This is a genomic window from Variovorax pasteuri (assembly GCF_051216435.1).
GTDB lineage: Bacteria > Pseudomonadota > Gammaproteobacteria > Burkholderiales > Burkholderiaceae_C > Variovorax.
Genome location: NZ_JBPJZS010000010.1, coordinates 109,911 through 210,009 on the forward strand (window position 1 = coordinate 109,911; position 100,099 = coordinate 210,009).

General features: G+C 68.3%; 96 protein-coding genes and 1 tRNA gene (1 of these 97 running past the window's edge). 50 read left to right on the forward strand and 47 right to left on the reverse strand.

Features of this window, described 5'->3' with window-relative positions:
* The 4 genes from ACSFBM_RS28540 to ACSFBM_RS28555 form a co-directional block, all read left to right on the forward strand.
* Nucleotides 1-379: the 3' portion of a DUF3617 domain-containing protein gene (locus ACSFBM_RS28540; RefSeq protein WP_435487401.1), read on the forward strand. Its footprint begins 158 nt before the window's first position; the window shows 379 of its 537 coding nt (coding positions 159-537); its start codon lies beyond the left edge, outside the window; it ends in the stop codon at nt 377-379.
* Nucleotides 380-468: 89 nt separating this feature from the next.
* Nucleotides 469-1,590: a ligase-associated DNA damage response exonuclease gene (locus ACSFBM_RS28545; RefSeq protein WP_435487402.1), complete on the forward strand. Its 1,122-nt coding sequence runs from the start codon at nt 469-471 to the stop codon at nt 1,588-1,590.
* Entirely contained in the window at nt 1,587-3,266 is a 1,680-nt protein-coding gene (locus tag ACSFBM_RS28550) for an ATP-dependent DNA ligase (RefSeq protein WP_435487403.1), read from the forward strand. Before ACSFBM_RS28545 ends, ACSFBM_RS28550 begins: the two co-directional genes overlap by 4 nt.
* 152 nt (nt 3,267-3,418) lie before the next feature.
* Complete coding sequence (locus tag ACSFBM_RS28555) at nt 3,419-6,178, forward strand: ligase-associated DNA damage response DEXH box helicase (RefSeq protein ID WP_435487404.1); 2,760 nt, start codon at nt 3,419-3,421, stop codon at nt 6,176-6,178.
* A gap of 27 nt (nt 6,179-6,205) precedes the next feature.
* On the opposite strand, the gene trxC is transcribed toward ACSFBM_RS28555, so the two are convergent.
* Nucleotides 6,206-6,682, reverse strand: coding sequence for a thioredoxin TrxC (gene trxC, locus ACSFBM_RS28560; RefSeq protein WP_435487405.1), 477 nt, complete (start codon nt 6,680-6,682; stop codon nt 6,206-6,208).
* Nucleotides 6,683-6,759: 77 nt separating this feature from the next.
* Between trxC and pdeM the strand changes: the two genes are divergently transcribed.
* The gene (gene pdeM / locus ACSFBM_RS28565; RefSeq protein ID WP_435487406.1) at nt 6,760-7,437 is read left to right on the forward strand and encodes a ligase-associated DNA damage response endonuclease PdeM; all 678 of its coding nucleotides are present in this window, start codon (nt 6,760-6,762) and stop codon (nt 7,435-7,437) included.
* Nucleotides 7,438-7,626: 189 nt separating this feature from the next.
* Here the strand turns inward: pdeM and ACSFBM_RS28570 are convergent, their stop codons facing one another.
* Genes ACSFBM_RS28570 through ACSFBM_RS28580 form a run of 3 tightly spaced genes read right to left on the reverse strand, consistent with a single transcriptional unit; the run spans nt 7,627 to nt 9,703 of the window.
* Entirely contained in the window at nt 7,627-8,154 is a 528-nt protein-coding gene (locus ACSFBM_RS28570; protein WP_435487407.1) for a TPM domain-containing protein, read from the reverse strand.
* Between the two features lie 16 nt (nt 8,155-8,170).
* Nucleotides 8,171-9,091, reverse strand: a complete 921-nt coding sequence (locus ACSFBM_RS28575; RefSeq protein WP_435487408.1) for a TPM domain-containing protein — start codon at nt 9,089-9,091, stop codon at nt 8,171-8,173.
* Between the two features lie 12 nt (nt 9,092-9,103).
* On the reverse strand, nt 9,104-9,703 hold the full coding sequence (locus tag ACSFBM_RS28580; RefSeq protein ID WP_435487409.1) for a LemA family protein: 600 nt from the start codon (nt 9,701-9,703) through the stop codon (nt 9,104-9,106).
* Nucleotides 9,704-9,856: 153 nt separating this feature from the next.
* Between ACSFBM_RS28580 and ACSFBM_RS28585 the strand changes: the two genes are divergently transcribed.
* Nucleotides 9,857-10,636 (forward strand): hypothetical protein, encoded by a 780-nt coding sequence (locus ACSFBM_RS28585; RefSeq protein WP_435487410.1) that lies wholly within the window; start codon nt 9,857-9,859, stop codon nt 10,634-10,636.
* Nucleotides 10,637-10,700: 64 nt separating this feature from the next.
* Here ACSFBM_RS28585 and ACSFBM_RS28590 read toward each other — a convergent pair whose 3' ends face one another.
* From ACSFBM_RS28590 to ACSFBM_RS28620, 7 genes are all read right to left on the reverse strand, one after another.
* Complete coding sequence (locus ACSFBM_RS28590) at nt 10,701-11,375, reverse strand: cysteine hydrolase family protein (RefSeq protein ID WP_435487411.1); 675 nt, start codon at nt 11,373-11,375, stop codon at nt 10,701-10,703.
* Nucleotides 11,372-12,304 (reverse strand): ABC transporter permease, encoded by a 933-nt coding sequence (locus tag ACSFBM_RS28595; protein ID WP_435487412.1) that lies wholly within the window; start codon nt 12,302-12,304, stop codon nt 11,372-11,374. The genes ACSFBM_RS28590 and ACSFBM_RS28595 overlap by 4 nt, the downstream gene beginning before the upstream one ends.
* Nucleotides 12,304-13,449 (reverse strand): ABC transporter permease, encoded by a 1,146-nt coding sequence (locus ACSFBM_RS28600; RefSeq protein WP_435487490.1) that lies wholly within the window; start codon nt 13,447-13,449, stop codon nt 12,304-12,306. The genes ACSFBM_RS28595 and ACSFBM_RS28600 overlap by 1 nt, the downstream gene beginning before the upstream one ends.
* Nucleotides 13,450-13,468: 19 nt before the next feature.
* Nucleotides 13,469-14,995: an ABC transporter ATP-binding protein gene (locus ACSFBM_RS28605; protein WP_435487413.1), complete on the reverse strand. Its 1,527-nt coding sequence runs from the start codon at nt 14,993-14,995 to the stop codon at nt 13,469-13,471.
* 23 nt (nt 14,996-15,018) lie between these two features.
* On the reverse strand, nt 15,019-16,128 hold the full coding sequence (locus tag ACSFBM_RS28610; protein ID WP_435441115.1) for a BMP family ABC transporter substrate-binding protein: 1,110 nt from the start codon (nt 16,126-16,128) through the stop codon (nt 15,019-15,021).
* Nucleotides 16,129-16,192: 64 nt separating this feature from the next.
* A complete protein-coding gene (locus tag ACSFBM_RS28615) occupies nt 16,193-16,579 on the reverse strand; it encodes a VOC family protein (RefSeq protein WP_307511161.1) in 387 nt (128 codons plus the stop codon).
* Between the two features lie 16 nt (nt 16,580-16,595).
* The gene (locus tag ACSFBM_RS28620) at nt 16,596-17,597 is read right to left on the reverse strand and encodes an isopenicillin N synthase family dioxygenase (RefSeq protein WP_435487414.1); all 1,002 of its coding nucleotides are present in this window, start codon (nt 17,595-17,597) and stop codon (nt 16,596-16,598) included.
* Between the two features lie 216 nt (nt 17,598-17,813).
* Between ACSFBM_RS28620 and rutR the strand changes: the two genes are divergently transcribed.
* Nucleotides 17,814-18,530 carry an HTH-type transcriptional regulator RutR gene (rutR, locus tag ACSFBM_RS28625; protein WP_435487415.1) on the forward strand — a complete coding sequence of 239 codons (717 nt, stop codon included), beginning with the start codon at nt 17,814-17,816 and terminating at the stop codon, nt 18,528-18,530.
* Between the two features lie 39 nt (nt 18,531-18,569).
* Here the strand turns inward: rutR and rutF are convergent, their stop codons facing one another.
* The 6 genes from rutF to rutA are packed head-to-tail and all read right to left on the reverse strand — an operon-like array spanning nt 18,570 to nt 22,924.
* Nucleotides 18,570-19,106: an NADH-dependent FMN reductase RutF gene (rutF, locus tag ACSFBM_RS28630; protein WP_435487416.1), complete on the reverse strand. Its 537-nt coding sequence runs from the start codon at nt 19,104-19,106 to the stop codon at nt 18,570-18,572.
* A gap of 25 nt (nt 19,107-19,131) precedes the next feature.
* Entirely contained in the window at nt 19,132-19,737 is a 606-nt protein-coding gene (locus tag ACSFBM_RS28635) for a malonic semialdehyde reductase (protein ID WP_435487417.1), read from the reverse strand.
* On the reverse strand, nt 19,734-20,576 hold the full coding sequence (gene rutD, locus ACSFBM_RS28640; RefSeq protein WP_435487418.1) for a pyrimidine utilization protein D: 843 nt from the start codon (nt 20,574-20,576) through the stop codon (nt 19,734-19,736). Before rutD ends, ACSFBM_RS28635 begins: the two co-directional genes overlap by 4 nt.
* Nucleotides 20,577-20,581: 5 nt before the next feature.
* On the reverse strand, nt 20,582-20,974 hold the full coding sequence (gene rutC, locus ACSFBM_RS28645) for a pyrimidine utilization protein C (protein ID WP_435487419.1): 393 nt from the start codon (nt 20,972-20,974) through the stop codon (nt 20,582-20,584).
* 23 nt (nt 20,975-20,997) lie between these two features.
* Nucleotides 20,998-21,798: a pyrimidine utilization protein B gene (gene rutB, locus ACSFBM_RS28650; RefSeq protein ID WP_435487420.1), complete on the reverse strand. Its 801-nt coding sequence runs from the start codon at nt 21,796-21,798 to the stop codon at nt 20,998-21,000.
* A gap of 13 nt (nt 21,799-21,811) precedes the next feature.
* A complete protein-coding gene (rutA, locus tag ACSFBM_RS28655) occupies nt 21,812-22,924 on the reverse strand; it encodes a pyrimidine utilization protein A (RefSeq protein ID WP_435487421.1) in 1,113 nt (370 codons plus the stop codon).
* Between the two features lie 217 nt (nt 22,925-23,141).
* On the opposite strand from rutA, the gene ACSFBM_RS28660 reads away from it, so the two are divergent.
* Genes ACSFBM_RS28660 through ACSFBM_RS28670 form a run of 3 tightly spaced genes read left to right on the forward strand, consistent with a single transcriptional unit; the run spans nt 23,142 to nt 25,262 of the window.
* Nucleotides 23,142-23,594 (forward strand): YybH family protein, encoded by a 453-nt coding sequence (locus ACSFBM_RS28660; RefSeq protein ID WP_435441105.1) that lies wholly within the window; start codon nt 23,142-23,144, stop codon nt 23,592-23,594.
* 44 nt (nt 23,595-23,638) lie between these two features.
* Nucleotides 23,639-24,694 (forward strand): YheT family hydrolase, encoded by a 1,056-nt coding sequence (locus ACSFBM_RS28665; RefSeq protein WP_435487422.1) that lies wholly within the window; start codon nt 23,639-23,641, stop codon nt 24,692-24,694.
* A gap of 4 nt (nt 24,695-24,698) precedes the next feature.
* A complete protein-coding gene (locus ACSFBM_RS28670; protein ID WP_435441103.1) occupies nt 24,699-25,262 on the forward strand; it encodes a DUF2946 family protein in 564 nt (187 codons plus the stop codon).
* Between the two features lie 83 nt (nt 25,263-25,345).
* On the opposite strand, the gene ACSFBM_RS28675 is transcribed toward ACSFBM_RS28670, so the two are convergent.
* The 4 genes from ACSFBM_RS28675 to ACSFBM_RS28690 all read right to left on the reverse strand — a co-directional run bounded on the left by ACSFBM_RS28675 (nt 25,346) and on the right by ACSFBM_RS28690 (nt 32,017).
* Nucleotides 25,346-25,966: a c-type cytochrome gene (locus ACSFBM_RS28675; RefSeq protein WP_435487423.1), complete on the reverse strand. Its 621-nt coding sequence runs from the start codon at nt 25,964-25,966 to the stop codon at nt 25,346-25,348.
* A gap of 115 nt (nt 25,967-26,081) precedes the next feature.
* Nucleotides 26,082-27,512 carry an efflux transporter outer membrane subunit gene (locus tag ACSFBM_RS28680; protein WP_435487424.1) on the reverse strand — a complete coding sequence of 477 codons (1,431 nt, stop codon included), beginning with the start codon at nt 27,510-27,512 and terminating at the stop codon, nt 26,082-26,084.
* Nucleotides 27,505-30,669, reverse strand: a complete 3,165-nt coding sequence (locus ACSFBM_RS28685; RefSeq protein ID WP_435487425.1) for an efflux RND transporter permease subunit — start codon at nt 30,667-30,669, stop codon at nt 27,505-27,507. Before ACSFBM_RS28685 ends, ACSFBM_RS28680 begins: the two co-directional genes overlap by 8 nt.
* A gap of 16 nt (nt 30,670-30,685) precedes the next feature.
* Nucleotides 30,686-32,017, reverse strand: coding sequence for an efflux RND transporter periplasmic adaptor subunit (locus ACSFBM_RS28690; RefSeq protein WP_435487426.1), 1,332 nt, complete (start codon nt 32,015-32,017; stop codon nt 30,686-30,688).
* A gap of 181 nt (nt 32,018-32,198) precedes the next feature.
* Here ACSFBM_RS28690 and ACSFBM_RS28695 point away from each other — a divergent pair, with 181 nt between their 5' ends.
* The 7 genes from ACSFBM_RS28695 (at nt 32,199) to ACSFBM_RS28725 (ending at nt 37,994) form a co-directional block, all read left to right on the forward strand.
* Nucleotides 32,199-32,867, forward strand: a complete 669-nt coding sequence (locus tag ACSFBM_RS28695; protein ID WP_435487427.1) for a TetR family transcriptional regulator — start codon at nt 32,199-32,201, stop codon at nt 32,865-32,867.
* Nucleotides 32,868-32,910: 43 nt separating this feature from the next.
* Nucleotides 32,911-32,985, forward strand: a tRNA-Arg gene (locus ACSFBM_RS28700).
* A gap of 186 nt (nt 32,986-33,171) precedes the next feature.
* On the forward strand, nt 33,172-34,395 hold the full coding sequence (locus ACSFBM_RS28705) for a tyrosine-type recombinase/integrase (protein ID WP_435487428.1): 1,224 nt from the start codon (nt 33,172-33,174) through the stop codon (nt 34,393-34,395).
* A 163-nt stretch (nt 34,396-34,558) separates the two neighbouring features.
* The gene (locus ACSFBM_RS28710) at nt 34,559-35,260 is read left to right on the forward strand and encodes a hypothetical protein (protein WP_435487429.1); all 702 of its coding nucleotides are present in this window, start codon (nt 34,559-34,561) and stop codon (nt 35,258-35,260) included.
* Nucleotides 35,261-35,367: 107 nt separating this feature from the next.
* On the forward strand, nt 35,368-35,556 hold the full coding sequence (locus ACSFBM_RS28715) for a helix-turn-helix transcriptional regulator (RefSeq protein ID WP_435487430.1): 189 nt from the start codon (nt 35,368-35,370) through the stop codon (nt 35,554-35,556).
* Between the two features lie 27 nt (nt 35,557-35,583).
* Entirely contained in the window at nt 35,584-36,420 is an 837-nt protein-coding gene (locus ACSFBM_RS28720) for a primase/helicase family protein (RefSeq protein ID WP_435487431.1), read from the forward strand.
* Nucleotides 36,417-37,994: a YfjI family protein gene (locus tag ACSFBM_RS28725; protein WP_435487432.1), complete on the forward strand. Its 1,578-nt coding sequence runs from the start codon at nt 36,417-36,419 to the stop codon at nt 37,992-37,994. The genes ACSFBM_RS28720 and ACSFBM_RS28725 overlap by 4 nt, the downstream gene beginning before the upstream one ends.
* A gap of 477 nt (nt 37,995-38,471) precedes the next feature.
* Here ACSFBM_RS28725 and ACSFBM_RS28730 read toward each other — a convergent pair whose 3' ends face one another.
* The 4 genes from ACSFBM_RS28730 to ACSFBM_RS28745 all read right to left on the reverse strand — a co-directional run bounded on the left by ACSFBM_RS28730 (nt 38,472) and on the right by ACSFBM_RS28745 (nt 40,920).
* The gene (locus tag ACSFBM_RS28730) at nt 38,472-39,038 is read right to left on the reverse strand and encodes a hypothetical protein (RefSeq protein ID WP_435487433.1); all 567 of its coding nucleotides are present in this window, start codon (nt 39,036-39,038) and stop codon (nt 38,472-38,474) included.
* A gap of 233 nt (nt 39,039-39,271) precedes the next feature.
* Entirely contained in the window at nt 39,272-39,841 is a 570-nt protein-coding gene (locus ACSFBM_RS28735; protein ID WP_435487434.1) for a HEPN domain-containing protein, read from the reverse strand.
* A 166-nt stretch (nt 39,842-40,007) separates the two neighbouring features.
* Nucleotides 40,008-40,250, reverse strand: a complete 243-nt coding sequence (locus ACSFBM_RS28740; protein ID WP_435487435.1) for a hypothetical protein — start codon at nt 40,248-40,250, stop codon at nt 40,008-40,010.
* A 46-nt stretch (nt 40,251-40,296) separates the two neighbouring features.
* Nucleotides 40,297-40,920 (reverse strand): hypothetical protein, encoded by a 624-nt coding sequence (locus ACSFBM_RS28745; protein ID WP_435487436.1) that lies wholly within the window; start codon nt 40,918-40,920, stop codon nt 40,297-40,299.
* Between ACSFBM_RS28745 and ACSFBM_RS28750 the strand changes: the two genes are divergently transcribed.
* On the forward strand, nt 40,898-41,212 hold the full coding sequence (locus ACSFBM_RS28750; RefSeq protein WP_435487437.1) for a hypothetical protein: 315 nt from the start codon (nt 40,898-40,900) through the stop codon (nt 41,210-41,212). The two genes, ACSFBM_RS28745 and ACSFBM_RS28750, sit on opposite strands and share 23 nt — an antisense overlap.
* 30 nt (nt 41,213-41,242) lie before the next feature.
* Here the strand turns inward: ACSFBM_RS28750 and ACSFBM_RS28755 are convergent, their stop codons facing one another.
* Nucleotides 41,243-42,007, reverse strand: coding sequence for an AraC family transcriptional regulator (locus tag ACSFBM_RS28755; RefSeq protein ID WP_435487438.1), 765 nt, complete (start codon nt 42,005-42,007; stop codon nt 41,243-41,245).
* A gap of 127 nt (nt 42,008-42,134) precedes the next feature.
* On the opposite strand from ACSFBM_RS28755, the gene ACSFBM_RS28760 reads away from it, so the two are divergent.
* Both ACSFBM_RS28760 and ACSFBM_RS28765 read left to right on the forward strand, forming a co-directional pair.
* Nucleotides 42,135-42,953: a sulfite exporter TauE/SafE family protein gene (locus ACSFBM_RS28760; RefSeq protein ID WP_435487439.1), complete on the forward strand. Its 819-nt coding sequence runs from the start codon at nt 42,135-42,137 to the stop codon at nt 42,951-42,953.
* Between the two features lie 81 nt (nt 42,954-43,034).
* Nucleotides 43,035-43,763, forward strand: coding sequence for a glutathione S-transferase (locus tag ACSFBM_RS28765; protein WP_435487440.1), 729 nt, complete (start codon nt 43,035-43,037; stop codon nt 43,761-43,763).
* A 13-nt stretch (nt 43,764-43,776) separates the two neighbouring features.
* On the opposite strand, the gene ACSFBM_RS28770 is transcribed toward ACSFBM_RS28765, so the two are convergent.
* The gene (locus tag ACSFBM_RS28770; RefSeq protein ID WP_435487441.1) at nt 43,777-44,274 is read right to left on the reverse strand and encodes a hypothetical protein; all 498 of its coding nucleotides are present in this window, start codon (nt 44,272-44,274) and stop codon (nt 43,777-43,779) included.
* Between the two features lie 96 nt (nt 44,275-44,370).
* On the opposite strand from ACSFBM_RS28770, the gene ACSFBM_RS28775 reads away from it, so the two are divergent.
* Both ACSFBM_RS28775 and ACSFBM_RS28780 read left to right on the forward strand, forming a co-directional pair.
* Complete coding sequence (locus ACSFBM_RS28775) at nt 44,371-45,264, forward strand: LysR family transcriptional regulator (protein ID WP_435487442.1); 894 nt, start codon at nt 44,371-44,373, stop codon at nt 45,262-45,264.
* The gene (locus ACSFBM_RS28780; RefSeq protein WP_435487443.1) at nt 45,261-45,797 is read left to right on the forward strand and encodes an RNA 2'-phosphotransferase; all 537 of its coding nucleotides are present in this window, start codon (nt 45,261-45,263) and stop codon (nt 45,795-45,797) included. The genes ACSFBM_RS28775 and ACSFBM_RS28780 overlap by 4 nt, the downstream gene beginning before the upstream one ends.
* Here ACSFBM_RS28780 and rsmI read toward each other — a convergent pair.
* A complete protein-coding gene (rsmI, locus tag ACSFBM_RS28785; protein ID WP_435487444.1) occupies nt 45,794-46,741 on the reverse strand; it encodes a 16S rRNA (cytidine(1402)-2'-O)-methyltransferase in 948 nt (315 codons plus the stop codon). The genes ACSFBM_RS28780 and rsmI overlap by 4 nt on opposite strands.
* 45 nt (nt 46,742-46,786) lie before the next feature.
* Here rsmI and ACSFBM_RS28790 point away from each other — a divergent pair, with 45 nt between their 5' ends.
* From ACSFBM_RS28790 to ACSFBM_RS28800, 3 genes are all read left to right on the forward strand, one after another.
* Nucleotides 46,787-47,170 (forward strand): YraN family protein, encoded by a 384-nt coding sequence (locus ACSFBM_RS28790; RefSeq protein ID WP_435441089.1) that lies wholly within the window; start codon nt 46,787-46,789, stop codon nt 47,168-47,170.
* Between the two features lie 90 nt (nt 47,171-47,260).
* Nucleotides 47,261-47,905 (forward strand): SIS domain-containing protein, encoded by a 645-nt coding sequence (locus ACSFBM_RS28795; protein WP_435441088.1) that lies wholly within the window; start codon nt 47,261-47,263, stop codon nt 47,903-47,905.
* Nucleotides 47,902-48,693 (forward strand): BON domain-containing protein, encoded by a 792-nt coding sequence (locus ACSFBM_RS28800; RefSeq protein ID WP_435487445.1) that lies wholly within the window; start codon nt 47,902-47,904, stop codon nt 48,691-48,693. The genes ACSFBM_RS28795 and ACSFBM_RS28800 overlap by 4 nt, the downstream gene beginning before the upstream one ends.
* Before the next feature lie 145 nt (nt 48,694-48,838).
* On the opposite strand, the gene ACSFBM_RS28805 is transcribed toward ACSFBM_RS28800, so the two are convergent.
* Nucleotides 48,839-49,747 (reverse strand): NAD(P)-dependent oxidoreductase, encoded by a 909-nt coding sequence (locus ACSFBM_RS28805; protein ID WP_435487446.1) that lies wholly within the window; start codon nt 49,745-49,747, stop codon nt 48,839-48,841.
* 88 nt (nt 49,748-49,835) lie between these two features.
* Between ACSFBM_RS28805 and ACSFBM_RS28810 the strand changes: the two genes are divergently transcribed.
* Nucleotides 49,836-50,330 (forward strand): MerR family transcriptional regulator, encoded by a 495-nt coding sequence (locus tag ACSFBM_RS28810; protein WP_435487447.1) that lies wholly within the window; start codon nt 49,836-49,838, stop codon nt 50,328-50,330.
* On the forward strand, nt 50,327-51,877 hold the full coding sequence (locus tag ACSFBM_RS28815) for an MFS transporter (protein WP_435487448.1): 1,551 nt from the start codon (nt 50,327-50,329) through the stop codon (nt 51,875-51,877). The genes ACSFBM_RS28810 and ACSFBM_RS28815 overlap by 4 nt, the downstream gene beginning before the upstream one ends.
* Before the next feature lie 44 nt (nt 51,878-51,921).
* Here ACSFBM_RS28815 and ACSFBM_RS28820 read toward each other — a convergent pair whose 3' ends face one another.
* Nucleotides 51,922-53,058, reverse strand: coding sequence for a PilT/PilU family type 4a pilus ATPase (locus ACSFBM_RS28820; RefSeq protein ID WP_435487449.1), 1,137 nt, complete (start codon nt 53,056-53,058; stop codon nt 51,922-51,924).
* A 136-nt stretch (nt 53,059-53,194) separates the two neighbouring features.
* Nucleotides 53,195-54,238, reverse strand: a complete 1,044-nt coding sequence (locus tag ACSFBM_RS28825; RefSeq protein ID WP_435487450.1) for a type IV pilus twitching motility protein PilT — start codon at nt 54,236-54,238, stop codon at nt 53,195-53,197.
* A 51-nt stretch (nt 54,239-54,289) separates the two neighbouring features.
* On the opposite strand from ACSFBM_RS28825, the gene ACSFBM_RS28830 reads away from it, so the two are divergent.
* Complete coding sequence (locus ACSFBM_RS28830; protein WP_435487451.1) at nt 54,290-55,000, forward strand: YggS family pyridoxal phosphate-dependent enzyme; 711 nt, start codon at nt 54,290-54,292, stop codon at nt 54,998-55,000.
* A gap of 3 nt (nt 55,001-55,003) precedes the next feature.
* Here ACSFBM_RS28830 and ACSFBM_RS28835 read toward each other — a convergent pair whose 3' ends face one another.
* Together ACSFBM_RS28835 and ACSFBM_RS28840 are read right to left on the reverse strand one after the other, a co-directional pair.
* Nucleotides 55,004-55,471, reverse strand: a complete 468-nt coding sequence (locus tag ACSFBM_RS28835; RefSeq protein WP_435487452.1) for an Lrp/AsnC ligand binding domain-containing protein — start codon at nt 55,469-55,471, stop codon at nt 55,004-55,006.
* A gap of 159 nt (nt 55,472-55,630) precedes the next feature.
* Nucleotides 55,631-56,053, reverse strand: a complete 423-nt coding sequence (locus ACSFBM_RS28840) for a hypothetical protein (protein WP_435487453.1) — start codon at nt 56,051-56,053, stop codon at nt 55,631-55,633.
* 212 nt (nt 56,054-56,265) lie between these two features.
* On the opposite strand from ACSFBM_RS28840, the gene ACSFBM_RS28845 reads away from it, so the two are divergent.
* From ACSFBM_RS28845 to ACSFBM_RS28855, 3 genes are all read left to right on the forward strand, one after another.
* On the forward strand, nt 56,266-57,537 hold the full coding sequence (locus ACSFBM_RS28845; protein ID WP_435487454.1) for a Glu/Leu/Phe/Val family dehydrogenase: 1,272 nt from the start codon (nt 56,266-56,268) through the stop codon (nt 57,535-57,537).
* A 33-nt stretch (nt 57,538-57,570) separates the two neighbouring features.
* On the forward strand, nt 57,571-58,224 hold the full coding sequence (locus ACSFBM_RS28850) for a nucleoside/nucleotide kinase family protein (protein ID WP_435487455.1): 654 nt from the start codon (nt 57,571-57,573) through the stop codon (nt 58,222-58,224).
* An 84-nt stretch (nt 58,225-58,308) separates the two neighbouring features.
* Nucleotides 58,309-59,067, forward strand: a complete 759-nt coding sequence (locus ACSFBM_RS28855) for a DUF2242 domain-containing protein (RefSeq protein WP_435487456.1) — start codon at nt 58,309-58,311, stop codon at nt 59,065-59,067.
* Nucleotides 59,068-59,095: 28 nt separating this feature from the next.
* Here the strand turns inward: ACSFBM_RS28855 and rocF are convergent, their stop codons facing one another.
* Both rocF and ACSFBM_RS28865 read right to left on the reverse strand, forming a co-directional pair.
* On the reverse strand, nt 59,096-60,016 hold the full coding sequence (gene rocF, locus ACSFBM_RS28860; protein ID WP_435487457.1) for an arginase: 921 nt from the start codon (nt 60,014-60,016) through the stop codon (nt 59,096-59,098).
* Nucleotides 60,013-62,085, reverse strand: a complete 2,073-nt coding sequence (locus ACSFBM_RS28865) for a prolyl oligopeptidase family serine peptidase (protein ID WP_435487458.1) — start codon at nt 62,083-62,085, stop codon at nt 60,013-60,015. Before ACSFBM_RS28865 ends, rocF begins: the two co-directional genes overlap by 4 nt.
* Nucleotides 62,086-62,308: 223 nt before the next feature.
* Between ACSFBM_RS28865 and ACSFBM_RS28870 the strand changes: the two genes are divergently transcribed.
* From ACSFBM_RS28870 to ACSFBM_RS28890, 5 genes are all read left to right on the forward strand, one after another.
* The gene (locus tag ACSFBM_RS28870; RefSeq protein WP_435487459.1) at nt 62,309-64,111 is read left to right on the forward strand and encodes a WS/DGAT/MGAT family O-acyltransferase; all 1,803 of its coding nucleotides are present in this window, start codon (nt 62,309-62,311) and stop codon (nt 64,109-64,111) included.
* Between the two features lie 81 nt (nt 64,112-64,192).
* On the forward strand, nt 64,193-64,747 hold the full coding sequence (locus ACSFBM_RS28875) for a hypothetical protein (protein ID WP_435487460.1): 555 nt from the start codon (nt 64,193-64,195) through the stop codon (nt 64,745-64,747).
* Between the two features lie 82 nt (nt 64,748-64,829).
* Nucleotides 64,830-65,252 carry a phasin family protein gene (locus tag ACSFBM_RS28880; RefSeq protein WP_435487461.1) on the forward strand — a complete coding sequence of 141 codons (423 nt, stop codon included), beginning with the start codon at nt 64,830-64,832 and terminating at the stop codon, nt 65,250-65,252.
* A 20-nt stretch (nt 65,253-65,272) separates the two neighbouring features.
* Nucleotides 65,273-65,908 carry a TetR/AcrR family transcriptional regulator gene (locus tag ACSFBM_RS28885; RefSeq protein ID WP_435487462.1) on the forward strand — a complete coding sequence of 212 codons (636 nt, stop codon included), beginning with the start codon at nt 65,273-65,275 and terminating at the stop codon, nt 65,906-65,908.
* Nucleotides 65,909-65,996: 88 nt separating this feature from the next.
* The gene (locus tag ACSFBM_RS28890) at nt 65,997-66,776 is read left to right on the forward strand and encodes an esterase/lipase family protein (RefSeq protein WP_435487463.1); all 780 of its coding nucleotides are present in this window, start codon (nt 65,997-65,999) and stop codon (nt 66,774-66,776) included.
* 19 nt (nt 66,777-66,795) lie between these two features.
* On the opposite strand, the gene ACSFBM_RS28895 is transcribed toward ACSFBM_RS28890, so the two are convergent.
* From ACSFBM_RS28895 to ACSFBM_RS28905, 3 genes are all read right to left on the reverse strand, one after another.
* Nucleotides 66,796-70,026 carry a bifunctional cytochrome P450/NADPH--P450 reductase gene (locus tag ACSFBM_RS28895; RefSeq protein WP_435487464.1) on the reverse strand — a complete coding sequence of 1,077 codons (3,231 nt, stop codon included), beginning with the start codon at nt 70,024-70,026 and terminating at the stop codon, nt 66,796-66,798.
* A gap of 425 nt (nt 70,027-70,451) precedes the next feature.
* On the reverse strand, nt 70,452-71,708 hold the full coding sequence (locus tag ACSFBM_RS28900) for a branched-chain amino acid ABC transporter substrate-binding protein (protein ID WP_435487465.1): 1,257 nt from the start codon (nt 71,706-71,708) through the stop codon (nt 70,452-70,454).
* A 25-nt stretch (nt 71,709-71,733) separates the two neighbouring features.
* Nucleotides 71,734-72,423, reverse strand: coding sequence for a TetR/AcrR family transcriptional regulator (locus ACSFBM_RS28905; RefSeq protein WP_435487466.1), 690 nt, complete (start codon nt 72,421-72,423; stop codon nt 71,734-71,736).
* 85 nt (nt 72,424-72,508) lie between these two features.
* Between ACSFBM_RS28905 and ACSFBM_RS28910 the strand changes: the two genes are divergently transcribed.
* The 4 genes from ACSFBM_RS28910 (at nt 72,509) to ACSFBM_RS28925 (ending at nt 79,357) form a co-directional block, all read left to right on the forward strand.
* Nucleotides 72,509-74,164, forward strand: coding sequence for an AMP-binding protein (locus ACSFBM_RS28910; RefSeq protein ID WP_435487467.1), 1,656 nt, complete (start codon nt 72,509-72,511; stop codon nt 74,162-74,164).
* Nucleotides 74,165-74,174: 10 nt separating this feature from the next.
* The gene (locus ACSFBM_RS28915) at nt 74,175-77,468 is read left to right on the forward strand and encodes a carboxyl transferase domain-containing protein (RefSeq protein ID WP_435487468.1); all 3,294 of its coding nucleotides are present in this window, start codon (nt 74,175-74,177) and stop codon (nt 77,466-77,468) included.
* Between the two features lie 95 nt (nt 77,469-77,563).
* Nucleotides 77,564-78,853: an SGNH/GDSL hydrolase family protein gene (locus ACSFBM_RS28920; protein WP_435487469.1), complete on the forward strand. Its 1,290-nt coding sequence runs from the start codon at nt 77,564-77,566 to the stop codon at nt 78,851-78,853.
* 129 nt (nt 78,854-78,982) lie between these two features.
* The gene (locus tag ACSFBM_RS28925) at nt 78,983-79,357 is read left to right on the forward strand and encodes a YXWGXW repeat-containing protein (protein WP_435441062.1); all 375 of its coding nucleotides are present in this window, start codon (nt 78,983-78,985) and stop codon (nt 79,355-79,357) included.
* A gap of 62 nt (nt 79,358-79,419) precedes the next feature.
* Here ACSFBM_RS28925 and purU read toward each other — a convergent pair whose 3' ends face one another.
* Nucleotides 79,420-80,286, reverse strand: a complete 867-nt coding sequence (purU, locus tag ACSFBM_RS28930) for a formyltetrahydrofolate deformylase (RefSeq protein WP_435441059.1) — start codon at nt 80,284-80,286, stop codon at nt 79,420-79,422.
* Nucleotides 80,287-80,356: 70 nt separating this feature from the next.
* On the opposite strand from purU, the gene aptA reads away from it, so the two are divergent.
* Nucleotides 80,357-81,691 carry an omega-aminotransferase AptA gene (gene aptA, locus ACSFBM_RS28935; RefSeq protein ID WP_435487470.1) on the forward strand — a complete coding sequence of 445 codons (1,335 nt, stop codon included), beginning with the start codon at nt 80,357-80,359 and terminating at the stop codon, nt 81,689-81,691.
* A gap of 118 nt (nt 81,692-81,809) precedes the next feature.
* Here aptA and ACSFBM_RS28940 read toward each other — a convergent pair whose 3' ends face one another.
* Nucleotides 81,810-82,673: a ChaN family lipoprotein gene (locus tag ACSFBM_RS28940; protein ID WP_435487471.1), complete on the reverse strand. Its 864-nt coding sequence runs from the start codon at nt 82,671-82,673 to the stop codon at nt 81,810-81,812.
* 76 nt (nt 82,674-82,749) lie between these two features.
* On the opposite strand from ACSFBM_RS28940, the gene ACSFBM_RS28945 reads away from it, so the two are divergent.
* Nucleotides 82,750-83,805: an AbrB family transcriptional regulator gene (locus ACSFBM_RS28945; protein WP_435487472.1), complete on the forward strand. Its 1,056-nt coding sequence runs from the start codon at nt 82,750-82,752 to the stop codon at nt 83,803-83,805.
* 65 nt (nt 83,806-83,870) lie between these two features.
* Here the strand turns inward: ACSFBM_RS28945 and ACSFBM_RS28950 are convergent, their stop codons facing one another.
* Nucleotides 83,871-84,149, reverse strand: a complete 279-nt coding sequence (locus ACSFBM_RS28950; RefSeq protein WP_435487473.1) for a BTH_I0359 family protein — start codon at nt 84,147-84,149, stop codon at nt 83,871-83,873.
* 136 nt (nt 84,150-84,285) lie between these two features.
* Nucleotides 84,286-85,491: a DUF3108 domain-containing protein gene (locus ACSFBM_RS28955; protein ID WP_435487474.1), complete on the reverse strand. Its 1,206-nt coding sequence runs from the start codon at nt 85,489-85,491 to the stop codon at nt 84,286-84,288.
* Nucleotides 85,492-85,641: 150 nt separating this feature from the next.
* Here ACSFBM_RS28955 and ACSFBM_RS28960 point away from each other — a divergent pair, with 150 nt between their 5' ends.
* Together ACSFBM_RS28960 and loiP are read left to right on the forward strand one after the other, a co-directional pair.
* Complete coding sequence (locus tag ACSFBM_RS28960) at nt 85,642-86,715, forward strand: fumarylacetoacetate hydrolase family protein (RefSeq protein ID WP_435487475.1); 1,074 nt, start codon at nt 85,642-85,644, stop codon at nt 86,713-86,715.
* Nucleotides 86,716-86,881: 166 nt separating this feature from the next.
* The gene (loiP, locus tag ACSFBM_RS28965; RefSeq protein WP_435487476.1) at nt 86,882-87,643 is read left to right on the forward strand and encodes a metalloprotease LoiP; all 762 of its coding nucleotides are present in this window, start codon (nt 86,882-86,884) and stop codon (nt 87,641-87,643) included.
* 3 nt (nt 87,644-87,646) lie between these two features.
* Here the strand turns inward: loiP and ACSFBM_RS28970 are convergent, their stop codons facing one another.
* Nucleotides 87,647-88,429, reverse strand: coding sequence for a helix-turn-helix transcriptional regulator (locus ACSFBM_RS28970; protein WP_435487477.1), 783 nt, complete (start codon nt 88,427-88,429; stop codon nt 87,647-87,649).
* 87 nt (nt 88,430-88,516) lie between these two features.
* On the opposite strand from ACSFBM_RS28970, the gene ACSFBM_RS28975 reads away from it, so the two are divergent.
* From ACSFBM_RS28975 to ACSFBM_RS28985, 3 genes are read left to right on the forward strand one after another with little or no spacing between them, the layout of a single operon-like run.
* Nucleotides 88,517-90,292: an FAD-dependent monooxygenase gene (locus tag ACSFBM_RS28975; protein WP_435487478.1), complete on the forward strand. Its 1,776-nt coding sequence runs from the start codon at nt 88,517-88,519 to the stop codon at nt 90,290-90,292.
* On the forward strand, nt 90,289-90,501 hold the full coding sequence (locus ACSFBM_RS28980; RefSeq protein ID WP_435487479.1) for a hypothetical protein: 213 nt from the start codon (nt 90,289-90,291) through the stop codon (nt 90,499-90,501). Before ACSFBM_RS28975 ends, ACSFBM_RS28980 begins: the two co-directional genes overlap by 4 nt.
* 41 nt (nt 90,502-90,542) lie before the next feature.
* Nucleotides 90,543-91,517 carry a Bug family tripartite tricarboxylate transporter substrate binding protein gene (locus tag ACSFBM_RS28985; protein ID WP_435487480.1) on the forward strand — a complete coding sequence of 325 codons (975 nt, stop codon included), beginning with the start codon at nt 90,543-90,545 and terminating at the stop codon, nt 91,515-91,517.
* Between the two features lie 22 nt (nt 91,518-91,539).
* On the opposite strand, the gene ACSFBM_RS28990 is transcribed toward ACSFBM_RS28985, so the two are convergent.
* Entirely contained in the window at nt 91,540-92,724 is a 1,185-nt protein-coding gene (locus ACSFBM_RS28990; RefSeq protein ID WP_435487481.1) for a toxin-antitoxin system YwqK family antitoxin, read from the reverse strand.
* 35 nt (nt 92,725-92,759) lie between these two features.
* Nucleotides 92,760-93,173, reverse strand: coding sequence for a VOC family protein (locus tag ACSFBM_RS28995; protein WP_435441047.1), 414 nt, complete (start codon nt 93,171-93,173; stop codon nt 92,760-92,762).
* 94 nt (nt 93,174-93,267) lie between these two features.
* Between ACSFBM_RS28995 and ACSFBM_RS29000 the strand changes: the two genes are divergently transcribed.
* The 3 genes from ACSFBM_RS29000 to ACSFBM_RS29010 all read left to right on the forward strand — a co-directional run bounded on the left by ACSFBM_RS29000 (nt 93,268) and on the right by ACSFBM_RS29010 (nt 96,049).
* On the forward strand, nt 93,268-94,512 hold the full coding sequence (locus ACSFBM_RS29000; protein ID WP_435487482.1) for a TraB/GumN family protein: 1,245 nt from the start codon (nt 93,268-93,270) through the stop codon (nt 94,510-94,512).
* Between the two features lie 11 nt (nt 94,513-94,523).
* Nucleotides 94,524-94,892 (forward strand): DUF2946 family protein, encoded by a 369-nt coding sequence (locus tag ACSFBM_RS29005; RefSeq protein ID WP_435487483.1) that lies wholly within the window; start codon nt 94,524-94,526, stop codon nt 94,890-94,892.
* Nucleotides 94,893-95,140: 248 nt separating this feature from the next.
* The gene (locus ACSFBM_RS29010; protein WP_435487484.1) at nt 95,141-96,049 is read left to right on the forward strand and encodes a copper chaperone PCu(A)C domain-containing protein; all 909 of its coding nucleotides are present in this window, start codon (nt 95,141-95,143) and stop codon (nt 96,047-96,049) included.
* Between the two features lie 24 nt (nt 96,050-96,073).
* On the opposite strand, the gene ACSFBM_RS29015 is transcribed toward ACSFBM_RS29010, so the two are convergent.
* Complete coding sequence (locus ACSFBM_RS29015) at nt 96,074-97,825, reverse strand: phospholipase D family protein (protein ID WP_435487485.1); 1,752 nt, start codon at nt 97,823-97,825, stop codon at nt 96,074-96,076.
* Between the two features lie 91 nt (nt 97,826-97,916).
* Nucleotides 97,917-99,818 (reverse strand): ATP-binding cassette domain-containing protein, encoded by a 1,902-nt coding sequence (locus ACSFBM_RS29020; RefSeq protein ID WP_435487486.1) that lies wholly within the window; start codon nt 99,816-99,818, stop codon nt 97,917-97,919.
* Between the last annotated feature and the right edge of the window lie 281 nt (nt 99,819-100,099).

The following is a 100,099-nucleotide window of genomic DNA, read 5'->3' on the forward strand; positions in this document are numbered from 1 at the left end:
CAGCATGCAGCAGTGCATCGACGCGGCCAGCGACAAGGCACTGCGCGACATGGGCCAGGGCATGGGCAAGGACATGTGTTCGAAGCAGGAGCTGCGCGCCGACGGCGGCAAGCTGGTGATGGACTCGGTCTGCAAGATCGGCAACACCACCGCCACCTCGCATGCGGTGATGAGCGGCGACTTCAGCTCGGCCTACCGCATGGAGAGCAAGTCGAGCTACAACCCGCCGCTGATGGGCCGCGCCGAAGGCACCAGCGTCATGGAGGCCAAATGGATCGGCCCCTGCAAGGCCGACCAGAAGCCGGGCGACATGGTCATGTCCAACGGCATGAAGATGAACGTGCTCGACATGATGAGCGGGCGGCCGAAGAAGCCCTGAAAAAGTACCCCAGGTAGGCGCCGGACCACAGCGCATCGCGGCTGCAGCGCGGCGGCGCGAAACCCGGGCTGCGCCTAGGATGGCGTGCCATGCCCGCACCGCAAGAAGAGCTCGTCGTCGCCCGGCCCGAAGGCCTGTACTGCCCGCCCGGCGATTTCTACATCGACCCCTGGCGCCCGGTGGGGCGCGCGGTCATCACGCACGCGCATTCGGACCACGCCCGCGTCGGGCATGCGCACTACCTCGCCCACACCGACAGCGAAGGCACGCTGCGCACGCGGCTCGGGCAGGACATCAACCTGCAGACCTTGCCCTACGGCGAGGCCATCGAGCACCACGGCGTGCGCGTCTCGCTGCACCCGGCCGGCCATGTGCTGGGCTCGGCGCAGGTGCGGCTCGAACACGGCGTGCGCGTGTGGGTGGCCTCGGGCGACTACAAGACCGAGCCCGACGGCACCTGTACGCCCTTCGAGCCGGTGCCTTGCGACACCTTCATCACCGAGTCGACCTTCGGGCTGCCGATCTACCGCTGGCCCACGCAGGCCGAGCTGTTCGCGCAGATCGACGCGTGGTGGCGCGCCAATGCGCAGGCCGGACGTGCCTCGGTGCTGTTCTGCTACGCCTTCGGCAAGGCGCAGCGCATCCTGCACGGGGTGGACGCGAGCATCGGGCCGATCGTGGTGCATGGCGCGGTGGAGCCGCTCAATGCCGTGTACCGCGCAGCCGGCGTGGCCCTGCCGCCGACCTTTCGCGTGAGCGACGAAGGCGTGGACGCCGCGATGCTCAAGCGCGCGCTGGTGCTCGCGCCACCTTCGGCGCAGGGCACGCCCTGGATGAAGCGTTTCGGCAACTACGCCGATGCCTTCGCCAGCGGCTGGATGCAGCTGCGCGGCACGCGCCGGCGGCGCGGCGTGGACCGCGGCTTCGTCATGTCCGACCACGCGGACTGGCCCGGCCTGCAGCAAGCCATTGCCGGCACGGGCGCCGAACGCGTGTTCGTCACGCATGGCAGCGTGCAGGTGATGGTGCGCTGGCTCACGGAGAACGGGCTCGACGCGCGCGGCTTCAAGACCGAGTACGGCGACGAGGATGATCAAGAAACTCCCTCCCCTTCCGGGGGAGGACAGGCGAAGGATGGGGCGGCGCCGGATGGAGGCGCCGACAGCCCCCATCCCAGCCTTCCCCCAGAGGGGGAAGGAGCCAATACATGAAGGCCTTTGCCGCGCTCTACCGTGACCTCGACGCGAGCACGTCGAACCTCGCCAAGCAGGCTGCGCTGCAGCACTATCTGCGCGAGGCCGACGCGGCCGATGCCGCATGGGCGGTCTACTTTCTGGCCGGCGGCAAGCCGCGCCAGCTCGTGCCCACCAAGCTCCTGCGCCTGCTCGCTCAGGAATCCGCGGGCCTGCCGGAGTGGCTGTTCGACGAAAGCTACGACGCCGTGGGCGACCTCGCCGAGACCATCGCGCTGCTGTTGCCGCCGCCCAGCGAGACGCACGACCTCGGCCTTGCCACCTGGGTCGAGCAGCACCTGCTGCCTTTGCGCGAAGCGGCGAAGACGGCGCCCGAGCAACTGGCCGACCGCCTGCGCGCGCAGTGGCGCCAACTCGCGGCAGAAGAGCGGCTGGTGTACTTCAAGCTCATCACCGGCGCCTTCCGCGTGGGCGTGTCGAAGCTGCAGGTCACGCAGGCGCTCGCGGCCGTGGGCGGCATCGACGCCAAGCGGGTCGCGCAGCGCCTCATGGGCTACACGCACATCGGCGCGCGGCCGCAGCCAGGCGACTACAGCGCGCTGGTCGCGCCGGAGTCGGGCGAAGAACAGGTGCAGAAGACCAGCGGGCAGCCGTACCCCTTCTTCCTGGCGCATCCCTTCAACCTGCCGGTCGAGCAGTTCGACGCGGTGCTCGGGCCGCCGGCCGACTGGATCGTCGAGTGGAAGTGGGACGGCATTCGCGCGCAGCTGGTCAAGCGTGCCGGCGTGGTGTGGGTGTGGTCGCGCGGCGAGGAGCTGGTGACCGAGCGCTTTCCCGAACTCGCCGTGCTGGGCGAAGCCCTGCCAGACGGCACGGTGCTCGACGGCGAGATCGCCGTGTGGCGCAAGGACGAAGCTTCGCCGGAAGGCGAAGGCAAGGTCCAGCCCTTTGCCGAGTTGCAGCGGCGCATCGGCCGCAAGACGCTGGGCCCCAAGCTGCTGCGCGAGATTCCGGTGGTGCTGCTGGCCTACGACCTGCTCGAATGGGAAGGCCGCGACCTGCGCACCTTGCCGCAGTCCGAGCGCCGCGCGCTACTCGACGAGCTGGTCACGCGCATGCAGCACCCCTCGCTGCTGCCGAGCCCGATGCTCGTGGGCGCCGACTGGAACGACCTTGCACGCCAGCGCGAAGCGGCGCGCACCATGGGTGTGGAAGGGATGATGCTCAAGCGCCGCGACGCGCAGTACGGCGTGGGCCGCACCAAGGACGTCGGCGTGTGGTGGAAGTGGAAGATCGAGCCGCTCAGCATCGACGCCGTGCTGATCTACGCAAAGCGCGGCCACGGCCGCCGCGCAAGCCTCTACAGCGACTACACCTTCGCGGTGTGGGACGGCCCGCCCGGGCAGGAAGGCCGCAGGCTCGTGCCCTTTGCCAAGGCCTACTCGGGCCTGACCGACGCGGAGATGGGCCGCGTCGACGCGGTCATCCGCAAGACCACGGTGGAGAGCTTCGGGCCCGTGAAGAGCGTGAAGCCGACGCTGGTCTTCGAGCTGGGTTTCGAGGGCATCGCGCGCAGCACGCGGCACAAGAGCGGGATCGCGGTGCGCTTTCCGCGGATGCTGCGGTGGCGGGAGGACAAGCCGGTGGCGGAGGCGGATACCTTGCAGACGCTGGCGGCGTTGCTTCCGACATGAACGATCCGGTGGAGCCCGAATTTCTCCCTCCCCCGCTGGGGGAGGGCAGGGGTGGGGGCAAGCGGCGTATCAAAGACCAGCCGCCTGTCGAAGGCCGAGAGCCCCCATCCCAGCCTTCCCCCGGGAGGGGAAGGAGCAAATCCAGCAAGACAGTGGAGCCGGGTGGCCCCGAATTTCTCCCTCCCCCGCTGGGGGAGGGCAGGGGTGGGGGCAAGCGGCGTGTCCGTAGTGAGCCGCAGCTCGATGAAGGCCGCTCGCCCCCATCCCAGCCTTCCCCCAGCGGGGGAAGGAGCAAGACAAGGGTCAAGGCGGCGCTCGATGCGTGGTTCGCCGCGCGCGAGTGGAAGCCTTTCAAATTCCAGCGCGAGGTCTGGAAGGCCATCGCCGAAGGCAAGTCCGGCCTGCTGCACGCCACCACCGGCGCGGGCAAGACCTATGCGGTGTGGCTCGGCGCCTTGCTGGCGTTCTCCAGGGCCCGCAAGCAGGGCGCCCTCAAGCCGACACCGATGCCGCTCACCGTGCTGTGGCTCACGCCAATGCGCGCCCTTGCCGCCGACACCTTGCGTGCCCTGCACCAACCGCTCGAAGCGCTGGGCGCCGACGTGCATCCTTGGAGCGCGGGCGCCCGCAGCGGCGACACCTCTTCCGCCGAACGCAGCGCGCAGAACAAGCGCCTGCCCACCGTGCTCGTCACCACGCCCGAGAGCCTCTCGCTGCTGCTCTCGCGCGCCGACGCGCGCGAGGTGCTCGGCCAGGTGCAGCTGGCCGTCGTCGACGAATGGCACGAGCTGCTCGGCAACAAGCGCGGCGTGCAGGTGCAGCTTGCGCTGGCGCGCCTGCGGCGCTGGAACCCGGGCCTCGCGGTCTGGGGCATGTCGGCCACGCTGGGCAACCTGCAAGAGGCGATGCATGCCCTGCTGGGTCATGAAGACGGCGTGCTCGTGCAGGGCCAGGTGCCCAAGAAGCTCGTCATCGATTCGCTGCTGCCCGGCCGCGCCGAGCGCTTTCCGTGGGGCGGCCACCTCGGGCTGACGATGCTGCCGCAGGTGATCGAGGAAATTGCCACCAGCAAGACCACGCTGGTCTTCACCAACACGCGCTCGCAGTCGGAAATCTGGTACCAGGCCCTGCTGGAGGCGAAGCCCGAATGGGCCGGCACCATCGCGCTGCACCACGGCTCGCTCGACCGCGAGGTGCGCGAGTGGGTAGAGCTGGGCCTGAAGAGCGGCGAGCTGAAGGCGGTGGTCTGCACGTCGAGCCTGGACCTGGGCGTGGACTTTCTGCCGGTGGAGCGCGTGCTGCAGATCGGCTCGCCCAAGGGCGTGGCGCGGCTGCTGCAGCGTGCGGGCCGTTCGGGCCATGCGCCGGGGCGGCCGTCGCGCATCACGCTCGTGCCCACGCACAGCATCGAGATGGTCGAGGGCTCGGCCGCGCGCACGGCCATTGCGGCGGGGCACATCGAGGCGCGCCATTCGCCCGACCAGCCGCTGGACGTGCTGGTGCAGCACCTGGTGACGGTGGCGCTGGGCGGCGGCTTCGTGCCCGACGACCTGTACGGGGAAGTGCGCGGCACGGCGGCGTACGAAAACCTCTCGCGCGAGAGCTGGCAATGGTGCCTCGACTTCGTGGCGCAAGGCGGCGCTTCGCTCGCGGCCTATCCGGACTACAGGCGCGCCGTGCCCGATGCCGACGGTGTCTGGCGCGTGCCCGATGCACGCCTGGCGCGCCGCCATCGCATGAACATCGGCACCATCGTGAGCGATGCGAGCATGTCGGTGCAGTACCTGGCGGGCGCGAAGATCGGCAGCGTCGAAGAGAGCTTCGTCGCGCGCATGAAGCCCGGCGACTGCTTTCTCTTCGGCGGCCGGCTGCTCGAGCTGGTGCGCATCCACGACATGACGGCCTGGGTGCGGCGCGCCAGCGGCAAGTGCGCGGTGGTGCCGCGATGGAACGGCGGTCGCATGCCGCTGTCGACCACGCTGGCCGATGCGGTGGTGCAGCAGCTCGCCCTGGCTGGCGAAGGCAAGTACGAGTCGCCCGAACTGCAGTGCGTGCGGCCGCTGCTCGAGATCCAGCAGCAGTGGTCGGCGCTGCCGACGCCGCAGACGCTGCTGGCCGAGACGCTGACGACGCGCGAAGGCTCGCACCTGTTCCTGTATCCGTTCGCCGGGCGGCATGTGCACCTGGGCCTGGCGAGCCTGCTGGCGTGGCGCGTGGCGCAGCACGAGGCGCGCACCTTCTCCATCGCGGTGAACGACTACGGCTTCGAGCTGCTCAGCGCGACGCCGGTCGACTGGCCCACACTGTTGCCGCAGGTGCTGCGCCTGCCGGAAGGGGAGGGAGCCCACGCCGCGCTGCTGCACGAGGTGCTGGCCTCGCTCAATGCGGGTGAGCTCGCGCAACGGCGCTTTCGCGAGATTGCGCGGGTGTCGGGGCTGATCTTCCAGGGCTACCCCGGCGAGAAGCGCAGCAGCAAGCAGCTGCAGGCCTCGTCCTCGCTGTTCTGGGAGGTGTTTCGCAAGTACGACCCCGGCAACAAGCTGCTGCAGCAGGCCGAGCAGGAGCTGCTGGCGCAGGAGCTGGAGATCGGCCGGCTGCGCGCGAGCCTCGTGCGCATGGCCGCTCAGGCGCTGGTGCTGAAGCCGCTCGCGCGGCCGACGCCGTTCTCGTTTCCGCTGATGGTCGAGCTGTTCCGCGAGAAGCTGTCCAACGAGAACGTGGCCGACCGCATCGCGCGCATGGTCGAGCAGCTGGAGAAGGCCGCGGGCGGCGTGGTCACGGCCGGCGGTGTCGAGCGGGTGAAGGGAACGCTGGCCTTCGGGCAGGAGGGGCCTGGCAAGGGGCGAGGCACGCCGCCGGCGCCACGGCGTGAGCGACGCCGCAAGCCGTCACGGCCCCTGCCTCCGTTGTGAGACCGCGGCAAGGCGTTGGCGAGCCGCTCAGCCCGCGCCGTTCGCCTTCACCCAGCGCACGATGTCCGCCGCGCTCATTGCGCCGGCCTGCCGCGCCACTTCGCGCCCGCCGCGGAACAGTGCCAGCGTGGGGATGCTGCGGATGTTGAAGCGCGCGCCCAGCGCCTGCACGGCCTCGGTGTCGACCTTGGCCAGCCGCACCTGGGGCTCGAGCTGGGCCGCCGCCTGCTCGTAGCCCGGCGCCATCTGGCGGCAGGGACCGCACCAGGGGGCCCAGAAGTCGACCAGCACCGGGATGTCGTTGCGCGCGATGTGCTTGTCGAAGGTGGCCGCGTCCGCCAGCGCCGTCGAGTGCCCGGTGAACAGCGGGCGGTGGCAGCTGCCGCAGTCGGGCGCACTGCCCAGCTGCGCCGCGCGCACGCGGTTGGTCGTGTGGCAATGCGGGCAGACGATGTGCAGCGCTGGCGACTCGGCTGTGGTTGGGGCGGTGGTTTCGGCGGTCATGGCAAAAAGCTGGGGGCCGCGAGGGCGAATTGCAAGGCGTGCGCCGGCCGGGGCGGCTTTTGCGACACTGGCTGGCAGTGAGCTCTTCTCTTTCTTCCACGACGCCGCTGCCGGTGCAGTGGGCCGGCGAATCGTTGTGTCTGCTGCCCGAACGCGCCCTGTGGTGGCCCGCGCAGCGCACGCTGTTCCTGGCCGACCTGCACCTCGGCAAGGCGGCGACCTACCGCGCGCTGGGCCAGCCGGTGCCGGGGGGCACCACGCAGGAGAACCTGGCGCGGCTCGACGCGCTGATCGCCCGCCATGCACCCAGGCAGATCGTGTTCCTCGGCGACTTCCTGCATGCGGCGCAGGCGCGCACGGTGCTCGCCGCCGTCGAGGCCTGGCGCGCGCGGCACCCCGACGTCGCGATGACGCTGGTGCGCGGCAACCACGACAGCCGTGCGGGCGATCCGCCGGCCGCGTTGCGCATCGACGTGGTCGAGGAGCCCCATCTGATGGGCCCTTTCGCCTGTTGCCACCATCCGCAGGCGCATGCCACGCACTTCGTGCTGGCGGGGCACCTGCATCCGGCCTGCAAGCTCTACGGGCCGGGGCGCGACAGCGTGCGATTGCCGTGTTTCGTGAGCGATGCGCAGCAGGCCGTGCTGCCGGCCTTCGGGGAGTTCACGGGCGGGTGGCTGATGGAGACGGCGCCGGGGCGGCGCTTTCACGCGGTGGGCGGCTCGGCCGTGTGGGCGCTGCCGGCTATGGACTGAATGCCTTGTTCCTTCCCCCTCTGGGGGAAGGCTGGGATGGGGGCAGGCAGAGCGCCCGGTGGAAACGCCGCTTGCCCCCACCCCTGCCCTCCCCCAGCGGGGGAGGGAGCAAGTCAAAGCTCCTCTCCCGGAAGGGGGGCGAGCAAGTCAAAGCTCCTCTCCCTCTGGGGGAGGGAGAGATTCAAAGGGTCAGAGCACGACCGGTTCGTCCGGCAACTCGTTCACATCCAGCTCGCTGTCGCCCAGCGGAAAGTGTTCCACCAGCAGGGCCGAGATCTCTTCCAGCGCCTGCGTCAGCCCGTCCTCGAAGCGGCCTTCGCGAAACGCCGCGCCCATGCGCTGCGTCATCGCGGCCCATGCCGCGTCGTCGACGTGCGAATGCAGTCCACGGTCGGCCACGACCTCGATCGCGTGCTCGGCCAGCAGCAGGTAGATGAGCACGCCGTTGTTGTGTGCCGTGTCCCACACGCGCAGCTTGCCGAACAGCATGACCGCACGCTCGCGCGCCGAGGCATGGCGCCACAGGTACGACATCGGCAGGCCCGCCTCGACGCAGATGCGGACCTCGCCGCTGTGGCGCCGCTCGCTGGCGGCCACGCGGCCCGTCAGGCGCTGCATCACGGCCTCGGGCAGGGCGCGGCGCACCTCGGATTCGTCGATCCAGCGATGGCGCCAGATGCGGCCCAGCCTGGAGAAAAGGGTTGCGTCGGTTGCCATCGTGTTCACCCGTTCTTCACCAGTTTCCCGAGGCGCCGCCGCCGCCGAAATTGCCGCCACCGCCGGAGCTGAAACCCCCGCCGCCGCCACTGCTCCCGCCGCTGCTCCAGCCCCCGCCGCCGCCACCCGAACTCCAGCCGCCGCCGCCACCACCCGGCCGCCCCGCGGCCGCCACCAGCGTGATGATGAGCGCGATCACCCCCGCGATCGCCGCGATGGCGATGCTGGCGGTGATGAGAAAGACGACCAGCCCGACGCCACCGCCCACCACCACCGTGCCCAGCTTCTTGCCGAGGATGGCCCGCACGATCGGCGCGCCGATGAACACGCCCACGAACAGGAACAGGCCGAAGTGCTGCAGGAAGCCGAAGATCCCTTCGTTGCCGTAGCCGCTCGATTCACCCGTGTCGCGCGAAGGCGCCGGCAGCGGCTCGCCGTCGACCAGACCGATGAGCCGGTCCACCGCGGCGTTCAAACCACCCGCAAAGTCGTTCTGGCGAAAGCGCGGCTTCATCTCCTCGTCGATGATGCGGCTGGCCGCCAGGTCGGGCACCGCGCCTTCGAGCGCCTTGGCCGTGGCGATGCGCATCGCGCGGTCGTTCTTGGCCACCACCACCAGCAGGCCGTCGCCCACGCCCTTGCGGCCGATCTTCCAGGTGTCGCCCACGCGCTGCGTGTAGCTGGCGATGTCTTCTGGCGCGGTGGTCGGCACCATCAGCACCACGATCTGCGAGCCCTTGCGCTGCTCGAAGGCCGCGAGCTTGGTCTCGAGGCCGTTGCGCTGGGCGCTGTCGAGCGTCTGGGTCTGGTCGATCACCCGCGCCGTGAGCGCGGGCACCGGCAGCAGGCCTTGCGCCAGCGCGGGCAGCCCGGCCCAGGCAAAGGCCGTCAGAAAGAACGCGGCCAGCGCGCGGCGGAACAGGGCGGCAACGGCCATCGGTTGCGGCGCTTACTTCTTCGGTGCGCTGAAGTCGACAGTAGGTGGCGTGGAAATCTGCGCCTCGTTCTGCACCGTGAAGTTGGGCTTGGGCGCGTAGCTGAAGATCTTGGCCGTGATGTTGGTCGGGAAGCTGCGCGCGAGCACGTTGTACTCCTGCACGCTCTCGATGTAGCGGTTGCGCGCCACGGTGATGCGGTTCTCGGTGCCCTCCAGCGTCACGCGCAGGTCGCGGAACGCCTGGTTGGCCTTCAGGTCGGGGTAGCGTTCCGACACCACCATCAGCCGAGACAGCGCCGACGAGAGCTCGCCCTGCGCCTGCTGGAACTTCTGGAAGGCCTCGGGGTTGTTCAGCGTCTCGGGCGTCACCTGGATCGAGGTGGCCTTGGCGCGCGCCTCGATCACCTTGGTGAGCGTGTCCTGCTCGAAGGCGGCCTCGCCCTTCACGGTGGCGACGATGTTGGGCACGAGGTCGGCTCTGCGCTGGTACTGGTTGAGCACCTCGCTCCAGGCCGACTTGCTGGCCTCGTCGAGCGACTGGAAGTCGTTGTAGCCGCAGCCGCTCAGCGACACGACTGCCGCAAGGATCAGGAACCAGCGCTTCATCATCATTTGCATTACCTCCGCAGAAGAGCCGGAAGTTAGCATAGGACGTCGCTCGCCCCCAGGCTTCGCGCACTTCGTGTCGCTTCTCCTACCCCCTGGCGGGAGCAACACCTGCAGCCCGGCAAAGCCGGTTCCGCGGTGTTTCGCGAAAAGGTTTCGATGGCTTTCACTCTTATGGCGTCTTCTCCGATCAGTCCTCTGCATGCCCTGCAGGCCGCGAACCGTGCAGGTTTGCCCGTTGCTTCCTCGGCCTTCGGCACGCTGCTGATCGCTGGTGCCACGGGCGCCCTGGGGGCCGAGTTGCTGCGCCGGCTGGCGGGCAGCCACCGCCATGCGCACACCCGCGTGCTGGCGCGCGAGCCGATGCGCGACGGGCTGCGCGGTGTCGAGACCTGCCTGAGCCCGGCGCTGCCCATCGCGCAATGGCCGCTCACCTCCGCCCACACGGCTGTCGTCGCCTTCGACCCGCCGCGCCTGTACCACGACCGCGAACGCGCGCTGTGGGTGCCCGAGCCCTCGGATCTGCCCGCGCTCGCGCGCTGGCTGCATGCCTGCGGCGTGCGCACGCTGGCCATCGTGCAGCCGCACGACCAGGGCCGGCTGCCCGAGGCGCTCAAGCGCGGGCTGGCCAGCCTCGACGAGCAGGCGGTGGCGGCCTGCGGCTTCGAGCGCGTGATCCTCGTGCGCTCGGCGCGCAAGCCGGCGAATGCCAAGTTCGCCAATCCGCTGGAGCGGCTGGCCGCATGGATGCTCTCCGTCGTGCGCTTCATGGTGCCGAGCAGCGAGCAGCCGGTGCGCGCGTCGAAGGTGGCGGAGCTGGTCGACCTGGCGCTGCGCATCGCGCCGCCGGGCGTGCACGTGGCCGCGCCCGAACTGGTGTGGCAGGCCGCGCAGGGCGACATGCAGGGCGTGGCCGAGCGCTGGCTCGGCAAGGCTTAGGGCGACACCAGCGGCCGGCAAAGCCGGTTCCGCGGTGTTTCGCGAGGCCGCAGGACGCCGCTTCCTAACCGCGCCACTGGCGCAGCAGCTCGCCCGAATCGACCACCAGCCCCAGGTGCAGCGACACCATCGCCAGCGCCGCGCCTTCCAGGTGCGCATCGGTGCCGCGCACCAGGTCGCGCAGCACGATCACGCGGTAGTTGTGGTTGTTGGCGTCGAAGGCCGTGTTGAGCACGCAGCAGTCGGTGAAGCCGCCGTTGAGCACCACCGTCTCGATGCGCTGGTTGCGCAGCAGAAAGTCGAGGTCGGTCGGGTAGAAGGCCGACAGCCGCCGCTTGGTGTCCACCCGCATGTCGCCGGGCGCCACGCGCGTGACCCACTCGGTCCACTTCGAGCCTTCGATGGCGTGCGCGTCGGCATTGGGAATTTCGCCCACGTGCAGCGGAAAGGTGCGCCGCCACGCCGCCGGGATGCCGCGCGTGTCGTCCTCGCCGCCGGGCCGCAGCACCGACTTGATGTGCACGATGCGCACGCCCAGCGCGCGCACCTCGTCGTGAAAGCCGTCGATGGGCGCCACCACGTCGCGTGCCCGGGGCGCCGGGCAGGGGCAGTCGGGGCTGTCGTCCAGGTGGCCGCGGTGCATGTCGATGGACACGACCGCGGTGGTGGCCGGGTTCAGGTAGTCGGCGAACTGCGCCGCGTCGAGCTCGCGCTCCTCGTTGTAGACCCAGGCCTTCATCGGCGTTCTTCTCTCACATAGGGTTGGCCCAGCGCGCCGGGCTCTTCGTCGGCGCCGCGCCGCGAGAGCGCGACCCACACCATCACGCCGAGCGTCACCGCGTACGGCGTCATCATCACGAAGTACTGCGGCAGCTGCACGCCGGCCGCGGCCAGCTGGGGAATCAACGCCTCGATGCAGCCGAACAGCACCGCGCCCACCAGCGCCTTCCACGGCGACCAGCGCGCGAAGATCACCAGGCCCACCGCGATCCAGCCGCGCCCGCCGGTCATGCCCGCGATCCACAGCTTGGTGCTGACCACCGAGATGTAGGCGCCCGCCAGGCCCACCAGCGCCGAGCCCGCGAGCACCGCCGCGAAGCGCCACGCCGTGACGTTGATGCCCGCCGCATCCGCGGCCTGCGGGTTTTCGCCGACGGCCCGCAGCCGCAGCCCGGTGGAGGTGCGCGCGAAGAACCACGCCACCGCGCCGAAGATCGGCAAGGTGAGCCACACCATCGCGTTCTGCGCAAAGAGCTTGCCCACGCCGGGCAGCATCGACAGCGGCCACAGCGCCATCGCGCCGATGCCGTCGGTGGCGTGGTTGGTCCAGTCGGCCATGGAGCCGACCAGCGAGGTGAGGCCCTGGCAGAAGAACACCAGCGCGAGCCCGGCAATCACCTGGTTCACGCGCAGCCAGATCACCATCACCGCGAACAGCATCGACACCACGCTGGCCGCCAGCATCGCGAGCACCAGCGACACGGCCGGTTGCCCGATGGCGATCTGCGCGCCGATGCCGGCCAGCGCGCCGACCAGCATCAGCCCTTCGGCGCCCAGCGAGAGCACGCCCGCGCGTTCGCTGATGATGAGGCCGAGCGCCGCGAGCGCATACGGAATGGCGAAGTCCGGCGTGCTCGCGAGCCAGTTGAGGATGACACCACCGCTCATTAGAGAACCTCGCCCCCCACGCGGCGCAGCCGGTGGCGAATGAAGAAGTCGCTCGACGCGACGCACACCACGATGATGGCCTGGATCAGCTGCACCATCGAGAACGGCACCTGGTAGAACACCTGCAGGCTGCGCCCGGTGACGAACAGGGCGGCCACCAGCAATGCGACGACCGTTGCCGCCAGCGGGTTGTTGCGCGCCAGGAAGGCGATGAGGATGCCCGAGAAGCCGTAGCCCTGGTAGAAGGCCTGCGTGAGCCGGCCTTCCTGCCCCGCGACCACCGCGAAGCCCGCGAGCCCGGCCATCGCGCCCGACAGCAGCACCGCGCCGTAGATGGTGCGCCGCACCGGCACGCCGTTGGCATGCGCCACGCGCGGGTTCGCGTCGACGAAGCGCAGGTACAGGCCCACGCGGCTCACGCTCACCAGCCACCACGCCAGCAAGGCAACAATGCCCGCCAGCAAAATCGCGCTGCCCACGCCGCCACCGAGCTCGGGCAGGCGCTCGAACGCGCGGAACTGCGGCGAGTAGGGGAAGTTGTCCTTCGGGTCCTTCCAGCTGCCGTACACCAGGTGCAGCAGGAAGTTGGCCGCCATGTAGTTGAGCATCAGCGTGGAGATGATTTCGTTCACGCCGAGCTTCAGCTTGAGCCATGCCGGGCCCAGCACCCACAGCAGGCCGCAGGCCACGGCGGCCACGAACATCAGCGGCAGGCGCAGGTTCTCGGGGCCGATCTGCCACATCGAGAGGGTGGTCGCGCCGATCGCGCCCCAGATCATCTGGCCCTCGAGCCCGAGGTTCCAGAAGCGCGCGCGGAATGCGATGGAGCCCGCCAGGCCGACCAGGATCATCGGCGCGGCCTGGAACAGCACGGCGCGAAAGTTCTGTCCGTCGAAGAAGGTCTGCGTGACGAACTCGTTGGCCAGCTCGTCGGCCGGCACGCCGGCGGCCACCAGGATCGCGGCGGAAATTGCGAAACCGACGAACAGCGCGGCCGCGAGGATCAGCGCCTGCCAGCGCCATGCCATGTGCTGGCGGATCTCGAGCGCGTAGCGGCGGCGCGCGAGCGGCTGCATGGCGCGCGGCGCTTCATGAGCGAGAGGAGCGAGAGCAGCGGTGTGGGGGGGCTTGGGTGTGTGTGCCATGTCGGCCGTGAGGGATGCTTCAGCCATGGTCGACCATCGCCTGTCCGATGGCCTGGCGGTCCGCGGGCTGCGCGAATTCACCGGCAATGCGACCGCGTGTCATCACGCCCACGCGGTCGGCCAGCTGCAGCACTTCGTCGAGGTCTTCGCTGATGAGCAGCACCGCGGCGCCGCCGTCGCGCGCGGCACGCAGCCGCGCATGCACCTCGGCGCTGGCACGCACGTCGAGGCCCCGGCTCGGGCTGTGCGCGAGCACCAGCGTGGGCGACTTGCCGAACTCGCGCGCCAGCACCAGCTTCTGCGCATTGCCGCCCGAGAGCAGCGCGGCCTTCTGCGCGACCGAGCGCACGCCCTGCACGTCGAAGGCGCGCACGGCTTCCTGCGTGTCGCTCTGGATGCGGCCCCGGCGAAGGCGCCACACGGGCCCGTAGCGCCCGGTGTGCACGCGGCCGATGGCGTAGTTCTCGGCCACCGACAGGCCGCCCGCGAGCGCGAGCCCGTAGCGGTCGGCCGGAATGGCGGCAATGCCGATGCCGCGGCGCGCCGAGGCGGCCAGGGTCTTCAGGTCGCCATGGCCCGCGAGGTCGATCTCGCCTTCGGTGGCCTCGCCCGGCAGGCCCATGATCGCGGCCGCCAGCTCGCCCTGCCCGTTGCCGCCGACGCCGGCCAGGCCGTAGATTTCGCCGGCGTGCAGCTCGAGGTCGACCCCGTCGAGCACGCGCCGGCCTTCGGGCGAGGCCGGCGTGCGCAGCCCGCGCACCGACAGCCGCACCGGCCCGCGCGAGGCGGCCGAGGCCTGGAAGCCTTGCGCGGCGATCGATTCGCCCACGGTGAGCTTCACCAGCTCGGCGACCGATGTTTCGGCGGGCTGCAGCGTGGCCACCGTGCGGCCGCCGCGCATCACCGTCACGCGGTCGGCGTAGGTCTTCACGTCGGCCATCTTGTGCGTGACCAGCACCACGGCGGCACCGGCACGCGCCAGGCCCTGAACCGTCTGCAGCAGGCGCGCGGCCTCCTGGTCGGTGAGCACGGCGGTGGGCTCGTCGAGGATCAGGATGCGCGCGCCCGCGAGCAGCACCTTGAGGATCTCGACGCGTTGTTGCTCGGCAATGGACAGGGCGTCGACCCGCTTCGACGGATCGATGTCGAAGCCCAGCTCCGATGCCTTGTTGCGGATGTCGCGTGCCATCTCGCGCAGCCGTTCGCCGTGGCTCTGGAACTCGGCCGGCGGCGGCGCGGTGAGCAGGATGTTCTGCGCCACCGTGAACGGACGCACCAGCTTGAAGTGCTGGTGGACCATGCCGATGCGGTGCCGTGCCGCATCGCGCGGCCCGGTGAAGCGCACCGCGTTGTCGTCCACCAGCAACTGGCCGGCTTCGGGTGCATACAGACCGGCCGCGATGTTCATCAGCGAGGACTTGCCCGCGCCGTTCTCGCCGAGCAGGGCGTGCACCTCGCCCCAGCGGGCGGCGAAGTGTGCGTCGGTCAGCGCCGCAAAACCGTCGAAGGACTTGCGGATGCCGGTGAGTTCGAGCGCGTTGGGCATGGGCGTCTTCGGTCCTTGCTGGCTTACTTCTGCGTGACCACGCCCTTGACGAACCAGTCCATCTTCCACAGGTCGGCGTCGGACAGCACGGCACCCTTGGCCACGCGCTCCTTGCCGTCGCGGTCGGCGAGCGGGCCGGCATAGACCTGCTTGCCCTTCATGATCGCGTCGCGCTCGGCGGTGATGGCCGCGGCCTTGTCCTTGGGCACGGCGGGGCCGAAGCCCGCGATGTCGGTGCCGCCGTCCTTCATCTCGATGAAGGCGCCGTAGGGGGCGGGCTTCCATCCGCCGGCCATCACCTTCTTCAGCTCCGGCGTGAGGAACTTGTCCCACACCCAAACGGACGAGCACAGCGTGGCCTTGGGTGCGAACTGGCGCAGGTCGCGGTGGTGGCCGGTGCCGTACACGCCGCGCTCCTGCGCGACGATCTGCGGCGTGGGGCTGTCCACGTGCTGGCCGATCACGTCGGCGCCCTGGTCGATGAGCGCGGCGGCGGCGGCGCGTTCCTTCACCGGGTCGTTCCACGCGCCGGTGTAGATCACGTTGACGGTGGCGTTCGGGTTCATCTTCTGCGCGCCGAGCGCGAAGGCGTTGATGGTCCAGTTCACCACGCCGAAGGGATTGGCCGCGACGAAGCCGAGCTTGCCGGTCTTCGAGGCCGCGCCCGCGGCCATGCCGCAGAGGTACTGGCTTTCGTAGGTGCGGCCGTAGAACGATTCGAGGTTGGTGCCGTTGGTGGTGCCCGAGCCGTTCAGGAAGGCCACGTCGGGGTACTTGGCGGCGAGGTCCTTGAAGCTGTCGGAATAACCGAAGGCCGTGCCGATGACGATGTTGGCGCCGCGCTGAATGAATTTTTCGGCCGCAGGCTTGATGGCCGAGGCGTCTTCGGGCACGTTCTCGACGAACTGGATCTTCTGGCCGATCTCCTTCTCGATCTTCACGCGGGCTTCGTCGAAGGCCTGCGTCCAGCCGCCGTCGTTCTTCGGGCCGAAGTAGAGCATGGCGATCTTCGGCTTGTCCTTCAGCGTGAAGCCGTCGGCGGCCGCGGCGGGCAACGTCGTGAACAACGCGCCGCCGGCTGCGAGGCTCAGGGCCAGGCCGAGGGTGGTGCCGTGGGAGGGAGTGCGCAGCATGGAGCAACCTTTCGTGAGGAGCATGGGAGGAGACGGGGAAGAAAGAGAAGAAAGCCGCGTGCCGCTACATCATGAAATTGATGCGGAACACGTTGCCCTCGGGGTCGAGCAGCACCGACTGGTACCAGTTGTAGTAGGTGACGTACGGCGGCTTGATGAGCGTGGCGCCGGCCTCCAGCGCCACGGGCACCATGCGGTCCACGTCGGCCTGGCTGTCGACGTCGATGTTCAGCAGGAACTTCACGCCGCGCGTGTCGGAGAACTCGGCAAGGTGCAGCAGCTCGTAGGCGTCGAGCGCGTTGAAGCCCAGGCTCGACTTGCCGGTGTCCAGCCCGCGAAAGATCGGCGAGCGGATCGCCTCGATTTCGGGGAAGCCGAACACGCGCTGGTAGAAGCCGCTGAGCGCGACCACGTCCTTGGCGAAGACGTTGACGTAGGAGAGGTGCGCCATGTGCGTGGGGCCCCGGTCAGGCGGTGGCCTTGGTGCCGCCGAACGTCGTCTGCTTGACGAACTTCGAGGTCAGGTGATCGCCGGAGGAAATGGGTGCGTACTTGGCGCTCTCGCCGGGTGCGAGGCAACTCGGCAGGCACTCGACCATCGCGTCGTAGTTGGGCTGGTGAAAGAACACCAGCGACTGGCGGCGGTTGGTGCTCGCCACCTCGAACGGCGGGTTGATCACGCGGTGCAACGTGGACACCCACTGGTCGTTGGTCCACTGCATCATGAGGTCGGCGATGTTCACCACCAGGCCGCCCTCGACCTGCGGAACGTCGACCCACTGGCCGGCCTTGTTGAACACCTGCAGGCCCTTGTCGTCGGGCAGCACGATCGTCAGGCTGCCGTAGTCGCTGTGCGCACCCGCGCGCAACTGGCCGGGCAGCGGCTGCTCGCGCTGCGGCGGATAGCTCAGCACGCGGAACATGCTGATGTGCTCGTCGATCTTGTCGTCGAAGAAAGTCTCCGGCAGCGACAGGCCGAGCGCGAAGATGCGCATCAGCGAGCGCGAGAGATCGCTCATGGCGTCGAAGTAGCCTTCGTAGGCTTCGCGGAAACCGTCGATGGGCGGCCAGCTGTTGGGCTCGAAATGAGGGCCTGCGGCGGGGCCGCGGTGGTACTCGTCGTTCGGCACGTTCGAAGGGCCGATGGAGAACGACTCCTTCAGGTCGCCGGGCGCCGCCTCTTCCAGGCTGTACGACAGGCCTTCCTCGCCCACCGCGCTGTAGCCGCGCACCGCGTCCTCGCGCGGCCGGTCGACCTTGCGCTTCTCGGCGAGCGGCATGTCGAAGAAGGTGCGCGAGAGCGACGACACGCTGGAGATCAACGCCGGCGGAATGCCGTGGTTGGTGATGACGAGGAAGCCGATGCTGCGGCAGGCTTCATCGACTTTCTTCGCGACCTCGGCCTTGCCTTCGGCGGTGCCGGCGAAGTAAGGCGCGAGATCGATGATGGGGACGGACAGCAGGGTCATGGCGGGTTCCTCTTGCTTGGCATGCCTTTCGCCATGCAACGTCTGTGCCAGTTGGACCAAATGGACAAATCGCAATCGCCGCGTCAGCATGGTGCGTGGCAAGGCCCTTGCGTCAGCCCGTGAAGGCCGTCGTGGCGCACGGTGATGCACCGTGGCCTTACAGTGGTGCGCAGTACTGAACGAAACCGAAGACCGAGATAGAGAGAGTGAGGGAAGATGCCGAAGACCAAGGCGCTGGCTGCCAACACCAGCAAGGAAGCCAGCAAGGAAAGCCCGGCGCGCAAGCGTGCGAAACCCGTGGTGCGCAGCGCGTCCGCGGTGAGCCGCCGGCTGCGCCAGATCGAGGACAAGCGCAGCACCATCCTGGGGGCGGCACTGGGCCTGTTCTCGCGCTTCGGCCTGCACGGCACGTCGATCGACCAGGTGGCCGCGCGCGCCGATGTGTCCAAGAGCAACCTGCTCTACTACTTCGCGAACAAGGAGGAGCTCTACGTCAACGTGCTGCGCGACCTGCTGGCACTGTGGCTCGAACCGCTGCGCGGCTTCAGCGCGGAACAGGACCCGAGCCAGGCCATCGGCGACTACATTCGCCGCAAGCTCGTGATCTCGCGCGACCGGCCCGATGCGTCGCGCCTGTTCTGTCTTGAAATGATCCAGGGCGCGCCGCTGCTGCGCGACGAGCTCGACCGCGAGTTGCGCACGCTGGTGGAGCGCAAGTCGGAGGTGATCGTGGCGTGGGTGGCCGCGGGCAAGCTGGCACCGGTGGACCCGCAGCACCTGATCTACGCGCTGTGGGCGATCACGCAGCACTACGCGGATTTCGGTGTGCAGGTGCAGGCGCTGTCGGGGCACACGCTCGACGACGAGGCGTTCTTCGAGAAAACGGTGGAGAACGTGCAGCGCATCATTCTTCAGGGCATCACGCCGCGGTGAATGCCGCAAGGCGCTGTGTCTTGCTTACCGAGAGAAAAGTCAGTGCTGCGGCGGCACCGCGATCTCGTGATAGCGGCGGTCGAAGTAGATGAGCCCTTGCGCCGCACCGCCGATGGCGATGGCCACCGCCTCGCAGAACAGCACGTCGTGCGTGCCCGCGCTGGTCGCGTGCATCACGCGGCAGTCGAAGGACACGGCCGCGTCGTCGAGCATCGGCGAGCCCGTGGTGTTGCGGCTCCATCGGCCCGCCGCGAAGCGTTCGTCCATCGGCGTCTTGCCGCCGAACAGGGCCGACAGCGACTGGTGTCCCGCGGCCAGCACGTTCACGCACAGCACGCCGTTCGCCTTGAACGCCGGGTACACCGACGCCGAGCGGTTCAGGCACACCAGCAGCGTGGGCGGCTCGTCGGTCACGCTGCACACGGCCGATGCCGTGAAGCCCGCGCGGCCCGCGGGGCCGTCGGTGGTGATGATGTTCACCGCGGCGCCCAGGCGCGCCATCGCATTGCGATAGTCGGCCTTGGGCAGGCCCGGCGGCAGGCCGGCGGGGTTCGATGGAGCAGCGTGGGAGACCATGGCGTTCAACATTGCAGTGACTCCGTCAGGCCAGCACGCAGGCCGCGTCGAAGGGCAGGCGCGGCAGGCGAGCGAACACTTTCGACGCGTCGCCGTGGCCCAGGTTGATGAGGAAGTTGACGCTCCAGTCGGTGCCTTCGAAGAAGGCCGCCTCGACCTTCGCCTTGTCGAAGCCCGACATCGGCCCGGCGTCCAGGCCCACCGCGCGTGCGGCCAGCAGCAGGTAGCCCGCCTGCAGGCTGGCATTGCGAAAGGCAGTCTCGTGCGCGGCCTCGGGGCTGCCGGTGAACCAGCTGCGCGCGTCGGCATGCGGGAACAACGTGGGCAGCTGGTCGTAGAACTTGCGGTCCCATGCGGCAATGACCGTGACGGGCGCGCTCATGGTCTTGTCGAGGTTGCCCTTGGAGAGCGCAGGCGCCAGGCGCGCCTTGCCTTCGGGCGTGCGCACGAACACGAAGCGCGCGGGCGAGCAGTTGGCCGAGGTCGGGCCGAGGCTCGCGAGCGCGTAGACCTGCTGCAGCTGCGCGTCGGTGACGGGTTCGTCGGTCCAGCCGTTGTGGCTGCGCGCGCCGGTGAACAGCAGCGACAGCGCGGCGTCGTCGAGTGTGGAGAGCGTGGCGGAGGTGGTCATGCGGAAACGGTGTGTGCGGTGTGTGCGGTGGGAGTGCTCGCCCGCGAAAGAAAGGCCAGCAGGGTGCTGTTGAACGCATCGGCCTCGGTCACGCTGTGCGCGTGGCCGCCGTGCGCCATGAGGTTGAGCGTGGCGTTCGGCAGGCTGTCGGCCAGGCGCAGCGAGCAGGTCCAGGGCACGAGCACGTCGTCCTTGGCGGCGGCCACCAGCGTGGGCGCGGCGATGTCGGCCAGGCGTGCGTCGATGTCGAAGGCGCGCAGCGCGGCGATGCGCGTGCGCATGGTGTGCTCGCCGGGGAAATGCGCGAAGGCGTGATCGACTTCGTCGGCCACGCGCTTGGCGTGCGTGGCGCACCACGCGGCGGGGTACAGGAAGATCGGTTGCGCTTCGACATACGCACGCGCACCGCATGCGCCCAGCAGTGCAAGGCGCGCATCGAAGCAACGCGCCGAGTGCGGGTTGGGCTTCGACCAGGCGTTGACGAGCACCAGGCTGGCGATGCGCGAGGGCGTGTCGAGCGCGAGCTGCAGGCCGACGAGGCCGCCCAGCGCATGGCCCGCGAAATGGCATTGCGCGGTGTTCGTGGCGTCGAGGATCTCGCGCACGTCGTTCGCCATGTCCGCGATGGCATACGCATCGGGCAGGGCGCCGGGGCTGCGGCCGGTGCCGCGCTGGTCGTACGCAATGACCCGATGCCCCGCGGCAATCAACGCGCCCAGCTGCGGCTGCCAGAACCCGGCCGAGCCGCCGAGGCCCGACGACAGCAGCACGGTGGCCGCCGCGTCCGACGGCCCATGCACCTCGTAGTGCAGCGAAGTCATGCCGGTCATGCGGGTCATGTGCTTCAGGCCTTCTTGCCGACGTGCGCGATGGAGGCGATCTCGACCAGCGCATCGGGCTTCACCAGGCCGCACTGGATGCAGTAGCGGGCGGGCTTGGTGCCGGGAAAGAACTCGGCATACACCGTGTTGATCTTGGCGTAGTCGGCCCAGTCCTTGAGCATGATCTGGTTGAAGGTCACGTCGTCCATGGTGCCGCCGGCCGCTTCGACCACGCCCTGGATGATGGTGAGCACATGGCGCGCCTGCGCGCTCGCGTCGCCCACATGGACCACGTTGTTGTCCTTGTCGAAGGGCAGCGTGCCCGACACGTAGAGCACGCCGTCGGCGAGCGTGCCGGGAACGTAGGGTGCGAGGGGAACGCCGGTGCCGGGCGGGATGATGGCTTGCTTGGGCATGGGAAAAGTCCTTCGTGAAGAAATCAGGCGATGGCCGTTTCGGCCGGGGCAGTTGGTGCGGCAGCAGCAGGGGCGGGCGCGAAGGTGCGGCAGAACTGGTCCACCGTAGAGACCCATCCGAAGAAGGTCTCCACGTTGTAGACCGAGGCCTTCTGGATGGCCGCGCCGCCGAGCTCGTGCGTGGCGTCTTCCAACATCACCGCGAAGTACTCGAGGTGGAAGGCATCGCGCAGCGTCGACTCCACGCACACGTTGGTCGCGATGCCGGTGAACACCAGGTGGCGGATGCCGCGCGCGCGCAGCGTGCTGTCGAGCGTGCTGTTGAAGAAGCCGCTGTAGCGCGTCTTGGGCACCACGATGTCGCCGGACTGCGGCTTCATCTCTGCGATGAGTTCGTAGTCCCAGCCGCCCTTGGCGAGGAACTTGCCCTGCAGCTCGGGCCTGGCGCGCATGGTCTTCAACGCGTTCGACTTGTGCCAGTTCGGCGAGCCGGGGCCGCCGGCCTCCACATAGGCTGCGTCCCAGCCGTTCTGCAGGAACACGACCAGCATGCCGGCCGCGCGCGCCGCCGAAATGGCGCGCGCGATGTTGGCGATGGTGCCTTGCGCGCCGGAGATGTCGAAGCCGGCCGAGTCGACGTAGCCGCCGATGGAGGCGTAGGCGTTCTGCATGTCGACGACGATCAGTGCCGAGTCGGTGGCGTGCAGCGCCATCGGCTCGGGGCGCGCGGGCAGCACCAGCGGTGCGGGCGCACCGGGAAGGCGCGGCGCACCGACGGGCGTGGTCGAGGTGAGGGTGGTGTTCTTGGGTGCGGACGAGGTCATGCGCGTCTCCTCTTCAGGCTGCGAGGCGCTCGGGCTCGACCTGCGAAGGCACCGGGCTCTGCACGTGCGCGCGGCTCTTCATGAGCGGCTGGATGCGCTCGCCGAAGGCTTCCACGCCCTGCACGAAGTCGTCGAAGGTCAGCAGCACGCCTTCGGTGCCGGGCACCTCGGCCACTTCGTCGAGCATGCGCGCGACGCTGGCGTACGAGCCCACCAGCGTGCCCATGTTGATGTTCACGGCCGAGGTCGGGTCGGCCATCTGGCGCACGTTGGTGTCGGCGCCCGACTTGGTGTCGGCCGCGCCCTGCTGGCCCAGCCAGGCGATGGCCTCGTGGTCGGCGCCGGCCTTGTAGTGCTCCCACTTGGCGCGCGCGGCCTCGTCGGTCTCGTCGGCGATCACCATCATCAGCACGTAGGTGGTGACGTGGCGGCCGGTCCTGGCGGTGGCCTCGATGAGCTTCTCGGCGGCGGGCGCGAAGGCCTTGGGCGTGTTCACGCCCTTGCCGAAGCAGAAGTTGTAGTCGGCGTACCTGGCCGAGAACTCCATGCCCGCGTCGCTCTGGCCGGCGCAGATCACCTTCATGTCGGCCTGCGGCTGCGGGCTCAGGCGGCAGTCGTCCATCTGGAAATGGTCGCCCTTGAAGTCGGACTGGCCCTTGCCCCACAGGTCGCGCAGCACCTGGATGTATTCGGAGAGGTACGCGTAGCGCGTGCCGAAGAACTGGTCGCCGGGCCACATGCCCATTTGCGAGTACTCGGGGCGCTGCCAGCCGGTGACCAGGTTCAGGCCGAAGCGGCCGTTGGAGATGGAGTCGATGGTCGACGTCATGCGCGCCACGATGGCCGGCGGCATCACCAGCGAGGCGGCCGTGGCGTAGAGCTTGATCTTGCTGGTGACCGCCGCCAGGCCGGCCATGAGCGTGAAGGACTCGAGGTTGTGGTCCCAGAACTCGGTCTTGCCGCCGAAGCCGCGCAGCTTGATCATGGACAGCGCGAAGTCGACGCCGTAGCGCTCGGCCTTCAGCGTGATCTGCTTGTTCAGTTCGAAGCTGGGCTTGTACTGCGGGGCGTTTTCGGACAACAGCCAGCCGTTGTTGCCGATGGGAATGAAGATGCCGACGTTCATGGAAAGGCTCCTGTTGCGTGATTGCGCAACGCCTTGCATACGCCGTGCCAGTTGAATAAGTTGTTTGAAATCAATGGCTTGCGGAAATGATGCGTCGGTGTTTTGACCAAGTGGTCCAAAGTGGCGCAAGCGAACGGCCGGCGATGCGGCAGCACGGTGCGCACCGGACCACATCGGTGCAGTGCCGCCGTCACGGTCGGCGCGGCAGAATCACGCCATGCCCAAGACCCCACTCCGCGCCGCCGCGGCCCTCGGCGGCACTGCCGACGACGTCGAGACGGCTTTTTATGAAGCGCTGCAACGCGGCGACATCGATGCGCTGATGGCCTGCTGGGCCGACGAGGACGAGGTGTTCTGCGTGCACCCCGGTGGCCCGCGGCTGGTGGGGGCCGTGGCCATTCGCGCGGCCTTCGAGCAGATGTTCGGCAACGGCGCCATCCACGCCACGCCGGCGCGGGTGCGCAAGATCGAGTCGCTCGCCAGCGCGGTGCACAACGTGCTGGAGCGCATCGAGGTGCTCACCGCCGAAGGCCCGCGCCATGCCTTCGTGCTGGCCACCAACGTCTATCACAAGACCGCGCAGGGCTGGCGCCTGGTGGCGCACCATGCGAGCCCCGGCAGCGCGCGCGAGCCCGACGACGTGAACGACCCGCCCCAGACCCTGCATTGATGCCGTCCCTCGTTTCCCCCTCTTCAGCTTCTTCCGGTTCGGCAATGGATTACCTGGCGCCGCGCTGGCTGCCCGGCGGCAACCTGCAGACCATCTGGGCCGCGCTGTATGCGCGGCGCTTCGACGGGCCGGCGCCGGTCTACCGGCGCGAGCGCTGGCCCACGCCGGACGGCGACTTCATCGATGTCGACTTCGTGGACGCGCCTGCGGCGTCATCGGCTGAAGGACCACCACCAGCGCCGCCGCCGCTGCTGGTGCTGTTCCACGGCCTCGAAGGCTCGTCGCGCAGCCACTACGCCGAGGCCTTCGCCACCTTCGCCGCGGCGCAGGGCATGGCCTTTGCCGTGCCGCATTTCCGCGGCTGCAGCGGCGAGCTGAACCTGGCGCCGCGCGCCTACCACTCGGGCGACTTCGAGGAAATCGGCTGGATCCTGGCGCGCATGCGCGAGCAGCATGTGGCCAAGGGCGGCGGCCCGGTGCTGGCCGCGGGCGTGTCGCTGGGCGGCAATGCGCTCATGCGATGGGCTTCGGAAGCCGGAGAAACGGCTTCGGGCGTGGTGGGCGCCGTGGCCTCCGTGTGTGCGCCGCTCGATCTTGCGGCGGGTGGCGAGGCCATCGGCCGCGGCTTCAACAAGCTGGTCTACACGCGCATGTTCCTCAACACCATGAAGCCCAAGGCGCTGGCCAAGCTGGCGCAGTTCCCGGGCCTGTTTGACCGTGAGCGGCTGGTGTCGGCGCGCAACCTCCATGACTTCGACAACGTGTTCACCGCGCCGCTGCACGGCTTTCGCGACGTCGCCGACTACTGGTCGCGCGGCTCGGCCAAGCCGCACCTGGCGTCGATCCGCGTGCCCGCGCTGGTGGTGAACGCCCGCAACGACCCGTTCATTCCCGCCGCGAGCCTGCCCCGGCCCGGCGAGGTGGGCCCGCACGTCACGCTGTGGCAGCCCGCGCACGGCGGCCATGTGGGCTTTCCGATGGGATTGCCGCCGGGGCATGTGCAGGGCATGCCCCAGCGTGTGGGCAGCTGGCTGCAGATGTACGGCGGCACACGCGGCATATCGGCTGACGGTGCGCTCTTGCGCACGGGAAGAGAATGACGCCATGGACGACATCGTCAAACAAGCAATCGCCAAGTGGCCCAACGTGCCGCACTGCTACGGCTGGCTCGGCCTGGACGCGCGCGGCAACTGGTACATGCGCGACGACCGCACCCAGGCCGAAGGCCCGTTCCGCACGGCCAAGGGCTCGATGCTGCGGCACGACAAGCTGATCGACTTCATTCACCGCAACTACGAGCACGACGACGAAGGGCAATGGTTCTTCCAGAACGGGCCGCAGCGCGTGTACATGGAGCTGGAGGCCGCGCCCTGGGTGTGGCGCGTGGCCGAGGAGGGCGATGGCTTCAGCGTCACCTCCCACACCGGCAAGGCGGTCGAGGTGTCGGGCTGCCTGCTCGACGAGGAGGGCAGGCTCTACCTGGCCTCGCCGATCGGGCTGGGCCTGGTGCACACGCAGGACGTGGGGATTGCGGCCGAGGCCGTCGAGCGGGGCCTGTGGGAGCCGGAGGCGGTGCAGGCCAGCGAGTTGCCAGGCCGCTTCGGGCACGTGCTGAGCCCGGCGCAGCGCCACGCCGACGAGGCCCCCGCGTTGTCCTCCAGGCCCTGAGCTTCTTCGCCACGCGGTTCGCCATTGAAAAAGCCGGCGCTGGGCCGGCTTTCTTGCGTGTGTCGCTTGACCAGGGAAAACGCTTACTTGGCGGGCTCGCTGGCTGCCGGGGCTGCCGCTGAAGCCGCGCCCGAAGCGCCTTCGGCAGGCGCCGCCGCCGGACGGTCCGGCACCGGGAACTTGGCGCCACCGGCGTTGGCCATGTAGACCACGGCGCGGCCCACTTCGAGGTCTTCGAAGTCGCCGCCGCCCTGGGCAGGCATGGCGCCCTTGCCCTTCAGGGCATGTTCGAGGAGGGTGGCATAGCCCTGGCCGATACGCGGGCCCCAGGCGGCTGCGTCCTGGAAGTGCGGGGCGCCGGGAATGCCGGGGGCGCCGTGGCAGGTGGCGCACTGGGCCTTGAACACGGCCTCACCGGTGGCCAGCGGACGGTTGGCGTCGCGGACCTCGATGGCGCCGACCCGCTTCAGGCGCTCGGCCACTTCGCGGTCGCGTGCCTCCTTGGTCACGCCGTAGAGCGCCATGTTGTCGCCCTCGGCGGTGCCGGCGGGCTTGTTGCCCGAGACCACGTAGGCGACAAGACCCACGATGATCAGGATCGGGGCAATGAAGGAGAAAAATACCGCCAGCAGCAGTTGCTTCGGGTTCTTGATCGGCCCGGTGTGGGCTTCTTCTGTGGCCTGGTAATGCGGGTCTGCGCTCATGGCGTCCTCAATAACGGGGGCTCGTCGGGGGGCTTCTTCTAACCAACCGGCGATTATAGAGAGACCCCTTGCCCGAAGGGGCAAGGGACCTACCCTTAGGCGGCGACCCGATGGCTCAGCCCTTGTCGCGTGTGGCCCAGCCGCCGCCCAGCGTCTTGTACAGCGTGACCTGGTTCTGCAACTGCAGCAGGCGCGTGGTCACGGCCGATTGCTGGGCCGTGAACAGCGAGCGCTGCGCGTCCAGCAGGTCGAGCGCGCTGGCAATGCCGTTGCGGTAGCGCAGGTCGGACAGCTTGAAGCGCACGCCTTCGGCATCGGCCTGCGCACGTTGCGCGCGCACCTGCTCGCCCAGCGTGGCGCGGCCCGCGAGCGCATCGGCCACTTCGCGGAACGCCGTCTGGACCGACTTCTCGTACTGCGCCACCGCGATCTCGCGCCCGGCCTTGGCCGAGTCGAGCGTGGCCATGTTGCGGCCCGCATCGAAGATCGGCAGCGTCACCGTGGGCGCGAACGACCAGGCCTTGGAGCCGCGGTCGAACAGGCCCGAGAACTCGGTGCTCGCGGTGCCGATGCCGCTGGTGAGCGACACGCGCGGGAAGAAGTTGGCGCGCGCCGCGCCGATGTTGGCGTTGGCCGCAATCAGCTGCTGCTCGGCCGAGCGGATGTCGGGGCGTTCGGCCAGCAGGTCCGACGGCAGGCCGGCGGGCACGTCGGGCATCGGGTTGATGCCTTCCAGGCCCTTGGTGGGGCTGGTGCTGCCCGCGGTGGCTTCGGCCGGCACCGGCGCGCCCAGCAACAGAGCCAGGGCGTTCTCGTCCTGCATGCGTGTGCGCTGTTGCTGCGCATAGGCGGCGCGTGCCGTCTCCAGCAGCGAGTTCGCGGCCTGGAAGTCGAGCTCGGACGACACGCCGTTGTCGAAGCGCAGCTTGGTCAGGCGCACCGACTCTTCGCGCGTGGTCAGCGTCTGGCGGGTGATTTCGAGCAGCTCGTCGTCGGCCAGCAGCGTGAGCCAGCCGTTGGCGACCGAGGCGATCAGGCTGATCTGCACGGCCTTGCGCGTCTCGTCGGTGGCCAGGTACTGCGCCAGGGCCTGGTCCTTCAGCGCGCGGATGCGGCCGAAGAAGTCCAGCTCCCAGGCGGTGAAGCCGAAGTTGACGCTGTACTGCGACGACACGCTGCCCAGGCTGGAGTCGATCGCCTGGTAGGCGTTGGGGCTCGAGCGCGAGCCCGATCCCGTGAGGCCCAGGGCCGGGAACAGCGCCGAGCGCTCGACCTGGAACTGCGCGCGCGCCTGCTCGATGTTGAGCACCGACACGCGCAGGTCGCGGTTGTTGGCCAGCGAGGTCTGGATCAGGCCCGCCAGCCGCGGGTCGGTGAAGAAGTCCTGCCACGGCAGGTTGGCCGCGGCCTGGCCGGCCGGCTGCGTCGGGTCGCCCGGGTAGGTGGTCGGCACCGGCGCGGCGGGACGCTCGTAGGTCGGAATCAGCGAGCAGCCGGCCAGCAGCAGGGCCGCTGCCAGGGCGGTGGGAATCAGTTTCTTATTCATGTTTCGGTTCCTCCACGATGCCGGCGGCTTCGGCGTGCCGCTTGTCGGCCTCGCGCTGGCGCGCGCTGCCCTTGAACAGGGTGCGCACCACCACGAAGAAGATGGGTACGAAGAACACGGCCAGCGCCGTGCCGGTGATCATCCCGCCGATCACGCCGGTGCCGATGGCGCGCTGGCTGGCCGAACCCGCGCCGGAGGCGAGGAACAGCGGCAGCACGCCCAGGCCGAAGGCCAGCGAGGTCATCACGATCGGGCGGAACCGCAGGTGGGCCGCGGTGAGCGCCGACTCGATCACGCCCTTGCCCTGCGCCTGCAGGTCTTTCGCGAACTCGATGATCAGAATCGCGTTCTTCGCGGACAGGCCGATGATGGTGATCAGGCCCACCTGGAAGTACACGTCGTTCGAGTACGAGCGCAGCATGGTCGCCAGCAGCACCCCGATCACGCCCAGCGGCACCACCATGATCACCGCCAGCGGAATGGTCCAGCTTTCGTACAGCGCGGCCAGGCAGAGGAACACCGCCAGGATCGCGAAGCCGTAAAGAATGATCGACTGCGAGCCCGCGAGCTTTTCTTCACGCGACTGGCCGGTCCATTCGAAGCCGAAGCCCGCAGGCAACTGCGTGGCGAGCTTTTCCATCTCGGCCATCGCGGCACCCGTGCTGAAGCCGGGTGCGGCGTCGCCGCTGATGCGGATGGCCGGGTAGCCGTTGTAGCGCACCGTCTGCGTGGCGCCCTTGACCCACTTCGTGGTCGCGAAGGCCGAGAGCGGCACCGGCAGGCCCTGGGTGTTGGGCGCCGTCAGCTTCAGCAGGTCGTCGGGCTGCATGCGGGCCGGCGCGTCGGCCTGCACCACCACGCGCTGGAGGCGGCCGCGGTTCGGAAAGTCGTTCACGTAGCTCGAGCCCAGCGAGGTCGACAGCGTCGCGTTGATCGCGTCGAAGGTCACGCCCAGTGCGCTCGCCTTGTCGCGGTCGATGTCGATCTGCAGCTGCGGCGCGTCTTCCAGGCCGTCGGGGCGAACCTGCGCCAGGATCTTGCTCTGCCCGGCCATGCCCAGCAGCTGGTTGCGCGCGTTCACGAGCGCCTCGTGGCCCGCGCCTGCGCGGTCCTGCAGCCGGAAGCTGAAGCCGGTCGCGTTGCCCAGTTCGGGAATGGGCGGCGGGCTCAGCGGGTAGATGAAGGCGTCGCGGATGCCCGAGAGCGCACCGAAGGCACGCCCGGCCAGCGCGCTGGCGGAGTGCGCCGGGTCCTTGCGTTCGTCCCAGTCCTTCAGCGTCACGAAGGCGAGGCCGGCGTTCTGGCCCTGGCCCGAGAAGCTGAAGCCCATCACGCCCACCATGCTCTGCACTTCGGGCTGCTTCAGGATGAAGCCTTCCACCTGTTGCATGACCGACAGCGCACGCTCCTGCGTGGCGCCCGGGGGCAGTTGCACGTTCACGATGATGTTGCCCTGGTCTTCCTGGGGCAGGAACGAGCTCGGCAGGCGCATGTACGCCACCACCACCGCGCCGATGATCACGGCGTAGATGATGAGGTAGCGCGCCGCGCGGCGCAGCAGCCGCGAGACGATGCTTTCATAGCCCTTGGCCGTGCGCGTGAACACCCGGTTGAACCAGCCGAAGAAGCCGCGCTTCTCGTGGTGGTGGCCGGCTTCCACCGGCTTGAGCAGCGTGGCGCACAGCGCGGGCGTGAGCGACAGCGCCATGAACGCCGAGAAGGCGATCGACGCCACCATCACCGCCGAGAACTGGCGGTAGATGTTGCCGGTCGAGCCGGCGAAGAACGCCAGCGGCACGAACACCGAGATAAGCACCACGGTCACGCCGATGATGGCGCCCGAGATCTGCTTCATGGCCTTGCGCGTGGCTTCGAGCGGCGAGAGCCCCTCTTCGCTCATGATGCGCTCGACGTTCTCCACCACCACGATCGCATCGTCCACCACGATACCGATCACCAGCACCATGCCGAACATGGTCAGCACGTTGATCGAGAAGCCCAGTGCGAGCAGCGTGGCGAAGGTGCCCAGCAGCGCGACCGGCACCACGATCGTCGGGATGATCGTGTAGCGCCAGTTCTGCAGGAAGATGAACATCACCACGAACACCAGCGCCACGGCTTCCAGCAGCGTCTTGACCACTTCGGTGATCGAGATGCTCACGAAGCGCGAGCTGTCGTACGGAATGGCCCACTTCACGCCCTGCGGGAAGTACTTGGACAGTTCGTCCATCTTGGCGCGCACGGCCTTGGCCGTCTGCAGCGCGTTGCCCGAAGGCGTCTGTTGCACGCCCACGCCCACGGCCGGCTGGCCGTTCAGGCGCGCCGACGTGGCATAGGCCTGGCCGCCCAGTTCGACACGGGCCACGTCCTTCAGCCGCACGGTCGAGCCGTCGGTGTTGGCGCGCAGCACGATGTTCTTGAACTGGTCGACGTTGGCGAGCTGGCCGTTCACCACCACGGTGGCGGCGATGGCCTGGCCCGGCACGTTCGGCAGGTCGCCGATGGTGCCGGAGGCCACTTGCGCGTTCTGCGCCTTGATGGCGTTGTTCACGTCCAGCGGCGACAGGTTGAAGCCCTGCAGCTTGGCCGGATCGATCCAGATGCGCATTGCGTTCTCGGTGCCGAACAGCTGCGCCTGGCCCACGCCGGGAATGCGCTGCAGCTCGGGCACGATGTTGCGCGAGGCGTAGTCGCCCAGCGCCACCGGGTCGTAGGCCGGGTTGTCGGACGACAGGATCGTGAACAGCAGGAAGTTGTTGCGCGACTTGTCCACGCGCACACCCTGCTGCGTCACCGTGGCCGGCAGGCGCGGCGTTGCGCGCGACAGCCGGTTCTGCACGTCCACCTGCGCCAGGTCGGGGTCGGTGCCCTGCTCGAAGCTGATCGTGATGGTGCCGGTGCCGTCGGCTTGCGCCACCGATTCCATGTAGATCAGGCCCGGCGAGCCGTTCATTTCGCGTTCGATCACGGACAGCACGCTGTCCTCGAGCGTCTGGGCCGACGCGCCGGGGTAGGCGGCGTTGATCACGATGGCCGGAGGCGCCACCGGCGGGTACTGCGAGATCGGCAGCTGCGTGATGGCGACACTGCCCATCACCAGGACGAACAGTGCGATCACCCAGGCAAAGATCGGGCGGTCGATAAAGAATTTGGCCATGCGGGCGCGCTCCTGCTTACTTCTTCTCGGCCGGGGCCGAAGCCTGGCCGTTCGCTGCGGGTGCCGCGGCGGGGGCGGCTGCACCTGCGGCGGCCGGTGCGGCGCCTGGTGCTGCACCCGAGGCTGCGGCGGCGGGCGCTGCGGCGGCATTCGGCTCCGGCTTCTTCCACGGCACCGCCTTCACGGGGGTGCCCGGCGGCATCATCTGCAGCTTCTGGAAGCCGTCGACCATCACCTGTTCGCCGGCCTTCAGGCCGTCGAGCACCACCCACTGGTTGTCCTTGGCGGCGCTGATCTTCACGGTGCGCTGGCTGATCTTGCCGTCGGCACTGACCACCGACACCGTGTCGCCCTGCTGGGTGCGCGTCACGGCCTGTTGCGGCAGCGTGATGGCGTTGGTGGCCTGGGCCTGCTCGAGCTTCACGCGCACATACAGGCCGGGCAGCAGCTCGCCCTTGGGGTTGGGCACTTCGGCGCGCAGCGTGATCTGGCCGGTGGTCGCGTCGACCGTCAGGTCGGAGAACAGCAGCTTGCCTTCCAGCGGGTAGTCGCTGCCGTCTTCCAGCACCACGCGGATGCTGGCGGCCTCGCCGCCGCCGGCGCGCTTGTACTGGCCGTCGGCCACGGCGCGGCGCAGCTTCAGCACGTCGGTGGCCGACTGCGTGAAGTTCACGTACACGGGGTTGATCTGCTGCACCACGGCCAGCTCGGTGGCGTCGCCCTGGCCCACCAGCGCGCCTTCGGTCACGAGGGCGCGGCCGATGCGGCCCGAGATGGGCGCGGTCACGTCGGCATAGCCGAGGTTGATCTTGGCGGTCTGCACGGCGGCGCGGCCCGAGATAACGTCGGCTTCGGCCGTCTTCTGCGAGGCCAGTGCGACGGAGTATTCCTGCTTGCTCACGGCGTTGGCCTCGACCAGCGGCTTGTAGCGGTCGGCCAGGGCCTTGGCCTGCACGGCGTTGGCTTCGGCGCGGGCCAGCGTGGCCTGGGCGTTCTGGGCGGCGGCCTGCAGCGGTGCGGGGTCGATGCGGAACAGCAACTGGCCGGCCTTCACGTCGCTGCCTTCGCGGAACTCGCGCTTGAGCAGGATGCCGGCCGCGCGGGCGCGGACCTGGGCGACGCGCGACGCTTCGAGGCGCCCGGGCAGTTCGGTCACCAGGCCGACGTCGGTCGGTGCGGCCACCACCACGCCCACTTCAGGGGCAGGGCGGGCGCCGCCGGCAGCGCCGCCCGGGGCGGCGGGCGCATCGCTCTTGCCACAGCCCGCAAGGACCAGCAGGACGACGGCAGCCACGGTCGCGAGACGCGGCGAAAAGGACGAGTGACGCGAAACATGCAGGAGAGGCATGCGATTCCTTTGAAGCGAAGACGGGAGATGGCGCATTTCACGGAGCGAACCGCAAACCAGCGCAGACAGGCGGGCCATCGGGGAAGCCCGGTAGTTTACATACATTCATGGATGTATAGTGACAGCCAGCAATGGCCCCACGATACTGAAAGGGCGTTGCCTTTACAAATCAGGAGACTGGGTGGCACGTCGTACGAAGGAAGAGGCATTGGCCACGCGGCATCGCTTGCTCGATGCCGCGGAGCTGCTGTTTCAGGCGCAAGGTGTCTCGCAGACCACGCTGCAGCAGATTGCGCAGCAGGCCGGCGCCACGCGCGGCGCCATCTATTGGCATTTCAAGGACAAGGCCGACCTCTTCAACGCGATGATGGAGCGCGTCATCCTGCCGCTGGAGGCCGGCCCCAGGGCCGCCAGCATGCCGGGCACCGACGACCCGCTGGCCGAGATCGAGGAGGGCATGGTCCACGCGCTGACCCTCATGACCACCGACCCGCAGGTGCGCCGTGTGTTCGACGTGGCAACCCACAAGGTCGAGTACACGCACGACATGGCCTCGGTGCAGCAGCGCCACCTGGACGCGCGCAACGCCTGCGTGGCCGATTTCGAAAAGGCCCTGCGCATGGCCGCGCGGCGCGGCCACCTCAAGCTGCCGGTGCCCGGCTATGTGGCGGCGCAGGGGCTGCATGCGCTGATCAGCGGGCTCATCCAGAACTGGCTGCTCGACCCAGAGGCCTTCGAGCTGGTGGCCACGGGCAGGCGCACGTTCCGGGTGTATCTGGCGGGACTCGGGTTCGCCCGGCCGGCGGCTGGCGCCCCTGTGGAGAGCGAGCCTGAAACACTCGGCGCTTGATAGGCCATAATCACGGGCTCCGGTGCACGCCGGACCCCGATTCCTCGCTGTATTTCAACGGATAGAATTCGGCCCTCCGAAGGCTGAGATCCAGGTTCGATTCCTGGCGGCGGGACCAGTTACTCGACTCACATAGCCTCGCGTTGTCTCTAAACCCGCTCTCCTCCTAGGAGAAGCGGGTTTTTCTTTGTCCGAGGTTGTCTCGCGTTGTAGCATTTCATCTCGGTACTTTGTCGGTACTTCTGTCGGTACCGACCAAGCACCCGAAATCGAAGTACCGACACTAAAAACGCGCGGATCAGCAATGGCACTCACGGATACCTTCGTCAGGCAAGTCAAACACAAGGGCGCCGAAATCGGCGAACGCTACGCCGATGGCGGCGGGATGTACCTGCGCGTGAAGGCGGCGGGCAAGTACTGGCGCATGGACTACCGCATGGACGGCAAGGCCAAGACCTTGGCCCTGGGCATCTACCCCGAGATCACTCTGGCCGAAGCCCGTCAGCGGCGCGACAAGGCCCGCAAAACTTTAGCCCACGGCATCGACCCCAGCGTGGCCAAGCGCGAGGAGAAAACAGCCAAGGCCGCGGCAGCAGCCAACACGTTCGAGGCCGTCTCTCGCGACTGGCTGAAGAACACTGCCAACAAGCGCGCAGAGATCACTCAAGCCAAGATCACCAACTGGCTCGAAAAGGATGTGTTCCCCTACATCGGCAAGTGGCCGATCGCGACGATCAAGGCCAAGGACATCCTCGACAAGGTAGCTAGGCGCATGGAGGCGCGCGGCATCCACGAAAGCGCCCACCGCATTGTTCAGATTTGCTCGCAGGTCTTTCGCTACGCCGTCGCCACCGGCGTGGTGGGGCGCGATGTGACGGCCGACCTTCGTGGCGCGCTGGTGGCCATCGAGAAAACCAATTACGCGGCCATCACCGATCCACAGCAGACCGGCGCCTTGCTGCGTGCCATCCATGCCTATGGCGGCCATCGGTACACGCTCGCTGCCCTAAAGCTTTCCCCTCTTGTGTTCGTGCGTCCCGGCGAACTGCGCGCGGCCGAGTGGTCTGAAATCAACCTCGATTCCGCTGAGTGGCGAATCCCTGGCGCGAAGATGAAGATGGGCGTCGATCACATCGTGCCCCTGTCGGTGCAGGCTGTCTCCATCTTGCGCGACCAGCACGCGGCCACCGGCCACGGGCAGTACGTGTTTCCCAGCATCCGCACCGGCGAACGCCCCATGAGCGAGAACACCGTGAACGCCGCGCTGCGTGGTATGGGCTATGCCAAGGAGGTGATGACCGCGCACGGCTTCCGCGCGATGGCCCGCACGATCATGGACGAGGTGCTTGGCGAGCGCGTGGACTTCATCGAGCACCAACTGGCGCACATGGTCAAGGACCCCAACGGCCGGGCCTACAACCGAACGGCGCACCTGCCCGCGCGGCGCGAGATGATGCAGCGTTGGTCTGACTACCTCGACAAGTTGCGCATCGGTGCAGACGTGATCCCGCTGAGGGCGGCGGCCTGAGGGCAGCTGTCGCTCTCAGAGAAAACGACGCTCTTAGCGTCTCAAACCGTCGCGCATAATCTCGCTCGATCATTTTTCTGACGGTCGGGTCAACGATGGGCCCCGCCCCCCAAGCACGCTGGCTTGGAACGTCACGTGATAACTTAAAGGACGTGAAGGCGCGATGTTGTTGAAACCCGATATGGACAGGTACTGGGCGGGCGCTCAAGCACGGATCGACGAGATACTGATGCCTATGGCGATCAAGGCCAAGTGCTTTCCGGAAGGTACGACCGCCGATGATCTCGAAAAGCACATTGTTGAACTGAGGCCCGCGACTGGAGAGTCCCAGCCGAGCGACCCCAGACTCAGGGCGGCCGAGGCGGTTCGGTTGCTGTACGGGATTTGCCACGCTGGCTTCGCCTTGTCGAATCTCCAAGCAACAGCGTATGCCCGATTGGCGAACATCCCGATGGGCGACCATCGCGCAGCCGCGATGCAGGCGGTCGACGAGCCGTTCTTGCAAGGCCACGCCGATCTCTACGCGACATTCGAGGATTTCGCTCCGCAAATGGTCGGCTATCTCGGGGCGATCCAAGATTTTTCGCAGCACAACGCCCAACGTGGCGCGGCGGGGCGACGCGAGATCGGCGAGCAAACGACAAGCAAAGTGAAGGAGGCGGCCCCGAAGTTCATGCACCTGCCCAAGGACTCCGCCGCCACCTTGATCGCTGAGGAGATCGGCAGGTCGGCTAGCACGGTGCGCAGGTTGCTTTCTGAGTTGTTCCCCGGCCCTGCGTGGGTGCGTCAGATCCCCGGATCCGACACACTAAGTCCAGCGATACGGCAAATGACATCCGACGATGCGCCGCATGACATCCACTGATGCCTCATGCCGTTTCCATCGAAGCGGCGTAGCGCCATTGTTCCCGTGAATTGACAGTCACTCCATACCGCATGCATGACGCAACGCGGGTTCAATTGGAGCGACGAATGGCATCACCTGCCCAGTCTTACCGCCCGAAGCAAGCTGCCGAATTGCTCGGCATCGGGACGGCCACCCTCTGGCGCTGGATCAAGACCCGGCCCGACTTTCCACGGCCGATTCGCCTGTCGGCGCGCTGCACGGTCATTCCCGGCGACAAGCTGATTGCCTGGCGCGACGCCCAGGTCTCCAAGTGAGGGCTCGCCGAGCAAATGATGAGCAGCATGCTTGACGCCATGTGCGCAGTCGGCCTGGCGCCTTGGAAGAATCTGGACTTGCGCGCCGACGGCCGCCTGATGCGCTACCGCGTAGAAGGTGACAAGCCCGGCAGTCGCAATGGCTGGGCCGTGCTACACGACAGCCCGCTGCGCGCAGGCGCCTTCGGTAGCTGGAAGACCGGGGAGACGCACACATGGTGTGCGACGCCATCGCCCAATGCCAGGCCGCCGACGCCGGCCGAGCGAGCCGCACTGCAGCGTGCGATGAAGGCCGCCCAACAAGCCCGCTTCGCCGAGCAACATGCCGTGCACGCCTCTGCGCGCGAGCGTGCGCAGAAACTGTGGGCGCGAGCGCGACCGGTGCAGCACGACCACCCCTATCTACAGCGCAAGGGTGTGCCAGTCATTCCGGCCATTGGTATGCGGCAATTGCGCGATGCCTTGCTGATTCCGGCCAGGGATGCGGATGGCATCTTGCACACCCTGCAATTCATCGGCCCCGACGGCGCCAAGCGTTTCCTGACCGGTGGGCGCATCAAGGGGTGCTACTTCGCCATCGGAAGGGGACGGCCCGAGCGCTGTCTGCTGCTCGCCGAAGGTCTGGCGACCGGCAGCACCCTCTACCAAGCCACCGGCCATGCGGTGGCCATCGCCTTCCACTGCGCCAATCTGGAACCCGTGGCGCGTGCGCTGCGCGCCAAGTTCCCCACGCTGCGGCTGGTGGTCTGCGCGGACAACGACCAGCATACGCCCGGCAATCCCGGCGTCACGCATGCCCAGGCCGCCGCGCGCGCTGTGGGCGGCTGCGTCGCCATCCCCCGGTTCACAAGGAACGCCGCGTGAGTGCCGCCACAGATTTCAACGACCTGGCCCAATTGGCCAGCCTCGACGAGGTGCGTCAACAGGTTCACCAGGCCGCGTCGACGCTCCAACCCATCGAAGCAATTAAAGCGACTGAACCCTCGTCGTGGCCGGAGCCGATCCTGCCCGGCACCCTGCGCACTCCGGCGATCCCGTGCGACGTCTTGCCCACCTGGATGGGGGCCATGGCACAAGCCGTCTCCGAGAGTACGCAGACCCCACCTGCGTTGGCTGTCATGTCCTGCCTGGCCGTGCTCGCCACGGTGCTGCATCGGCGCTTCGAGGTCGCGCCCTTCGGCGATGGCTACACCGAGCCGCTGGCCCTGTGGACATTGAGCGCCACCCCCAGCGGGACACGCAAGTCGGCTGTGCTCAACGCCATGCTGGGGCCGTTGGTGCAGTGGGAGGAACTGTTGCGGGGCCGCATGCGCAGCACCATCATCCGCACCAGTGCGACCCGGGCGGTGGCGAAGAAGCGCATCGAGCGGCTGCTGCAGGATGCGGCGAAAGCCAAGGACGAGAGCGAGCGCGAAGGCGTCCGCAACGAGATCGCGCGCGAGGAGACCGACATGCCCGACGAGGCTCGGGCGCCTCGTCTGTTCACGGGTGACACCACGGCCGAGCGACTACAGGCCCTGCTTGTGGAGCACGGCGAGCGCATGGCGGTGCATTCGGACGAGTCGGGCATCTTTCTCATCATGGCCGGCATCTACAACGGCGGCGCGGCCAACATCGACGTGTTCCTGCAGGGCCATGCCGGCACGCCCATGCGCGTGGACCGTGCGGGCCGCACGGCGCACGTCGACAAGCCCGCACTGTCGTTCGGCTTGCTGCTGCAGCCGGACGTGTTGGCGGATGTGGCCAGCTCGCGACGCTTTCGTGCATCGGGCCTGCTGGCGCGCTTCCTGTACGCCATGCCGGCCAGCAACGTCGGCAGGCGCGATGTGCGCAAGCACACGCCTATCCCGGCAGATGTGCGCGACGACTACAAGCAGCACCTGTTCGGCCTGCTGGAGGGTGTGCCCGGCCCCTTGGCGGCACCCAAGGTGCTGCCCCTGTCGGACGCGGCGCGCGACGTTTGGCTGGATCTGGCCGAAGAGATCGAGCGCCAGCAGGGAGATGGCGGTCGCTACGAATCGATCAGCGATTGGACTGGCAAACTGCCCGGCGCGGTGGCGCGCATCGCTGCGCTGCTGGAGCTGGCCGAGATGGGTCTTGCCAGCCAGGAGGTCAGTCAGGTGGCGATGGAGCGGGCGCTGCGTTTGGGACGGCTGCTGATCCCGCATGCGCAGGCGGCGTTCGGGCTACTGGGCACCGATGCCATCGACGGTGATGCGGCAGCGATCCTGAAATGGGCGCGTGCGGGCGAGTTGGCCGAGTTCACCAGACGCGAATGCCAGAAGGCGCAGGAGGGGCGCTTCAGGAGCGTGGAGCGGCTCCAGAAGGCGCTGGACCGGCTGGAGCATCAGGACGTGGTGCGTGAGTTCAAGCGGCCCAACAAAGGCGCACCGGCGACCACTGCGTATCGCGTCAATCCGAGGGCTCTGTCGACATAAGCGAGTTTGTCGCCATAACCAAAAAAATAGACTTTTTCTTTCTATATCAATCACTTGCAGGGTTGGATACCTACCCCTATCGACAATGTCGACAAACGCGACAGACCCGGATCGAAAGGGTGTTTGTCGAGTCTGTCGACATTGTCGATAGGGGGTGGGAGTCGATAGCGCCGTGAGGCGGTGCCCACCCCGGTCGCGGGTCCTTCCTGGAGGTGCGCTGCACGGGTAATTCGAACCGCGACCTCAGACTGTTCACTGGTCCTCCTAAGGGGGTTAAGTGAAGATCGAAAACCGGCGATAGCCACAAGCACGCAAATACCCAGTCATTGGGCGTTGGTCAGCGGAAGGCGCAGTTCGCGGCGGTGAATGTCATCCCCCTTGCGGCGTCGACATCCTTCTTCTCAACAGCATCTCGCGAATCGATGCAACACATTGAAGAATCGGGCAAGAAGCGGCTGCGAGTCGGCAAGGCCTCAACTAAGCTCCACTGTCCTCACGGAAATAGCCTTGCGCGCCAAAGTAGTCGTGAACAAGCAAAAGCAATGCCTCGCTAGAAGGTTCGATCTCCGCATTGAAATGAATGGTGTGATCACCCGACTGGCGCACAACCCGAAAGTCTTGCAGCTTCAAACGATCAAGGTCTGGTGTTTCGTGTAGCAGCCCGATGTGCACTACACCGGCAACCGACATCTTCCAATCGCTCGCCGTATGGAACTCGATCGTCAGTGCTGATTTAGTCTCGCTATCTTCGTAAACTAGAGAATCCACAACCATATCCAGAAGTGGGTCAGTGCTCTTAAGAAAGTACCAGACGACATCGACGTACATATGGCAAGTTGCCTGATCTGGTGGCTGCGCGTCATTGTGCTCGATATCATTTCGCAGCTTCATCAGCTCTGCGAGGAGCGTCGGTCTGACCAGACCGAAATCTTGCAACGTTTCAAGAATTCGCTTCTTTGCCTTCGCTGTTGGTAATTTTGAGAATCCGTACTCGGCTTCGAGTGCTTTAAGTCGAGTGTTGATGGACCGCTTCAAGGAGCTCATGCAATCTACGCGATCGAGCTCAGTCAGTTGACCGGCGAGTCTGTCACGAGCATGGCGCCATATATCTCTTGGACGTGAGACATAGTCCGAAGCGGATGGAAACCGTTGCCCTTGATGATCGTATGGCCACCGTAGGAAATCGCTAGACAGGTACATGATCGAATAAGGTTAGTGCAGGCCCTAGTGCTTTAGATTCATTCTATGAGGCCTGCCAGCCTGTACGCCCAAACAGATCAAGGCTTGGTTGCGTTCTCGGTCGCCTCCACTAAGCTTTTGAGAAATCTAATCGCCCTTTCTAGCTCGTCTTTCCGTACCAAGTGAGCGGCTGGAACTCCAACACTTGGAGCCTTCGAGCGATGGACCGCCTCGCCCCGCTTCTTGATCAGCGCATCGAGCTCTTGGCGGGCTCGCGCGGTGTCATAGTTGTTCCATTGCCAGCCTGACGCAACGTCGACGCCAAGGAAGTCCGAAAACAACTTGCAGGTCTTCTCAGCGCTAGGATTATGGAACTGCTTCAGCGTCGCTTGCAGATGCCGCAATACAAATCGATTCTGGAAGCTGTCATTTCCTTCGCCCAATCTTTGCTGCACGGCTTCCTGCACTCGGTCCTCTACATAGGTTTCCCAAGCGGTGCAGGCCATGATGAGCCCGGCACGCTTCAACACTTCGGCATTCGGTGGTGGAGGAAGAACATTGATCGCGTCGAAGTGATCGAGGAGCTCTACTGCATCTTTGATGGAGCTATCGAATGTATCTCTTGCTGTTGGCATTGTGAAATTCTTGTCAATGACAGATGGATTCACAGGATAGTTTCCTCTTTCTACTTTGGCGCGATCCGAGATTGCTCCGAGCGCCGCAAAGGCCAGAGCACAATGGCGTCACAGTTGCGTGCACCGGTGGCGACACCTTCTCGCTCTACGAGCTCGCTCGTCCGGCCATGAATCGCAGTCGCATGGCCTGGCGAATTCGCTACAACGACGCAGCTTCATCAAGAAGAACATTGAAGACCGGCGGCAGATTCGCTTGGCGTGCTTCTTTCCGGAGTTGCTCAAGATGACGTGGCACGAGTCGAAGCCGACCGCAGGCCGCTGCGAGCAGAAACTCCGCGAGAGCATCTCCGCGGCCTTGATCCCAAGAAGCAATATCGGCACGGATCACGTCGCGCATCTCTTCACTACTTCCTTCATCGACAGAGTAGTTCAACTCTTGCATGGTCGCACCGCGAATCAATGCGGCGCGCAAAACAGCATCATTGAAATCACGAAAAACTCGAAGGACACAGAAGACTCTGCGCATAGACGGTTTGTCCCCAAACGGGGGTGGGGTTCGCACGCAGCGTCTTTGTTTCGATGCCGATATCGTCGCTACGCACCGCTGCCAGTGCGTTGCAAACAATGGCATATACGTCGGCCTGCGAGATCAACTCTCTCGATTTGGAAGTGTCGAGCAACACAAAATCTGGCGCGATTGCCAGCTGCCGGCCTTCAAAGCCGGGTAGGAAGATTTTCTCGGACGCGGCTGCCGTATTCTGCAGCCAGTTCCGTCGCGGCAGAAGAGTCTTTGGTAGCTCGTTCGTCGAAGCGAGCTTCTGCCAGTATCTCAACTCCATCTCCCAGGGAGAGGCCTGTTCACCTATCCATGGAAGCATCAGTTCAAGCACCGAGCGGAATGTGAAAGTCTCCGGCCCGAGCTCTCCATAGGTCAGAAAGATCTTCAAATCACTCAAGCTTCTGGCCGAATCAGCGATCGTCAGTGCGGAGAGGTACGAAACGCATCCGCCATCTACTTTCGGACGCAATTGGGCATTGATGCCACGCAGCGTCGCGTGGTCGCATAGAGTGCCAATTAGAACGAGCGCATTGGCGCGCGATTTCGCGGTCATCGAGAACATCCGCCACGTGCACTGCGCCAGCGCGTGCCTCGAAAAGCTCATCCTTCCGCAACGCGTGAATGACACCGAGGAGATGCATCCCACCCGCTCCGAACTCGGTGCGCTGATGCGCCTCGTCAACGAAGAGCTGCACCGCCGCATCGACGCAGCCGACGCGACGATCAAGTCGCTGCGCAGCGCGACGCAGGCCACCTCCCGGCAAACCCTCGTCGACCGAGACCCGGACCCAGCCGTCGGCTGCGGCTGGACGGCGAACGGACCCGTGCGCGTCGCACGCGGCTGACCGAAAGAAGAAGGGCGCCGCCGCCAGCGCCTACGCCATCGAGAAATGCGACGGCGGCCGCCCCAGCGTCCTGCGGAACATCGTCGAAAACGCCCCCGGGCTGTCGTAGCCCATGTCCAGCGCCACCGCCGTCACCGGCTCGCCGGCGGCCAGCCTCGACAGCGCCACCAGCACGCAGGCCCGCTGTCGCCATTTGCCGAACGGCATGCCGGTTTCCAGGCTGAAGCGCCGGTTGAAGGTGCGCTCGCTCACGTTCAGCCGCGCGGCCCACGCCGCCGGCGCCACATGCACGTCGGGCTGGCGAAGAAATTCCACGCAGAGCCCGGCCAGCGCCGCATCGCGCGGCAGCGGCACGTGCAGCGGCAGCGCTTCGGCGCGCGCCAGCTCGTGCAGCATGAGGCGCATCAGCACGCCGTCGCGCCCCTGCCGGTCGTAGGCGGGCGGCAGCTCGACCGCTTCCATCAGCAGCTGGCGCAGCAGCGGCGACACGCTCAGTACCTCGCATTGGCCGCCCCGGCGCGGCACGGCGCGCGGCTCGATGTAGAGGCTGCGCGTGCTCACGCCCAGCATGCGCACCCGGTGCGGCTTGCCGGCCGGAATCCACACACCGCGCTGCGGCGGCACGACCCAGGCGCCGTCGTCGCAGCCCACCTCCATGACGCCCGTGGCGCCATACAGGAATTGCGCGCGACGGTGGCTGTGCGTGGGCAGCAGGTGGCCCGGCGGGTAGTCGGTGCCGATGGCCAGCACCGGGCGGTCGGTGGCGTCGACGGAATCGATGGTGACGTTGCGCATGTCCGTGAAGCGACCCTTGAAGGCGCTTGGCTGAAACGAGAACATCATTGTCGAACATGCGCAAGCGCGCCAGGCGGCGCCGTCCTATCTTCAAGGGCTTGTTCCCTCACTTGCCTGGAGCTTCTTCGTGTCGATCTATCTCGTGCTCGCAGCCTTCGGTGGCCTGGCGGGCGTCACCACCGTGCTCTTCGGTTTCGGCGGCGGCTTCGTCGTGGTGCCCTTGCTCTACCGCGCGTTGATGCTGACGCACGGCGCCGACAGCGCCGTCGGCCGCTCCGCCATGCACATCGCCGTGGCCACCTCGACCTGCGTGATGATCGTCAGCGCGTGGCTGGCCACGCGCCGCCACCAGCGTGCCGGCACGCTCGACTGGGCGTTGATCCGGCCGTTGCTCGGCTTCATCGGCATCGGCGCCGTGGTGGGCGCTGCGATGGCGGTTGCCGCCAACGGCGAGTTCGTGCGCTGGGCCTTCATTGCCTACCTGGGCGCGACCCTCCTCGACTGCCTGTTGCGTCCCGGCTTCATGACGCACGACGCGTCGGCCGTGGTTCGTCCGCTGTCGCGCGCCGTCGCCACGGCCGGCAGCTTCGTCATCGGCCTGGTCGCCGCCTTTCTCGGCGTGGGCGGCAGCGTGATGACCGTGCCGCTGATGCGCCGACGCGGCATCGGCATGACGCGCGCCACCGCCATGGCCAACCCGCTGTCGCTGCCCATCGCGCTGGCGGGCACGGCCACCTACATGGCGATGGCGTGGCGCTCGGGCTCGGCGCTGGAGGGCTGGCACATCGGCTACGTCGACGTGCCGGCGTTCGCCGCGCTGGTGGCGGGTTCGCTGGTGGGCGTGCGCGCCGCCGCGCCGCTGATCGGGCGCATGCCCGACCGCGTGCACACCTGGGGCTACATCGCGCTGCTCGTGCTGGTGCTGGCGGGCATGGCGCTGCGCTGAGCGCACATGCCGGCGTAGGCCGACTTCGACACCTGCGCGCCCAAGGTTGCAGCGCCTTGCCGACCCTGCCACCATGACCGCATGCCTTACCAACTCCACTACTGGCCCACCATCCAGGGCCGCGGCGAATTCGTGCGGCTCGCACTCGAAGCGGCCGGCGCCGACTATGTCGACGTGGCCCGCCTGCCCGAATCGAAGGGCGGCGGCGAGTCCGCGCTGGGCGAGCGGCTGCACGACCCCGACAACGCCCGTCCCGCCTTCGCGCCGCCCTTCCTGGTCGACGGCGACGTCGTGGTGGGGCAGACCGCCGCGATCCTGCTGTACCTCGGTCCACGGCTCGGCCTCGCGGGCGTGGGCGAGTCCGACGGGCTGTGGACGCACCAGCTGCAGCTCACCATCGCCGATGCGGTGGCCGAGGCGCACGACACGCACCACCCCATCTCCAGCGGCGCCTATTACGAAGACCAGCGCGACGCGGCTGTGCAGCGCGCCAAGGCGTTTCGCGACGAGCGCATTCCCAAGTTCCTGGGCTGGTTCGAGCGGGTGCTGCAGCGCAACCCCGCCGGCAGCCTGCACCTGGTGGGCGACGTGCTGACCTACGCCGACCTGTCGCTGTTCCAGCTGGTGGACGGGCTGCACTACGCCTTCCCCAAAGCCACTGCGCGGGCACTGGCGAAGACGCCCGCGGTCGAGAAGCTGCACGGCAACATCAAGCGCCGCCAGCGCGTGCACGACTACCTGCAGAGCCCGCGCCGCATCGCGTTCAACGAAGACGGCATCTTCAGGCGCTACGCCGAGCTGGACGGTTAGCCCCGCCGGCCCGTCAGCCGACCAGTGCCGCCGCGTCCTTCCAGGCCGGCAGCAGCACCAGCCCCTCCACCGTCACCGGCTTGCGCTGCGGGCCGAACAGGTAGCGGTTCGGCACGATGCCTTCCAGGTGGTGCAGCACATCGGTGCGGTCGTCGATGAAGTGGGTGATGCGCAGTTGGCGGCAGTGGTCGGCCTTCTGCGGCCGCTGCAGGCAGAAACGCAGGTTTTCGGGTGCCATGCCGGTGCGCTCGAAGAAGCGGTGGTGACGCAGCCATGCGCGGCTCTTGGCCTGGACGCTGGGGCCGCACTTCGACACGAGCCAGACACGCCCTTCGAACTTGTCGACGAGCGGCGCGACGGCCTCGAACATGCCTTCGCAGGGCGGCGTGTCCAGGGCGTCCTGCAGCGAGCCGCCGATGAACGCGGTGTCCGCGCCGTTCGGACCCTCGGCCGCGATGAGCACGCGGCCGATGTCGATGCCCAGGCGGGTGGGGTTGTGCTTGTTCTTCATTTACTGCTCCTTGTGTGTGTATGCAGCCGGATCGTAGAAACGAAGCCCATCACCAGGAACTACCGATATTGGAAGTGCTATCCATAAAATGGATAGATGGACATTCCCCGCACCAACCTCGACGCGCTGCAGTCGTTCGCCGTGTTCGCCGACACGCTGAACTTCAGCGAGTCGGCGCGCCTGCTGCACATCAGCCAGCCGGCGTTGCACGCCAAGGTGCGCAAGCTGTCGGAGCAGCTCGATGCGAAGCTGTATGTGCGGGTGGGCAGCGCGCTGGAGCTCACGAGCGCGGGCGAGCAGGTGGCGCGGCATGCGCGCGAGCTGCTCATGCTCAACCAGCGCTTCGCAAAGGGGCTCGCCGCGGGGCAGGACACGCCCGTCGTCACGCTGGCGGCCGGGGAGGGCGCCTACCTCTACCTGCTGGGCAAGGCGCTGTCGCAGTTCTCGGGGCCGGGCGCGTCGCCGCACCTGCAGTTGCTCACGCGCAACCGCGACGAGGCCACCCAGGCGGTGCGGGCGGGCCACGCGCAGCTCGGCATTGCGCCGCTGGGCACGGCGCCGGCCGACCTGCATGCGGTGCGCCTGACGGTGGTCGGGCAGGTGCTGGTGGTGCCGCGCGCGCATGCACTGGCCGCGCGCAAGTCGGTTCGGCTGCGGGACCTGAAAGGCGCACAGCTCATCGTGCCGCCGGCCGGGCGACCGCACCGTGAGCTGCTCGGCCGCTTGCTGCAGGCCGAATCGGTGCCCTGGCACCCGGCGCTCGAAGCCAACGGCTGGGAGCTGATGCTGCGTTTCGCGCAGCTGGGCTTCGGCCTCGCGGTGGTCAACGCCTGCTGCCGCATTCCCAAGGGGTTGGTGGCGGTGCCGCTGCAGGGGTATCCGCCGCTCGAGTACCACGTGTTCCACGCGGCCGACCGGCCGCCGGCCGCGCACGTTCAACGGCTGTGCAGCGCGCTGTTGGCGCACGGCGATCACTGGAAGACGGCATGACCCCCGAAGACGCGAGCAAGTTCATGGCCTATGTGCTGCGGCACGCGCCGGAGTCCGTCGGACTGCAGCTCGACGTGCAGGGCTGGGCCGACATCGACGCGCTGGTTGCGGGCGCGGTGGCCGAAGGCCGCGACCTGGCCCGTTCGGACGTCGTGCGCGCGGTCGATGCGGGCGCCAAGAAGCGCTACGAGCTGTCGGCCGACGGGCTGCGCATTCGCGCCCTGCAAGGTCATTCGACGCCGCAGGTCAGCCGCAGCTTCGAGGCGTTGACGCCGCCTGCGGTGCTGTTTCATGGCACGGCGACGCGCTTTCTGGATGCGATCCGCGCGCAGGGCCTGCGGCCGGGCGCGCGGCAGCACGTGCACCTGTCGGCCGACGAGGCGACGGCGGTGCAGGTGGGCCAGCGCCACGGCAAGGCGCATGTGCTGCGCGTCGACGCGGGCCGCATGCATGCGCGGGGCCACACCTTTCATCGCGCGGAAAACGGCGTCTGGCTGACGGCTGCCGTGCCGCCCGAATTTCTCGACGGCTAGTTTTCTTCCGCGTCCTTGCGGATGCGCAGCGCCGTGTCGTACAGCGTGTTGCGCGGCGCGCCGCTGATCTCTGCGGCCAGCTTCACGGCCGTCTTCACGGGCAGCTCGGCCAGCAGCAGGCGCAGCACGCGCTCGCCTTCGGCGCCGCCGTCGCCGCTCACCGCCACGGGGTGCAGCACCAGCGCGAACTCGCCGCGCGTGCGGTCGCGGTCGGCGCCGAACCAGTCGGGCAGGGCGCTGGCGGCCACGGTCGCGATTTCCTCGAACTGCTTGGTGAGCTCGCGGCCCACGGTGATGCGGCGTTCGCCCAGCGTGGCGAGCGCACGCGCCAGGCTTTCGATGCGGTGCGGTGCCTCCAGCAGCACCACGGCGCGCGGCTCCTGCGAGAGCGCCTGCACGGCGGTGTCGCGCTCGCCGGCCTTGCTTGGCAGGAAGCCCGCGAACACGAAGGCGCTGCTGGCGTTGCCGTCGCCGCCGTCGGTCACCAGGCCGGCCGCGCCGACCAGCGTGGTCACGGCGCTGGCGCCCGGCAGCGGCAGCACGCGGTGGCCGGCCGCGCGCACCGCGGCGGCCAGCCGCGCGCCGGGGTCGCTCACGCCGGGCGTGCCGGCGTCGCTGACGTAGGCGATGCGCTCGCCCTGCGCGAGCCGCGCGACCACGGCCTGTGCGGCCTCGGCCTCGTTGTGCTGGTGCACCGCCAGCAGCCGCGAGCCGTGCCGGTCGATGCCGTAGGCGCGCAGCAGGGTCTGCGTGTGGCGCGTGTCCTCGCAGGCGATGGCGTCCACCAGCTGCAGCACGTGCAGCGCGCGCAGCGTGATGTCGGCCAGGTTGCCGATGGGGGTGGCGACCACGTAGAGGGTGGCCTGCGGATAATGCTGCGCACCCGCGGCGTCGTGCGCGGCCGCGAGGGCGGCGCCGAAAGAAGCAGGGGCGAGTGAAGCCAAGAAGTTTCTCCGTCAGAACGAACAAGAAGATTGCGGCAGGGAGCCATGAAGACCACCACCACGAAGACCACGAAGCATCGCGGCGATGCGGCGGAAGACGCCGCGCTCGACCACCTGCAGGACGCCGGCCTGACGCTGGTCGCGCGCAATTATCGGACGCCCGGGCGCGGCGGCGGCGAGATCGACCTGATCATGCGCGACGCGCGCCGTCCGCCGGAGGCCACGCTGGTGTTCGTCGAAGTGCGCCAGCGCAGCACCGGCACGCACGGCGGCGCGGGCGGCAGCATCACGGGTGTGAAGCAGCGGCGCATCGTGTTTGCCGCGCAGCATTTCCTGAACGGGCTGCGCACGGTGCCGCCCTGCCGGTTCGACGTGGTGCTGGTGGAGGAGAAAATCACCTGGCTCCAGGGCGCCTTCGACGCCGGCTGAAGTGCCCCCCGTGCGGGGAACCGAAGCCTTGGCTTGCGGCTCCACCACTCACACCTTTTGTTTCACAACCCCCAGTTATCATCGCGCCTCATGCTCGAGCAACGGATTCAGCAGCACTTCATTGACAGTGCCGACCTCAAATACCAGACCGGACCGGTCCTCAGCAAACCCATCTCTCAAGCGATGCAGGCCATCCTGGCCTGCGTGACCAGCGGCGGCAAGGTGCTGGCCTGCGGTTCGGGCGTGTCCGGCCTGCTGGCGGCGCAGTTCGCCGCGCAGTTCGTGGGCCGCTTCGAGCGCGAACGGCCCGAGCTGGGCGCCATTGCGCTGCCCGGCGACACCACCGACCCCGATGCCGACAGCGCCACCGCCATGGACGCCGACCGCTTCGCCCGCCAGGTGCGCGCGCTCGGCCAGGCCGGCGACGTGCTGCTGGCGCTCAGCGCCAGCGGGCAGTCGGCGGCGGTGCTGGCCGCGGTGACGGCCGCGCACGAGCGCGACATGACCGTGGTCGCGCTGCTCGGCAATGCCGTCTCGGGGCCGCCCTCGGCGCCGGGCGCGGGCAGCAGCGGCTCGGGCGGCGCCATCGGCCGCGCGCTGCGCGAAACCGACGTCCAGATCAGCGTGCCGCACGAGCGTGCGGCGCGCATTCACGAAATCCACCAGCTCGCGCTGCACTGCCTGTGCGACGGCGTGGATGCCCAGTTACTCGGAGAACAGGAAGTTTCCTCATGACCTTCACGACCATGACGACGACGTCGACCCAACGCCTTGCCCTTGCCCTCACGTTGGGCGCCGCATTGGTGGGCGGCCTTTCCGCCTGCGTGCCGCTCGTCGTGGGCGGCGCCGCGGTGATGGGCGTGGGCATGGTGGCGACCGACCGCCGCAGCTCGGGCGCGCAGCTCGACGACCAGGGCATCGAGCTGCGGGCCGCGGCCCGCGTGCGCGACATCGCCAACGACAACATGTACGTGAGCGTCACCAGTTACAACCGCCAGGTGCTGCTGACCGGCGCCGTGGGCAGCGACGCCGACCGCCGCCGCGTGGAAGACGAAGTGGGCCGCGTCGTGAACGTGCGCTCCGTGGTCAACGAACTGACCGTGGGCGCGTCCAGCACCTTCCCGGACCGCTCGAACGACCTCTACATCACCGGCAAGGTGAAGGCCTCGCTGCTCGACGCCAAGGACATCTTCGCCAACTCCTTCAAGGTGGTGACCGAGCGCGGCACGGTCTACCTGATGGGCATCGCCACGCGGCGCGAGACCGACCGCGCCACCGAGATCACGCGCGGCGTGAGCGGCGTGGCGAAGGTGGTGCGCGTGGTCGAGATCGTGTCCGAGGCCGACCTGGCAGCCTCCCAGGCCGCCAACCAGAGCGCGGCCCAGCGCGGCGGGCAGGGCCCGGCGCCTGTGACGTCGGCCTCGCCGTCGGCACCGTCCGCGCCTTCGTCGTCGTCGCGCGTGCCGCTGCCGCCGATGGAGCCGCTGCCCCCGAGCGGCGCGACGACCTCGCCGATCCGCTGAGCAAGAAGCGCTGAATCAACAAAGCCCGCTGTTGCGGGCTTTTTTCGTGGAACACCGCGGACCGGCTTTGCCGGGCCGCAGGTGTTGCCCCCCGGCAGGGCGTAGGAGAAGCGGACGCGAAGTGCCGCGAAGCCTGGGGGCGAGCCTATTTCAGCCGGGTGATGAGGCTGGAGGTGTCCCAGCGTTTGCCGCCGGCTTGCTGCACGTCGGCATAGAACTGGTCGACCAGCGCCGTCACCGGCACGCGCGCGCCGTTGCGCTTGGCTTCGTCGAGCACCAGGCCCAGGTCCTTGCGCATCCAGTCGACCGCGAAGCCGTAGTCGAACTTGCCCGCGATCATGGTCTTGCCGCGGTTTTCCATCTGCCAGCTCTGGGCCGCGCCTTTGCTGATGACGCCCAGCACCGCCTCCATGTCGAGCCCGGCGCGCTGGCCGAAGGCAATGGCTTCCGACAGGCCCTGCACCAGTCCGGCAATGGCGATCTGGTTGACCATCTTTGCGAGCTGGCCGGCACCGCTCTCGCCCAGCAGCGTGACCGCGCGCGCGAACGCCATGGCCACCGGCTTGATGCGCTCGAACACGGCCGCGTCGCCGCCGCACATGACGGTGAGCGCGCCGTTCTGAGCGCCGGCCTGGCCGCCCGAGACGGGCGCGTCGATGAAGTGCAGGCCCAGCGCCTGCGCTGCCTTTGCCAGTTCGCGGGCCACGTCGGCCGAAGCGGTGGTGTGGTCGACGAAGGTGGCGCCCTTCTTCATGCCGGCAAAGGCGCCGTCGTCGCCCAGCACCACGGAGCGCAGGTCGTCGTCGTTGCCGACGCAGCAGAACACGATGTCCGCGCCAATGGCGGCTTCGCGCGGGGTCGGGGCGTGCCGCCCGGGTGCGCCGAATTCGGCGGCCCAGGCCTGCGACTTGGCAGGTGTGCGGTTGTAGACCGTGACGCTGTGGCCGGCCTTGGCCAGGTGGCCGGCCATGGGGCCGCCCATGACGCCGAGGCCGAGGAAGGCCACGGTTTGCGCGGGGACGGATTCGTAGGTGCGGGTGTTGATGCTGCTCATGGGGCGACAGCTTAAAGCCATTCCGCCACCGATGTGATGACCCCCAACCTGTACGTGAACGTACAGGTTGGGGCAGAATTGCGTCACCATGACCACTGCACCCGCAGCCACACCGCCCGCCAGCGCCCTCACCGTGCGCGATGCCGCAGCCCGGCTCGGCGTCACCCCGCGCACGCTCAAGTACTACGAAGAACTCGGCATCGTGGTGCCGGTGCGCAGCGAGGGCGGCTACCGCCTGTACGAGCAGGCCGACCTCGACAAGCTGGCGCGCGTGCTGCGCATGCGCTCGCTGGGCTTCTCGCTGCCGGTCATCACCGCCATGCTCCAGCAGCCCATGGACGCGCCGGCCGAAGGAGGCCGTCCGCGGCTGTCGAATGCCTCGCTGAAAACCCTGCGCGAGACGCTCACCGAGCAGCTGGAAACGCTCGATGCGCGCGTCGCCCAGGTCCGCCGCGAACTCAAGGAGGCCGCGGCGTTGCAGGCGCAACTGCGGCGCGACCTCGGCTACGTCGAGCGCCGCCTGGCCGGCGAGCCGGTGGAAGAGGCACTGGCGCAACGCCGCAAGGAGCGGCCCGCGCCATGACGTCTTCGGCCCCGGCATGGCCTTCGCGCGGCAACGCCGCGGTGGCGCTGCTGCCCTGGGCCATCGGCCTCGTCACGGCCATCGACTATTTCGACAACGCACTCTTCGCGTTCTTCGCGAGCTACATCGCCGGCGGCGTCAACGCCTCGCCCGACGAGCTGGTGTGGGCCTCCAGCGCCTACGCGCTGGGCGCGGTGCTCGGCATCCTGCACCAGCACGCGTGGATCGAGCGGCTGGGCTACCGGCGCTACCTGGCCGTCTGCATGTTCGCCTTCGCCGCCGGCGGCGTGGGCGCGGCGCTGTGCGACAGCGCGATGCAGCTGACCGCCGCGCGCGCCGTGCAGGGCTACTTCGTCGGCCCGATGCTGGGCGCCTGCCGCATCCTGATCCAGATCGGCATTCCGCCCGCGCGCCGCGCCAAGGCGCTGAAGGCGTTCATGGTGCTGATCGTCTTCGGCGGCGCGCTGGCGCCCATTGCGGGCGCCTTCCTCGTCACCAACCTCGACTGGCGCTGGCTGTTCGCCAGCACCGCGCCCGTGGCCGCGCTGATCGGGCTGCTGGTGCTGTGGACGCTGCCCGACATCGGCGACGTGCCGGTGCACGAGCGCACCGAGCCGCACTACGTCGCCTACCTGGTGTTCGCGCTCGCGCAGGCCGCGCTGCAGGTGGTGCTGACGCGCTCGCACTTCGAGCTGTTCACCGGCTCGCCCGGGCTCATCGGCCTGACGATCGCCGGCGTGGCGGGGCTGGCCTGGTTCGGCTGGCAGCAGTGGCGGCACCCCGCGCCGCTGGTGCGGCTGCAGGCGTTTCGCCATGCGTCGTTCCGCGTGGGGCTGGCGCTGTACGTCGTCTATTACTACCTCTCCACGGGGTTCAGCTACCTGCTGCCGCGGCTGATGGAGGGCGGGCTCGGCTTCACCGTGGGCAACACCGGCTACTTTACCGGCGTGGTGTCGCTCGCGACCGGGCTGCTGGTGTTCGTCTACCTGCGCTATTCGGCGCGGCTGGCGCGCAAGAAGTGGCTCATCGTCACGGGCTTCGGCATTGCGGCGCTGGCGGCGTGGTGGCTGTCGCAGATGACGCCGCAGGCGGGGCGCGAGGCCTTGCTGCCGGCGCTGCTGCTGCGCGGGCTGCTGATGCTGTTCGTGGTGCTGCCCGTGGCCAACCTCACCTTCAGGCCCTTCGCGGCCGAGGAGTTCGCGCACGGCTACCGGCTGAAGAACCTGGTGCGCCAGCTCGCCATTTCCTTCGCGACCTCGTCGGTCATCGCGCTTCAGCAGCACCGGCTGGCGCTGCACGAGGTGCGCCTGAGCGAATCGGCGAACCCGGCCAATGCCAGCTTCATGCAGGCACTGGATTCGCTGACCCAGGGGTTCGTCGCGTTGGGCCATGCGGCGGGCGAGGCGCATGCCATGGCGCTGGGCACGCTGTACCGCACGCTCGAGCAGCAGGCCACGTTCATGGCCTCGCTGGACGGGTTCGCCGCGATGGCGGTGATTGCGCTGGTGGCGGGGGTGTTCGCCGCGTGGCAGCGAACGATCGATTGACGGCGCCCGGGGCGCTCAGACGATCGCGAATATCGAATACGCGCTCAGACGATCGCGAAGTGCTCGGTGCCCGCCGCCAGGTCGCTGCTGCGCGCGCGCTGGCTGTTGAGCTTGATCTGCAGCCGCAGGTCGTTCGCCGAATCGGCGTTGCGAATGGCGTCCTCGAAGGTGATCGAGTGGCTTTCGAACAAATCGAACAGCGCCTGGTCGAAGGTCTGCATGCCCAGGTTGCGGCTCTTCTTCATGATCTCCTTGATCTCGCCCACCTCGCCCTTGAAGATCAGGTCGGAGATCAGCGGCGTGTTCAGCAGCACTTCCACCGCAGCCACGCGGCCCTGGCCGTCCTCGGTGGGCACCAGCCGCTGCGACACCAGCGAACGCAGGTTGAGCGACAGGTCCATCAGCAGCTGGGCGCGGCGCTCTTCGGGGAAGAAGTTGATGATCCGGTCCAGCGCCTGGTTGGCGCTGTTGGCGTGCAGCGTGGCCATGCACAGGTGACCGGTCTCGGCGAAGGCCACGGCGTGCTCCATGGTCTCGCGGTCGCGGATTTCGCCCATCAGGATCACGTCGGGTGCCTGGCGCAGCGTGTTCTTCAGCGCGGCTTCCCAGCTGTCGGTGTCGATGCCCACTTCGCGCTGCGTGATCACGCAGTTCTTGTGCGGGTGCACGAACTCGACCGGGTCTTCCACCGTCACGATGTGGCCGAAGGAGTTCTCGTTGCGCCAGTCGATCATGGCGGCCAGCGTGGTCGACTTGCCCGAGCCCGTGGCGCCCACCATGATGGTGAGGCCGCGCTTGGTCATGGCCACGTCCTTCAGCACCTGCGGCATGCCCAGGCCGTCGATGGTCGGCAGCTTGGCGGGAATGGTCCGCAGCACCATGCCGACCTTGCCCTGCTGCACGAAGGCGTTCACCCGGAAGCGGCCGATGCCGGTCGGCGAGATCGCGAAGTTGCACTCCTTGGTGCGCTCGAACTCGGCCGTCTGCCGGTCGTTCATGACCGAGCGCGTGAGCGCCAGCGTGTGCTGCGCGCCCAGCGCCTGCTGCGACACCTTGGTGACCTTGCCGTCGACCTTGATGGCCGGCGGAAAGTCGGCCGTGATGAACAGGTCGCTGCCGCTGCGGCTCACCATGAGCTTGAGCAGGTCGTTGATGAACTGGCTGGCTTGATCGCGTTCCATGAGAGCGCTCCTTGATCTGTTTAGATTGAACCCGCTGGCGGCCGACCGCCGGGCCGCCCCAAGGCGGCCGCGCCTCCCCCCCGGGGGGTGGAGTTACACGCAGCGCAGCGAAGTGAAAAGCTGGGGGGCCGCATGACTAGCCAGGGAAATTCTCTGGGATCTTTGCCTTGCCGCGGGCTTCGGCAGCCGAGATGGCATTGCGGCGCACCAGGTCGGTCAGGTTCTGGTCGAGCGTCTGCATGCCCTGGCCCTGGCCGGTCTGGATGGTGGAGTACATCTGCGCCACCTTGGCCTCGCGGATCAGGTTGCGGATGGCCGGCGTGCCCAGCATGATCTCGTGCGCCGCCACACGGCCCTGGCCGTCCTTGGTCTTGCACAGGGTCTGCGAGATCACGGCCTGCAGCGACTCGGACAGCATGGCGCGGATCATTTCCTTCTCTTCGCCGGGGAACACGTCGATGATCCGGTCGATCGTCTTGGCGGCCGAGGAGGTGTGCAGCGTGCCGAACACCAGGTGGCCCGTTTCGGCCGCGGTCATCGCCAGGCGAATGGTTTCCAGGTCGCGCAGCTCGCCCACCAAAATGGCGTCCGGGTCTTCGCGCAGGGCGGAGCGCAGCGCGTTGGAGAACGACAGCGTCATCGGGCCGACCTCGCGCTGGTTGATCAGGCACTTCTTGGACTCGTGCACGAACTCGATCGGGTCTTCCACCGTGAGGATGTGGCCGTACTCGTTTTCGTTGAGGTAGTTGACCATTGCGGCCAGCGTGGTCGACTTGCCCGAACCCGTAGGCCCCGTCACCAGCACCAGCCCGCGCGGCTTGAGCGCGAGCTCGCCGAAAATCTTCGGCGCATTCAGCTGCTCCAGCGTGAGGATCTTCGAGGGAATGGTCCGGAACACCGCCGCCGCGCCGCGCGCCTGGTTGAAGGCGTTCACGCGGAAGCGCGCGAGGCCGTCGATCTCGAAGGAGAAGTCGACCTCCAGGAATTCTTCGTAGTGCTTGCGGTGCGTGTCGCTCATGATGTCGTACACCATGGCGTGCACGCCCTTGTGATCGAGCGCGTCCACGTTGATGCGGCGCACGTCGCCGTTGACGCGGATCATGGGCGGCAGGCCTGCGGAAAGGTGCAGGTCGGACGCTTTGTTCTTGACGCTGAATGCCAGCAATTGGGTGATGTCCACAGGGCTCCTCGGCTCGGGTGCGGTGACGTTTTGATACGATTTTGGACGATTATGACGATGATTGGCGACGACCTCCAGCAAGTAAACAACCGGATCGCGAAGGCATGTGTAACGGCCGGGCGCGCGCCCGGCGAGGTGCGGCTGCTGGCAGTGTCCAAGACCTTCGGCCCGCAGGCCGTGCGCGAGGCGCATGCGGCCGGCCAGACGGCCTTCGGCGAGAACTACGTGCAGGAGGGGCTGGACAAGATCGAGGCGCTGGCCGACCTTCGCGCCAGCCTTCAGTGGCACTGCATCGGCCCTCTGCAAAGCAACAAGACGCGGCCCGTGGCCGAGCAGTTCGACTGGGTCCACAGCATCGACCGCCTGAAGATCGCCGAGCGCCTGTCGGCCCAGCGGCCGGCCCATCTGCCGCCGCTGAATGTGTGCCTTCAGGTCAATGTGGACGGGGGCGCGAACAAGTCGGGCGTGGCGCCGCAAGAGGCCGTGGCGCTGGCCCGCGCTGTGGCGGCGTTGCCACAGCTGCGGCTGCGCGGGCTCATGGCGATCCCCGAGCCGGCAGAGGGTTTCGACGCACAGCGCGAGCTGTTCCTGCGCGCGCATGCGGTGTTCGAGTCGATTCGCGCGGCGGGCATTGCGGGCGTGGAGCTCGACACGCTCTCGCTGGGGATGAGCGCGGACCTCGAAGCGGCCATCAGCGCCGGTAGCACGATGGTTCGCGTCGGCACCGCGATCTTCGGCGGCCGGGCGCGCAAGCCCGCGTAGGCTTCAGACGCCGAGCGGCAGGCGCGCGCTGCTCTTGACTTCTTCCATCACCGCATAGGTCCGCGTTTCCCGCACGCCGGGCAACTGCCACAGCACGGTGCCGGCGAACTCGCGGTAGGCGGCCATGTCGGCCATGCGGGTCTTGAGCAGGTAGTCGAAGCCGCCCGCGACCATGTGGCATTCCATGATCTCGTCGCGCACCTGCACGGCGGCCTTGAACTGGTCGAACACGTTCGCCGTGGTGCGGTCCAGCAGCACCTCGACGAACACGGTGAAGCCGCGGCCCAGCTTGTGCGGATCGAGCCGCGCCTCGTAGCCCTGGATGAACCCTTCGCGCGTGAGCCGCTGCACCCGTGCCAGCACCGCGGTGGGCGACAGCGCCACCGCCTCGGCGAGCTTGAGGTTGGTGATGCGGCCATCCTCCTGAAGGGTCTTCAGCAGCCGGAGATCGATGCGGTCCAGGTCGAGCATCGGAGGATTATCCGGCGCGGGTGTCGATCGGCGGCGGAAGATGCGGCCTATGGCAGCCGGCTATAGGAGATAGAACCAAGGAAGTGCCCTTGGCCTACCCTTTGGTGTTCGTTTTCTCTGCGACTTGTGCGGGCGCATGCACAGGGCGCCCCGAACCAATCAGCGAACCGAAGTCAGCGGCTGGGCTTGTGCCTGCGCCCCGGCCTGGCCGGACATGTAGTTCGCCACGGCCTGGCGGTACCCCGGCTGCGTCACGTCTGCACCGGCCTCGCCGTTCTGCCTGGCCGCCAGGCCCGACTGCATCCACAGCCGCGTATCGGCAGCCACCGCGGCCCGGGTGTTCGTCGAGACCACGGCGGCCTGCTGCGAGATGCCGTCGGTGTAGCCCTGGGTGGGCGCGGCCTTGAGCCATTGCTGCGTGTCGGCAGCGACGACGGCGCGCGTGATCGACGAGGTCGTCGCCACGGGGCGCGGGTCGCCCTCGGCGTAGTTGCCGGCAAAGCTGGGCGCCGAAATCAGGCCGAGCACGGCGGCGATGGCGGCGGTGCCCAGGAGGCGGGTGGCGTTCGGTTGCTGGGTCATTCGGGAAGCTCCTTGAGGTTGCTGTGGTTGGTGAGTCCACTCTAGGGAGCGCATCCGCCGGATCGATAACCCGTCGATGACGGTTTCGTCATGTGCGGCGGGCGCCGCCCCAACGTCTCTTGCATAACCGCCAGCGCGCCGCGCATAAGCCATGGCGTCGCGCGCGGGACAGGTCTATCGTTGTGCCCATCCGTTCAACCCTGGGATCTCTCATGAGTGAAAAACTCTCCTTCGTCAGCCCGACCGCCAACAGCCCGTGGGGCACGTACCTTTCGCAGGTCGACCGCGTCGTGCCGTACCTCGGCCCGCTGGCCCGCTGGGTCGAAACGCTCAAGCGACCCAAGCGTGCGCTGATCGTGGACGTGCCGATCGAGATGGACGACGGCACCATCGCCCACTTCGAGGGCTACCGCGTGCAGCACAACATGAGCCGCGGCCCGGGCAAGGGCGGCGTGCGCTTCCACCCCGACGTCACGCTCGAAGAAGTGATGGCCCTGTCGGCCTGGATGACCATCAAGACCGCCGCCGTGAACCTGCCGTACGGCGGCGCCAAGGGCGGCATCCGCGTCGACCCGAAGAAGCTCTCGCTGCAGGAGCTCGAGAAGATCACCCGCCGCTACACCAGCGAGATCGGCATCATCATCGGCCCGCACACCGACATTCCCGCACCCGACGTCAACACCAACGGCCAGATCATGGCCTGGATGATGGACACCTACTCGATGAACGTCGGCGGCACCGCCACCGGCGTCGTCACCGGCAAGCCGCTGCACCTGGGCGGCTCGCTGGGCCGGGTCAAGGCCACCGGCCGCGGCGTGTTCGTCACCGGCCGAGAGGCTGCCCGCCGACTGGGCATGGACCTGCGCGGCGCGCGCATCGCGGTGCAGGGCTTCGGCAACGTGGGCTCGGTCGCGGCCGAACTGTTCGCGGAAGCCGGCGCCAAGATCGTGGCCGTGCAGGACCACACCGGCACCATCGTCAACAGCAACGGCCTCGACCTGGCAACGCTGATCCCCATTGCCAACAAGGACGGCGTGATCGCCTTCAAGGGCGGCGACGTGGTGCCCAACGATGCCTTCTGGGACACGGCCTGCGACATCCTGATCCCGGCCGCGCTCGAAGGCCAGATCACCGCCGAACGCGCGAAGAAAACCACCGCCAAGCTGGTGCTGGAAGGCGCCAACGGCCCGACCGTGCCGGTGGCCGACGACATCCTCGCCGAGCGCGGCGTGCTGGTGGTGCCCGACGTGATCTGCAACGCCGGCGGCGTGACGGTGAGCTACTTCGAATGGGTGCAGGACTTCTCGTCGTTCTTCTGGGACGAGGACGAGATCAACGTGCGCCTGGACCGCATCATGATGAACGCGCTCAACCAGATCTGGGACACCGCGGACAAGCACAAGATCACGCTGCGCACGGCAACGTACGCGGTGGCTTGCGAGCGCATCCTGATGGCGCGCCAGGAACGCGGCCTGTACCCGTGATTTTTTGACGGGAAGGGGTTGTACCCTCGGGGCATGACCAGCATCCCCGTGCAGAAACTCCCTCCCATTCCTGCAGACAGCCTCGCCCGCCTGCACGACCTGATGGCCGGCCGGCAGCGCAAGCTGCTGGGCCTGGTCGGCGCCCCCGGCGCCGGCAAGTCCACGCTGGCGGCGGCACTCCTCGAGGCCATCGGCGCCGACCGCGCCCAGGTCGTCCCCATGGACGGCTTCCACCTCGCCAACGTCGAGCTGCAACGGCTCGGCCGGGCCGGCCGCAAGGGCGCGCCCGACACCTTCGACAGCGCCGGCTACGTCGCCCTGCTGCAGCGCCTGCGCGAACAGCGCCCCGACGGCGACATCGTCTATGCGCCCGAATTCCGCCGCGAGATCGAGGAGCCGGTGGCCGGCGCCATCGCCGTGCTGCCGGGCACGCAGCTGGTCATCACCGAAGGCAACTACCTGCTGCACGACGTCGGCCCGTGGGCCGGAGCGGCGGCAATGCTCGACGAGGTCTGGTACGTGGACATCGACGACGCCCTGCGCGAAGCGCGCCTGGTGCGGCGCCACCAGCAGTTCGGCCGCAGTGCCGAGGAGGCTCGCGCCTGGGTCGACAGCACCGACGCGCCCAATGCGCGGCTGATCGCGGCGACGCGGGTGCGCGCGCAGCACGTGCTTCCCTGGTCCTGAAAATTTGGCGCGGCGGGGAACGCCGGACCGCGGGCAGGCTCGAAGCCTTGCCGGCGCGCGACGCCGGTTAGCATCCGCCGCTTCATGCCGACCATGCACCTCACTTCATCTGCTTCTTCTTTCTCCTTCGTTCGCGCCCCGGTCCTGCTGCTGGGCCTGGTGTCCGCGCTCGTTCTGGCCGGCTGCGGCACCAGTTCGCGCCGCGTCACCTACGAGCCCGAGGAGTTCGGCTCCACCACCACCCACACCCGCAACTACGAGGCCACCGAGGCCCAGACCTGCGAGGCGGCGCGCCGCGCGCTGCTGAGCCAGGGCTACATGATCACGGCCGCCAACGCCGACCTGGTGACCGGGCGCAAGAGCTTCCAGCCGGCGGCCGAGGTGCATGTGGAGGTCGAGTTCCGGGTGGTCTGCGCGCTGGAGGGCGGCAGGGGCACCAGGGGCACCAAGGGCGGCACCGCCAGCAAGAGCACGGTGGCCTTCGTGACCGCGCTGCAGGACCGCTACGGCATCAAGAAGGTGAACAACTCGGCCAGCGTGGGCGTGGGCGCGATCGGCTCGCTGTCGCTGCCGTTCTCGGCCAGCGACGACGCCATGGTGAAGGTGGCGAGCGAAACGCTGACCGACGAGCGCTTCTACGACCGTTTCTTTGCGCTGCTCGACCGCTTCCTCGAAGGCCCCGAAGGCGCTGAAGACGCCAGCGACAGCCAGGCCGAGGCCCCCGCCCAACCGCCCGCCGCAACGTCGCCTGCCGCGCCTGCCGCGCCTGCCGCGCCTGCCGCGCCGGCTGCGCCAGCGCCGGTCATGACCTTTCCCGTGCCTTCGTCCCCGAGCCGCGGCTGACGGCGGCCCGGCCCCGCGGGGCTCAACGTCAACGCACCAGCGTCGACTTGCCGAACAGGCTCTCGATCAGCTCCACCGCCACCTCGGCCGTCTGGTTGCGTACGTCCAGCGCGGGGTTCAGCTCCACCACGTCGACGGAGCCCAGCCGCCCGGTGTCGGAGATCATTTCCATGCACAGCTGCATCTCGCGGTAGGTCGGCCCGCCGCGCACGCCGGTGCCCACACCGGGCGCAATGCCGGGGTCCAGGCAGTCGAGGTCGAAGCTCACGTGCAGGTGGGTGTCTTCGTCCACGTCCTGCAGCGCCTCGGTCATGGTGGTGCGCATGCCGTGCTCGTCGATGTGGCGCATGTCGAACACATGCAGGCCCAGGGTGCGAATGGCTTTCTTCTCGTCGCTGTCGACGCTGCGGATACCGATGAAGCGGATGGCGTCGGGCTGCAGCGCCGCGCGCTCGCCGCTCCAGCCCGTGAGCACCGCGGGCCCGTGGCCCAGCAGGCACGACACCGGCATGCCGTGCAGGTTGCCGCTGGGGCTCGTGGTTTCGGTGTTGACGTCGGAGTGCGCGTCGAGCCACAGCACGCGCAGCTTCTTGCCGCGCTGGCGCGCATGCCAGGCCACGGCGCTGATCGAGCCGATGGCCAGGCAGTGGTCACCGCCCAGCATCACCGGCACATGGCCTGCGCCCAGCGCGCTGTCGACGGCCGTGTACACCGAGCGGTTCCACGCGATCACCTCGTCGAGGTGGCGCAGCCCGTTGGCCGGGGCCGTCCAGGGCGTGGCCGGGCCTGCGAGGTTGCCGCGGTCGATGATCGCGAAGCCCTGCCCCGCGAGCGCCTCCGCGAGGCCGGCCACGCGCAGCGCGTCGGGCCCCATGCCGGCGCCGCGCACGCTGGCGCCGATGTCGGTCGGCGCGCCGATCAGTTCGAGGGTGGTGGGGTCATTGCTCATTTCGGCTTCCTCAGGTGTTGCCACAGGTACGCATAGCCCAGCGCGTCCATGAAGGCGGACTCCTTGTTGTCCGTGGCCGCGCTGTGGCCACCTGCCAGGTTCTCGTAGAAGCTGCTGTCGTGGCCCAGCGCCACCATCTTCGCGTGCATCTTGCGCGCATGCACCGGGCCCACACGGTCGTCGCGGGTGGAGGTGGTGAACAGGGCGGGCGGATAGGCCCGGCCGGCCTCCGCGTTCTCGTAGGGGGAGAAGGTCTTGATGAACGCCCATTCGTCGGGCTGCTCCGGGTCGCCGTATTCCGCGATCCACGACGCGCCGGCCGACAGCTGCGTGTAGCGCCGCATGTCGAGCAGCGCCACCTCGCTCACGATGGCGCCGTACAGCTGCGGGTACAGCGTGAGCATGTTGCCCATCAGCAGGCCGCCGTTGCTGCCGCCCATCGCGCCCAGGTGCGCGGGCGAGGTGATCCTGCGTGCGATGAGGTCTTCGGACACGGCCGCGAAATCCTCGCAGGTGCGCAGCCGGTTCTCCTGCAGCGCGGCCTGGTGCCAGCGCGGGCCGTACTCGCCGCCGCCGCGGATGTTGGCAATGACGTACACGCCGCCCTGGTCGAGCCACGCCCGGCCGATGCTGCCGCTGTAGCTGGGCTGCAGCGAGATCTCGAAGCCGCCGTAGGCGTACTGCAGCGTGGGGTTGGTGCCGTCGGCCTTCAGGTCTTTGGCGGCAATCTCGAAGTAGGGCACGCGCGTGCCGTCCTTCGAGGCGGTGAAGTGCTGGCTCACGCGGTAGCGCGAGGCGTCGAAGAAGGCGGGGCTGTCCTTCAGCACCTGGGGCTCGCCCTGGCCGATGGTGCCGATGTAGAGCGTGGTCGGCTGCAGGAAGCCGCTCACGGTGAGGAAGTAGTCGTCGTTCTCGTCCTCGTCGATGCCGCCCGCCGCGATGGTCGACAGCGCCGGTGCGCCGCCCAGGCTTTCGCGTGTCCACGCGCCCTTGCCGTCGGCCGGGGGCGTGAGCACTTCGAGCCGGTTCACCACGTCGTGCATCACGTTGACGATCAGGTGGTGGCGCGTCCATGAATGGCTGTCCAGCGCGGTGGTGTCGTCGGGCGCGAACAGCACGGTGAGTTCGCGCCGGCCGGCCATGTAGTCGTCGAATTTCGTGGCCAGCAGCGAGCCCGACTTGTACGTGGTGCCGCCCACGGTCCAGTCGGTGCGCGGCTCGATCAGCATCCACTCGCGCGTGATCTCGGCCAGGGAGTCGTCGGGCACGTCGATCTTGGCGAGCGCGCCGTCGGCGCCGCGCAGCCAGGTCTCGCTGTCGTAGAAGTCGATCTGGCGCGAGACGTAGTCACGCTCGAAGCCGGGCGTGTTGTCGCGGTAGGCGCCGACGGACATGTCCTCGTGCAGGCCTTCGTACACCGTCACGGCGCTTTCCAGCGGCGTGCCGCGACGCCACTCCTTCACGATGCGCGGGTAGCTAGAGCTGGTCATCGAGCCGGGGCCGAAGTCGGTGGCCACGTACAGGTGGTCGATGTCCTTCCAGCCCACGTGGTTCTTCGCCTCGGGCAGCGTGAAGCCGCCTTCGACGAACTGGCTCGTTTCCAGGTCGAACTCGCGCACCACGTCGGCGTCGGCACCGCCTCGCGACAGCGAGATCAGGCAGCGCTTGTAGTCGGGGTCCAGGCAGTCGGCGCCGTGCCAGACCCAGTTCTCCTGGTCGGCCGCGGCCAGCGCGTCGAGGTCGAGCACGGTCTCCCAGGCGGGCTGCGGCTTGCGGTATTCCTCGAGCGTGGTGCGGCGCCACAGGCCCTTCGGATGCGCCTTGTCGCGCCAGAAGTTGTAGAAGCGTGCGCCGATCTTGCGCACCATCGGAATGCGCTCTTCCGAGTCGAGCACCTCGAGGATGCCCTGCTGGAGCGCATCGAACGCGGGCGACTGGGCGTACGCCTGCACGGTGAGCGCGTTCTGCGCGCGGGCCCAGTCGAGCTGCTTCTCGCCGTCGATGTCTTCGAGCCAGAGGTGGTCGTCTTGCGCTGGTTGCAGCGATTGCGGGGGGAGGCTGGATGTCATGGCCTCAGTGTACGGAGGCCGTGTGAAAGACGCCCCGCACAAGCCCCTGGGCGCACCCGTCGCGGCCCCGCCGGGCATGCGGAACCTTTCCCTTACTCCGGGCAAACCCCTGCCCCGCCGGTGCCTTCCCCCCGGTGGAAACACTGAAGAAGACGGGGCCCACGAACGCAATGCCCGCGCTATCCTGCCCCACGGCGCCAGCCCCACCTAGGAGACACAACACATGAAACACCTGAGCGGTCTTGATGCCACCTTCCTGCACCTGGAAACGCCGGAAATGCCGATGCACGTGGGCTCTCTCAACGTGCTCGACCTGCCCAAGGGCTACAAGGGCGACTTCTACGAAGACGCCAAGAACTTCATGGCCAGCCGCATCCACCTGGCCGACGTGTTCACGCGCAAGCTCGCGCTGATGCCCTTCGACATGTCCAACCCGGTGTGGGTGGACGACGAGGACATCGACCTCGACTACCACGTGCGCCACATCACCCTGCCCAAGCCCGGCACCAACCGGCAGTTGCAGCAGTACGTGGCGCGGCTGCATTCCACGCTCATCGACCGCAGCCGCCCCATGTGGGAGTTCTTCATCATCGACGGGCTGAAGAGCGGCCAGGTGGCGCTCTACACCAAGGTGCACCATGCGGGCATCGACGGGCAGGCCGGCGTGGAACTGGGCAAGGCCATCTTCGACCTCGAGGCCACCGGCCGCGTGGTGAAGCCGCCGCGTTCGCGCCCGCGCAGCAGCGGCTACCAGCTGGGCATGGCCGAGTTGGCCACCGCGGCGCTGCGCAACACCGCGCAGCAGTACGTGAAGCTCTTCAAGATGGCGCCGGCCATCGCGCGCGCCATCGGCGGGCTGGCCAAGCCCGACGAGAAGTCGGCCGAGAAGGACACGGCCGCCGCGCCGAAGAAGTTCAACCTGTTCGCGCCGCGCACCTCGCTCAACGTGTCGATCACCAACCAGCGCACCTTTGCCGGGCGCACCATCTCGCTGGCCGAGACCAAGTACGTCGCCAAGCATTTCGGCGTGTCGCTCAACGACGTGGTCATGGCCACCGTGGCCGGCGCGCTGCGGCACTACCTGGCCGACAACAACGAGCTGCCCGCCAAGCCGCTGGTGGCCGGCGTGCCGGTGAGCCTGCGCGAGGCGGGCGACAGCACGGCCAACAACCAGGCCAGCATGATCCTGGTGAGCCTGGCCACCGACATCACCGACCCGGTGCAGCGGCTGAAGGCCATCAACACGTCGTCGAACGCGTCGAAGTCGACCATGAACCGCTTCAAGGCGGTGATCCTGGACGACTTCCCGACCTTTGCCGCGCCCTGGCTGGTGTCGGGCATCGCGTCGATGGTGGGGCGCTCGGGCATCGTCAACCTGCTGCCGCCGGCGGCCAACGTGGCCATCTCGAACGTGGCGGGAGCGCCGTTCCCGATGTACTTTGCCGGCGCGCTGGTCACCTGCTACTACCCGGTGTCGATCGCCAGCCACGGCACGGCGCTCAACGTCACGGTGCAGAGCTACAACGGCCGCATGGACTACGGCCTGATCGCCTGCCGCCGCGCCGTGCCCGACATCACCGAGATCGGCGACTACATGCTGGCCGAGCACAAGTTGCTGATGGAACTGACGCAGAAGCACCCTGCCGCCGCCGGCGCGGCGCCCGCGCCCGCCCCGCCTAAGACGGTGGAGGAGCCGTCGGACGAGGAGGCGCCGGCCGTCGCCGCAAAGAAGACGCCTGCCGCCCGGAAGAAGGTGGCGGCCAAAGCGTCAGTGAAAGCGCCGGTGAAAGCGCCGGTGAAGGCCGCCGCCCCGAAGGCTCGCGTCAGGGCGACTGTGAAGGCGACCGCAAAAACGGCCGCCAAGGCGCCTGCCAGGGCCGCCGCAAAAAAGGTTGCTGCAAGGAAAGCCGCCGCGCCCAAGCCGCCGGCCCGCAAGGCGGCGCCGGCCAAGCGCGCCCGCGCCCCGCCTGCAGAAAGTTGGGGCAGTTGGACTAGTTTTCCGACCGTTCTAGTTTTCCAGGCCTAGGCCCCCGGGAAGAAGATAGGCTCATCGCGACAGAACCTCTCGGTTTCCTTCGCGAGCCCATCCACTTCAAAGGAAATCACCATGTCCACGCAAACCACCATCGCATCCGCAGCCGTCCACGTCGTCGGCCAGTACAACGACGCGGGCAAGACCCTGGTCGGCGCCTACCGCACCGGCGTGCACCGCCTACTGGGCGGCGCCGCTTCGCGCTACAGCAACTTCCTGGGCAGCCGCCAGATTCCGATGGTGAGCGAACAGGTGAAGGCCAACCTGATCGGCGCGCAAGAAAAGATCAACGGCTTCCTGGCCAACCGCCTGGACATCGACACCGGCCGCATCGTCTCCGTGATGGACCGCGTCGCAGCGGGCACCACCACCGGCATCGAAACGGTCGCCGGCCGCGTGGCGCGCGTCGAGTCGCCGGTCGTCACCTCGGTGATCAACGCCCTGGGCGCGCTGAACCAGCCGATCGCCACCGTCTCGGTGCAGATCGCCGACAAGATCGTCGCCGGCACCCGGCAGATCGAAGCCCGTGTGAGCGGCGCCGAAGAAGCCAAGCCGGTCCGCACGGTGAAGGCCAAGGCCGCCGCTGCCCGCAAGCCGGTTCGCCGCGCTGCGGCCCGCAAGGCCGCCTGACCCCCGGGGCGCCCGGCGCCCCTTTTCTTTTTCCTGGCATCTGGAGCACCGCATGGCGACCCGTCCTGAAGAAACTGCAAAGTTGAAGAAGAGGGCGGCGCCTGCGAAGAAGGTGCCGGCTGCCCGCAAAGCGGCCCCCCGCAAGGCGGCAACCGCAACGAAGAAGACCCCGGAGCCCGGCAAGGCCGAAGGCCTGCTGCGCGCGGGCCTGAAGGCGCTGGACACCGTGCGCAACGACGTCGCCAAGCGCCAGGCCAACGTGATCGAAGGCCTGCTCGGCATCCGGCAGGGCAAGGTCCCCAGCCTCGACAGCTTCGGCATCCGCAAGTTCGAGGACGTGTTCGACCAGCGGGTCGCCACCGCACTGGAGCGCCTGGGCATGCCGGGCGCGCAGGAGGTGCAGGCCCTGCGCGAGGAGGTCGCGCAGTTGCGCGAACGCGTGGCGCAACTCGAAGGCACCGCAGGCACCGGCGTTGCCGCCCCGCGCGGCCGCGCCAGGCGCTGAAGCCACGACACAAGCCGGTTGTGGCCAGTTCCAACACCACGCGCGATCGCATCCTGCAGGCCAGCCTCGCGCTGTTCAACGCGCAAGGCCTTGCCGCCGTGTCGACCCACAAGATCGCGGCCGAGCTCGGCATCAGCCCGGGCAACCTGCACTACCACTTCAAGGCCAAGCAGCTGATCGTCGAATGGCTGTTCCGGCGCTTCGAGCAGCGGCTGGAGGCCCTTAACGGCTCGTCGGTCGGCATTGCCGCCATCGACGACCTGTGGCTGGCGCTGCACCTGCGCTTCGAGGCCATCGACGCGTACCGTTTCATCTACCGCGACATGGCCTTCCTGGCCAGCGAATACCCGGCGCTGGGCCAGCGTGCCCAGGCCCTGACGGCGCACAACCTGCTGGCCGCGCAGGCGCTGTGCGAAGGCTTGGTGGCCTCGGGCGTGATCGAGACCAGCGCCGAGCAGGCGCGCATCCTGGCGCTGCAGATGGTGTTCACTACCACCTGCTGGCTGTCGTTCGAGCGGCTGGTGCCGGGGCGCGACGCGCTGGCGCAGGCCGACCCGGGCCTGGCGGCTTTCTACACGCTCACGCTCGTTTCGCCGTATGTTTCCAGCGAATCGAGGGCTTACCTCGATTACCTGAGGGGCAAATACCTCGGATAAATGACGTTGTTGTCCGACGGGGCATGGGCTGCCAGAGCCCCAACTTCGTCGTCAACAGACAAGAATCGGCAGACAAGGAACCCGCACCATGACCACCGCCACCCACGCCAAAGACACCATCGTCCCGCCGTCGCGCCTGCTGCTGCTGGCCGAAGCGCGCGCGCTCTGGGAAACCGGCGCCGGCATCGCCATGTGGCCGCTGCTGCAGCTCACGCCGCGCGGCGACGGGCACCCGGTGATCGTGCTGCCGGGCCTGGTGGCCGGCGACGGTTCCACGCTGCTGCTGCGCCGCTACCTGTGCAGCCGCGGCTACGACGCGCACGGCTGGGGCCTGGGCCGCAACCTCGGCCCGCGCGAAGGCGTGGAAGACGGCATGGTCGAGCTGCTGAAGACCCTGCACGAGAAGAACGGCGAGAAGGTCAGCGTCATCGGCTGGAGCCTGGGCGGCGTGTACGCACGGATGCTGGCGTCGTCGTATTCGCACATGATCCGCGACGTGATCACGCTGGGCAGCCCGTTCTCGGGCAGCCCGCGCGCCACCAACGCCTGGCGCGTGTACGAGGGCGTGAGCGGCCAGAGCTCGCACGACCCGCGCCGCATGAAGTTCGTGCAACCCACGCCGCCCGTGCCCACCACCTCCATCTTCAGCCGCACCGACGGCGTGGTGGCCTGGCGCTGCAGCATCGAGAAGACCGGCCCACAGTCGGAGAACATCGAGGTGATGGCCAGCCACCTGGGGCTGGGCGCGCACCCGGCCGTGCTCTATGCGGTGGCCGACCGGCTGTCGCAGGCCGAGGGCCAGTGGAAGCCCTTCAATCGCGGACTGTTGGGGCCGCTGGTCTACCCGGACCCGGACCGCGCAAGCTGACCTGCGAGCCTGGGCGAGGCTACGCGCCGGCCCACACGTCCAGCACGTAGCGCTGGTCCGCAATCATCTTGTCCATCCACGCCGCGCTGTCGTGCCCATGCTCGCGCGCCAGGTCGCTCAGCGTGCGGCGCACGTCCGGCTCCATGCGAGAGCCGTCGCCGCACACGTAGACCACGGCACCCGCTTCCAGCAGCTTCCAGACTTCGGCCCCCTGCTCGCGGATCAGGTCCTGCACGTAGACCTTGCGCTCGCCCGAGCGCGAGAACGCCGTGTGCAGCTTCATCACGCCGCGGTGCGCCCAGCCCTTCAGCTCCTCGGCATAGATGAAGTCCTGCGCCGGATGCCGGCAGCCGAAGAACAGCAGCGCCTCGCCCAGCGAATGGCCGGCCTCGATCTGCGCCGCGCGCTCTTGCAGGAAGCCGCGGAACGGCGCCAGCCCCGTGCCCGGGCCGACCATGATCAGCGGGCGGCTCGCATCCTCGGGCAGGCGGAAGCCCTCGGCCGTGGTCTCGCGCACCACGCCATGCACCGTGTCACCGGCTTCGGCGCGCGCCAGGAAGTTGGAGCACACGCCTTCGAAGGTGCCCATGCCCGAGCGCGCCGGTTCCCGCACCACTCCCACCGTCACGCTGCAGCGGCCCGGTGTCATCGTCGGCGATGAAGAGATGGAGTAGTAGCGCGGCGACAGCGGCGACAGCATTTCCAGGAACACTGCAAACGGCACCTGGCAGGCGCGGTGTTCCTCGAGCAGGTCGAGCAGCGACTTGCGCTTGTGCAGCACCTCGGCCTTGTACGCCGCCTGCGAGGCCTCGTCGCTGCCCGACAGCGCCACCAGCTTCGGCTTGGTGAACGGGCATTCGGTGTACGCCGCGAGCGTCGCGATCTGCTTGCGCGTGGCCACGTCCTGCAGCTCGACGTAGTCGCCCAGCAGCCGGTCGACGGCAATCACCTGCTCCACCGGCAGCGCCGCCTTGCGCCCCGCGCCCGCATGCAGGCGCACATGCGCCGTGCGGTCGAAGCCGAAGCGCGCCATTGCGCGCTCGACCTGCGCCGGGCTGTTGCGCGGCACCACGCTCAGGTGGTCGCCGGCACGGTAGATCAGGCCCTCGGGCAGCATCAGCTCGACGTGGCGCGTGGAGCGGCCGGCCTCGCCGTGCACACCGCCATCGGCCGGGCTCTGCAGCTCGCGGTTCTCGATGACGCGCAGCGCCACCGCGCCCAGCGCATCGACGATCGCGTTCTTCTGCGGCGGCGGCAGTTCTTCCAGCGTGTACAACGGCTCGCTCTGCGCGGGCGTGTCGGCGCCGGTCTTGATGTCGAAGGCCTTCACCAGCTCGGGCCACAGCGCGTCGCTCCAGTCCTGGAAGGCGCCGTCCATGTCCTCGCGCGCATCGCCTTCGCCGCGCGGATGCACGCGCGTGGCGCCGAGCGCCTCGAGCCGCTCGTCGATGCGGCGCGGCACGGCCTGGTAGGTGGCGGCCCAGTCGGTGTTGCCGCAGCCGAACACGCTGAAGCGCACGCCGTTGAGCGCGTCGTCGGCCTTGTGGAGCCAGCGGTGGAACTCGGCCGCGTTGTCGGGCGCCACGCCGTTGTACGAGGCGCAGACGATCGCCACCGCGCCGTTGGCCGGCAGGCGCTCGGCGTAGTCGTCGAGCGAGGCCAGCTGCGTCGAGAAGCCGCGCAGCTCGCCGGCCTCGGCCAGCTGCCGCGCCAGGTCTTCGGCGGTGCCGAGGTTGGAGCCCTGCAGCACCAGCAGCGAGGTGCCGTGGCGCGCGGCCTGCGGCTTGCGCACGGCCGGCTGCGTGGGCTGCACCGGCGCCGCCGCCGCGTCGGTCATGTTGCCGCGCGGCCGCGTGGCCGGGTCGCGCAGCAGCGCCTTGATCCTGAAGCCCTCGGGCTTGATGGTGAGCGCCTCCTTGATCTTCAGCTGGTAGCCCGCGTGGTCCACCAGGTTGAAGCGCTGCAGGATCATGCCCAACGTGAGCACCGCCTCCTGCAGCGCGAACTGCCGCCCGATGCAGGCGCGCTGCCCGTTGCCGAAAGGCTTGAAGGCGTTGACCGGCCGCTCGCGCTCGGCCTCGCGGCTGAAGTTGTCGGGGTTGAACTGGTCTGCGTTCTCGCCCCAGATGCCCTTGTCACGGTGCAGCGCCAGCGCGTGCATGATGACCATGTTGTTCTTCTTGATCGTGTACTGCCCGCCGATCGTCGTGTCTTCCTTGGCGCGCATCGAGATGGCCGGCGCGGTGGGAAACAGGCGCAGCGACTCCTTCAGCACCTGCATCACGTACTGCAGCCGGTTGACCTGCGCGTAGGTGGGCTTCTGCGTGGTGTCGGGGCCGAACACGTTGTCGACCTCGGCCTGCGCCTTGGCCAGCGCCTCGGGGTTGTTCAGCAGGAAGTAGATGGCGAAAGAGAGCAGCCCGCTGGTGGTCTCGTGCCCCGCGATGAGGAATTCGATGCACTCGTCGCGGATCATCTTGTCGGAGAGCTTCTCGCCGCTCTTCTTGTCCACGCCCGCGATCATGTAGCTCAGCAGGTCGGGCTTGGTGGCAATGTCGGCACCGCTCGCGCGCCGCTCCTCGATAATGTCTTCCACCATCTTGTGCATGTAGCGGATGTCCTTGCGCTGCTGCGCCAGCTCCTTCTTCAGCATCAGTTCTTCGAGCGGCAGGCCGCGGCGGTTCTGCACCGTCTCCAGGGTGCGCACCATCGCGTCGACGAAGGGGTGGAAGCCCTCGCGGTAGAACGAGTTGAAGCGGTAGCCGAAGCCGCACAGGCCGATGGTGTCCAGCGTGAGTGCGGTCATGTCGCGCACCACGTCCACCTCTTCGTCGAAGTTCAGCCGCTCCCACTTGGTGACCAGCTGGCCCGCGATGTCCAGCATCATCGGGTGGTAGGCCTGCATGGCCCGCTGGCTGAAGTTGGCCAGCAGGATGTTGTGCGGCTTCGACCAGGTCTCCTCGTGCGTGTCCGACGTGAACAGGCCGTGCGATGCGGCGCGCAGCCGCCGCAGCGCGCCGCGTGTGCTCTTGTCGAAGCGCGGTTCCTCGCACAGTTCGTCGACCAGCGCGGGCGAGGACACCACGATCACCGGCATGCCCGGCATGTCGAGCCAGTAGATGCCGCCGAGCTCTTTCGCGATCTTCCACATGTCGAGCACGGGGGAGTCGGAGCCGATCGACAGCAGGTTGCCGACGAAGGGCTTCTTCGCCGGATGCGGGATCGGGTAGAGCGAGTTTTTGCCTGCCATGGTCTGTCGTGCCTTTGGAGTGGACCCGCTTCGGATATCCGGGACGTAACAACCGGAGTATCCCGACGGCACAGGGCGTGGGCAGGGCGGGGATTCCCTTAGGTCCTCCCTTGAAAGCCGGAGAGGGGCGGGTGCTTCAAGGAGCGCTCACGCCGACGGGGTACCTTGCTCCGCGAATGTCCCCCGGCCTGCGGCCTCCTCCTTTATTTCGCTGCGCAAAGGCACCCCATCGGCGTGAGCGTTGTCAGCAGCGGTTGTTGATCAGCCGCAAACCGACAGCGTGCCCGGGTGAACAGGGCGTCGGGTGCTCCCCGCAGCGAAATAAAGGAGGAGCGAAGCGGGGGACATTCGCGGAGGGGAGTACCCGGCGGCCTGTTCACACGCCCTGAACAGCAGCGCCTGATGAACCACGGCGCCCCGAAGACTCAAGGCCGGACCATCTTGCAATCAGTCCCCTGTGCCAGTTCGTTCCCCGTATAGACAGCATCGGTGCGAAAGCCGTAGTTGGTGCCTTCCCAGCCCACCTTCACCGTCTTGCCGTCCACCGGCGCGATGGTGTTGACCACCTGCGGCAGCAACAGCTGATGGTCTTCGCCCCGCATGCGCACCGGGCCGACCACCGAGTCGAAGCTCAGGTCTTCCAGCGCCCGCGCCACCTTCACTGTGTCGACGCTGCCCGCCTTGTCGATGGCAGCGGCCAGCAGGCGCGGCGTCATGTCGATGCGCGGCGCGAGAAAGTCCTTGCCCGTCTTGGCCTTGTAGGCCTTGGCCAGCGCATCCACCTTCGGCGTGTCGGCCTCGCCCGGGTGCCACTCGGCCACCCAGGTCAGCTGGCCCAGCTTGGCTTGCGACACCGCCGTCACCGTGCCCGGCACCGAGCCCGCGCTGTGGTTGAAGTAGCGCAGGTTGTAGCCCGCGTCGCCCGCCGCCTTCAGCAGCAGCGTCATGTCCTGGCCCCAGTTGCCGGTGATCACCGAGTCGGCACCGCTCTGCTTCACGTTGGCGATGTAGGGCGCGAAGTCCTTCACGCGGCCGATGGGGTGCAGCGTTTCGCCCACGAACTGGATGTCGGGGCGCGCCAGGCCCACCAGCTGGCGGCCGTAGCTCGCCCACTGCTTGCCGTGCGCGTAGTCCTGGTTGAGCAGGTAGACCTTCTTCACGTCCGGCGTCTTCTTGATGTAGTTGGCCAGCGCCTTCATCTTCATCGCCGTGTTGGCCTCGGTCTGGAAGTGCCAGAAGCTGCAGGCCTTGCCGGTCATCTCCGGGTCGATGGACGAGTGGTTCAGCACGATCAATTCCTTGCCCGGGTTGCGCTGGTTCCAGCGCGCCACCGACTGCACCAGCGCCGTGACCACCGAGGAGCCCGAGCCGCCCGTCACGATCGCCTTCGCGCCCTGGTCGATGGCCGCCTGCAGCGCGCTCTGGCTTTCCTGCGCGGAGAGCTTGCTGTCGAACTGCAGCAGCTGCAGCTTCGTGCCGCCGAGCACGCCGCCCTTGGCGTTGATGTCCTCGATGGCGTACTGCGTGTGCATCAGCATCAGCTCGCCGACGTTGGCGAAGGGGCCCGAGAGCGGGTCGATGTAGGCGATCTTGTAGGTCTGCTGTTGCGCATTCGCGGCACCCGCTGTGGCAATCAGGCAGGCAAGGGCGATCCGCGCCAGGGGCGCATTCTTCAGCTTCATGGTGTGTTGTCTCCGGGGATGGTGGTCAGTTCTTCGCCTGCAGCCCGATCACGCGGCCGGCCAGCCTGGTGAGCTCGGCCACCACCTCGTCGGGCGACAGGCGCCCGCCCGGGCGGTACCAGCTGTACAGGAAGCCCGGCAGGCTGCAGGCCGCGAGCGCGGTGATCTTGGTCTCCGCAAAGTCGAGGTCGCCGTCGCGCCGCGCTTCCTCGAGCAGCGGGCACAGCAGGTCGTAGAAGTGGTGCGCCAGCTTCTTCTGCGCAGCGATGTATTCGGGCCGGTACACCTGCGGCTCGCGGTACGCGAAGAAGGCGCAGGGGTGGTGCGCGATGGTCGCGCGAATCAGCCCTTCGATGCCTTCGATCACTTTCTCGCTGGCGCGGCGCGGGTCGCCGGCCGCGAAGTCCAGCGCGGTGAAGCAGTCGACCGCGGGGCGCCAGGAGAGCGTTTCGAAGATCTCCTGCTTGTCGCGGAAGTAGTAATACACGAAGGGCTTGGTCACGCCCAGCGCGCGCACGATCTGCGCCATGGTGGTGTTCGCGTAGCCCTGCGCCGCGAACAGCTGCGCGGCCGCCTGCAGGATGCGCTCGCGCTGCACGTCGGTGCTTTGCGTGGCCGCGCGCTGGCGGCCGGTGCCCTGCGGAAGGTGCGGCTGTGCCGTGGTTTCGCTCTGGTCTCCAGAGGGTTTGTGCCGTGTCGCGGAAGTTATACCCATGGGTAGGATTGTTCGTGCACCATGCGGCATTGGCAAGCGCCCGCCATGCGTGGGCGGCTATCGATAACCCTGAGAAAGAGACGCCATGGAGACAAACAAGCCCGCAGCGCAGAACCTGCGCGAACTGCCGCCGCGCACCGAGCAGCCGCTGCACGAGTACCTGCGCGGCCATGCGCGCGAACGCGGCGACAGCGCGGCCTGCATCTGGTACGGCCGTGCCCTCAGCTGGGCCGAGCTCGACCGCGCGAGCGACGCCTTCGCCGCGCGACTGCAGGCCCTGGGCGTGGCCAAGGGCGAGCCGGTGGTGCTCTTCCTGAACAACTGTCCGCAGTACCTGGTCGCGCATTTCGGCATCCAGAAGATCGGCGCCATCGTCTGCCCGAGCGGCCCGCTGAACAAGGAGCACGAGCTGGCCTACCAGGTCAACGACCTGAAGGCACGCGTGATCGTCGCGGCCGCACCGCTGCTGCCGGTGGTGCGCAAGGTGCAGCCCGCCAGCGCGCTCGCGCATGTGTTCGTGGTGCACTACGCCGACCTGCTGCCCGCCGAGCCGACGCCCGACCTGCCGGCCGAACTGGCGGCGGAGCTCGCCGCCCAAGGCAAGGCCGAACGCAGCGTGCCGCCGGACTGCGAAGACTTCCTCGCGGTGATGGGCACCGATGCGAAGCCTCGGCCCGTCGCCCTCGGCATGGACGACATCGCGCTCATGACCTACACCTCGGGCACCACGGGCCTGCCCAAGGGCGCGATGCTGAGCTACGGCAATGCGCTCTTCAAGACGCGCGCCGCGGCCGACTGCAACGGCGTGGGCCCGGCCGACGTGCTGCTGTCCATCGCGCCGCTGTATCACATCGCCGGCATGCTGATGGGCGTCAACGTGCCCGTTCTGAGCGGCGCGACTTCGGTGCTGCTGCACCGCTTCGATCCGCATGCGGTGCTGCAGGCCATCGCCACGTACAAGGTGAGTTGGTGGTACAGCATCGCGCCGATGAACGTGGCCTGCATGCAGGTGCCCGGCATCGCCGGCTTCGACCTGTCGAGCCTGAAGATGAACCCGGTGACCAGCTTCGGCATCACCTTCACCGAGCCGCTCGCGCGGCAGTGGCGCGCGCATGCGCCGAACTGCACCTCGTTCGAGGCGGCTTACGGCCTCAGCGAAACCCACACCTGCGACACCTACACGCCGCACCACGCGCCGCGCTGGGGCACGCAGGGCATCGCGGTGCCGGGCGTGACCATTCGCATCATCGACACCGACACGCAGGCCGACATGCCCGTGGGCGAGGTCGGCGAGATCGTGCTGACCAGCCAGGGCACGTTCAAGGGCTACTGGAACAAGCCCGAGGCCACGGCCGCCACCTTGCGCAACGGATGGGTGCACACCGGCGACATGGGCAAGCTCGACGCCGACGGCTACCTCACCTTCATCGGCCGCTTCAAGGAAATGATCAAGGTCTCGGGCTACAGCGTGTTCCCGGAAGAGGTCGAGGCCATCCTCATCAAGCATCCGGCGGTGGCGCAGGCGGCCGTCGTTGCGCAGCCCGACGCCGAGAAGGGCGAGGTCGTCAAGGCCTTCATCGTGCGCAAGCCCGGTGCCACGCTGGAGGCCGATGCGCTGGTGGCCTGGGCGCGCGACAACATGGCGAGCTACAAGGCGCCGCGCGCCGTGCGCTTCATCGAGGCATTGCCCACCACGGGCGCGGGCAAGGTGCTGCGCCGCCTGCTCAAAGACCCCAACTGAGAGGTTCCGTTTGTTTTCCAAAGTTCTGATTGCCAACCGCGGCGAGATCGCCGTTCGCCTGGTGCGCGCGCTGCGCGACCTGGGTCTTGCCAGCGTGGCGGTGCATGCGCGCGACGACGCTGCCGCCCTGCATGTGCAGCTGGCCGACACCGCCGTCGCGCTCGATGCGACCGGGCCGTCCGCGTACCTCGATGTCGCCGCGCTGATCGCGGTGGCGAAGGCGCAGGGCTGCGATGCGGTGCATCCCGGCTACGGCTTCCTCAGCGAGCGGGCCGACTTCGCGCAGGCCTGCGCGGACGCCGGCCTGGTCTTCATCGGCCCCACGCCCGAGCAGCTCGGCCTGTTCGGCGACAAGGCGCGCGCGCGTGCGCTGGCCGTGCAATGCGAGGTGCCGGTGATGCCGGGCAGCGCGGGCGCGGTCACGCTCGCGCAGGCGCAGGCCTTCTTCGCCGAGCAGCATGCGCAGGGCGCGGGCGTGATGGTCAAGGCCATCGGCGGCGGCGGCGGGCGCGGCATGCGCGCGGTATTGAGCGCGCAGGAGCTGCCCGAGGCGCATGCGCGCTGCATGTCCGAAGCCAGGGCGGCGTTCGGCATTGAAGGCGTGTACGTCGAGCGGCTGATGCGCAACGCGCGGCACATCGAGGTGCAGGTGCTGGGCGACGGCACCGCCGTGGCCAGCCTGGGCGAGCGCGAGTGCACGCTGCAGCGGCGCTTTCAAAAGCTCGTGGAGATCGCGCCCAGCCTTTCGCTGCCCGAAGCCCTGCGCGCGCAGGTCACGCAGGCGGCGCTGCGCATGGCGAAGACGGTCGGCTATCGCGGCCTTGGCACCTTCGAGTTCCTGGTCGATGCGGCATCGGCGACGCTGCCCTTCGTCTTCATCGAGGCGAACCCGCGCCTGCAGGTCGAGCACACGGTCACCGAAGCGGTGACCGGCCTGGACCTGGTGCAACTGCAGATTGCCGTGGCCGGCGGCCAGTCGCTGGGCGAACTCGGCGTGGAGGCCGACCGCACCGCGCCGCAGCGCGGCTTCGCGCTGCAGTGGCGCATCAACGCCGAGACGCTCGACGCGCAGGGCAACGCGCGGCCATCCAGCGGCACGCTCACGCGCTTCGACCTTCCGTCGGGCCCTGGCGTGCGCGTCGACACGCACGGCTACGCGGGCCTGGCGCCTTCGCCGCACTACGACACGCTGCTGGCCAAGCTCATCGTGCAGTCGCCGTCGCCGCGTTTCGAAGACGCGCTGCGCCGCTCGCTGCGCGCGCTGGACGAGTGCCACATCGAAGGCATTGCCACCAACCTGTCGCTGCTGCGCGCGATCGCGGCACGGCCGGAGTTCGCGACGCAGGCGGTGCACACGCGCTTCGTGGAAGCGCACCTGGGCGACCTGCTGGCCGGCGCGGCCTTGCTCGAAAAGACGACCAGGAAGACGGTGGCGGCACCGGTTGTGCAAGCGGTCGCTGCCGACGACGGCTCGGACGAGCTGACCGTGAAGGCACCGATGCCCGCGCGCCTCGTGCAGTTCGAGGTCGAGGTGGGCGACGTGCTGCCCGCCGGCGCACAGCTCGGCGTGCTCGAGGCGATGAAGATGGAGCACCTGCTGCATGCGCCCGTGGCCGGCCGCGTGGTTGCGCTGCTGGCCGCACCCGGGGACTATCTCGTCGAAGGCCAGTCGCTGGTGCAGCTGGAGGCCGTCGATGCGCAGGCCGTGCAAGCCGAGGCGCGCACCGCGCACGACCTCGGCGCGATCCGTCCCGACCTGCGCAAGGTCATCGACCGTCACGCACCCACGCTGGACGCCAACCGCAAGGCGGCCGTCGACAAGCGCCACGCACAGGGCGGACGCACCGCGCGCGAGAACATCGCCGACCTGTGCGACACCGCATCGGACCCCGGCAGCTTCATCGAGTACGGTGCGCTCGCCATCGCCGCGCAAACGCGCCGCCGCACGCTCGAAGACCTGATCGCCAACACGCCCGCCGACGGCATGGTCACCGGGCTGGGCAGTGTCAACGCGAAGCTGTTCGGCCCCGAGGCGTCGCGCTGCGCCGTGCTGGCCTACGACTACACGGTGCTGGCCGGCACGCAGGGCATGCGCAACCACCACAAGACCGACCGGCTGCTGGCGGTGGCGCATCAGCTCAAGCTGCCGGTGGTGCTGTTCGCCGAAGGCGGCGGCGGGCGGCCGGGCGACACCGACATGCCCATCGTCGCGGGCCTGAACAACCACACCTTCAGCCAGTTCGCGGCGCTGTCGGGCAAGGTGCCTGTGGTGGGCATCGTGCACGGCCGCTGCTTCGCGGGCAACGCGGCGCTGCTGGGCTGCGCCGACGTGATCATCGCCACCAGGGGCAGCAACATCGGCATGAGCGGCCCCGCGATGATCGAGGGCGGCGGCCTGGGCACCTTCGCGCCCGAGCAGATCGGCCCGAGCAGCGTGCAGTCGCGCAACGGCGTGATCGACATCCTGGTGGAAGACGAAGCGGCGGCCGTGGCTGCAGCGAAGCAGTACCTCTCGTACTTCCAGGGGCCGACCACCGGCTGGCAATGCGCCGACCCGCGCACGCTGCGCCACGTGGTGCCCGAGAACCGGCTGCGCGTGTACGACGTGCGGGCCGCGATGCGCGGCGTGGCGGACACCGGCTCGCTGCTCGAACTGCGTGCGGGCTTCGGTGCCGGCATCGTCACCGCGCTGGCACGCATCCAGGGCCGGCCGGTCGGGCTGATCGCCAACAACCCGCACCACCTCGGCGGTGCCATCGACGTGGAAGCGGCCGACAAGTCCGCGCGATTCATGCAGCTGTGCAATGCGCACGGCCTTCCAATTGTGTCGTTGTGCGACACGCCGGGCTTCATGGTCGGGCCCGAGATCGAGGCGCAGGCGCAGGTGCGCCATGTGTGCCGCATGTTCATGGTGGCCTCGCATTTGCGCGTGCCGTTCTTTGCCGTGGTGCTGCGCAAGGGCTACGGCCTGGGCGCGCAGGCGATGACGGCGGGCGGCTTCGATGCGCCCGTGTTCACGGTGGCCTGGCCCACTGGCGAATTCGGCGCGATGGGGCTGGAAGGCGCCGTCCGATTGGGTTTCCGCAAGGAACTGGCTGCCGTGCCGGAGGGTGCGGAACGCGACGCGCTGTTCAAGCAGCTCGTGGCCCAGCAGTACGAGAACGGCGAGGCGATCCACATGGCGCAGACGCTGGAGATCGACGCGGTGATCGACCCCGCCGACACGCGCACCTGGTTGGTGCGGGGGCTTGAATCGGCCACGCGCGCGCCGCAGCCGGTCTCGCCCTATGTGGACACTTGGTAACCACGTGGCTAGGCCTCGTCACGCAAGGGTCAAAGGAGCTGCCTACACTCAGCGGCTTTGCCTGCATGACATTGGTTTCACGTTGGTTGGCTCATGTGCGCGAATTTGCCCTCGCGCACGGGCTGGCCGCTTTCTGCCTGGCTGCGCTGGCTTTCGGCGTCCAGGCCATTCCCTCCCAGAACACGCCCAAGCAACCCGCCGATGCGCATTGGGTGGCGGCTTGGGCGGTGGCTCCGCTGGACTTTCGCGAGCTGGCCGCCAACCCGGCCGTCGGCGAGTTGCCCGGTCTGGCCGGCAATGCCTTCCACGCGCAGACGCTGCGCCAGTTGCTGCAGCCCACGCTGGACGCCGAGCACATTCGCATCCGCTTTTCGAATCGCTTCGGCAAGGTGCCGATGCGCATTGCGGCGGCGAGCGTGGCACGCAGCACCGGGGCGGATGCGTTCTCGCCCACCTCGCTGCGCATGCTGCGTTTCGGCGGGCGCACGAGCCTCACCCTCGCGCCCGGCGCGGATGCCTGGAGCGACGGCGTGGACCTGAAGATCGAAGCGGGGCAGGCCGTCGCGGTCAGCGCTTTCTTCGACGGCACCACGCCCGCTGCCACCGTGCACCTGCAATCGCCCGACACAAGCTGGGTGGTGAACGGCAATGCGGTCGCAACGCCGAAGCTGCGCGGCGCGACCAAGCTGGGACTCAACCACGTCATCACCGGGCTGGACGTGCTGACTTCCAAGGCCGTGCGCACGGTGGTGGCCTTCGGCGACTCGATCACCGCGGGCGGTGCCCAGTCCACCGAGGGCGCCTACCCGGAGCTGCTGGCCACGCGCCTGCGCGACGGACCGCATGCGCAGGAGGACGTGGCTGTGCTCAATGCGGGCATCGGCGGCAATCGCCTTCTGCTCGACGGCATCGGTCCGAGCGGGCTCTCGCGTTTTGCACGCGATGCGCTGGGGCAAAGCAGCGTGACGCACGTGATCGTGCTGCTCGGAACCAACGACATCGGCCGCAGCGTCATGTCGGGCATGCCCGGCATGGCCGTCGCACAGCGTGACCTGCCGACCACCGAGCGCATCACCGAAGGGCTGGAGCAGCTCGTCAAGCAGGCGCGCGCCAAGGGTGTGAAAGTGCTCATCGGGACGGTGCCGCCGTTCAAGAACACGCCGTATTGGAACGAAGGCAACGAGGCCATGCGCAATGCCGTCAACCGGTGGATTCGCAACCTGCAGGACGTCGACGGCGTCATCGACTTCGACGCCGCGCTGCGCGATCCGGCCGATCCGCAGGCGCTCAACCCCCAGTTCGACAAGGGCGACCATCTGCACCCCAACAAGGCCGGGCACGCGGCGATGAGCGCCGCCATCGACCTCAAGGAACTGCAAGAGTGAGCGCTCGCGAGGCGTCGACGGCCTCGTGAACATGCGTCACAGCTCCACACAAGACTTCGCGCCCCGCTTACAGGCGGTTCACATGGACTGTGCAGGATAAGGGCTCCTACAACTCATGAGGAGTCCTTCATGAAAACAATCGCATTGGCTCTTTCCATCGGCGCTGCTTCGCTCCTGTCGGTGGGTGCATTGACCGTTCCCATGGCCGCGCAGGCGCAACCGCTGGTTGCGGTGCAGGTGGCACCGCCTCCGCCGCGTTTCGAACGCGTGCCGCCGCCGCGACGCGGCTACGTGTGGGCGCCGGGGCACTATGAATGGCGTGGCGGCCGCCACGCATGGGTGGGTGGTGTGTGGGTGCGTGCCCGTCCGGGCTATGCCTACCGCGCGCCGGAATGGCGCCAGGAAGGCGGCCGCTGGCAATACAGCGCCGGGCGCTGGGACCGTGACGGCGACGGCGTGCCGAACCGCTACGACCGCCGGCCGAACAATCCGAACCGGAACTGACGGCGCAGCAAGAAGCAGTGGCAAGGGGCCTGCCTCCGAAGTGGAGGCAGGCCTTTTTCACATCAGCGGAACACCACCGTGCGGTGACCGTTCAGCAGCACGCGGTGCTCGCTGTGCCACTTCACCGCGCGGGCCAGCACCTGGGTCTCGGTGTCGCGGCCGCGGGCCGTGAGGTCTTCGACCGTGGCGGTGTGGTCGGCGCGGGCCACGTCCTGTTCGATGATCGGGCCCTCGTCGAGATCGGCCGTCACGTAGTGGGCGGTGGCACCGATGAGCTTCACGCCGCGGTCGTGCGCCTGGTAGTAAGGCTTGGCGCCCTTGAAGCTGGGCAGGAACGAGTGGTGGATGTTGATGGCGCGCCCGGCCAGGTTGCGGCAGAGGTCGTTGCTCAATATCTGCATGTAGCGCGCCAGCACCACCAGCTCGGCACCTTCGGCCTCGATGATCTCCAGCTCCTTGGCCTCGGCCTGCGCCTTGGTCGCGGCCGTCATCGGAATGTGGTGGAAGGGCACGTTGTAGCTGGCGGCCAGCTGGTAGAAGTCGCGGTGGTTCGAGATGATGGCGCGCACGTCGATGGCCAGAAGGCCGCTCTTCCAGCGGAACAGCAGGTCGTTGAGGCAATGGCCTTCCTTGCTCACCAGGATCACCGTCTTCATCGGCTCGGCGGCGGCGTGCAGCTGCAGGGTCATGCCGAAGCCGGCACCGAAGGTCTTCAGTTCCTCGCGCAGCACCGCGTCGCTGTGCGCGCCGCCTGCAAAGCGCACCCGCATGAAGAACAGGCCGGTGCCGTGGTCGTTGTACTGGGCGGCCTCTTCGATGTTGGCGCCGCGTTCGAGCAGGAAGCCCGACACGGCGTGCACGATGCCCGTCCGGTCGGGGCAGGAGAGGGTGAGGATGTAGGCGGGCGAGGAAGGCGTAGTGGTCGTCATCAGGGGCGTCATTGTGGCAGGGGTGCCAGAATCATCATTTTCGTCCACCACATACCCGCAGGAGCGAGACATGGCCCACCAGGACTTCAGCATGGACAACCAGTGGTTGCCCTTCACCCCCAACCGTCACTTCAGGAAAGACCCGCGGGTGTTCGTCGCGGCCGACGGCATGGAGTTCACCACCCACGACGGCAAGAAGGTGATCGACGGCATCTCCTCGCTGTGGTGCGTGGGCGCGGGCCACAACCGCAAGCCCATCAACGAAGCCATCAAGAAGCAGCTCGACACGCTCGACTACGCCACCGCCTTCCAGGTCAGCAACGACCGCGCCTTCGAGGCGGCGGAGCGCATTGCCGCGCTGGCGCCGGGCGACCTCAACAAGGTGCTGTTCTGCAACTCGGGCAGCGAGGCGGCCGACACCTCGATGAAGGTGGCGCTGGCCTACCACCGCGCGCGCGGCGAAGGCCACCGCAACGTGTTCATCGGCCGCGAAAAGGGCTACCACGGCGTGGGCTTCGGCGGCATGTCGGTGGGCGGCATTCCGGGCAACCGCAAGGTGTTCGGCTCGGCCTTCCTGCCGCGCGTGGACCACATGCGCTTCATTCACGACCCGGTGAACCACGCCTACATCCACAACGAGGAACCGGTGTGGGCCGAAGACCCGCTGGTCGAGCTCGAGACGCGCATCCTGCCGCTGCACGACGCGAGCAACATCGCCGCGATCATCGTGGAGCCGGTGGCCGGCTCGGCCGGCTGGTACCTGCCGCCCAAGGGCTACCTGAAGCGCCTGCGAGAAATTTGCGACAAGCACGGCATCCTGCTGATCTTCGACGAGGTCATCACCGGCTTCGGGCGCATGGGCACCAACTTCGCGTCGGACTACTACGGCGTGGTGCCCGACATGCTGAACTTCGCCAAGTGCGTGACCAACGGCGTGATTCCGCTGGGCGGCGTGATCTGCCGCGACAAGCTCTACGACGCGATGATGAAGACCGACGCACCCGAGCACGTGGTGGAGTTCTTCCACGGCTACACCTACTCGGGCCATCCGGTGGCGTGCGCCGCGGCCGTTGCCACGCTCGACCTGTTCAAGCAGGAAAACCTGTTCTCGCGCGCCGGCGAAATGGGCAAGGTGCTGGGCGATGCCTTCCACAGCGCCTTCAAGGGCCTGCCCAACGTCATCAGCATCCGCAGCCTCGGCCTGGCCGCGGCGGTGGAGCTCGCGCCCATCGCGGGCCTGCCGGGCAAGCGCGCTTATGACATTTTCCTGGACTGTTTCCACAAGGGTGCGTTGGTGCGGGCCGCGGGCGACGTGCTGGTGATCGCGCCGCCGTACATCGTGGAGAAGTCGCACATCGACAGGCTGGTGAACACGCTGGCCGATTCGATCAAGGCGCACGCCTGATCGACTGAGCCGGCCGTTTTGGGGCGTTTTGGGGCCGCTGAAGACGCACCCGTGCGTTCGCGCGGCACATGGGCGCGCAAGCCGCGGGTCTTCGGGCCCGCGGCTTTTTTCATGGGACTCAGGCCTTGGGTTGAGGCTGGGGCCTTGATTGCCGCTTGAACTCCGCGCAATAGTCTTTCTCGGGCAAGGGCGGCGTGCGCCAGGTCCTGTCGTACTCGCCGGGCACCACCTCGGCCGTGGCCGGCGCGGCCATCAGCCGCACCGCTGCGACCTTGACGTCGTCCGGCAGGTGTTGCGGCACGCCCAGCGTGCGCACCACGTGGCCCGCACCGGCGATCAGCAGCACGGTCTGGCCCGGCTTGCGCGCCTTGACGATGGCCTGTGCCATCGCGCGGTCGCGGCCGACCTGGATGCGGGTCATGGGAAGGATCTGCGACGCGGGGAGCATGCCGCAGTGGCCGTCGCGCACGGCGTCCTGCTGGGCGGTGTAGGCCTCGCCATTGAGTTGCACGTCGAGCGAGACGTCGGCCATGGCGTCTTTCATGCGCACGCGCGGCATGTTGGCGCCGACCACCGGCACACCGGCGCGCACGGCGGCCATCACGGCGGGACCGTAGTCGCTCCAGGGCCAGGCCTTCTCGCTCCAGTCGAGGGCGGCGCGCACCTGGGCTTCGGTGGCGGTGGGAGCGACGTGCGCGGTGCTGCGGCCTTCCTCGGCCATCTCGAGCGCCAGCGCGGCCAGCTGGCCGCGCGCCGCGAGCGCCTCGACGGCCTCGCGTTCGATCACGTGGTGCTCGGGCGCGTCGTGCCGCTCACCGAGCAGCAGGGCGTCGACCGGCTGCAGCGCGGCGACGCGCCTGGCGATGGGGGCGTCCGGCGCATCGGCGCCGCCGGACAGCGCGGCGCAGCCTGCGAACGCGGTGGCGGCCAGCACGGGGAACAGGAAACGGGAAGCCCGCACGGGCCAGTGTTGGAGAGGCATCGCGCCATACTATGCGCCGGCGGATTCACGCCGTGCCGTCCATTTCCGCCTTTCGCTGTCGTCCCTTCTGTCTTCCTTGTCTCCCCGTTTTCTCGTTCGCGTGCTCGCCACGCTGCTGCTGGCGCTCGCCGCGGCGGGCGTCTGCCTGGCGCTGCACACGCCCTTGCCCTGGATGATCGGCCCGCTGGTCGCGGTGTCGCTGGCCTCGATCGCGGGTGCCCCCACGGCCAGCCACACGCCGCTGCGCAACGCGGGGCAGTGGACCATCGGCACCGCGCTGGGGCTGTACTTCACGCCGCACGTGGTGTCGCTGGTGGCCAGCGTGTGGTGGGCGATCGTGCTGGCCATTGCGTGGGCGCTACTGCTGGGCTGGGGTTTCGGGCGCTGGCTGTACCGGATGCATGCCGCTCGCATGCCCCATGTGCCGGAGCGATCCATGAGAGCCACGACTTACTTCGCGGGTGCCATCGGCGGCGCGTCGGAGATGACGCTGCTGTCCGAATCGGCCGGCGCGCGCACCGACCTCGTGGCCGCCGCGCACAGCCTGCGGCTGGTGGTGGTGACGGTGACGATCCCCTTCGCGATGCAGTGGAGCGGGCTCCACGGGCTGGAGATCAACCCGTCCGGCGTGCGCGAGGTGAACTTCGGCGGGCTGGCGCTGCTGGCGGTGGCGACCGGCCTCGGCGGCCTGGCGATGCGCGCGCTGAAGCGCACGAACCCGTGGTTCATCGGGCCGTTGCTGGTGGCAATGGCCTTCACCGTGGCGGGCCAGTCGCTGTCGGCGGTGCCGGGATGGATGTCGAACGCCGCCCAGCTGGTGATCGCGGTGAGCCTGGGCGTGCGCTTCAGCCGCGAGTTTCTGCACACCGCACCGCGCTGGCTGGGCTCGGTGGTGCTGGGCACGGTCGGCATGCTGGTGCTGTGCGGCGGCGTGGCCTGGTTGCTGGCCTGGGCGACGGGGCTGCACCCGGCCACGATGATCCTGGGCACCTCGCCCGGCGGCATTGCCGAGATGTCGATCACGGCCAAGGTGCTGCAGCTGGGCGTGCCGGTGGTCACGGCGTTCCAGGTGTGCCGGCTGGTGGCGGTGCTGCTGATCGTCGGGCCGATGTTCCGGTGGATCTACCGCTGAAGACGGTCGTTGAATGAAAAAAGCGCCCCAAAGGGCGCTTTTTGTCGCTGGAGAGCGAAAGAGGCTCAGTGCACCAGCACCGGCGTGTGAGCCAGTTCGGCATAGCCCTCGAGCGTGTCTTCGACTTCTTCCTGGGTGGGGGTGTTGAGCTGCCAGGCCGCGATTTGCTGCTGGAACAGCTCGGCCCACGAGCCGTCGAGGTAGACCTCCTTGCCCGAGCGCTTGTCCACGATCTCGAAACCGTGGCGTTCCAAAACGGGCATGTTGGGCAGCACGGGCTCTTCGCCCTCATTGGGCTGCACGTGCACGACGACGAAAGACTCCGAGTCATAAAGCATGTTCATGGCGGGCCCAGTGAGGATGTCGATAGCGTTCATGGAGGTTAGATAGCAATCAACGCGCCAGTTTCAAGACAGGTTGTCATTTTGGAAAACCAACAGGTTAATTCGCGCGTTTCACTTCAATGACGTGACTTTGTCCTCAGTTCGACGGCCCCGCAGGCAGGGATTCGCGCAATTCCATGTCGGCGAAGTCGCCGTTGGGCTGTGTCTGTTTGATCCGTACCGGCAGGTAGCCCAGCGATGGGGCGAGCCAGACCTCGAGCTTCACGTCGAAATCCCTGCGCGGGCTGCGGGTGAGCTTGCGCACCGAGTATTCCCCGGCCTGCACGGTCACTTTTTCTTCGTTTTCGATGTTGAAGACCCAGGTGCCGGCCTCGCGCGTGCCGGCGGTCTGCACCGTGATCTGGCTGCCTCCGGGGTAGCGCCCCGGGTTGCCCGCCAGCAGGCCGCCGAGCTGCATCACCACGCTGAGCCGGTCCTGCGCGCCGGGCAGCAGGGGCACGGACGGCGCGTTGTTGCTGAACAGGATCTGCCCCTGGTCGCGCACGAAATGCGCCGCCACCTCGCCCTTGCGGCTTTCGGAATAACGCTCCGGCTCGATGCCCGAGGGGCCGATGCGGCCGGTGCTGTGCTGGCTGAGGATGGTAGCGAACAGCAGCTTGAGCGTGAGCCGCGCGTCGTAGGTGCTGCCGTCCTGCAGCCATTCCAGCGTGCCGAACACGCCCTGCATCGGCGAGGCGCCGCGCTGGCCGGTGGCCGCGAACGACAGCTTGACCGAGCCCGGAATGCGCAGCGACTGCGTGCCGGCGATGTTGCCGGAGGTCGGGCTGGCGCCTGCCGTGCTGCCGGGCGCACCGTCGCCGGTGCCGCCCGCCGCCGTGGTCGCACCCGCGGCGGCGCTGGCGGGGGCTTCGGGCGCCGTTGCGCCTGAATCGGCAGCGGCTTGCGCAGTCAGGTCGGGCGTGTCGGGGTCTTTGGGCGCCGCAGCATCCGGTGGCGGTTCCGGCGCCATCTGCGTCTGGGCCACCGGGGGTGCAGGCTTGGGCTTGGGCACGGACGGCGCGCGCGGGCGGCGCGGCTTGGGCGGCGCCGCCGGCTGGGCCTGCGCCGGAGCGGCGGCGGGTGGTGCTGCGGCCTTTTCCGCAGCGGGCGGGGCGATCACGATGGTGCGCGTGATGAACTTGTTCGCCAGCGGCGAGGGCTCGGGCCCGAGGGCCGTCGGCGCCAGGCCCAGCACCAGCAGGTGGACCAGCGCCACCGCCAGGGTCAACGCGCCCAGCACCCGCCAGGGCGGACGCCCGGGCGGGCCGGCAGGCAGCGAAGGGGGCGCGACGAGCGTCGACATCGGTGTGTGGAGTGGGGCGTTGGCGCGGAGGTTCACCAAGACCACCTCGGTACACTGCCGCCCGTTCAACCAGTTTAAGTGGGAGCGGCGCGCGGCCTCGTGGCCACGCCGCGTCTTCCCTCACGCATTCACGCAGGCACGCACCGCATCATGAAACTCGCCACCCTGAAGGACGGCTCGCGCGACGGCCAGCTCGTCGTTGTCTCGCGCGACCTCACGCTCGCCCACTACGCCACCGGCATCGCGAGCCGGCTGCAGCAGGTGCTGGACGACTGGGGCTTCATGAGCCCGCAGCTGCAGGAGCTGTACGACGCCCTCAACGCCGGCCGCACGCGCCACGCCTTTCCGTTCGACCCCGCCCTGTGCATGGCGCCGCTGCCGCGCGCCTACCAGTGGGCCGATGGCTCGGCCTACCTGAACCACGTGGAGCTGGTGCGCAAGGCGCGCAACGCCGAGGTGCCCGAGAGCTTCTATCAAGACCCGCTGATGTACCAGGGCGGCAGCGACGACTTCCTCGGCCCGACAGACGACGTCGTCGTGCCCAGCGAGGCCATGGGCATCGACTTCGAGGCCGAGATCGCGGTGATCACAGGCGACGTGCGGATGGGCGCCACGCCCGAGCAGGCGCTCGAAGGCATCCGCCTCGTGATGCTGGCCAACGACGTGAGCCTGCGCAACCTGATTCCGGCCGAACTCGCCAAGGGCTTCGGCTTCTTCCAGAGCAAGCCGGCCACCGCCTTCAGCCCCGTGGCCGTCACGCTCGACGAACTCGGCGAGGCCTGGCAGAAGGGCCGCGTGCACCTGTCGCTGCACAGCAGCTGGAACGGCCGCAAGGTCGGCATGTGCGACGCGGGGCCGGACATGACCTTCCACTTCGGCCAGCTCATCGCCCACATCGCCAAGACGCGCAACGTGCGCGCCGGCAGCATCGTGGGCAGCGGCACCGTGAGCAACAAGGGCGTGGAGAAGAAAGACGGCCAGATGGACTGGCCCAAGGGCTACTCGTGCATTGCCGAGAAGCGATGCATCGAAACCATCCAGGGCGGCGCGCCCGTCACCGAGTTCATGAAGTTCGGCGACACCATCCGCATCGAGATGAAGGGCGTGGACGGGCGCTCGCTGTTCGGTGCGATCGACCAGGAGATCGTGTCGACGGCAGGGCGTGCGCAGGAGGCGCCGGTGTCGTTGGCGAAGCCGCAGGCCGAGGACGTCGCCGAAGACTGACCCGGCGCGCAACGCTGCGTGCCCCCCCGCTCGCCGAGAGCGGCCCGCTTGCCATGGCTATGATCCTGCCGCTGCTGCGACGAGTCTTCGATTTCGTCCGGCAGCGCGTCCGGCGGCTGCATTCCGCGGCCGCCATTCATACCAAGAAAAAAACGGGAGTTTTCCAATGCGTTATTTGCCTGTTGCCGCCGCCGTCGCGGCCTTCGCCCTTGCGGGGTGCGAAACCATGAAGAACGCCGACACCGGCGCGCTCACCCAGGCGGGCGGTTCGGCCTTCAAGGCCATGTCGCTGAGCGACGCCGATGTCACCACGATGTCCGACCAGTCCTGCACCGCCATGGACCAGAAGAACCAGATCGCGCCCGCCGGCAGCCGCTACGCCACGCGGCTGAACCAGGTCATCAAGCAGATGCCCACCACCGTGAACGGCAAGACGGCCAACTACAAGGTCTACATGACCAAGGACGTCAATGCCTGGGCCATGGCCAACGGCTGCATCCGCGTCTACAGCGGTCTCATGGACCTGATGAACGACGACGAACTGCGTGGCGTGATCGGCCACGAAATCGGCCACGTGGCGCTGGGCCACTCGAAGTCGCGCATGCAGACCGCCTACGCCGCCTCGGCCGTGCGCGGACTGGCCGGCGCTGCCGGCGGCGTCGCGGCCCAGCTGTCGCAGTCGCAGGCCGGCGACCTGGGTGAGAAGTTCGTCAACGCGCAGTTCTCGCAGGCCAACGAAAGCGCGGCCGACAACTATTCGTTCGACCTGCTCACCGAACGCAAGCTCGAGCGCAAGGGGCTGGTCAGCGCCTTCGACAAGCTGGCGAAGCTCGGCGGCGGCGGCTCCGGCAGTTCGCTCATGAGCTCGCATCCGCCTTCGGCCGAGCGCTCGGCGCGCATGCAGAAGCGCCTGGACGCCGCCAAGTAAGCGCTACGCGCCCTGCGTCAAACGCATCAGCAGTTCCTTCTGCGAACGGATGCCGAGCCGTCTAAAGGCCCGGTACTGATGCGTGCGCACGGTGGTCAGCTCCACGCCGATTTCCCGTGCCGCCTCCTTCGCCGTCCTGCCCGCCATCAGGTGCCCGATGACCTCGCGCTCGCGCAGGCTCAAGGTCAGCAGGCGCGAGGCGAGGGCCGGCTCCACCGCGCCCCGCACCGCCACCGCACTGCGCCCGTGGGCCGCGGTGGCGTCGGCCAGCAGCGTGGCGTGCGCTTCGATCAACGCGAAATCTGCCGCGCCGAACTCCGGCTGCGCCAGGCTGCGGTAGAAGCTCACGGCCACGCGCTGCCCGGTCGGCAGCAGCAACAGCACCGACGCGCGCTCGCGGATGCCCACGTCGCCGTAGCAGGCCGCGCGGTACGCCGGGTCGGCCACTTCGTCGGCGCGCTGGTGGCCCAGCCACAACTGCGCGCGCTGCGGCAGCTTGCGCGCGGCGAGCCAGGCCATGTTGGGGTCGAGCTGGTCGAAGCGCTGCGCCACGTAGCGCTCCGACGTGCGCTCGGCCGTGCTGCCGTAGCTGCTGGCCGCCGACACCGCCTCGATGCGCCCCGCCGCACTCACGGCGAACACGGTGCAGAAGGTCATCGGCATCACGCGCTGCATGGCTTTCAGGTAGCTGGTGGCCAGGTGCGCCGTGCCCACGCCGGACAGCACGTCGCCGACCACGGCGGCGGCCAGTGCGGTGTCGGTGGGGTGGAGGCGCCAGCGTCTCATGCGGAGTGAGTAAGAAAAAACGAGGGTAAGTACCTCGTACGAAGTTATGACATTGCCGCGGCCTGCGCATCGGGACAATCCCGTCGCATGACGAACCCTTCCGCAGCCGCCCCGGGCGACGCCGTCAGCGGCCCCGTGCCGCCGCCGGCCAGCACCACCCAACTGCCGCCCTCCGTGGGCGCCTTCCACTACACGCGCTACAAGCCCTGGACGCCGCCGCTGGAGCAGGGCGAACAGGGGGGCGTCGAGCCCGGCCGCCATCCGGTGGTGATCGCCGGCGGCGGGCCGGTCGGCATGGCGCTGGCACTCGGCCTGGCGAACCACGGCGTGCGCTGCGTGATCCTCGAGGCCGACGACACGGTGTGCGTCGGCAGCCGCGCGGCCTGCATCTCGCGGCGCAGCCTGGAGATCATGGCGCGGCTCGGCGTGCTGGAAAGCTTTTTGGCCAAGGGCCTGCCGTGGACCGGCGGGCGCAGCTACTACAAGACGGCGGAGGTGTTCCGCTTCGAGATGCCGCACGACGCGCAGCAGAAGCTGCCGCCGATGATCAACCTCGAGCAGTACTACGCCGAGCACTACCTGCTGGAAGAGATCTTCCGCCGCAACGAGCAGACGCCGGGGCTCATCGACATCCGCTGGGGCACCGAGCTCACCGGCCTCGCGCAGGACGACGACGGCGTGGCGCTCGACGTGCGCAACGCCGAGGGCGCCTACCGGCTGCACGGCCAGTGGCTTGCGGCCTGCGACGGCGGCCAGAGCTTCGTGCGCAAGGCGCTGGGGCTCGCGCTGGAAGGCACGGGCTACGAAGGCCGCTACGTGATCATCGACATCGAGCTGCACAGCGGCCACCCGACCGAGCGCCGCGCCTGGTTCGACCCGCCTTGGAACCCGGGCTCGACCGTGCTGATGCACCGCCAGCCCGACGACATCTGGCGCATCGACTACCAACTGCGCCCCGGCCAGGGCACCGAAGAAGCGCTGCAGCCGCCGGCGGTGGCCGAGTTCGTGCAGCGCCACCTCGACGCCATCGGCGAAGGGCACCTGCCGTGGAAGACGGTGTGGACCTCGGTCTACCGCGCGGGCGCGATGACGCTCGACAGCTACCGCCACGGCCGTGTCGTGTTCGCCGGCAACGCGGCGCACGCCATGCCGATCTTCGGCGTGCGCGGGCTCAACTCGGGCTTCGACGACGCGGACAACCTGGGCTGGAAACTGGCCTTGGTGGCCAAGGGGCTGTCGAGCGCGGCGCTGCTCGATTCGTACTCGCAGGAGCGCATCGCGGCCTTCCATGTGAACGCCGAGAACGCAATGCGCAGCACCGAGTTCATGTCGCCGCCCTCACGCGGCTTCGACCTGCTGCGCGAGGCGGCGCTGTCGCTGTCCGAGGCGCACCGCGGCATTGCGCAGCTGATCAACCCGCGCCAGACGCAGGCCGTGCGCTATGCCGATTCGCCGCTGTCGAGTGCGGGCGACGTGTTGCCGGCCGGCCCGCTGCCGGGCGAGGTGATGCCCGAGCAGCAACTGGCACGCGGCCACCTCACGGACCTGATCGCGCCGACCTTCACGCTGCTGGTGCTGCGGCCCGACGTGGCGTTGCCGCCGGCGGCCGACATCGCGGCGGCGCAGCAGGGCGCGCTGCCGTTCGCCGTGCGCACCGTCGCCGGCCCGGGCATCGACGGCGCGGATGCGCATGCGGCGCCCGCCGTCTTCGAAGCGCTCGGCGCGCAGGACGGCGCGGTCTACCTGCTGCGCCCCGACGGCCATGTGGCCGCGCGCTGGCACCGCCTGCCCGCGGGCGCCCTGCAACCCGCCTTGGCACGCGCCGCATCGGCTGCATCGGCCGCACAGGAGCTTTCCGCATGACCACCACATCCCTGCACCCCGACGCCCGCGACCGCCTTTATGCCGAGTGCGCGCGCGCCATCAGCGAAGCGGGCGCCGAGCGCGAATCTTTGTTCCTCGCGCGCCTGGCGCTGCTGCTGTTCGAGCAGGTCGGCGACGAGGCGCGCTGCCGCGCCGCGCTGGCCGACGCGTTGCACGCGCTGCCCGTACCATCGCTGTCCGCTTCGTGAAACAAGCCTGCTTCTGCCCATCTACAACTGGAGACTGATCCATGGATCGCCGCACCCTTCTCGCCACGCTCGCCTCCGGCGCCGCCGTGGCCGCCTCGCCCTTCGCCCATGCGCAGGAATACCCCCAGCAGCTCGTCAAGTGGGTCGTGCCGTACCCGGCGGGCGGCGGCACCGACGTGATCGCGCGCGTGCTGGCCGAATCGATGCGCCAGACGCTGGGCCAGCAGATCGTGGTCGACAACCGCCCCGGCGCGTCGACCAACATCGGCGCCGACTTCGTCGCCAAGAGCAAGCCGGACGGCTACACCATCCTGTCGGCCGACAACGCCCTGCTGGCCTTCAACGAGCACCTGTTCAGCAAGCTGCCGTTCAGCCCTGAAAAGGACTTCACCTACATCGGCGCGATCGGCAAGTTCCCGCTGGCGCTGGTGGTGCACCCTGACTTCCCGGCGAAGACCTTCAAGGAATTCCTGGCCTACGTGAAGGCCAACCCCGGCAAGGTGAACTACGCGTCGCCGGGCAACGGCTCGCCGCACCACCTGGCCATGGAAATGTTCAAGGTGCGCACCGGCACCTTCATCACCCACATTCCGTACCGCGGCGCCGCGCCGGCCATGGCCGACGTGATGGGCGGCCAGGTGCCGTGCATGTTCCTCGACCTGGCCTCGGGCCTGGGGATCATGCAGAGCAACAAGGTGCGCGTGCTGGCCATCGGCTCGGGTGCGCGCAACAAGCTGCTGCCCAACGTGCCGACGCTGGCCGAGGTGGGCGTGCCCAACTCCGAGGTGTTCGCCTTCCAGGGCATCCTGGGCCCGGCCGGGCTGCAGCCGGCGGTGGTGAACAAGCTCAACGCCGACCTCAACAAGGCTTTCGGCACGCCGGCGGTCCAGAAGCGCTTCGACGATTTCGGCATGGAAGCCATGCCCGGCACGCCGGCGCAGTTCGCGGCGCTGTCGCGCGCCGAGTCGAAGCGCTGGGGCCCGATCATCAAGCAGGCCGGCATCAAGCTGGACTGATGCCGGCGGCGTTCTCTTCTCTCTAGCGGGAGAACGCCTTGCGCGAGCCGTCTTCGAAGACCTCGTCGTCGCGCTGCAGCTCGCCGTTCTCGTCCCAGGTGCGCTCGCGCGTGATGCGGCCCTTGGCGTCGAAGGTCGATTCGGCCAGCAGCGTGCCCTTCTCGCTGAAGCGCTGGTGGGTGCCCACGGGAATCTGCCGGCCGCGGCTCACGACCTGGTAGCGGCCCTGCGCGGCGCGCTCGCCGCTGTCGTAGAACTCGGTGATCTCCACCGTGCGCCCCTCGCCGGTGCTGCCGCTGTAGGTCGACTTGCTGGTCGGCTGGCCGTTCAGGTAATAGCTGTCGTCGCCGATCGGCTCGCCCGCGCTGTTCCAGCGCTGGTCGCGCACCAGCGTGCCTTTTTCCGAGAAGGCCTGCTCGCGAATGCGCACGCTGGTGCGCTCGGCCAGCAGGTACACGGTTTCGCGGCGCTTCACGCCTTCCGAGGAGTAGTTCTGCTCGGTGCGCCGGTTGCCGACGGTTTCGTCGAGCACCGCGGTCTTGCCGTTGTCGTAGAAGCTCTGCGAACGCACGCGCTTGCCCGACACATACGACAGCCGCGAGCGCAGGTTGCCGCGCGCGTCGAACAGATCAACCTGCGACGGGCCGACGCCCGCGAAGCCGCAGAGCCTGGCGTCGTCGACCACTGGCGCGAGCGCCGGCGCGTCGGCGCAGCGCAGCGCCGACAGCTGCCCGCGCTCTGTGAACTCGACCGATGCGCGCTCGCTGCCGTTGCCCGTATCGGGGTAGAACGCGGCGCGGCGCAGTTTGCCGTCGGGGTAGAAGCTGCGCACCAGGCCGCGCTCCTGGCCGTCGTCGTAGGTGGCCTCGCGCAGCACCTTGCCCGTGGGCGAGAACTCGCGCGCGCGGCCCTGGATGTTGCCCTTGGCGTTGATGCTGTGCTCCTTGACCAGCTTGCCCTTCTCGTAGATGCGCACCAGCCCCATGGACACGCCGTTCTGCACCTGCTGCTCGCGCTGCAGCTCGCCGGTTTCGCGGTCCTTGCAGCGCACCAGGCCGGTCTTGCCCGCCGTGGTGGCGCCGTTGGCCGGGTTCACGCTGCGGCCGTCGAGCTCGCAGTCCTGCTGGGCGTGCGCCGCGGCCGCGCAGAACAGGGGCACCAGCGCCGCCAGGCCGAGCCGCAACAGGCGCCCCGCAGTGCCCGGCACAGCGGCGGGTCTGCGGGGGGCGGCGCGGCGCGGTCTCATTTGTCGTAAAGCGTGGCCAGGGAACGGAATCCCTTGACCTCGATCGGATTGCCGAACGGGTCATGAAAGAACATCGTCCATTGCTCGCCGGGCTGGCCCTCGAAGCGCACCTGCGGCTTCAGCACGAACTCGGTGCCGGCGGCCTCCAGGCGCGCGGCCAGGGCCTGCCAGTCGGGCAGGGCGAGCGCAAGGCCGAAGTGCGGCATCGGCACCATCACGTCGCCGACGCGGCCGGTGCGGGCGGTGGCGAAGGGCTCGCCGAGATGAAGCGAAATCTGGTGGCCGAAAAAGTCGAAATCGACCCAGGTGTCGGTGCTGCGGCCCTCGGCGCAGCCGAGGACACCGCCATAGAAGCGGCGGGCGCCGTCGAGGTCGCGAACGTGAAAGGCAAGGTGGAAGATGCTCTGCATGGTTTTGGATTATGGGCAGCGGTGCTGTGAGAATGCCGGACTTTCTTTCATCGTGGAGCACGCCTTGCGGATACTCCGGACCCTGGTTGCACACATGCGCAACATCGATTTTTCGGCGCCTGTGCGCCTGGCAAAAAGCCTCCAACGGCTGCCGCGCCAACTCCTGGCGGGCGCCTGCTGTGTCTTTACATTTGCTGCGGCGCACGCCGCCTGCCCGCCCTCGGCCATCGCCAGCCTCGAGAAGCCCGGCACCACGCTGCGCAACGGCGTCGACCGCGGCATGCTCTGGCGCATCGAGCGCGACGGGCGCACCTCGTGGCTCTACGGCACCATCCACATCGGCCGCGGCGACTGGGTGCGGCCCGGCCCGACCATCCAGAAGGCGCTGACGCAGAGCGACACCCTCGCGCTGGAGCTCGACTCGCGCGACGAAGCCACCGCCGCCGCCATGGCCCAGCCGGCCGACCCCGAGGTGCTCGCGCGCGTGCTCAGCGGCGAGCGCGCGCGCCGGCTGGCGCGACAGAACGCCGAGGCCTGCGTGCCGCCGGGCGCGCTGTCGAAGCTGCAGCCCATCCTGCAGGTGACGGCGCTGGCCGGCCTGGTGGCGCGCGCCGACGGGCTCTATCCCGAGTTCGGCGTGGACGAGACGCTGGCCGTGGCCGCCCGCAACAGCAACAAGCCGATCGTCGCGCTCGAAAGCGCGGCCGCGCAATTGAAGGTGCTCACGGGCGAGTCCGAGGCCGAGGAAGGCGAGCAGATCGACGCGGCGCTCGACGAGCTGGAGTCGGGCAAGCTGCGCGGCCAGCTGAAGGAGCTGGCCGACGTGTGGGCGCGCAGCGACGCGGGCAAGCTGGGCCGCTATGCCGAATGGTGCGACTGCCTCAACACCCCCGCCGAGCAGCGCCTGACCAAGCGCCTGCTCGACGACCGCAACCCGAACCTGGCCGACGGCATCGAGCGTTTGCACGCCGGCGGCAAGGGCGTGTTCGCGGCCGTGGGCGCGCTGCACATGATCGGCCCGCAGGGTCTGCCCACGCTGATGGCGGCGCGCGGTTTCACGGTGACGCCGGTGCTGACCGACGTGCAGGCGCAAACCGCGGCGCCGATGGCGGCGCTCGCCGCGCCTTCGCCGGCCCCCAGGGCTGTGCGCGGTGGCAAGGCCGTGAAGGGCCAGCGCGGGCCGAACGGGCAGAAGGGCGCACCGGCCGCTGCCGCCAAGGGCGGCAAATCGGCCAAGGCCGCGCCTGCGGCCAGGAGCGGCAAAGCCACGGCCAAGGCGCCCGCCAAGGCGGCTTCCAAGGCCGCCGCCCCTGCCGCCAAGGGCAAAGTGCGCAGATAATCGCGCCCGCCATGCACGCGCTGCGCCACCCCACCCGCTTTCTCGGCCTCATCGGCCGCGGGGTGCTGCTGTGGTTCGTGCTGTCGCTGGGCGTGGCGGTGGCGTCGCCGCTGGTGCATCCACAGGCGATGGAGCTGGTGTGCTCCAGCGTCGGTTCCATCAAGGTGGTGGTCCACACCGAGGACGGCACGCAGGCGCTCGGCGCCTCCCACATGGACTGCCCGCTGTGCGTGCTGACCGGCGCACCGCCGCCGGCCCTGGCGGTGCCCGCTTTCGATCTCCCCTTGCCGCTGGGCCGCGTGGTCCAGTCGATTCCCGCCACGCGCCTGGCCGCCGCCGCCGCGCCACTGCCTGCGCGCGGGCCCCCGACTTTCTCCTGACGCTCTCGAAACCATAGCTGCATACGCACGAACGACGTGCGTTGCCGGCTTTTTTGGCTCGAAGTTTCGAGCGCAAACTGAACGGGTGAGCACGGCGCAGGACGTCAATGCCATCCGCACGCGCAGGCTCGAAGTGGCACTGAACGCGGTCGATGCGGGCGCACCCCGCCCCTGCCCGCGCAACACACCTGCCTGGCTGAACTCAGGTTCGACCCATGACGCTCTCATCCCAACTGCAAGGACCCGACATGACCAAGACATCGATGATCACTCTCAAAACCATAGCAGCATGCGCAATCCTGACGGGCGTTGGCGCCACTTTTGCACACGTCACGTTGCCGCCGGGCGGCGCCACCGTGGGCAGTGACTACAACGCCGCCTTCCGCGTCGGCCATGCCTGCGAAGGCGCCAAGGCCACCACCGGCCTGGCGGTGCGCCTGCCCAAGGGCTTCGTGCTGAGCGACGCCCAGGCGCGCAAGGGCTGGAAGCTCGACGTGACGAAGAACGGTGACGGCGAAGTGCGCTGGAGCGCCGAGACGCCCGGCAATGCGCTGCCCGGCAGCGAGCGCGCCGAGTTCGTGCTGCGCGGCAAGGTGCCCGCCACGCCAGGCACGCTGTGGTTCAAGGTGCTGCAGACCTGCGACACCGGCGTGGCCGACTGGGCCGAGGTGCCGGCGTCGGGCAGTTCGACGGCGGGCCTGAAGAGCCCGGCCGCCAGGCTGAACGTGGTGGCGCAGGGCGTGGCCACGGTCGATGTGCAGGGCGGCTGGGTGCGCCAGTCGGTGCCGGGCCAGAGCGGCACGGGCGCCTTCATGAAGCTGACCGCGCCCACCGGCACGAAGCTGGTCGGCATTTCGACCCCGGCGGCGGGCACGGCCGAAGTGCACGAGATGAAGATGGAAGGCGACGTCATGAAGATGCGCGAGCTTCCGGGCGGCCTCGACCTGCCCGCGGGCCAGACCGTCGAGCTCAAGCCCGGCGGCTACCACGTGATGATGATGGACCTGAAGGGCGCGCTGGCCAAGGGCGCGAGCGTGCCCTTCACGCTGAAGTTCGAAGACGCCAAGGGCGTGAAGACCGCGCTGGACGTGACGCTGCCGGTGGGTGCGCCCGAAGGTGCAGATGCCGCCGGGTCGGCGCACCTGCACAAGCACTGACGCACAGGCCCCGATCGAGGGTTTCTAGAGCAGTTCGTCGGGCGCGAGCGGCCCGAAGAGCTTGAGCATCAGCCGCAGCGTGGCGCTGGTGTCGGGCTCGGTGGTTGCGTCGGGCAACTTGCTGTCCTTGGGAGCGCGCCACACCAGCGAGCCGTCGACCAGCTCCACATGCCACGAGCGCTCTGCCATGCCGCGCTCGATCTGTTCGGACGCCGCGCGCGACAGCTCGTTGCTGCGGATCAGCAGCGCGATCTCGGTGTTCTGCAGCTGCGAGCGCAGGTCGAGGTTCATCGAGCCGACCACCAGCAGCCGGCCGTCCATCACCAGCACCTTGGAGTGCAGCATGGCGCGCGATGCGCCGGCGATGCTGCCTGTTCCGCTGCCGCCGCCGCCGCTGCTTCCGGTCGAGCCGAAGACGCTGCCGAAGCTGGTCTGCTCGCTGCGCAGTTCATACAGCTCGACGCCCATCTTCAGCAGCGCCTCGCGGTGGCGCGCGTAGCCCACATGGGCCACCGGCGCGTCGTTGGACGCCAGCGAGTTGGTCAGCACGCGAATGCGCACACCCCGCGCGCGCGCCGCGGAAAAGGCCTGCAGCATGTCCTTGCCGGGCACGAAGTAGGGCGAAATGATGAGCAGGTCGGTGCGTGCCTGGCCGATCATCTGCAGCAGGCCTTCGACCACCGTGTCGCCGTTGGCGGCCAGGTCGGAGGCGGATTCCAGCGAGGCCACCCGGCGCGACGCATTCGCCTTGTCGTCAGGCTGGCTGACCACGAGGCCCGGCGCCTTCGCGCTGTCGGGGCCGGAGGCGGAATCGGCGGCGATCTTGCCGGGCTTGTCGGCCAGCATCACGGCCGGCGCCCAGACGAAGGTGGCGGTGCGCAGGTCGAGCGCTTTCTCGTCCCAGGCGCGGGCGCGCTGCTCGGGCGTGGGCGGCGCGTCGGCGCTGGGCTTGTCGTCCGGGTCACGGGCGGCTTGCGCGACCAGTTCCTGGTCGGCCTTGCTCGCGCGCTCGCGCGTCGCCTGCAGCTCTTCGCGCGTGACCAGAGACTGCACCGGGTAGGCGCGCTCGTTGTTCCAGTAGCTGTCGAAGCTGCGCGACAGGTCCTGCACGATCGGGCCGGCCGCCAGCACGTCGACATCGACGAAGTTGCCGGTGGTCGCGTTGCCGAAGTAGGCGTCGCCCAGGTTGCGCCCGCCCGTGACGGCGAGCACGTTGTCGGCCAGGAACAGCTTGTTGTGCATGCGCTGCTGGATGCGCGAGGCGTCGTCGATCGAATTGAACAAGCGGCTGAAGGTGGAGTCGCGCGAGCCGGCCAGCGGGTTGAACAGCCGCATCTGGATGTTCGGAATGAAGGCCAGTCCCAGCACCAGGGCGTCGCGCCCGGTGGTGTGGAAGTCGTCGAGCAGCACGCGCACCCGCACGCCGCGCTCCGCGGCCGTGCGCAGGCCGCGCACCAGGCGGGCGGTGCTGGCGTCGGCGTGGATGGCGTAGTACTGCAGGTCCAGCGTCTTCTGGGCGCCTTCGATCAGCGCGAGCCGGCTGCCATAGGCGGCCTGCGGGCCGCCCAGCAGCAGGAAGCCGGATTCGTAGCGGGCCTTGTCGGCCTGCCGGCGCTGCTGCACCAGGTCGGCCAGCGCGGTGCCGGTGGCCGGGGCGGCGATCGCGGTGGAAACGGGCCGCTCGACATTTTGCGGAAGCTGCGCGCAGGCGCCCAGGATCAGCAGCGCCAGGAGCGCGGTGGACCGGCGAAACAACGTCTGGAAGGAAGAAGGCATGCGGCTTTTCCGGAGCTTGGAAGGGGAAGCCGCATGTATAGCCTAGTCGGCGCCCGCCGCGCGTCGGACGGGCGGACGACCGGCATCCGCGTCAGCGCGTGACGCCGAGTTCTTCCTGGCGTTCGAGGGCTGCGAGCAACTCGTCGTCGATCTTGGCGTGGCGCTCGGCCAGCTCGGTGGCGCGCGAGGCATCGGCGGCGTAGAGGGCGCCGCCGTCGAGTTCGAGCATTTCCGTGATGCGCTTCTGCTCGCCTTCGAGGGCTGCGATCTGGGCGGGCAGGGCCTCCAGCTCGCGTTGTTCCTTATAGGAGAGCTTCTTGCGCGCACCTGCCGCCTTGGGGGCGGCGGCTTCGGCGGCCGGGGCGGGCGCCGAAGCCGCCGCAGGGGCGGGCGCCGCGGCCACTCGCTGCTCGGCGATCTCGCGGGCGCGCTTGGACTGGATCAACCAGTCCTGCACGCTGCCTTCGTATTCGCGCCAGCGGCCGTCGCCTTCGTAGGCGATGGTGCTGGTCACCACGTTGTCCAGGAAGGTGCGGTCGTGGCTCACGAGGAACACGGTGCCGTCGTAGTCCTGCAGCAGGCTTTCGAGCAGCTCGAGGGTGTCGATGTCCAGGTCGTTGGTCGGCTCGTCGAGCACCAGCACGTTGGCCGGGCGGGCGAACAGGCGGGCCAGCAGCAGGCGGTTGCGTTCGCCGCCGCTGAGCGAGCGCACCGGGGAGTTGGCGCGCGCGGGCGAGAACAGAAAGTCCGACAGGTAGCTCTTGACGTGCTTGCGCTGGCTGCCGATCTCGATCCACTCGCTGCCGGGGCTGATGAAGTCTTCCAGCGTGGCGTCGAGGTCGAGCTTGTCGCGCATCTGGTCGAAGTACGCCACCTGCAGGTTGGTGCCGCGGCGGATCTTGCCGCTGTCGGGTTCGAGCTCGCCCAGGATCAGCTTCAGCAGCGTGGTCTTGCCCGCGCCGTTCGGGCCGAGCAGGCCGACCTTGTCGCCGCGCAGGATGGTGCCGCTGAAGTTGCGGATGACGGTCTTCTCGCCGAAGGACTTGGTGGCCTCGGTGAGCTCGGCCACGATCTTCCCGCTCGACTGGCCGGACGCCACGTCCATGTTCACGCTGCCCTGCACTTCGCGGCGCGAGCTGCGGCTGGCGCGCAATTCCTGCAGACGGGTGATGCGGCTCTGGCTGCGGGTGCGGCGCGCTTCCACGCCCTTGCGGATCCAGATCTCTTCCTGGGCCAGCAGCTTGTCGGCCTTGGCGCTGATCACAGCCTCCTGGGCGAGTTGCTCTTCCTTCTGCAGGAGGTATTGCTCGAAGTTGCCGGGGTAGGAGTTGAGCTTGCCCCGGTCCAGCTCCACGATGCGGGTGGCGACGCGGTTCAGAAAGCTGCGGTCGTGGGTGATGGTGACGACGCTGCCCTTGAAGTCGATCAGCAGCTGTTCGAGCCACTCGATGGAGTCGAGGTCCAGGTGGTTGGTGGGCTCGTCCAGCAGAAGGACGTCGGGTGCGGCCACCAGGGCCTGGGCCAGGGCGACACGCTTGCGGGTACCGCCGGAGAGGGAGCCGACGCGGGCGTTGCGGTCGAGGTGGAGGCGGTGCAGCGTCTCTTCGACGCGCTGCTCCCAGTTCCAGGCGTCGAAGGCTTCGATCTTCGACTGCAGGGCGTCGAGGTCGAGGCCGTCCGCTCCGGAGAGATAGAGGTCGCGCACGGCAATGACCTCGGCCAGGCCCTGGCTGGCGGCGGTGAACACGTCGGCATCCATGTCGAGGAGGGGTTCCTGGGCCACGTAGGCCACACGGAGGTTCTGCTGCAACTGAAGGGTGCCGTCGTCTGCCTTCTCGAGTCCGCCCAATATCTTGAGCATCGATGACTTGCCGGCGCCGTTGCGGCCGATCAGGCCGATGCGCTCCGATTCCAGAAGAGAGAAGTCCGCGTGATCTAGCAGGGGGACGTGACCGAACGCCAATTGGGCGTCGAGGAGTGTGATGAGTGCCATGTAGGGAGGATTATCGGAGGAGGCACCGGACGGGGCTTGGAGCGCATTGGTGTGTGCCGTCGCGGAGAAGGGCGACTTGAACGCGATTTTGTTCGCATGGGGTTGCCGGGCTCATTTCCTGGCATATACTTGCAGGCTCGACTGACAGTCACCGCAAGGTGATAGTTGCGATGGGTTTCTTCGGAGCTGATTGCGAGTTGGTTGGGTGAAAAAAGCTTCTTCGAAGTTGACGCTGATTGAAAAGTCGGTGCATAATCGAAGGCTTCGCTGAAACGGATTCG

What these genes read in the sequence shown, in the direction of transcription:
- ACSFBM_RS28545 (WP_435487402.1), top strand. Translation starts at nt 469, where the DNA reads ATGCCCGCACCGCAAGAAGAGCTCGTCGTCGCCCGGCCCGAAGGCCTG.
- ACSFBM_RS28550 (WP_435487403.1), top strand. Translation starts at nt 1,587, where the DNA reads ATGAAGGCCTTTGCCGCGCTCTACCGTGACCTCGACGCGAGCACGTCG.
- trxC (WP_435487405.1), bottom strand. Translation starts at nt 6,682, where the DNA reads ATGACCGCCGAAACCACCGCCCCAACCACAGCCGAGTCGCCAGCGCTG.
- ACSFBM_RS28570 (WP_435487407.1), bottom strand. Translation starts at nt 8,154, where the DNA reads ATGGCAACCGACGCAACCCTTTTCTCCAGGCTGGGCCGCATCTGGCGC.
- ACSFBM_RS28575 (WP_435487408.1), bottom strand. Translation starts at nt 9,091, where the DNA reads ATGGCCGTTGCCGCCCTGTTCCGCCGCGCGCTGGCCGCGTTCTTTCTG.
- ACSFBM_RS28580 (WP_435487409.1), bottom strand. Translation starts at nt 9,703, where the DNA reads ATGATGATGAAGCGCTGGTTCCTGATCCTTGCGGCAGTCGTGTCGCTG.
- ACSFBM_RS28585 (WP_435487410.1), top strand. Translation starts at nt 9,857, where the DNA reads ATGGCTTTCACTCTTATGGCGTCTTCTCCGATCAGTCCTCTGCATGCC.
- ACSFBM_RS28590 (WP_435487411.1), bottom strand. Translation starts at nt 11,375, where the DNA reads ATGAAGGCCTGGGTCTACAACGAGGAGCGCGAGCTCGACGCGGCGCAG.
- ACSFBM_RS28595 (WP_435487412.1), bottom strand. Translation starts at nt 12,304, where the DNA reads ATGAGCGGTGGTGTCATCCTCAACTGGCTCGCGAGCACGCCGGACTTC.
- ACSFBM_RS28600 (WP_435487490.1), bottom strand. Translation starts at nt 13,449, where the DNA reads ATGGCACACACACCCAAGCCCCCCCACACCGCTGCTCTCGCTCCTCTC.
- ACSFBM_RS28605 (WP_435487413.1), bottom strand. Translation starts at nt 14,995, where the DNA reads ATGCCCAACGCGCTCGAACTCACCGGCATCCGCAAGTCCTTCGACGGT.
- ACSFBM_RS28610 (WP_435441115.1), bottom strand. Translation starts at nt 16,128, where the DNA reads ATGCTGCGCACTCCCTCCCACGGCACCACCCTCGGCCTGGCCCTGAGC.
- ACSFBM_RS28615 (WP_307511161.1), bottom strand. Translation starts at nt 16,579, where the DNA reads ATGGCGCACCTCTCCTACGTCAACGTCTTCGCCAAGGACGTGGTCGCG.
- ACSFBM_RS28620 (WP_435487414.1), bottom strand. Translation starts at nt 17,597, where the DNA reads ATGACCCTGCTGTCCGTCCCCATCATCGATCTCGCGCCTTACTTCGCC.
- rutR (WP_435487415.1), top strand. Translation starts at nt 17,814, where the DNA reads ATGCCGAAGACCAAGGCGCTGGCTGCCAACACCAGCAAGGAAGCCAGC.
- rutF (WP_435487416.1), bottom strand. Translation starts at nt 19,106, where the DNA reads ATGGTCTCCCACGCTGCTCCATCGAACCCCGCCGGCCTGCCGCCGGGC.
- ACSFBM_RS28635 (WP_435487417.1), bottom strand. Translation starts at nt 19,737, where the DNA reads ATGACCACCTCCGCCACGCTCTCCACACTCGACGACGCCGCGCTGTCG.
- rutD (WP_435487418.1), bottom strand. Translation starts at nt 20,576, where the DNA reads ATGACCCGCATGACCGGCATGACTTCGCTGCACTACGAGGTGCATGGG.
- rutC (WP_435487419.1), bottom strand. Translation starts at nt 20,974, where the DNA reads ATGCCCAAGCAAGCCATCATCCCGCCCGGCACCGGCGTTCCCCTCGCA.
- rutB (WP_435487420.1), bottom strand. Translation starts at nt 21,798, where the DNA reads ATGACCTCGTCCGCACCCAAGAACACCACCCTCACCTCGACCACGCCC.
- rutA (WP_435487421.1), bottom strand. Translation starts at nt 22,924, where the DNA reads ATGAACGTCGGCATCTTCATTCCCATCGGCAACAACGGCTGGCTGTTG.
- ACSFBM_RS28660 (WP_435441105.1), top strand. Translation starts at nt 23,142, where the DNA reads ATGCCCAAGACCCCACTCCGCGCCGCCGCGGCCCTCGGCGGCACTGCC.
- ACSFBM_RS28665 (WP_435487422.1), top strand. Translation starts at nt 23,639, where the DNA reads ATGGATTACCTGGCGCCGCGCTGGCTGCCCGGCGGCAACCTGCAGACC.
- ACSFBM_RS28670 (WP_435441103.1), top strand. Translation starts at nt 24,699, where the DNA reads ATGGACGACATCGTCAAACAAGCAATCGCCAAGTGGCCCAACGTGCCG.
- ACSFBM_RS28675 (WP_435487423.1), bottom strand. Translation starts at nt 25,966, where the DNA reads ATGAGCGCAGACCCGCATTACCAGGCCACAGAAGAAGCCCACACCGGG.
- ACSFBM_RS28680 (WP_435487424.1), bottom strand. Translation starts at nt 27,512, where the DNA reads ATGAATAAGAAACTGATTCCCACCGCCCTGGCAGCGGCCCTGCTGCTG.
- ACSFBM_RS28685 (WP_435487425.1), bottom strand. Translation starts at nt 30,669, where the DNA reads ATGGCCAAATTCTTTATCGACCGCCCGATCTTTGCCTGGGTGATCGCA.
- ACSFBM_RS28690 (WP_435487426.1), bottom strand. Translation starts at nt 32,017, where the DNA reads ATGCCTCTCCTGCATGTTTCGCGTCACTCGTCCTTTTCGCCGCGTCTC.
- ACSFBM_RS28705 (WP_435487428.1), top strand. Translation starts at nt 33,172, where the DNA reads ATGGCACTCACGGATACCTTCGTCAGGCAAGTCAAACACAAGGGCGCC.
- ACSFBM_RS28710 (WP_435487429.1), top strand. Translation starts at nt 34,559, where the DNA reads ATGTTGTTGAAACCCGATATGGACAGGTACTGGGCGGGCGCTCAAGCA.
- ACSFBM_RS28715 (WP_435487430.1), top strand. Translation starts at nt 35,368, where the DNA reads ATGGCATCACCTGCCCAGTCTTACCGCCCGAAGCAAGCTGCCGAATTG.
- ACSFBM_RS28720 (WP_435487431.1), top strand. Translation starts at nt 35,584, where the DNA reads ATGCTTGACGCCATGTGCGCAGTCGGCCTGGCGCCTTGGAAGAATCTG.
- ACSFBM_RS28730 (WP_435487433.1), bottom strand. Translation starts at nt 39,038, where the DNA reads ATGAGCTCCTTGAAGCGGTCCATCAACACTCGACTTAAAGCACTCGAA.
- ACSFBM_RS28740 (WP_435487435.1), bottom strand. Translation starts at nt 40,250, where the DNA reads ATGCAAGAGTTGAACTACTCTGTCGATGAAGGAAGTAGTGAAGAGATG.
- ACSFBM_RS28745 (WP_435487436.1), bottom strand. Translation starts at nt 40,920, where the DNA reads ATGACCGCGAAATCGCGCGCCAATGCGCTCGTTCTAATTGGCACTCTA.
- ACSFBM_RS28755 (WP_435487438.1), bottom strand. Translation starts at nt 42,007, where the DNA reads ATGCGCAACGTCACCATCGATTCCGTCGACGCCACCGACCGCCCGGTG.
- ACSFBM_RS28765 (WP_435487440.1), top strand. Translation starts at nt 43,035, where the DNA reads ATGCCTTACCAACTCCACTACTGGCCCACCATCCAGGGCCGCGGCGAA.
- ACSFBM_RS28770 (WP_435487441.1), bottom strand. Translation starts at nt 44,274, where the DNA reads ATGAAGAACAAGCACAACCCCACCCGCCTGGGCATCGACATCGGCCGC.
- ACSFBM_RS28775 (WP_435487442.1), top strand. Translation starts at nt 44,371, where the DNA reads ATGGACATTCCCCGCACCAACCTCGACGCGCTGCAGTCGTTCGCCGTG.
- ACSFBM_RS28780 (WP_435487443.1), top strand. Translation starts at nt 45,261, where the DNA reads ATGACCCCCGAAGACGCGAGCAAGTTCATGGCCTATGTGCTGCGGCAC.
- ACSFBM_RS28790 (WP_435441089.1), top strand. Translation starts at nt 46,787, where the DNA reads ATGAAGACCACCACCACGAAGACCACGAAGCATCGCGGCGATGCGGCG.
- ACSFBM_RS28795 (WP_435441088.1), top strand. Translation starts at nt 47,261, where the DNA reads ATGCTCGAGCAACGGATTCAGCAGCACTTCATTGACAGTGCCGACCTC.
- ACSFBM_RS28800 (WP_435487445.1), top strand. Translation starts at nt 47,902, where the DNA reads ATGACCTTCACGACCATGACGACGACGTCGACCCAACGCCTTGCCCTT.
- ACSFBM_RS28805 (WP_435487446.1), bottom strand. Translation starts at nt 49,747, where the DNA reads ATGAGCAGCATCAACACCCGCACCTACGAATCCGTCCCCGCGCAAACC.
- ACSFBM_RS28810 (WP_435487447.1), top strand. Translation starts at nt 49,836, where the DNA reads ATGACCACTGCACCCGCAGCCACACCGCCCGCCAGCGCCCTCACCGTG.
- ACSFBM_RS28815 (WP_435487448.1), top strand. Translation starts at nt 50,327, where the DNA reads ATGACGTCTTCGGCCCCGGCATGGCCTTCGCGCGGCAACGCCGCGGTG.
- ACSFBM_RS28820 (WP_435487449.1), bottom strand. Translation starts at nt 53,058, where the DNA reads ATGGAACGCGATCAAGCCAGCCAGTTCATCAACGACCTGCTCAAGCTC.
- ACSFBM_RS28830 (WP_435487451.1), top strand. Translation starts at nt 54,290, where the DNA reads ATGACGATGATTGGCGACGACCTCCAGCAAGTAAACAACCGGATCGCG.
- ACSFBM_RS28835 (WP_435487452.1), bottom strand. Translation starts at nt 55,471, where the DNA reads ATGCTCGACCTGGACCGCATCGATCTCCGGCTGCTGAAGACCCTTCAG.
- ACSFBM_RS28840 (WP_435487453.1), bottom strand. Translation starts at nt 56,053, where the DNA reads ATGACCCAGCAACCGAACGCCACCCGCCTCCTGGGCACCGCCGCCATC.
- ACSFBM_RS28845 (WP_435487454.1), top strand. Translation starts at nt 56,266, where the DNA reads ATGAGTGAAAAACTCTCCTTCGTCAGCCCGACCGCCAACAGCCCGTGG.
- ACSFBM_RS28850 (WP_435487455.1), top strand. Translation starts at nt 57,571, where the DNA reads ATGACCAGCATCCCCGTGCAGAAACTCCCTCCCATTCCTGCAGACAGC.
- ACSFBM_RS28855 (WP_435487456.1), top strand. Translation starts at nt 58,309, where the DNA reads ATGCCGACCATGCACCTCACTTCATCTGCTTCTTCTTTCTCCTTCGTT.
- rocF (WP_435487457.1), bottom strand. Translation starts at nt 60,016, where the DNA reads ATGAGCAATGACCCCACCACCCTCGAACTGATCGGCGCGCCGACCGAC.
- ACSFBM_RS28865 (WP_435487458.1), bottom strand. Translation starts at nt 62,085, where the DNA reads ATGACATCCAGCCTCCCCCCGCAATCGCTGCAACCAGCGCAAGACGAC.
- ACSFBM_RS28870 (WP_435487459.1), top strand. Translation starts at nt 62,309, where the DNA reads ATGAAACACCTGAGCGGTCTTGATGCCACCTTCCTGCACCTGGAAACG.
- ACSFBM_RS28875 (WP_435487460.1), top strand. Translation starts at nt 64,193, where the DNA reads ATGTCCACGCAAACCACCATCGCATCCGCAGCCGTCCACGTCGTCGGC.
- ACSFBM_RS28890 (WP_435487463.1), top strand. Translation starts at nt 65,997, where the DNA reads ATGACCACCGCCACCCACGCCAAAGACACCATCGTCCCGCCGTCGCGC.
- ACSFBM_RS28895 (WP_435487464.1), bottom strand. Translation starts at nt 70,026, where the DNA reads ATGGCAGGCAAAAACTCGCTCTACCCGATCCCGCATCCGGCGAAGAAG.
- ACSFBM_RS28900 (WP_435487465.1), bottom strand. Translation starts at nt 71,708, where the DNA reads ATGAAGCTGAAGAATGCGCCCCTGGCGCGGATCGCCCTTGCCTGCCTG.
- ACSFBM_RS28905 (WP_435487466.1), bottom strand. Translation starts at nt 72,423, where the DNA reads ATGGGTATAACTTCCGCGACACGGCACAAACCCTCTGGAGACCAGAGC.
- ACSFBM_RS28910 (WP_435487467.1), top strand. Translation starts at nt 72,509, where the DNA reads ATGGAGACAAACAAGCCCGCAGCGCAGAACCTGCGCGAACTGCCGCCG.
- ACSFBM_RS28925 (WP_435441062.1), top strand. Translation starts at nt 78,983, where the DNA reads ATGAAAACAATCGCATTGGCTCTTTCCATCGGCGCTGCTTCGCTCCTG.
- purU (WP_435441059.1), bottom strand. Translation starts at nt 80,286, where the DNA reads ATGACGACCACTACGCCTTCCTCGCCCGCCTACATCCTCACCCTCTCC.
- aptA (WP_435487470.1), top strand. Translation starts at nt 80,357, where the DNA reads ATGGCCCACCAGGACTTCAGCATGGACAACCAGTGGTTGCCCTTCACC.
- ACSFBM_RS28940 (WP_435487471.1), bottom strand. Translation starts at nt 82,673, where the DNA reads ATGCCTCTCCAACACTGGCCCGTGCGGGCTTCCCGTTTCCTGTTCCCC.
- ACSFBM_RS28950 (WP_435487473.1), bottom strand. Translation starts at nt 84,149, where the DNA reads ATGAACATGCTTTATGACTCGGAGTCTTTCGTCGTCGTGCACGTGCAG.
- ACSFBM_RS28955 (WP_435487474.1), bottom strand. Translation starts at nt 85,491, where the DNA reads ATGTCGACGCTCGTCGCGCCCCCTTCGCTGCCTGCCGGCCCGCCCGGG.
- ACSFBM_RS28960 (WP_435487475.1), top strand. Translation starts at nt 85,642, where the DNA reads ATGAAACTCGCCACCCTGAAGGACGGCTCGCGCGACGGCCAGCTCGTC.
- loiP (WP_435487476.1), top strand. Translation starts at nt 86,882, where the DNA reads ATGCGTTATTTGCCTGTTGCCGCCGCCGTCGCGGCCTTCGCCCTTGCG.
- ACSFBM_RS28970 (WP_435487477.1), bottom strand. Translation starts at nt 88,429, where the DNA reads ATGAGACGCTGGCGCCTCCACCCCACCGACACCGCACTGGCCGCCGCC.
- ACSFBM_RS28975 (WP_435487478.1), top strand. Translation starts at nt 88,517, where the DNA reads ATGACGAACCCTTCCGCAGCCGCCCCGGGCGACGCCGTCAGCGGCCCC.
- ACSFBM_RS28980 (WP_435487479.1), top strand. Translation starts at nt 90,289, where the DNA reads ATGACCACCACATCCCTGCACCCCGACGCCCGCGACCGCCTTTATGCC.
- ACSFBM_RS28985 (WP_435487480.1), top strand. Translation starts at nt 90,543, where the DNA reads ATGGATCGCCGCACCCTTCTCGCCACGCTCGCCTCCGGCGCCGCCGTG.
- ACSFBM_RS28995 (WP_435441047.1), bottom strand. Translation starts at nt 93,173, where the DNA reads ATGCAGAGCATCTTCCACCTTGCCTTTCACGTTCGCGACCTCGACGGC.
- ACSFBM_RS29000 (WP_435487482.1), top strand. Translation starts at nt 93,268, where the DNA reads ATGCGCAACATCGATTTTTCGGCGCCTGTGCGCCTGGCAAAAAGCCTC.
- ACSFBM_RS29005 (WP_435487483.1), top strand. Translation starts at nt 94,524, where the DNA reads ATGCACGCGCTGCGCCACCCCACCCGCTTTCTCGGCCTCATCGGCCGC.
- ACSFBM_RS29010 (WP_435487484.1), top strand. Translation starts at nt 95,141, where the DNA reads ATGACCAAGACATCGATGATCACTCTCAAAACCATAGCAGCATGCGCA.
- ACSFBM_RS29015 (WP_435487485.1), bottom strand. Translation starts at nt 97,825, where the DNA reads ATGCCTTCTTCCTTCCAGACGTTGTTTCGCCGGTCCACCGCGCTCCTG.
- ACSFBM_RS29020 (WP_435487486.1), bottom strand. Translation starts at nt 99,818, where the DNA reads ATGGCACTCATCACACTCCTCGACGCCCAATTGGCGTTCGGTCACGTC.